Origin of the sequence: Pseudomonas capsici (genome assembly GCF_017165765.1) — a bacterium.
Classification (GTDB): Bacteria; Pseudomonadota; Gammaproteobacteria; order Pseudomonadales; family Pseudomonadaceae; genus Aquipseudomonas; species Aquipseudomonas capsici.
In genome coordinates this window covers 1-114340 of the sequence record NZ_JAFGZD010000005.1, presented here as the reverse complement: position 1 = coordinate 114340, position 114340 = coordinate 1, and the positions used below count along the sequence as shown (strand labels likewise).

The window sequence follows — 114340 nt, the reverse complement described above, 5'->3', positions numbered from 1 at the left end:
CCGTGGTACTGGCGTTGCCGCCACCGAGCTGGGTCTGATGGCTGGTGCAGATCGTGTCGAAGGCTGCCTGTTCGGCAACGGCGAGCGTACCGGTAACGTGGACCTGGTGACCGTGGCGCTGAACCTGTACACCCAGGGCATCAACCCGGGCCTGGATTTCTCGGACATCGACGGCGTGCGCAAGGTCGTTGAAGAGTGCAACCAGATTCCGGTCCACCCGCGCGCTCCTTATGTCGGCGATCTGGTTCACACCGCATTCTCCGGCTCGCACCAGGACGCTATCCGCAAGGGCTTCGCCCAGCAGAAAGATGACGCCCTGTGGGAAGTGCCTTACCTGCCAATCGACCCTGCCGATATCGGTCGCAGCTACGAGGCGGTGATTCGCGTCAACAGCCAGTCGGGCAAAGGCGGCATCACCTACCTGCTGGAACAGGAATACGGCATCTCCCTGCCACGTCGCATGCAGATCGAGTTCAGCCAGGTGGTTCAAGGCGAGACCGACCGTCTGGGCCTGGAAATGACCGCCGAACAGATCCACTCGCTGCTGCGCCGCGAATACCTGCAGGCCAACACGCCTTATGCCCTGATCAGCCACAAGCTGCAGGAAGAAAACGGCAACAGCTCGGTAGATGCAGAAGTGCATGTCGACGGCGAGACCCAGCACTGGCGCGGCAAAGGCAAGGGCGCACTGGAAGCCCTGGTTGCCGGCCTGCCGATCACCGTGGAGATCATGGACTACAACGAGCACGCCATCGGCTCCGGCACCACGGCCAAGGCCGCTGCCTACATCGAACTGCGCGTCAACGGTGAGCGTGCCGTGCATGGTGTGGGTATCGACGAGAACATCACCACTGCCAGCTTCCGTGCACTGTTCAGTGCCCTGAACCGCTCCCTGAGCCAGGCGCAAGCCAAGGCTGCCTGAGTCTGAGTGACGAGGATGACGGACGCCCGTTCGTCATCCTCCAACCGGCTCTAACACGGGCTTTTCGATCCAAAACCCCCGTTTCAGAATCCGCATAACCATGCGCATATTCGGCATAATCTTTTCATTTATGCTGTGGTAGCATGCTGCCTTTAATGGATTTGGCCTGCTGATAGCACCTTTTTCAGCTACCGGCGCCAGATTCAACTTGCCTGTTTGAAGCTGCACCCTTTCCTAAAAACCACGATGACTATTGCATTGATTTCCGGACGAAAAGAATGCACGGGCAGACCAACCGTGCATTGAAAAAACCATCGGCCTCGGTACGCTGAGCTGATCCAATCATATTTGGAGCGATTATGCCCAAGGCTTCCCATCAAGATCTGCGCCGCAACTTTCGCGCACTCACTTCTTCAGATTCCTGCTACCACACAGCCTCGGTCTTCGATCCAATGTCGGCACGTATCGCTGCGGACCTGGGCTTTGAAGTGGGCATCCTCGGCGGCTCGGTCGCGTCCCTGCAAGTCCTGGCAGCGCCCGACTTCGCACTGATCACCCTGAGCGAATTCGTTGAGCAGGCCACCCGTATCGGTCGCGTCGCAGAGCTTCCATTCATCGCGGATGCCGACCACGGTTATGGCAACGCACTCAATGTCATGCGCACCGTCATCGAGCTTGAGCGTGCCGGCGTTGCGGCTCTGACCATCGAAGACACCCTGCTGCCTGCCCAGTTTGGCCGCAAGTCCACCGACCTGATCTCCACCGCTGAAGGCGTCGGCAAGATCCGCGCAGCGCTGGAAGCCCGCGTCGATCCTGAATTGTCGATCTTTGCCCGCACCAATGCCGCGATCATTCCCGTACAGGAAGCCATCAGCCGGATTCAGCAGTATCAGAGCGCAGGAGCCGACGGTATCACCATCGTGGGCGTGCGCGACTTCGAGCACCTGGAGCAGATCACGGAAGGCGTGACCATTCCCCTGATGCTGGTCACTTACGGAAACCCTGCGCTGCACGACAACAAACGTCTGGCAGAGATGGGCGTCAGGATCTGTGTACATGGCCATGCGGCCTATTTCGCATCGATCAAGGCAACCTACGATTGCCTGAGAGAGCAGCGTCAGATCCTGAGCAGCACCAGCGACATGAACGCAACAGAACTGACCCACACCTACACCCAACCCGAAGATTATGTCGAGTGGGCCAAAAAATTCATGAATGTGAACGAGTAAGTACGCAGTTCAGCAACAAACCTGCAGGAAGCAGCTTGCTGGCGAAAAGGCCTGAAAGCGGAAGATATGGCTGAGGTCGCCAGCAAGCTGCCTCCTACGAAGTAATTCATGACCGTCACTGATCGACACCGATAAAAAAGCCTCCGTATGGAGGCTTTTTTTTGGCTGTGCTGTCAGGCAGTGGTTTTGATGCCACCGCTGGTTGTCAGCTCCAGCAAGGTGCCCTGCAAAGTCTGGATGGTCGAAGAGGTCTGGGCGATCTCTCCCTGGATGGCCAGAATACGTGCAGCCTTTTCCTCTTCCGAGCCTTTGCTGTTCTGAGCGGCGGCCAGTTGGGCCTGCTGCCGAACCAGTTGCTGTTGAGCCTGCTTGATCTGCTCTTTGATCCTTTCGATGGTTTGATCAGCCCCGCTAGCACCGGAAGAACCACCTGCACCACCCGCCTTGGCAGCATCAGCTACCTTGGCACCCTCAAGCGAAACGCTCACGCCTGTCTTTTGCGTACTGTCGGTTGCAGTCGAAGTCGCCTTTTCGGTTTCCTTGTTCTTGACAGTCAGCGTCAAGGCACTGGAATAAGCACTGAGCGATGAGGTATTGATGGTAGTCATGGCGAACTCCTGGCTATATTGGGTGGTTATCGACACATCTGAATACAACTTTAATAAATTATTGTATTTCGAATGTGTCTGCATCCAGATTGGCCGGGAAGCGCGCACGATAGCTTCGCAAGGCCTCAGCGCTCAGGGTTGCCTGAAAGACCCCATCCCTGTCTCCGATATCGACGAGGCTTTCCCCCTCGAAATCCAGCACCTGGCTATCGCCGGTGTATGCAAAGCCTTTCCCGTCACTGCCGACCCGATTCACCGCCGCGACATAACACAGGTTTTCAATGGCCCTGGCCGGCAACAGGCGATTCCAGTGCAGACGACGTGCACCTGGCCAGTTCGCGGTATAGAGCAGCAGATCGGTATCCTGCGCATCGCGGCTCCAGACCGGAAAGCGCAGGTCATAGCAAATCAGCGGACGAATGCGCCAGCCATTCAACTCGAACATCACCTGACGCTCGCCAGGGCTGTAGTGCTCATGCTCACCGGCCATGCGGAACAGGTGACGCTTGTCGTAATACAGCAACTCGCCATCAGGACGTGCCCACAACAGCCGGTTGCGATGATTGCCCTCGGCATCACGAATGATCACGCTGCCGGTGATCACCGCCTGGATACGTTTGGACTGTTCCAGCAGCCATTCGGATGTCGGGCCACCCTCGGGCTCCGCCAGGGTTTCGGAATCCATGGAGAAACCGGTGGTGAACATTTCCGGCAGGATCACCAGATCCACGTCTTTCACTGGCGCCAGCAAGGCGTTGAAGTGATCGAGATTGGCCTGCCGGTCATGCCAGACCAGAGTGGTCTGGATCACTGCCAGTTTCAGATCGGGCAACTCACTCAAATCGCGCATAGTTTTTCCGCTGCCTGACGCAACGTCTCCTCTCGTTTGGCAAAGCACAGGCGTATCAGACGCTGGCCTTCGGGCGGTTTCTGATAGAAGACCGACACCGGAATGCTGGCGACCCCGTGCTCACGGGTCATCCACAACGACATGTCGACATCGTTGAGATCCGGACGGATCTGCGAGTAATCCACCAACTGGAAATATGTCCCACCCACCCGCTCGAAGCTGAAGCGCGAAGAAGCAAGCTGGTCGCAGAAGAAGTCACGCTTGGCCTGATAGAACGCTGGCAGTTCTTCCACATGCTCGGGATGCGCCGCCATGAAATCCGCCAACGCCCACTGCAACGGCGTGACACCACAGAAGCTCACGTACTGATGAACCTTGCGCAGCTCGGCGGACAAGGCCGGTGGCGCAACCACATAACCGGTCTTCCAGCCGGTCACGTGGTAGGTCTTGCCGAACGAACTGACCACAAAGGCACGCTGATACAACTCTTCATGGGCCAGTACGCTGACATGCCGCACGCCATCGAATACCAGATGCTCATACACCTCGTCACTGACCAGATAGATGTCGCGATTGGCAATGTGGGCAGCCAGTTGATCAAGCTCGGCACGACTGATCAGGGCACCGCTGGGGTTGTGCGGGCTGTTGAGGATGATCATGCGCGTGCGCGGGCTCAAGGCATCGCCCAGCTTCTGCCAGTCGATGGAGAAGTCCTCCAGCCCGAGCTGTACATGTACGCAACGGCCACCGGCCAGTTCCACGGCAGGCTCATAGCTGTCATAGCAAGGATCGAAAACGATCACTTCATCGCCGGGGCGAATGACCGCCTGAACAGCGCAGAAGATTGCCTGGGTCGCGCCCGGCGTGATGGTGACTTCGCTGTCCGGATTGACCTCGCGCCCGTAACTGCGGGCGATCTTGGCTGCAACCTGCTGACGCAGGGCTGGCAGGCCGGTCATGGGTGAATACTGGTTATGACCCTGGGCGACGTGAAGGCTCAAGGCATCGCGCAGAGCCTGTGGCCCGTCGAAATCGGGAAAGCCCTGGGACAGATTGATCGCGCCGGTTTCGGCGGCGAGCTGGGACATGACGGTGAAGATGGTGGTGCCAACATTAGGCAACTTGCTGTCGATCATTAGGGCCCTTCCCTGCAATACCCCCGGCATCACGGTGGCACGGGTCAGGCAGGATAGCCCATCGGGCGCGCATAAAAAAAGGCACCGTGCAGACTGCAGGGTGCCTTTTGCGGAGAACGACTCAGCGCTTGTCGCGGCGCTTCTTCTCTGCCTTCTTGTGGTGCGACATCAAACGACGCTTCTTGTTGACCTGGCGGTCGGTCAGCGTGTTCTTGTTGCCTTCGTACGGGTTCTCACCGCCCTTGAACTCGATACGGATCGGCGTACCGACCAGTTTCAGAACACGGCGATAGGTGTTTTCCAGGTAACGGACATAGGACTTCGGTACTTTCTCGACCTGGTTACCGTGGATCACGATCAGTGGCGGGTTGGCACCACCGAGGTGGGCATACCGCAGCTTGATACGGCGGCTGCCGACCATTGGCGGCGCGTGCTCGCTGACGGCATCTTCGAGGATCTGCGTCAGGCGGCTGGTCGGCCAGCGGGTCACCGCAGACTTGAAGGAGTTCTGCACCGACTGATACAGGTTGCCCACACCCGTGCCGTGCAAGGCAGAGATGAAGTGAATATCGGCAAAGTCGACGAAGAACAGCCGACGCTCCAGCTCGGTCTTCACGTAGTCGCGCTCGCCCGGCGTCATGCCATCCCACTTGTTCAGTGCGATGACGATGGCGCGACCGGCTTCGAGTGCGAAGCCCAGCAGGTTGAGATCGTGATCGACCACACCCTCGCGGGCGTCCATCACGAAGATCACCACGTTGGCGTCCTTGATGGCCTGCAGCGTCTTGACCACGGAGAACTTCTCGACTTCCTCGTGGATCTTGCCGCGCTTGCGCACACCGGCGGTGTCGATCAGCGTGTACTTCTCTTCGTTGCGTTCGAACGGGATGTAGATACTGTCGCGCGTGGTACCCGGCTGGTCATAGACGATGACCCGGTCTTCACCGAGCATGCGGTTGACCAGGGTCGACTTGCCGACGTTGGGACGACCGATGATCGCGATCTTGATGCCGTCCTTTTCGCTCGGGCCAGGAATGCGCTTGGCTTCCTCGCCTTCGGCGACGTCCTCGGCCTCGCCTTCTTCGATCTCGTCCTCATCCTTGGGGAAATCCTTCAGGGCGATTTCCAGCATCTGCGAGATGCCGCGGCCATGGGCACCGGCCACCGGGATCGCATCGCCCAGGCCCATCGGGCTGAACTCGGCACGCGCCAGGTTTTCATCGATGTTGTCGATCTTGTTGGCAACCACGTAAGAACGCTTGTTGCGCTTGCGCAGGTGCTCGCCGATCATCTGGTCAGCCGCGGTGTAACCCGCCTTGGCGTCTACCAGGAACAGCACGACATCGGCTTCTTCGATAGCCAGCAGCGACTGCTCGGCCATCTTTTCGTCCATGCCATGCTCGTCACCGGAAATACCACCGGTGTCGATCAGAATATAAGAGCGCCCCTGCCACTTCGCCTCTCCGTATTGGCGATCACGGGTCAGACCGGACAGATCGCCGACAATGGCGTCGCGGGTCCTGGTCAGGCGGTTGAACATGGTGGATTTGCCGACGTTCGGTCGACCCACCAGGGCAATTACGGGAACCATGCGGCTCTCCACTTCGTTATTTCAGAAAATACAAAAGCCGCTGCAGGGCAGCGGCCGGAGTTCGGAGCAACGCCCGCGGGCGCCGCAGCCTTGCCGAAGCAAGGTCGTCCGGGGCCATGGCCCCGGACATGGACAATCATCACTTGATGGTCAGGGCTTCCAGCTTGCCGCTGTTACCAAACACATAAATCATGTCACCAACCACCAGCGGACGCGCACGAAGACCATCGCTGTCGATACGCTCACGCCCTACGAAACGGCCATCTACCTGGCTCAACAGGTGCAGATAACCTTCCAGGTCGCCAACCGCTACATAGCTGGAAAACACTTCCGGCGCGCCCAGTTGACGGCGAGCCAGCGATTCGTTGCTCCACAGTGCAGTGGAAGAACGCTCGTCGATACCTTCGACGGTGCCGGAGGCCAGGGTCACGTAAACGCTGCCAAAGCCCTGGGCAACACCCGAGTAGCTGGAAGCATCACGCTGCCAGAGCACACGGCCGCTTTCCAGATCCAGACCGGCAACACGGCCCTGATAACTGGCTACGTACAAGGTGCCACCCGACAGCAGCAGGCCACCGTCGATGTCGACAACGCGATCCAGCTCGGAACGGCCTTGCGGAATGGCAACGCGCTGCTCCCAGACCGGCACACCGTTGCTGATATCCAGCGCCACCACCTTGCCAGTGGAAAGACCGGCCACCGCCAGACGGTTGGTCACAAGCGGTGCGCCCGTGCCACGCAGGGTCAGTACCGCAGGAGTGCTTTCGTAGATCCAGCGCTGGGAACCTGTAACAGCATCCAGACCGATCACCCGGTCATCCTGGGTCTGAACCACAACGACATCGCCGTTGTTCGCAGGAGGAGCCAGCACTTCGCTAGTCACACGGGCACGCCATTTTTCTTCACCGGAAGAAGCGTCCAGAGCAACGATCTCGCCTTTCTCGGTACCGATGGTGACCAGACCATAGGCCACACCGACAGCACCGGAAACAGGCAGTTCGAGATCTTTCTTCCAGATCACGTCACCGTTCAGGCGGTCCAGAGACATGATGACCCCGGTCACGTCCGAAGCGTAGATCCGGTCACCATCGATAGCCGGAACCAGCATGTTGTAGGTTTTACCCTGACCGTCACCGATCGAACGGCTCCACTGCTTGTGCAGGACCACTTCTTCCTTGAAGTCGGTCAGCTCGGCCGGAGGCAATTCCTTTTTACTGTTGCTGCTGCAACCCGCGGCCAGAATGGCCAGAGCCAGCAATGCTGCATGTTTCCAACGAATCACGTCACGCATCCCCTTTCGCCAGATCGTCGAGCTTCATTTGCAGGCCACCCACCGCAGCGTCCTCGGACAGAGCGGACTTGGCCTTTTGGTATGCAGCATGTGCCTCGTCGGTACGACCCAGTTGCACCAGCAGGTCACCCTTGAGTTCTTCACGGCTGGCCAGGAACGCCTTGTCGGCATCGCCAGCAAGCAGCTTGAGTGCATCGTCAGCCTTGTTCTGCGCAGCCAGTACACGGGCAAGACGCTGACGGGAGATTTCACCCAGGGTCGCGCTGGCCGGCTTGTCGGCTACGGTTTTCAGTTCTGCCGCGGCATCGTCGAGCTTGCCGGCATCGACCGCAACCTTGGCGACGAACAGGCTACCGAACTGGGCATAGGCAGTGCCACCAAATTCGCTCTTGAGCTTGCCGGCGATTTCGGCAACGCGGGCGGTATCGGCCTCGCCGCTTGGCGTCAGCGAAGTTTCCAGCAGTTGCTGATAAAGCATCGAAGCGCCTTGCGACTGCTTGCTGTTGTAGTTCTGCCATGTATACCAGCCAAAGACCACAACCAACGCCAGCAGACCGCCAGTTACCAGGGGTTTGCCGTTGCGCTGCCACCAGTCCTTCATTACCGCCAGCTCTTCATCTTCGGTACGCGACACCCCAATACTCCTATTCGCTAAATCGGCTGTTAATCAGCTTCAACCCTGCACGACGCAGGAGGCCAGGTGCTCGGACAGAGCATCCCAGGCAATATTCTGTTGTTCGCCCTGACCGCGCAGCGGCTTGACGCCTATCTCCTGGCGGGCAAGTTCTTCATCGCCAAGGATCAGCGCGTACAGCGCACCGCTCTTGTCGGCCTTCTTGAACTGGCTCTTGAAGCTGCCAGCACCGGCGTTGACCTGCAAGCGCAGATTCGGCAGCTGGTCACGTACACGCTCGGTAAGGGCCAGTGCAGCAAGCTCGGCCGCTTCGCCGAAGGCGCACAAGTAGACATCCACCTGACGCGAGATTTCTTCAGGAACCTTTTCAAGGGTTTCCAGCAGCAGTACCAGACGTTCGATACCCATGGCGAAACCGACGCCCGCCGTAGGCTTGCCGCCCATCTGCTCGACCAGACCGTCGTAACGGCCACCGGCACACACGGTTCCCTGGGCACCCAGTTGATCGGTGACCCACTCGAAAACGGTCTTGCTGTAGTAATCCAGGCCACGCACCAGCTTGGGGTTGATGACGTAGGGAATGCCGGCAGCATCCAGACGCGCCTTGAGGCCTTCGAAGTGGATACGCGACTCGTCATCCAGGTAATCCGCCAGCTTTGGCGCATCGACCAGCACGGCCTGGGTGTCCGGGTGCTTGGTGTCCAGAACCCGCAGCGGGTTGGTCTTGAGACGACGCTGGCTGTCTTCGTCCAGTTGCTCCAGACGCGCCGACAGGAACTCCACCAGCGCATCGCGATAACGCGCACGGGCTTCGCTGGTGCCCAGGCTGTTGAGCTCGAGCTTGACCGCGTTGCGGATGCCCAGCAGGCCCCACAGACGCCAGGTCAGGACAATCAGCTCGGCATCGATATCGGGACCGTCGAGGTTGAAGACTTCGACACCGATCTGGTGAAACTGGCGATAACGGCCTTTCTGAGGACGCTCGTGACGGAACATCGGGCCGATGTACCACAGTTTCTGCACCTGACCGCCACCGGTGATCCCGTGTTCGAGTACCGCACGTACACAGGCGGCCGTGCCTTCGGGGCGCAGGGTCAGGGAGTCACCGTTGCGGTCGGCAAAGGTGTACATCTCTTTCTCGACGATATCGGTGACTTCGCCGATGGAGCGCTTGAACAGGTCGGTGAACTCGACGATAGGCATGCGGATCTGCCGGTAACCGTAGTTATCCAGCAAACGCGCCACAGTGCCTTCAAAGTGACGCCACAGCGGGGTCTGCTCGGGCAGGATGTCGTTCATGCCACGAATGGCTTGCAGAGACTTACTCACAAAAAATCCTTAGCAATCTTGATTAGCCACGCACGATGACCGATGCGTCGGCTTCAGCTTTTTCGGCCGCTTTCTCGCGAATCAAGCGTTCAAGCTCGTTCACGAGATTGTCGTTGGTCAGTTTCTGCGCAGGCTTGCCGTCGATGTAGATCAGGTTCGGCGTACCGCCCGTGAGACCGATATGGGCCTCCTTGGCTTCGCCGGGACCGTTGACCACACATCCGATGACCGCAACGTCCAGCGGCACCAGCAGATCTTCCAGGCGCCCTTCCAGCTCGTTCATGGTCTTGACCACATCGAAGTTCTGCCGCGAGCAGCTCGGGCAGGCGATGAAGTTGATGCCACGGGAACGCAGGTGCAAGGACTTGAGAATGTCGTAGCCGACTTTCACCTCTTCGACCGGGTCGGCGGCCAGCGAGATGCGGATAGTATCGCCAATCCCTTCGGCAAGCAGCATACCGAGGCCGACAGCGGATTTCACCGTGCCTGAGCGCAATCCGCCCGCTTCGGTGATCCCCAGGTGCAGCGGCTGGACAATCTGCTTGGCCAGCAGGCGATAGGCTTCGACGGCCATGAACACGTCCGACGCCTTGACGCTGACCTTGAAGTCCGGGAAGTTCAGGCGATCCAGGTGTTCCACATGGCGCAGGGCCGACTCCACCAGCGCGGCGGGCGTGGGCTCGCCGTATTTCTTTTGCAGGTCTTTTTCCAGAGAACCGGCGTTGACGCCGATACGAATCGGGATACCACGATCACGGGCGGCATCGACCACGGCGCGTACACGGTCCTCACGACCGATGTTGCCGGGGTTGATACGCAAGCAGTCGACCCCCAGCTCGGCGACGCGCAAGGCAATGCGGTAGTCGAAGTGGATGTCGGCGACCAGCGGGACCTTGACCAGTTGCTTGATACGACCGAACGCTTCGGCCGCATCCATGTCGGGAACCGAAACCCGCACGATATCGACACCTGCCGCCTCGAGACGGTTGATCTGGGCAACGGTGGCCGCAACATCGTTGGTGTCGCTGTTGGTCATGCTCTGGACCGCGATCGGCGCATCACCGCCGACCGGAACGGAGCCGACCCATATCTTGCGGGATTCGCGACGCTTGATTGGAGATTCGCCGTGCATGACTTATTGCCCTAGTTTCAGGCGAGCAGTTTCGCCGCTGGTAAAGGGAGCTACGTCTACAGGCTCACCGTTATAACTGACTTGCGCACCACGGGCGTAACCAAGACGCAGAGTCAGAGGCGGCTTGCCAGTGACGTCCAGACTATCACCCTTGCGCTTGAGACCACTCATCAAGACCTTGCCATTGCCATCGGTGACCTGAGTCCAGCAATCGGCAGTGAATTGCAGCTTGATCTGGCCCGAGCCTGCAGGGATCGGTGCAGATTCGACGGGCTCGGCCGGAGTTGAAGGCACGGCAGGAGCAGCCGGTGCGACAGACGGAGTATGCGTCGCGGTAACGGCAGGTGCAGAAGGCGCTGGTGCAGCAGGAGCTGGCGTCGGTGCAGTCGGCGCAGTCACAACCGGAGCGGGAGCTACCGGTGCAGTGGCAGGAGCTTCGGTCGGAGCGCTCGGCGTCAGGGGCAGTGGCGCTTCATTGCCAGTCTTGCTGCTTTCGGCAGCGGCCTGCTCCTCGGACTCGTCCAGTGGATGAATCTGGGTGGTGCCATCGGCGCTTTCGACCTCGACGTGCTCCATGCTCAGGCCAGCCTGATCCTTGCCACGCATGGAGGTCTGGTCCTGCCACCAGAAAAAGCCGCCACCTACCAGCACCATCAGCAGTAAAAGACTGACGATACGCAGGATGTTATGGGAAAGACGCACTGGCTCTTCGATACGGCCCAGCGCATGGACAGAACTGCCCTTGCCATCGGTGCCGGTGTACTGATCGAACTGCTCGACCAGCGCAGCCTGATCCAGCTCCAGCAGCTTGGCGTAGGCGCGCACGTACCCACGGGCAAAGGTGTGCCCGGGCAGTTTGTCAAAATTCCCGTTTTCAAGATGAGTCAGGGAAGACACCGTGAGATTCAGCCTCAAAGCCACATCTGGCAGCGACCAGTTTTTGCTCTCACGGGCCTGACGCAAGGTCTCACCAGGGTTAGAGCGAGTGGTTGCTACAACTTCGGGATGCGCCGCTTTCATCATTGCTCCGACAGGTATTGCTGATATTCCGGCGTACCGGGATAGAGTCTTTTGAGTTGCAGGCCAAAACTGGCCGCCTTGTTACGGTCGTCATAGACCTTGGCCAATCGAATGCCGAGCAGCAGGCTACGTGCATTCTGCTCGCTGAGCTGGCTGAAACGGTCGTAGTAGTCACGCGACGGCACATAATGCCCGTCTTCGTAAGACAACTCAGCCATTTCCAGCAAGGAACGTGGCTGTTGACGGTCAAGACGCAGTGCCTTGGTGAAATGCTCGCGAGCTTCCTCGCGCTTGTTCAGCTTCAAGGCGGTCATGCCCAGGCTTTCGAAGACCCGGGACCGCTCAGGATACAGGGTGTCTGCGGCAGCCTGCTGGAAACGTTCGTAAGCTTCCTGATAACGCTTCTGCTCGTAAAGGAAACTGCCGTAGTTGTTGACGATGCGAGCATCGTTGTTGCTTGCAGATAACGCCTTGCGAAAGTGCTGGTCGGCCAGTTCGGGCTCCATCTCGGCCTGAAACACCAGCGCCAGCGCGGCATTGGCCTCAGGATCGGAGTTGTCGAGCTCCAGTGCCTTTTTCAGCGGCACCTTGGCGCGTTCGGTCTGACCCTGCTGGAAATAACCCAGACCGAGCTGCACATACGCCTTGCGAGCCTCTTCACGCCCCTGCGGTGTCTTGAGTGGATCGACATGCCCTGTCGAAACGCACCCTACCAGCAACATAACAAAGCATGACAACAGCAAGGCACGCACAGACATGGAGTCCCTCTCGGTCAGTTTCGAGCGCCGGCGTTTGGAGCCACATCGGCGTCGGCATTGAGCTCACGCACGGCAATATAGCGTTCACTGCGCCGCGTGCGGTCCATGACCTGCCCGACCAGCTGGCCGCATGCAGCATCGATGTCTTCGCCACGGGTGGTGCGCACAGTGACGTTATAACCGGCCTGATGCAAGAGGTCCTGGAAACGCCGGATCGCATTGTTGCTCGGCCGCTCGTAACCGGAGTGCGGGAACGGGTTGAACGGGATCAGGTTGATCTTGCAAGGCGTGTCCTTGAGCAGCTCGATCATCTCGATGGCGTGCTCGACCTTGTCGTTGACGTCCTTGAGCAGGGTGTACTCGACCGTCAGCACGCGCTTCTCGCCCAGGCTGGACATGTAGCGGCGGCAGGAATCGAGCAGGACGCTCAGGGGGTACTTCTTGTTCAGCGGCACCAGCTGGTTGCGCAGTGCGTCGTTGGGCGCATGCAGCGACAGGGCCAGCGAGACGTCGATGTGCTTGGCCAGCTCATCGATCATCGGGACCACGCCGGACGTGGACAGGGTCACGCGGCGCTTGGAAATGCCATACCCCAGGTCATCCATCATCAGATGCATGGCGGCAATGACATTGTCGAAGTTCAGCAGTGGCTCACCCATGCCCATCATCACCACGTTGGTGATGGCACGGTCGACGGTTGCCGGGACACTGCCAAAGGATTTGTTGGCAATCCAGACCTGGCCGATGACTTCGGCGGCGGTCAGGTTGCTGTTGAAGCCTTGTTTGCCGGTGGAGCAGAAACTGCAATCCAGGGCACAGCCCGCCTGGGACGAAACACACAAGGTGCCGCGCTTGCCCTGGGGGATGAAAACGGTTTCGACGCAGCTGCCGGACTCTACGCGCACCACCCACTTACGGGTGCCATCGCTGGAGATGTCCTCGCTGACGACTTCAGGACCACGTATCTCGGCACAAGCCTTGAGCTTCTCGCGCAATGCCTTGCTGACGTTGGTCATGGCGTCGAAATCATCGACGCCAAAGTGGTGAATCCACTTCATGACCTGACCGGCACGGAAGCGCTTCTCCCCGATAGAGTCGAAGAATTTTTCCATTTCCTGCTGAGTCAGGCCCAGGAGGTTGGTTTTACCAGTCGATGCAATCATGAATTCACCCTTCACTCGTTGGTCAGAAAGACTTAGCGAGTGGTTACCTCGGTAGCTGCGAAGAAGTACGAGATTTCGCGAGCGGCAGCGGCTTCGGAGTCCGAACCGTGAACGGCGTTGGCGTCGATGGACTCGGCGAAGTCGGCACGGATGGTACCGGCAGCAGCTTCTTTAGGGTTGGTAGCGCCCATCAGCTCACGGTTCAGAGCGATGGCGTTCTCGCCTTCCAGAACCTGAACAACGACAGGACCGGAGATCATGAAAGCAACCAGGTCACCGAAGAAGCCACGCTCTTTGTGCTCAGCGTAGAAACCTTCAGCTTCAGCCTTGGACAGTTGCTTCAGCTTGGAAGCAACGACGCGCAGACCGGCTTTTTCGAAACGAGTGGTGATCTCGCCGATTACGTTTTTAGCAACGGCGTCAGGCTTGATGATGGAGAAAGTACGTTGAACAGCCATGTGGAACTCCAGAAACAATGATTAAAGCGAAAAATTAAACCCGCGAATTATACGCGGGTTCTGGTGTATTGCCTAACTGCTTGCGTTACAGGTTCAGTCAGCTTCTTCGATCCAGGCCGCCTGAATGGCCTCCAGGACCTTTTCCCCGCCACGATTGAGCTCATCGTCGAACTCTGGCAGCGCGGCTACCCAGTTGCGAAGATCGACGAAATTCACATAGCGCGGATCGACATCAGGTCTGGTTTCAGACAACTGAATCGCGATTTCCAGCACATCGACCCATTTGAGACTCATGAGCGTTCCTTAGATCAATGCGGCGCTTCGGCAGCATGGTTGAGCGAATACTTCGGAATTTCAACGGTCAGGTCTTCATTTCCGACGATTGCCTGACAGGACAGGCGCGACTGCGCTTCCAGCCCCCAGGCCTTGTCCAGCATATCCTCTTCCAGCTCATCCGCCTCGTTCAGCGAATTGAAACCCTCGCGAATGATGCAGTGGCACGTCGTGCAGGCACAGACACCGCCGCACGCGCTCTCGATCTCGATATGGTTATCGTGAGCGATGTCAAGAATAGACGTACCGGGCTCCACTTCTACAACCAACCCATCCGGGCAATGCTCGGCATGGGGCAGAAAAATCACCTGCGGCATCAGTTATTCCTCAATATCATTCAGGTTGCGCCCCGCGAGTGCGGCTTTCACCGTCGAATTCATGCGTCGGGCAGCAAATGCATCGGTCACCTGCGACAGACGCCGGGTCTGCTGCTCGATGGCCGGGCCATCGGTGCCTTGCATCAATTCACGCAATTCTGTCAGTTGCAGGTCGATCACCATCCGCTCTTCGGCATCGAGCAGACGATCGCCATCGGCCTCAAGCGCCGCTTCGACCGCCTCGACAAGGCGCTGGGCATCGACCTGCTGTTCACGCAGCACCCGGGCGACCTTGTCGTCACCGGCGTACTCGAACGAATCCTTGAGCATGCGAGCGATCTCGCCGTCGGTCAGACCATAGGACGGCTTGACCTGAATGCTCGACTCGATCCCCGAGCCCAGTTCACGGGCCGACACGCTGAGCAGGCCATCGGCATCCACCTGGAAGGTGACGCGAATCTTCGCCGCACCGGCCACCATCGGCGGAATGCCGCGCAGCTCGAAGCGTGCCAGGGAACGGCAATCGCTGATCAGCTCACGCTCGCCCTGCAGTACATGAATCATCATGGCCGACTGGCCATCCTTGTAGGTGGTGAAATCCTGAGCGCGAGCCACGGGAATGGTGGTGTTGCGCGGAATCACCTTCTCCATCAGGCCGCCCATGGTTTCAAGCCCAAGGGAAAGCGGAATCACGTCCAGCAGCAACAGAGCTTCGCCATCCGTCTTGTTGCCGGCCAGGGTATCGGCCTGGACCGCAGCGCCGATGGCGACCACCTGATCGGGGTCGATCTGGGTCAGCGGCTGGCGACCGAACAGTTCGGCTACCGCCTCGCGAACGCGCGGCACGCGGGTCGAACCGCCGACCATGACCACGGCCTCGACTTCTTCAAGCTCGATATTCGAGTCGCGCACCGCACGGCGGCACGCCTTGAGGCTGCGGGCAACCATCGGCTCGATCAGGGTGTTGAAAGCCTCGCGAGTCAGAACGCCACGCCAGTCGCCATAAGCGACGTCTACCGACTCGGCATCGGTCAGGGCTTCTTTCGCCGCGCAGGCGGCCTGCAACAAGCTGCGCTGCTCGGCAGGATCGAGACTGGCCGACAGACCGGCATCGGCGACAATCCAGCTGGCAATCGCGTGATCGAAATCATCGCCACCCAATGCAGTATCACCACCGGTGGCCAGCACCTCGAAAACACCACCGGTCAGGCGCAGAATGGAAATGTCGAACGTGCCGCCGCCCAGGTCATAAATGGCGACCACGCCTTCGGCTTTCTGGTCCAGACCATAGGCCACCGCAGCAGCCGTCGGTTCGTTGAGCAGGCGCAACACATTGAGGCCGGCCAGTCTGGCGGCATCCTTGGTGGCCTGACGCTGGGCATCGTCGAAATAGGCCGGCACGGTAATGACCGCTCCGACCAGATCGCCACCCAGGGTAGCTTCGGCACGCTGACGCAGCACCTTGAGAATATCCGCCGACACTTCCACCGGGCTTTTCGGCCCCTGAACAGTGTCGATGAACGGCATGTGCGACTCACCCTCGACAAAGCGGTAGGGCAATTGCTCGCCCAGTTGCTTCACGTCGCTCAGGCCGCGCCCCATGAGGCGTTTGACCGACAGCACGGTATTGAACGGATCGACAGAGGCGGCCGCCTTGGCCGACAGCCCGACCTCGACACGATCGGCGTGATAACGCACCGCAGACGGCAGAATGATCTGCCCGTCGGCATCGGCCAGCGGTTCGGAAAGGCCGCTGCGCAATGCAGCCACCAGCGAATTGGTAGTGCCCAGGTCAATACCGACAGCCAGACGACGCTGGTGCGGTTTAGGACTTTGCCCGGGTTCAGCGATCTGCAGTAAGGCCATGCTTTTCTGAATAATCACAGGCGTGCGGCCAGGGCGGCACGGGGTTAATCGTCGAGGCGCTCTTCCAGCTGGCGCACTTCGTAGGAAAGCTTGTCGAGGAACTGCATACGCCGCATCAGCCGTTCGGCGTGCTCGCGTTGTGCAGCATCGTCCCAACAGGCGGCGAAGCTTTCGTTCAGTTCATCCTGAGCGCTTTTGAGACGGCGCTTGAAGACCGCGACCCCCGCCAGATCGGCCTCGTCCTGCAGATCTTCCAACTCTTCGCGCCATTGCATCTGCTGCAGAAGAAAATCGGGATCGTGGACAGTGACTTCCAGCGGCACCTCGTCGCCTTTCATGACCAACAGGTAACGCGCTCGTTTCGGGGCGCTCTTGAGGGTCTGATAGGCCTCGTTGAGGCGGGCGGAATGCTCAAGCGCCAGACGCTGCTCACGCTCGTCGGCGTCAGCAAAACGGTCTGGATGTACGCTGCGCGCCAGCTCACGATAGCGCGTCGCCAACTGGTCGAGATCAAGACGAAATTCGGGCTTGAGATCGAACAGGGCAAAGTGACAAGGAGTACCCACGGATAAAAAGCCTCAGACGTTGAAGCTTTCGCCACAGCCGCACTCACCGCGCGAGTTGGGGTTATTGAACTTGAAGCCTTCGTTCAAACCTTCACGGACGAAATCGAGTTCGGTGCCGTCGAGGTAGACCAGGCTTTTCGGGTCGATAATCACCTTGACGCCATGCAGCTCGTACACGGTGTCCTCGGCGCCCGCCTCATCGACGAACTCAAGCACATAGGCAAGACCTGAACAGCCTGTGGTGCGAACCCCAAGACGAATGCCATCACCCTTGCCGCGCCCGTCGAGGGAACGACGCACGTGGTTAGCGGCAGCTTCTGTCATGCTGATAGCCATCGGAACTCCTTTCTTGTCGCCAGCTTTCTCTGAAAAGACCGCTTGTTACAGCAAGCCTTTCTTCTGCTTGTAGTCACGAACTGCCGCCTTGATGGCGTCTTCCGCGAGTACCGAGCAGTGAATCTTTACCGGAGGCAGAGCAAGCTCTTCAGCCAGTTGAGTGTTCTTGATGGTCTCTGCTTCATCCAGAGTCTTGCCCTTCATCCACTCGGTCGCCAGGGAGCTGGAAGCGATGGCGGAGCCGCAACCGTAGGTCTTGAACTTGGCGTCTTCGATGACACCTTGCTCGTTGACCTTGATCTGCAGGCGCATCACGTCGCCGCACGCAGGAGCGCCGACCATGCCGGTGCCAACATCAGGATCTTCCGCGTTCATCTTGCCAACGTTACGCGGGTTCTCGTAGTGGTCGATGACCTTTTCGCTGTAAGCCATGATTCTGTTCCTCTCACATCAGGGAGTCGCTCTACAGGCCGGTCAACGGGTTGCTCCCGGCCTGTGTGGCGGCGACTTTAAATTAGTGCGCCGCCCACTCGATCTTGGAGATATCGACGCCATCTTTGAACATGTCCCACAGCGGCGAAAGAGCGCGCAGCTTGGTAACAGCCTCGCAGACTTTCTGCGCGGCGTAGTCGATCTCTTCTTCAGTGGTGAAGCGACCAAACGTAAAACGTATCGAGCTGTGTGCCAGTTCGTCGTTGCGGCCCAGGGCGCGCAGCACGTACGAAGGCTCAAGCGATGCCGAGGTACAGGCCGAACCGGACGAAACCGCCAGATCCTTGAGCGCCATGATCAGCGACTCGCCTTCGACATAATTGAAGCTCAGGTTCAGGTTGTGCGGTACGCGAGCAGTCAGGCTGCCGTTGACGTACAGCTCTTCCAGATCTTCGACCTGCTTGTAGAAGCGGTCGCTCAGGGCCTTGATGCGGACGTTCTCGCTCGCCATCTCTTCCTTGGCGATACGGAACGCTTCGCCCATGCCGACGATCTGGTGAGTCGCCAATGTGCCGGAACGCATGCCGCGCTCGTGACCGCCACCGTGCATGGTCGCTTCGAGGCGAACACGCGGCTTGCGGCTCACGTACAGCGCGCCGATACCTTTCGGACCGTAGGTCTTGTGGGCCGAGAACGACATCAGGTCAACCTTGAGGCTGGCCAGATCGATTTCAACCTTGCCGGTGGACTGAGCGGCATCGACATGGAACAACACGCCGCGTGAACGGGTCAGTTCACCAATCGCAGCGATATCGTTGATGGTGCCGATCTCGTTGTTCACATGCATGACCGAAACCAGAATGGTGTCGTCGCGCAGGGCAGCTTCGACCATGGCCGGCGTGATCAGGCCGTCTTCGCCCGGCTCGATGTAGGTCACTTCGAAACCTTCACGCTCCAGTTGGCGCGTGGTGTCGAGAACAGCCTTGTGCTCGACCTTGGAGGTGATGATGTGCTTGCCCTTGGTGGCGTAGAAATGCGCGACACCCTTGATGGCCAGGTTGTCGGACTCGGTAGCACCGGAGGTCCAGACGATTTCGCGCGGATCGGCATTGACCAGATCGGCGACCTGACGACGGGCGTTCTCGACGGACTCTTCGGCCTTCCAGCCAAACACGTGGGAGCGGGAAGCCGGGTTACCGAAGTTTCCGTCAACCAGCAGGCAATCCATCATTTTCTGCGCTACGCGCGGATCGACCGGCGTGGTCGCAGAGTAATCGAGGTAAATCGGCAACTTCATTGAATCTCTCCTATCAGGCAGGCGCACCGCTCATTCATCTGCGTTCATTCGACGGCGGACGTTTCGATCTTACCCAGCTGCGACGCATTGTTATTGCTGCGACGCATATCCTGGCGCTGGGCGACTTCCTGCACCTCACGGCGAGTGACAAGGTCCGCCAAGCTGATACCGCTTAAAAATTCGTGAATCTGCTGACTGAGATCGCACCACAGGTGGTGGGTCAGACAGGTATCGCCAGCATGGCAATCACCCAGGCCCTGGCAACGAGTGGCATCGACCGACTCATTGACTGCATCGACAACCTGAGCGACCTGAATGCCCTGCATGTCGCGGGACAACTGGTAACCACCACCAGGACCGCGCACGCTCGACACCAGATTGCTGCGGCGCAGCTTGGCGAACAATTGCTCAAGGTAAGACAGGGAAATGCCTTGCCGCTCAGAGATATCGGCCAGAGACACTGGCCCGTGCTGCGCATGCAATGCCAGGTCAAGCATTGCTGTTACAGCGTATCGGCCTTTTGTAGTCAGTCGCATGGCGTGTACCGCGGAGGTTCAGAATGAGAGCGAGTATGCTATTCCCGAGTATTTAAGTCAACTATTAGACCTAGTGAATTAGTCGGGATTAGCGAAAATAGCGGGCGATATCATAGCAAAGGCGCGTCGTATTGACACGCCCCCATATTCAGCAAGCCCTAGCCGACCTTTTCTTCGCTCTTGTCCTTCACGCAATCGAAAACCTCGTCATGCAGCTTGGGCAGCTCCTTGGCGCAGTAATCGCTGCCAAGACGCCCCAGAGCACCGCCCATGTCTTCCAGGCGAGCATCCACGGCCTGCAGGTGATCGAGCAACTGGCCAATGGCCCGCGCAACCGGGTCCGGCATGTCGGCACTGACGCCGTAGGCATCGAAACCCAGCTTTTCGGCCATCGCCTTGCGCCGGGCTTCCGTTTCGTCATCGGACTTCACGATGATGCGGCCGGGAATACCCACCGCTGTCGCGCCCGCCGGCACCGCCTTGGTGACCACCGCATTGGAGCCGATCTTGGCACCCGCCCCCACCGTGAACGGCCCAAGCACCTTCGCGCCCGCACCCACCACGACACCATCTTCCAGCGTCGGGTGACGCTTGCCCGCATTCCAGCTGGTACCGCCCAGCGTCACGCCCTGATAGAGCGTCACATCGTTGCCGATCTCGGCCGTTTCACCGATCACGATGCCCATGCCGTGATCGATGAAGAAACGACGACCGATGCGCGCACCGGGATGTATTTCGATGCCGGTCATCCAGCGCCCGAAGTTGGACACCAGCCGCGCCAGCCACTTCCAGCCATTGCGCCACAGGATATGTGCCAGTCGATGCAACCAGATGGCATGCATGCCCGGATAGCAGGTCAGGACCTCAAAAGCGTTACGCGCAGCCGGATCACGATGAAAAACACTTTGAATATCTTCGCGCAGACGTTCGAACATCATTGATCCTTCCGCTTGTAAGGTTCACCGCGAGCCACTTTCTGGGTCTCGGTGAGAATGCCACGCAGAATGCTCAGCTCGGAGCGCTCCACTTCGCTGCGCCCGTACAGCCGACGCAGCCGTGCCATCAGATGACGGGGCTTCTCGGGGTCAAGAAAGGCAATGTCCACCAGAGCCGCCTCCAGATGCCCATAGAAGCCCTCCATCTCATCCATGGTCGCCAGTTCGGCATTACGCGTCGCCGCTACTGGAGCCGTCGGCGACTCCTGCGCAGCCAGCCAGGACATGCGCACCTCGTAGGCCAGCACCTGGACCGCAGCCGCCAGATTGAGCGAGCTGAATGCGGGGTCCGAAGGAATATGCACGTGATAATGACAACGCTGCAGCTCTTCGTTGGTCAGGCCGGCATGTTCACGACCGAAGACCAGCGCAACCTCGGCACCCTGCCCGGCCTGCTCGACGACCTTCACGCCGGACTCACGCGGATCGAGCATCGGCCAAGGCAGACTGCGATCACGGGCACTGGTGCCCAGCACCAGACTGCAACCCACCAGCGCCTCTTCAAGAGTCGCCACGACTTGCGCCCCCTCAAGAATATCGCCAGCACCGGATGCCCGGGCATCGGCCTCGGGAGACGGGAACACGCGCGGCTCGACCAGTACCAGGCGCGAAAGCCCCATGTTTTTCATGGCACGCGCAGCCCCACCGATATTTCCGGGATGGGTAGTGCCGACCAGGACAATACGAATGTTCTGCAGCAAAGCGAGCGCTCACCGACAAAATTAAGGGGGGCAAATATTACAGAACCCGCCTCATTAACGCCACGAACCTTACAGAGGCGCAACCACGGAAAATCGTAAAACCTGATCGGGACGACAATGCCGGGGCTGGAAATAATTTGACTTACCCCATAGAATACCCGGCTCTCTTTAACAACCTTAGGTGAATTGTCCATGCAGCCCATGCTGAATATCGCGCTGCGCGCCGCCCGCAGCGCCAGCGAATTGATTTTCCGCTCCATCGAGCGCTTGGATACCATCAAGGTTGACGAAAAAGAAGCCAAAGACTACGTCACGGAAATCGACCGTGCCGCCGAGCAGAGCATCATCACCGCCCTGCGCAAGGCTTACCCTACCCACGGCATCCTCGGCGAAGAAAGCGGCCTGCACGCAGGCAGCGGTGAAGGCGCCGACTACCTGTGGATCATCGACCCGCTGGACGGCACCACCAACTTCGTTCGCGGCATCCCGCACTTCGCGGTCAGCATCGCCTGCAAATACCGTGGCCGCCTTGAGCACGCCGTGGTTCTCGACCCGGTTCGCCAGGAAGAATTCACCGCCAGCCGCGGCCGTGGCGCGGCCCTGAACGGTCGCCGCCTGCGCGTCAGCCAGCGCAAGAGCCTTGAAGGCGCCCTGCTGGGCACCGGCTTCCCGTTCCGCGACGAGCAAATGGACGGCCTGGAAAACTACCTGGGCATGTTCCGCAGCCTGGTCGGCCAGACCGCCGGCATCCGCCGTGCAGGCGCTGCCAGCCTGGACCTGGCTTATGTAGCAGCCGGCCGCTTCGATGCATTCTGGGAATCGGGCCTGTCCGAGTGGGACATGGCAGCGGGCGCACTGCTGATCCAGGAAGCAGGCGGTCTGGTCAGCGACTTCACAGGCGGTCACGACTTCCTGGAAAAAGGCCATATCGTTGCTGGCAACACCAAGTGCTTCAAGGCTGTTCTGACCGCCATCGCTCCACACCTGCCGCCTTCACTGAAACGCTGAAACGCAGATGTAAAAAAACCGGCTTTCGCCGGTTTTTTTTATGCCTGCTGCCTGTAGGAGCACGCCTGCCTTGGGCGGCGCTCCCACAGGACTGTATTACTGAGCAGCCTGGCTCAGAATCAGCTGACCATTCTTGTCCACAGGGATCTGACTACCCGGGTCATTGGCCATACGGACCTGTCCAACCTTCTCGTTCAACTTGTACTTCACGTTGTAGCCCACGACCTTGTCGCTGATATCGTTGACGGTATTGCAACGCGTTTCAGTCGTGGTGTAGGTATCGCGGTTCTGCATACCTTCCTGAACCTTGTTACCCGCATAACCACCGCCTACCGCACCGGCGACCGTGGCAATCTTCTTACCGTTACCGCCACCGATCTGGTTACCGAGCAAGCCACCCGCCACAGCACCGATCACACTACCCACGATCTGATGCTCGTCCTTGACCGGAGCACGATGGGTAACGGCGACATCCTTGCAGACCTCACGCGGGGTCTTGATTTGCTCCTTGATCGGCTCGACGGCCAACACATCTGCATACTCTGGGCCGCCCTTGACCAGGCTGTAGGTGGCAACGGCGCCACCAGCGGTAACGACAGCAGCACCCAACACAGCACCAACAAGCAGAGACTTGTTCACTTTGAACCTCCTGACCTACGGACGCGTAGATTCTTTCCTACGCACTGCCAAGCCTTGGAGCATGAAAAAAGGCGCGAGTTCCGAACTCGCGCCTTTTTCGTTACAACTTGTTGTTTTCGCGAATGAATTCGCTCCAACCGAGACTCAAGGCAAATCGTCAGCCTTCTCCGTCACTACCGGAGGAATCAGATCCTCGGTGGTCAGGTTCAGCCAGATCAGCATCACGTTGGCGATGTAGATCGACGAATAAGTACCCGCCAGAACACCGATGAACAACGCAATGGAGAAACCTTCCAGGCTGTCGCCACCGAACGCCCACAACGCAATGATTGCCAGCAGCGTCGAGACCGAAGTCGCGATGGTGCGCAGCAATGTCTGAGTGGTGGAAATGTTGATGTTCTCGATCAGCGAAGCCTTGCGCAGCAGGCGGAAGTTTTCACGAACCCGGTCGAAGACCACGATGGTGTCGTTGAGCGAGTAGCCGATGATCGCCAGTACCGCTGCCAGCACCGTCAGGTCGAACGTGATCTGGAAGAACGACAGGATACCCATGGTCACGACCACGTCGTGAATCAGGGAAATGATCGCGCCGATCGCGAACTTCCACTGGAAGCGGAACGCCAGATAGATCAGGACCCCACCCAGGGCCAGCAGCATGCCGATACCACCCTGGTCACGCAGTTCTTCACCGACCTGCGGGCCGACGAACTCGACACGCTTGACAGTCGCCGGGTTATCGGCACCCGCCTTGCGCAGCGCATCGGCTACCTGAGTACCCAGTTGCGGGTCTTCACCCGGCATGCGCACCAGCAAGTCGGTGGTTGCACCGAAGCTCTGCACCACGGCCTCGTGGAAACCGGCCGAAGCCAGTTCCTCACGCACCTTGCCCAGATCTGCTGGACGCTCGTAGGTCAGCTCGATCAGCGTACCGCCGGTGAAGTCCAGGCCGAAGTTAAGCCCTTTATGGAACCAGCTGAACAGCGCCAGTGCAGTAAGGAGCATGGTAATGGCGAACGCGACATTGCGAACGCCCATGAAGTTGATGGTACGTAACATGGCAGCCCCTTAAATCCACAACTTCTTGAAGTCACGACCGCCGTAGATCAGGTTGACCATTGCGCGGGTCACCATGATGGCCGTGAACATCGAGGTAAAGATCCCGAGCGACATGGTCACCGCAAACCCTTTGACGGGACCGGTGCCCATCGCAAAGAGAATGCCGCCGACCAGCAGCGTCGTCAGGTTGGCGTCGAGGATCGCCGTGTAGGCACGATCGAAACCTTCGTTGATTGCACGCTGCACGCTCATGCCATTGGCGATTTCCTCACGAATCCGCGAGAAGATCAGCACGTTGGCGTCGACCGCCATACCCATGGTCAGAACGATACCGGCAATACCCGGCAGGGTCAGCGTTGCACCCAGCAGAGACATCAGCGCCAGCAGCATGACCATGTTGAAGGCCAGAGCCACAGTCGCGATCAGACCGAAGAAACGGTAGATCGCCATGATGAACAGCGAAACGAACAGCATGCCCCACAGGGAAGCATCGATACCCTTGGTGATGTTGTCGGCACCCAGGCTCGGGCCGATGGTGCGCTCTTCGGCGAAGTACATCGGTGCCGCCAGACCACCGGCGCGCAGCAGCAGTGCCAGCTCGGAGGACTCACCCTGGCCGTTCAGACCGGTAATCCGGAACTGGCTGCCCAGTGGCGACTGAATGGTCGCCAGACTGATGATCTTCTTGTCTTCCTTGAAGGTCTGCACCGGCACGTCTTTCTCGACGCCATCGACCATCTGCTTGACATAGGTCGTGACCGGACGTTGTTCGATGAAGATCACCGCCATGCTGCGACCCACGTTGCTGCGGGTTGCGCGGCTCATCAGTTCGCCACCGTGACCATCGAGGTTGATGTTCACCTGTGGACGGCCATGCTCGTCGAAGCTCGCCTTGGCGTCGGTCACCTGGTCGCCGGTAATGATCAGACCACGCTCGACCGCTGCCGCCGGACGTCCGCCTTCGCGGAACTCGAACATCTCGGTCGTGCCTTTGGAATCGTCGGGACCTGCGCCCAGACGGAATTCCAGGTTGGCCGTCTTGCCGAGAATACGCTTGGCTTCGGCAGTGTCCTGCACGCCCGGCAGCTCAACCACGATACGGTTGGCACCCTGACGCTGAACCAGAGGCTCGGCGACACCCAGCTCGTTGACCCGGTTACGCACGGTAGTCAGGTTCTGCTTGATTGAGTAATCGCGAATTTCAGCCAGCTTGACGGCTGTCAGCGCCAGACGCAGAACCGGAATACCGTTCAACTCGGCAGGCGTGATATCGAAATCGGTGAAGCTCTTGCGGATCAGGGCACGGGCCTGTTCACGCTCGGCATCGTCGGTGAAACCCAGCTGGATGACATTGTTGACTTGCGGAAGGCTGCGATAGCGCACCTTCTCCTTGCGCAACAGTGTCTTGACTTCGCCTTCGTAGACTTTCAGGCGCGCATCGATGGCCTTGTCCATGTCCACTTCCAGCAGGAAGTGCACACCACCGGAAAGGTCCAGACCCAGCTTCATCGGGCTTGCGCCCAGGTTACGCAACCATGTCGGGGTAGTACGGGCCAGGTTGAGTGCGACCACATAGTCATCACCCAGAGCCTTGCGCACCACATCCTTGGCTGGCAACTGATCTTCCTGCTTGCTCAGACGCAACAAACCGCCCTTGCCATTCTCAGCCAGAGAAGAGGCCTTGACCGCGATACCGGCATCGGCAAGCGCCTTGCCTGCACGATCCAGATCCGCCTGACTGACCTGCAGCGCAGTACTGACACCGCTGATCTGGATAGCCGAGTCGTCAGGGTAGAGATTGGGTGCGGAATAAATGAAACCGATCGCCAGCACCGCCAGGATCAGTACGTATTTCCACAGAGGGTATTTGTTCAGCATCACGCCGCCCGCTTAGAACGCGGGGCGCCTTGCGCGCCCCGTCGATTGGTAAAAGATGGTACTCAGATCGCTTTCAGGGTGCCCTTTGGCAGAGTGGCAGCCACAGCGCCCTTCTGGATTTTCAGCTCAACGGTGTCGGACACCTCGATCACCACGAAATCGTCGGTCACCTTGTTGATCTTGCCAGCGATACCGCCAGTGGTAACGACTTCGTCGCCCTTCTGCAGATTGCTGAGCAGGTTTTTCTGCTCTTTGGCGCGCTTGGCCTGTGGACGCCAGATCATCAGATAGAAGATGACCAGGAAGCCGACCAGGAAGATCCACTCAAAGCCGGTGCCCGCAGGACCGGCAGCCGGTGCAGCAGCATCCGCGAAAGCGGGAGAGATGAAAAAGCTCATTTAGCGCTCCAATTGCATAATTAGTATAAGAAACACGAAAAATCGGTTCTGTTTCAGCCAAGCGGCGGCGTTGGGAGGCCGCGCTTGGCATAGAAGGCATCGACGAAGGCGGCCAATGTACCTTGTTGAATAGCCTCGCGCAAACCAGCCATAAGCAGCTGGTAATGCCGCAAATTGTGGATCGTATTGAGCATGCTCCCCAACATTTCGCCGCACTTGTCCAGGTGATGCAGATAAGCGCGGGAGAAGTTCTTGCAGGTGTAGCAGTCACAGGTCGGATCCAGCGGCGAATCATCATGGCGATGGAACGCATTACGGATCTTCAGAACACCGGTATCGATGAACAGATGGCCGTTGCGGGCATTGCGGGTCGGCATCACGCAGTCGAACATGTCGACTCCGCGACGCACACCCTCAACCAGATCCTCGGGCTTGCCTACCCCCATAAGGTAACGAGGTTTGTCTGCTGGCATCTGGCCCGGCAGGTAATCCAGCACCTTGATCATCTCGTGCTTGGGCTCGCCCACCGACAGACCGCCAATGGCCAGGCCATCGAAACCGATCTGATCCAGCCCCTCGAGCGAGCGCATGCGCAGGTTTTCATGCATGCCACCCTGCACGATGCCGAACAACGCCGCCGTGCTCTCGCCATGGGCGACTTTCGAGCGCTTGGCCCAGCGCAGCGACAGCTCCATGGACACCCGTGCGACGTCTTCATCAGCCGGGTACGGCGTGCATTCGTCGAAAATCATCACGATGTCCGAGCCCAGATCACGCTGGACCTGCATCGACTCTTCCGGCCCCATGAACACCTTGGCACCGTCGACCGGAGAAGCGAAGGTCACGCCCTCCTCCTTGATCTTGCGCATGGCGCCCAGGCTGAACACCTGGAAACCGCCGGAGTCGGTCAGGATCGGCCCTTTCCACTGCATGAAATCGTGCAGGTCGCCGTGGCCCTTGATGACCTCGGTGCCCGGACGCAGCCACAGGTGGAAGGTGTTGCCCAGAATGATCTGCGCGCCGGTCGCCTCGATATCCCGAGGCAGCATGCCCTTGACCGTGCCATAAGTGCCCACCGGCATGAACGCCGGGGTTTCCACCACGCCACGCGGGAAGGTCAGGCGACCGCGACGAGCCTTGCCATCGGTGGCCAGCAGCTCGAAAGACATACGACAGGTGCGACTCATGCTTGATCCTCCGGGACCGATTCCTGCGGAGCAGTCGGCGCGGGATTGCGGGTGATGAACATCGCATCACCGTAACTGAAGAAGCGGTACCCATGCTCGATGGCCGCCTTGTAGGCCGCCATGGTCTCGGGATAACCGGCGAATGCCGAAACCAGCATCAACAGCGTGGATTCGGGCAAATGGAAATTGGTCACCAGCGCATCGACCACATGGAACGGTCGACCTGGGTAGATGAAGATATCGGTGTCGCCACTGAAGGGTTTCAGCACGCCATCACGCGCCGCGCTCTCCAGCGAACGCACGCTGGTGGTCCCGACTGCAATCACCCGCCCGCCCCGCGCACGGCACGCAGCCACGGCATCGACCACTTCCTGGCTGACTTCCAGCCATTCGTTGTGCATATGGTGATCTTCGATGCGGTCCACGCGCACCGGCTGAAAGGTGCCAGCGCCCACATGCAGGGTCACAAAGGCCGTCTCGACGCCCTTGGCGGCAATTGCCTCCAGCAGCGGCTCGTCGAAATGCAGGCCTGCCGTCGGCGCAGCCACCGCACCGGCACGCTCGGCATAGACCGTCTGATAGCGCTCGCGATCGGCACCTTCGTCCGGACGATCTATATAAGGAGGCAACGGCATATGCCCGACGCGATCCAGCAGCGGCAGCACTTCCTCGGCGAAACGCAGCTCGAACAGCGTGTCGTGGCGCGCCACCATCTCGGCCTCGCCACCGCCATCGATCAGGATCGACGAACCCGGCTTGGGCGACTTGCTCGAGCGCACATGGGCCAGCACCCGATGACTGTCCAGCACCCGCTCGACCAGAATCTCCAGCTTGCCGCCGGACGCCTTCTGCCCGAACAGACGTGCGGGAATCACACGGGTGTTGTTGAAGATCATCAGATCGCCAGAGCGCAAATACTCAAGCAAATCAGTGAATTGACGATGCGCCAGCGCACCGCTCACCCCGTCCAGGGTCAACAGACGACTACTGCGCCGCTCGGCCAGCGGGTGGCGAGCAATCAGGGAATCAGGAAGATCGAAGGTAAAGTCAGCAACGCGCATGATGGTGTTCGATAAGCAGGGCCGGGGAGTTTATCCGGTTTGGAAGGATTAGTAAAAAACCTGCAAAAAACCTTGTTGACCAATGATATGCGCATCCCTATACTTCGCCGCCATTGAGCCCTGATGGCGGAATTGGTAGACGCGGCGGATTCAAAATCCGTTTTCGAAAGGAGTGGGAGTTCGAGTCTCCCTCGGGGCACCAGCACAATTAAGAAAGGCCTTGATAATCAAGGCCTTTTTTTTCGTCTGGCGTAAATGTGGCGTAATGCTTAGTTTAGTTGCGTTTGGCTTAAGGTGAGTCTCCGGAGACTGATCACTTCCAGTTCAGTACCATCATTCAGCAAAATCAGCTCACTATCTCAACTGCTCTTTATCGTAAAGTGAGTAAAGCTATGGAAAGCCTGATCGCAGTGCTGAAATCATTCGGACTGCTGATGTTGACCCCGCTGATAAACAGATTCATTTCTACGTTTCGAGTAAGGCAGCTTTACCTCGCGTTTGATGATTCACTACCGTCAGCACTCCCAAACAACGAAGGTTATATATCCAATCTTCGTATCTACAACAAAGGAAAGGACAAAGAGAGCAATGTCCAAATCTTCATACCTCACACCTCTAACTGCCATATACTCTCCACAAATTACCCTTTAGCAACTGCAGACAAAGATAAAATCTCGCTTGATCGAATTCTACCGGGTCAAATAGTAGAACTAACCGTTTTCATCAACTCAAGCCATGGATTATGCGCTCATAATAAGCCGATATTAAAATCTGATGATGCAAACGGAAAGTCTTACAACCAAAGAGGGAGCATTCCACCAAGCCTAGGCCCCGCCATATTAACTCTCTCCATCCTACTTTCAACTACTGCAGCTTTCATGTACGTGATGATCTCGAAGATTGATTACATGCATCCGTACTACACCGTCCGTTACAATACATTCCTTGAGCAAGGTTTCAGACCATCATACTTTTCTGGCACTGATTTCATCTCTTCCGTACCAATGGGAGAACGTCCGCCAATTTCGATGAGCAAACCCTATGTTGAAAAAAATCAAATCATTATTCCTATAGAGCTTAAAAACACAACCAAAGAGAAAGCCGTCATAACAATTAGCCAAGACAATCAAGACAAAGCTTATCGCTCTGAACGCGACAAAGTATCCTTGGATATCCTTGACGTTTCAGAAAAAATTGAAAAATGGAGATCTATAGATAAAAAATTCGGATATTCGGACTCTGACTACATGTATGTATCACAACTAACCTTGTCCCCAGACGAGGAAAAAACCATACTTCTTAAAAAAAGCGTGACTACGACTACTACACTATCAAACTTCGACCTTAACATTTCAACTCGTCATATAGGCAGCGCTTATGGCGACAACTATGAATTCAGGATCACTAACTCTTCCTACAAGGCTCTTTTTGAAGACCTTCTTAAAAACCTACTGCACCAACAGCCATAAAATGAACATTACAGCTCTATATGCTGATAACAAGCGCCCGACCCCACTCAAACGCCCCCATTTCTTCTAGATATTTAACCTGCATAATTTATAAATACCCCCACACACATATTCAAACTTTTAAAAAGAAGCTTAAAATTGGCTCCCGATTGATTTCTGGAGCCTTTGCCATGATACGAACCGACGCCAAAGTCGAAATTTTATCTGTATTCCAAGCCGTATTTTCAAAACCCATATATTGCCTGCTAAGCCAAACTCGTAAAATCCCACACCACACTCACACCCGCCCTACAGCCACGCACTCCCCATCTCCCCACCCAAACTGAATCCCCTCATTTAACCCACCCAGCCCCCAAGCTACCCTTCCCGTCATTCGCTGCCCCAGCAGCGACCGGGTTTGGCGACCCGGTTTAAAGATAAATTCCTCCCCATCGCGAAGCAGTCGATTTATTCTTCTGCGCACTGCGTTATGGCGGTTGTGTGCGGGAGGCCTTCGGGTCTGCCGGGTTTATCTTTTTACCGGTTCGCCAACCCTCACACAGCTGCCTCCATTTGTTTGGCGACAATCCGTGGCAGCTTTTTTCAGCGACCATAAAAAGTGTGCCTCTATGCAAAAGCTTCTATCCGATTCCCCGTGTACATCCGCCTTCGAAGCCACCCTCTTCTTCCGCCACAGCCGCATGCTGCGCGCCATCTTCACCGAATCCCAAGCCTGGTTTTGTCTCTCAGACCTCGCCCGCTTGATGTGCCAGACCCTGGGCGAGCGGTCGGCGCTCAAGCTGGATGCCGATCAGCGTCGGGTTATCTGGTTGCAGGCCAATGGCAAGTGGCAAAAGCAGTTGATGGTCAGCGAGTCGGGGGCGTTTGCGTTGTTGGTTCATCATTACGTACCCGAGAACCGGGCGTTGCGGCAGTGGCTGACGCATGAGGTGTTGCCGGTGCTGCATGGGGCGCAGAACGTGACGCGGGATAATCCGAGGCTGAGCCATTTGCACTGGCCGGGTACGTCGTTGAGTGTGATGCAGCGGCGTGATGAGTCCTGGATTCGATTGCGGGATATGCCGAGCGTCGCGCCAGAGGTTTTGCCTTCGCCTGAACGTGGGTTCTGGCGGGCAGCACTCACAACTGCAGAGTTCAAGACAGATAGCCATCGAAGAGTTGGCAAAACCCAATCGAAAATCAGGCTCCCTACATGATTGAGCGAAGGGTATATTTGCAAACCTCATAGATCAAGGGACGAAAATTGGCAGATTTACTGTATTGGATTGAAAAGCATCCTAGTCTTGCCTCCTATATTCAGGCGGTCGGGTCTATCGTCGCGATCATTGCTGCCGTGTGGATTGCACGTGGCAGCGAGCGTGCCAGGTTGGCTAGCGAAGCGAGCAAAGCTAAGATCATTCATAAGGCCACTGTGATGCTAGCGTGGCACGCCATAGATGCGGCCAAGGCAGCATACCAAGACTTAAGAAGGATCGAGTCTAATAATGGAGAAGCACGAGAGGAACTCCTTCACCTAGCCAGCATGCATCTTCAGGCAATCAAATCTATTGACGCATTTCAGTTTCCAGTACCTGACATGATGGTTCCGTTCTACAAGGTTAGGTCTGAACTGGAAGAGGCTATGGTTTATATACACCAACTAGACCAAGACAAGACAGACAATAGACTACAAGCCTTTCTGTCGCTAGAAGGTTGCATAGAAAGTGCTTCAATGGCAACTAGGGAATTAGCCCAAGCAACTCGATGATGAATTCCAAGTGAAAGCGATACGACTAGCTCTCTGAAAAGGTAAAAAGAGCGTGACGAGCACTCAAAGCTGAGCATAAGCGGCGTCAAAATCGCTAAGCGCTTGATTGACCTTGTATCGAAGCATCAGCGATACGGAAAGCTTCACCATCGCTTCGAACAGGGCATGTCCTGATTGAATTTCACATTGGCCAACGCAACGCCCTGCATACGTGCCCGGTTCGTATGCATACACAGTGTAAAAAACCCTGCCTGACTCTCGCCTCAACCCCGCAGAAATATGTGTTACAGAGCTATCCGCTGTCTCTCGATCTGAGATTGAAAACTCTAAGACGTCATCGAATGGAATGAACATAGCTGAAACGGACATCACAAATAGACTAGCGACATCCAGAGCTTCCTCGACTTTTTCAAGCTCAGGCGTGACGTACTCGTGCTCAAGAATATTTCGCATGTCGACGACTTTGCGCAACAGTCTCGGTGCCAATAACCCAAGCGCCCTTATCCGTTCGATTTTCTTCGGCACGCTCCATCTAAGTGAAGGATAGCCAAAAGAGATAAGTAATTGATCAAGCTGGCTGACAATAGCACGTTTCACATTTGTCGTTGCGTTGACGAGAGCCGCTAAACCGCCACTTTCGAAATCATCCTCCGCCAAAATCAAAAATTCGATTGGTGAGACTTTCAGTTCCGTCATTTCAAAACTACCGCCGCCTGAGGCGACTGCACATTTGCTCATATCAAATCGATGAGCGAGGCAAAAATCTTTGATATCCATATCACGCCCCTGCAGAGTAGCGATTAATAAGAAAGCGGTAAAAATCAGTGTATCAGTCGACACATGGATGTGTTCAGACGATGCAGATTAACAGCAACAGCATGACTGTGCCTCACATTGCTTATTCAGTAACTCCTGCACACGCAGTTCATCAGTCCAGTCCTACACCCCACTCACTCCCGCCCTACACCCACCAACTCCCCATTACCTCCCCCAAACTGAATTCCCTCATTTCCCCCACCCAGCCCCCAAGCTACCCTTCCCGACAGTTCGCTACCAATTCAGCGACCGGGTTTGGCGACCCGACAAAGCTAAATCTCTCCCCATCGTGATGCAGGCGCTTTATCCTGTCAGCTCATCGCGTTATGGCGGTTGTGTGCGGGAGGCCTTCGGGCCTGCCGGGCTTGGAGATGGCTACCGGTTCGCCAACCCACACACAACTGCCACCCATTGTTTGGCGACAATTCGGGGCAGTTCCATCAGCCATTTCCGATGAATGAAAACCATGCAAAATTTCAACAGCGATCTTCCCTGTACATCCTCCTTCGAAGCCACCCTCTTCCTCCGCCACAGCCGCATGCTGCGCGCCATCTTCACCGAATCCCAAGCCTGGTTCTGTCTCTCAGACCTCGCCCGCTTGATGGGCCAGACCCTGGGCGAGCGGTCGGCGCTCAAGCTGGATGCCGATCAGCGTCGGGTTGTCTGGTTGCAGGCCAACGGCAAGTGGCAAAAGCAGTTGATGGTCAGCGAGTCGGGGGCGTTTGCGTTGCTGGTTCATCATTACGTGCCCGAGAACCGGGCGTTGCGGCAGTGGCTGACGCATGAGGTGTTGCCGGTGCTGCATGGGGCGCAGAACGTGACGCTGGATAATCCGAGGCTGAGCCATTTGCACTGGCCGGGTACGTCGCTGAGTGTGATGCAGTGGCGTGATGAGTCCTGGATTCGGTTGCGGGATATGCCGAGCGTCGCACCGGAGGTTCTGCCTTCACCTGAGCGTGGGTTCTGGCGGAAGGTGATGGGGCGCTGAGGCAACATTGATTGAGCAAGGCCGTGTTGCTTATACGGCCTTGCTGCACCGGATAGACATCGGTGGCAGAACTGACGCTTTCCCGAATAAATCCGGCCCCACAAATCGCGTCCTGCCGGAGAGCAAAAAACCATTCCACAGTGGAATGCGCTCCATGAAAATTATGATTTTTTGTTATCCAGGCAAATGGCTATAGTGGCGACACACGCCGTCGGAACCCGCCGTCGGCGTTTCAGTCTCGACTTAACAACAATGAAAATCGGAGCCCGCCATGCCGCTGAAAGAAGAATTCGATAACCCGCAATTCAAGAAAGGCCTGGAAGTGCGTCGCGAGGTGTTGGGCGCGGAGTATGTGGACAAGTCGGTCGATGAGGTCGAGGACTTCATGATTCCGATGCAGAAAATCACCACCGAATGGTGCTGGGGCGAGGTCTGGACTCGTCCGGGGCTGGAACGCAAGACGCGCAGCATGCTCAATCTCGCCATGCTCACGGCTCTCAACCGGCCCAACGAAGTGCGTCTGCATGTGCTGGGCGCCTTGAACAACGGCGTGACGCCCGCCGAGATTCAGGAAATTCTTCTGCAGGCCTGTATCTACTGCGGCGTGCCGGCAGCGCTCGACAGTTTCAAGATTGCCAATGAAGTGGTGAAGAAGTTTCAGGCCGATCAGGCCGCCAGTCAGGCGTGACCTGAACGATGCCTGCCACTGGACCTCAACTCACCGCACGACAATGGCGGGCGATGGCGGCGATTCTGGTGTCCATCGCGCTGGCAACGCTGGATATCGCCATTGCCAACACCGCGCTGCCCGCGATTGCGGCGGATCTGAACACGCCACCTGCCGCGGCGGTGTGGATCATCAATGCCTATCAACTGGCGGCGGTGGCGACCCTGCTTCCGCTGGCAGCGCTGGGCGGTGTCATCGGGCCGCGCAAGATTTATCTCGGCGGCCTCATCTTGTTTGTCGTGGCTTCCGGGCTGTGCAGTCTGGCGGATTCGTTGAGCACGCTGATCGCTGCACGGGTGCTGCAAGGCCTGGGGGCCAGCGCGATCATGAGTGTGAATACCGCGCTGATCGGCCAGATATTTTCGCGAGAGCATCTGGGGCGCGGGGTGGGCCTGAATGCTCTGGTGGTGGGCACCGCGTTTTCAATCGGCCCAACCGTGGCCTCGCTGGTGCTGTCCGTCGCCAGTTGGCCCTGGCTGTTTGCGATCAACCTGCCTATCGGGCTGTTTGCCGTGGCCTTCGCCTGGAACTCCCTGCCGACAACGCATACCCGCGCCGAGCAGCCTTTCGATTACAAGACAGCGTTGCTGAACACGGTCACGTTCGGCGCACTGATCTTCGCTCTGGGTCAGGCCGCTCAACTGGAATCCCTGTTCAGTGTGCTGGTCGGGCTGGGCGTGTTTCTGATCGCCGGCGCGTTGATGCTGCGGCGCGAGCGCAATCATCCGGCCCCGATGTTCCCGCTGGATCTGCTCAAGCGGCCGATGTTTGCCTTGTCGGCCCTCACGGCGTTTTGTGTGTTCACGACTCAGGGGCTGGCTTTTGTGTCTCTGCCGTTCTTTTTTGAACACACGCTGGGCCTCGATCCGATCCAGACCGGTTTTCTGATGACGCCCTGGTCGGTCGTGGTGGCGGCCATCGGTCCCTTTGCCGGGCGGTTGTCGGATCGTTATCCGCCGGGTGTGTTGTGCAGCATCGGGCTGGCCATCCTGAGTACCGGCATGCTGTCGTTGCTGTGGATGCCTGACCATCCTTCGACCGGTGAAATCGTGGCCCGCATGATTTATTGCGGGATCGGGTTCGGTTTTGTGCAGGCGCCCAACCTCAAGGCGATCATGACCACCGCCCCGAAAGAACGGGCCAGTGGGGCCAGCGGTACTGTGGCCAGTTCCCGTCTGATTGGACAGGCGACTGGCGCGGCGCTGGTTGCCCTGTGTTTCGGGCTGGTCGGCGACAGTGGGCCGAGCCTGGCATTGGCGGTGGGCGCTGGTTTTGCGGCGGCGGGTTGTGTGGCTAGCAGTTTGCGGATGGTTGCCCGGTAACGCCTTCCCGGATAAATCCGGTCTACGGTCAAGGCTCTGTTGGAGGCAGCTTGCTGGCGACGGGGGAAAAGTCGCCAGCAAGCTGCCTCCCACAAAGAGATAGCGCATGCCTGGACGCAGTGAACATTGCATTCATCGTGTCCGTTGCCTATATTCCAGCCCGGCGCTATCCACGCCCCCATCCGCGGAAAGGGCTGCGCCCAGGATCTTGCCTCACGCATTCGTCACTACGACTCCCGACCTTCAAGCGGACAAGGTTTGTGCAAGGAGATCGTATGTCTACTCGTCCTGCGTCATTGTCCAATGACGGTCGTATCAACCTTGAGCAGCAGCGCAAGCGTGCCAAGGAGCTTTTGCAGCGCATGAAAACCGGCGCTGCGCCTGATGAGCTTTCGCTGATTTCACGCCGTCCTCCTGTCACTCCAACCTTGTCCGATGCCCAGTGGCTGATCGCCCGGGAGTTGGGTTTCAACAGTTGGCCCAAGCTCAAGGCCCATGTGGATGCGGTGGCTTTTGCAGCACGGCATCCGGATTTCGAGGCCAGTGACGAGGCGCGAACCGTGCATTGGCGATGCGGCAACGATATTGCACACAGCCTGCAACTGGCGGGTTTCAAGGGATCGTTCCGAATGCTGAGCGACCCACTGTGCATGGGCCCGGTTCAGAACCTGCCTGCCGAGGCGTACAAGGCGCTTCGCAGCCAGTTCATCAACAAGGCCTTCGGGATTGATGTGGCCGACGCCGCACGACGGTTCGATGATGAATACTCGAGCCTCAAACAGTTGAGCGATGCAGACCATAGCGTGCTGTGGTGCGAAGCGGATGCTTATGATCAGCTTTTCCTGATCAGGACGCTGGCGGGGCTTGAGCGTCTGCCGCGCAAGCTTGAGCTGATCGAAGTCGATCGGGTGCCCGGCGTCCAACGCTTTATCGGCATCGGGCAACTGGCTCCCGACGTACTGGCCTGGCTTTGGCCGCAGCGCAGGCGAGTGGATGAAGAGGCGCTGCTGTTGGCGCGTCGGGCATGGCTGGCATATTGCGATTCATCTCCTGTGGAGCTGGCAAAACTGGCACATGAGACGCACGCCGCCCTGCCCTTTCTCGCGCCAGCGCTGCTGCGGCAATTGCAGGAGTTGCCGGGGATTCAGGATGGCTTGTCACTCACTGAGCGCCTGACCTTGCAGTGCCTGGACGAAACGGGACCGCAGACCTATGGCAAGGTTTTCGCAGAGCTGATGGCCAAGCGCGAACCGCTGCCGTTTCTAGGGGATATGATGTTTCACGCATTGATGCGACCGCTGATCGATACTCCGCGCCCCTTGCTGATCGAGTCGGATACTCACTTGGAATGGCCTCGTCGTCTGCTGACGATTACGGAGCTGGGCAAACAGGTTTTGAGTGGCGCGGCTTACTGGCCGGAGCATGCGACTCATGAGCGCTGGATCGGGGGCGTCTGCATACGTCCCGGTCAGCCTCATTGGGGGATTGATGAGCAGGTGTTGCCGGTTTGGCGTGAGTCGTTTTCGGGTATTTAGCAAAGCGGATGGGGCGCAGCCTTCAGCAGAGCATCAAGGTTGCGCCCGCATTGGCAATGCCGGGGATTAACTCTCACCCGACCAGTACCAAAGCGTATCTCCCCACGTCGAGTCACTGATACGCGGCATGATTTCGCCTTGCTGGAAGTGGCGTCTTGAGTTGGCTTGGGCTGGGGTGAACCAGTAGCCGGTTTTGCTGCAGGGTTGTCCGGCATCTATGCGGGAAACTTGAGACTCGTTGGCAGGTTGATAGTTTCTTGCGTATTCGACCAAGTCTTTTGGATAAACCATATGGTCTATTTTGCTGTCGTCTATACCGTATAAGAATGCAATGGCTCCTGCTTCAAAAGCCCAATAGCCTACATATGTCCCTTCGTCGCCCTGGAGATGGGTGTCGTGCCAAGGGGCCTGTTTAAAAGCCGGATACCACTGTTGGCAATATTTCTTTAAGAGCTTTGATGCCTCTTCTTTATTATCGACATAGATTGCTTGAATAAGGGGTGTATAAACATCGTGATACCACTGATCCACATCATATCGATCCGGCATCACCTTGCTCAACAAGGCTTCATAGAGAGTGTCATCCCCTGCATAACCCGCCTCATCTATGAGTTTCACAAAGCGAGGTAACAAATCAGTACGATGCAAGAGGATACACAAACTGATGACCTGAACTGCTTCTTCGTATTGATTCGGCCAATCATCTATTGCCAATGGAGAGATTTTTGGTAATCCCTGATACTCAGCCAACGCCTTTTGACGAGTTTGGTACTTCTCAATCAGGTCCTCAAGGAGCGGCAGCAAAGAAACTATTTCCTCTCCTACGGTATAAGCGGCCAGAAGCCTGTCCAATGCAAGACTTTGGAAGTACCTCGAGCGAAGAGCGGCCTCCTCTTCAGGAGAGTCAGACTGAAAGATATTCTTTTTAAAAAATTCTATTACTTCATCATGCTCTCTCAAAAAATTACTGTAGTGCTCCTGACTGAAAAATTTTTGTCTTTTTTCCATTATTGCCACACCTCAACCTTCAAGGACCCTGGTTCGTCGTACTTTCTGGCTGACGCCGGTGATGATGTCGTCGAGTGCGGTGCGCAGTTTCCGGCATCGAAGACCTGTTTGAGCAGGTGGTGACACCCTCGAACAGCAGTCACAAAGAGAATCACTCCTCACCCGACCAGTACCAAATCGTATCCCCCCACTTCGAATCGCTGATGCGCGGCATGATTTCACCTTGCTGAAAGTGGCGTCTTGAGTTGGCTTGGGCAGGGGTGAACCAGTAGCCGGTTTTGCTGCAGGGTTGTCCGGCATCTATGCGGGCAACTTGAGACTCGTTGGCAGGTTGATAGTTTCTTGCGTATTCGACCAAGTCTTTTGGATAAACCATATGGTCTATTTTGCTGTCGTCTATACCGTATAAGAATGCAATGGCTCCTGCTTCAAAAGCCCAGTATCCGACATAACTTCCTTCATCCCCATCCAGATGTGAGTCGTGCCAAGGAGCTTGTTTGAAGGCGGGATACCATTGTTTGCAATAGGTGTCGAGCAGTTGTGATGCCTCCTCTTTTTCATCGGCATATATAGCGTGAATCAAAGGCGTATAAACATCATGATACCACTCATCTATATTTTCACGCCCCGGCAAGAGCTTGCTAAGCAAGTCCTCATAAAGAGTATCTTCCCCATTGTAGCCTGCATCATCCAATAGCTTGACAAATCTTTTTAGAAGATCCGTTCTATGGAGCAATATGCAGAGACTGAAAACCTGAACACACTCTTCAAATTGATAGGGCCAGTCATCAATGGCAAGTGGCGAAATATTGCTAATACCCTCAAGCACTGACAGCTTGCTTTGACGCTCCTCATACCGTGCTACAAGCTCTTCAAGCAACGGTATCAGCGCAGAGATATCTACCCCCGCTGTGTAAGATATCAAAAGTTTCTTTAGCGCCAGATCTTGAAAATGACTGGCCCTCAGTGACTCTTCTTGCTGGGGGGAGTCCGACTCGAATTTGTTATGCTCAAAAAAAACCCTTGTTTCTTCTACGTAACTAAAAAACTCTGAATACATATTATCACTAAGAAACTTCTGTCTTTTATTCATGCCTATTACTCAACAGTCAACGAAGTCGATTCTCTATATTTCAACGCCAGACTTCTCTTTCGCTTATTTACAAACGACTTGACTTCACCATCAGGATAATGAAAGGCAGAGTGATTGGCATGAGTTGACTCATCACCATTATTCAGCCTAGCGTATGCATGCTCTTTCGGGCTATTTCCAGGGTGATACAACGGAGTGTAAAACAAATGCCGACTGTACGAACCTAAAACCTGATACACCATTTTCTTGGGTACGGCACTTTCAATATTAGCCCTGATCCACTCCTTGCTCATTTGAACAAGGATTTCCTTCGGCTGTTTTGCAGGTTTGTCTTTTTTATCAGCCGTAGCTGGAGAGCTTTTTGAGCGTGAGAGTTTGCCTTTTTTCTTCCCGGCAGGCGCAACCTGGTCAATGTCTAGCGGTTCAAGCAACTCGCTTGGATCCGTAAGCCCCGAAACGCCCAGTTTTGACGAGACACTGGGCTTGCGGGTGTTATTGGGTTTTCGCATAAACTTCGGTCCATCTTCATCGCGACTCGCTTTAGCCTCAACAATCGCGAATTTTTTTCCGTTGTTTGTAGCTGGATCGGCGCGCCAAACAGAATCGATACCGGTTCCATTCGCTCCATCTGTCAGCTTATATAGAACATGACGGGACTTAGGGCTACCACCTTTTGAGAGCTTCCCCAACTTGTTAGCACTCGGCAAACCCTCAAGCCATTTCCCATCCGCTCCCTTGTCATGCCCATCCCAATCGCTGCCCCAGCCAAACTCCACTGCACAGATGTAGTCTGCAATATGCTCTCCACTGACCCCAAGCCCTTCATTGGTCATATCATGAAGAGACTTAACACCCAACTTTGTCTGGTCACTTTTCTGCGAAGCAGTACCACTTGCTCCATCCGCTCCTTGAGTGGCCACTGTAGAATCTTTCGCCGCAGGCTTTTTACCATGCGCTGGTTGACTGGTGCCTGACGCCATTCCAGAGCTATTACGCTGCATCCCCTTCCACTTCACCAGCCGCTTCTCAACAATCCCCACCATCGCTGGCATGTTGTCCCGAGATGCCGCGAGGACTGTGACGACTGAGGTTTTGGCCCAGTTGGGCAGGCTCTGAAAGGTCGAAGAGCCTTTTACGCCGGTGATGATGTCGTCAAGTTCGGTGCGCAGTTTTCCGGCATCGAAAACCTGTTTGAGCAGTTCTTCGGGGCTGGTTTTGATGCCGCATTCCTGCAGCACGAAGCGCAGCAGGTCGAACAGCACCGGGGCGTAGCGCTGGGGATCTTTGTTGACGATTCGCAGGCTCTTTTTCAGGCCATCACCCGGCCCCGGAATCCAGCCGATGACGGCCATCAACAGATCGAATTGCGCCTCCTCCTTGCCATCGGTCGTTTCTGCGTTGTAGAGGACGATAGAGGATTCGATGGTGTCGTAGGCATCGATGGCCTGCCCCAGAAACGGTACGGCACCCAGCGCGATACCTTTGGCCAGTTCAACAGCGGCTTCCTGATAGGCCGCGCTACGGTCTTCATCACCTTTGTGTGCGCCCGCGGCTCCTTTCTGACTCATGACAACCTCCCTGCGGCTTGTTCCACCAATGCCTGTAAATCGACCTGATCGGGGTCCAGACCGAGCTTGCGTAAGTCCTCATTCACCTTTTCATCCGAGCTTTGAACAACCGCTACGCTTTCGCGGTTGAACGGCCTTGGATCTTCGCCGTAATAGACCTTGGCCGGGCCTTTGGGGACATCTTCCAGGCGGGCAAAACCATCGTCGTCCAGAACACCTTCGCGGGTCGAGCCATCGGCAAACTCAACGCGATAGGAGGCGCCGGGCACGGGCTCAAGGTTGTCGTAATGCAGGTTCAGTTCCAGCCAGGTCGGGTTGGCCTTGGCGGCTTTCATCAGTTGCCCAGCTCTGTCGGCAGCGGCGAGCCCCGGAATCAGCGGAGCCAGAATCCCGATCCCGCTCCCCGCCCCCGGTGCCCCACCCGAATTGGTCTTCACCTCCGCCCCGCTGATGGTCACGCCACCGGCATCGAGCTTGATGAAACTTCCGCCTGCCTTGGCGGTGAATTCCATGCCACCTTCCAGCACCACCTTGTCACCTGCGTAGTAGTGAATCTCCGTCCCGGCTTCGACGAACTGCCCCGTGCCCACTTTCACGTGCTGGGTCGCACCGACAGTCAGGTGGTCGTCGGCACGGGCTTCGGTCTTGCGGTCCAGATGGGTGATGCGGTGTTCTTCGGCCTTGAATTCGCTGAAGGTGTTGGCTTCGACGGTGTCATGGCGCTCGTTGCCGACGCGGATTTTCTGGTCGTGCTCGATGTTTTCATCCCAGTCACGCTGGGCGTGCAGGTAGATCTGTTCCGCGCCTTTCTTGTCCTCGATGCGAAACTCGTTGTAGCCCTGGCCGCCCGGTGAGCTGAGGGTCTTGAAGGTGCTGCGGGTCTTGTGGGTTGGCAGCTCGTAGGGGACGACGTTTTCCTTGTGGAACAGGCAGCCGGTGATCAACGGTTGGTCGGGGTCGTTTTCCAGGAAGGTGACCAGCACCTCCATGCCGACTCGCGGGATGGCGATGCCGCCGTAAGCGCTGCCGGCCCAGCCGGTGGCGACGCGCAACCAGCAACTGGTCTTGTCATCGGCCTGCCCTTCACGATCCCAATGGAACTGCACCTTGACCCGACCGTATTGGTCGCAGTGAATCTCTTCGCCTTTTGGCCCGGTGACGATGGCGGTCTGGCTGCCGATGGTCAGAGGTTTGGGGTGGGCCAGTGGCGGGCGGTAAGGGGCGTCCCACGGGCTGGCCAGAAAGCGGTTGCGGTAGCCTTGGTGAAAGTCGTCCTTGTTGTCGGTGACGTCGCTGGTGATGTTTTCACCCAGCACCTGCGGCTGCTTGCCTTCGTGGATGACTTCCTGCAGCAGCCAGAGGTCGTTCCACTCGGTACGTGGGTGTTCGCTCAAGGCCAGGAAGTGGCCAGTGACCAGGGTCGGTTCATCACCTTTGCCCTCGGCGAGCTGGTAGTCACGGCGATGACGCTCCAGGGCGCGGGTCGCCAGTTGCTTGCCCCGTGCCCGGTCGGTGAAGCGGCCGGGGTAATCGTAGTCTTCGAGGTCGGGTGCAAAACTGCTCTTGGCACTGCTTTCGGGCAGGAGGCCCGGTTTTTCAAAGTCGTAGTCGCGACGGCTGACGCGGGTGGTGCGGGTTTCCAGGCGCAGGTTGAAGCGCTTGATGACCGGCTTCTCGGCGGCCATGCCGGAGTCCTGCTGATAGCTCACGGGGGCGAGTTTGCGGAACACGGTCTGGTCGTCGCCAAACACCAGCATGTGACCGCTGGCAGAGTGCTGGAAGTGGAAGTGAATGCCCTCTTCTTCGCACAGACGCTGGATGAAATGCAGGTCGGACTCGTCGTACTGCACACAGTAATCGCGCTCGAGATAGGTCGCGCCAAGTTGAAAACGGTAGGCATCGGCCAGAATCCCCCGCGCCTCCAGCACCTGGGCGATGATCTCCGGCACCGTCAATTGCTGGAAAATCTGCTGGTCGTGGTTGTGCCGCAGGTAGGCCAGTTGCGGCACCAGCGTGATGCTGTAGCGGGTCAGCTTCTTGCCGGAGTCGCCTTGTTCGATGCGGTAGACCTGGCCATGAATGATGCCTTTTCCCGTGGCGCCGAAGGTCAGGCTGCCGCGCTTGTGCAGCAGTTCTTCGAGCTTGAGGTCAGGACGGCTGCTGACCAGTTCGATGTCGAAACGATAGGGCTGATTCAGGGCTTCGCGACCGATGAAGCTGAGCACTTGCAGATCGGTGGAAACGCCTTCGAGCACCAAGGATATATGGGTAGCATTTGCGTCCAGCATGCTTGATTTCATCCCTTGAATAAGCAAGGGGAAAATGGTGCAGGAAGACAGCAAAGCCTTCAAGAGGGCCACTACTTGCCTGTCCTGCCCCTGCGCGCTAGTCTGCGCGCCGTTCGCTGCCAAATCAGCGACCGGGTTTGACGACCCGATCTATCCAGGCGTATCAGCGTCTCCCCCACTGCCTCAGGTTTAAACTTGAAGTACGTGTTATGGCGGCTGTGCGTCGGAGATCTTCGGGTCTGCCGGTTTCCTGGATACCGGTTCGTCAACCTTCGCACAGCTGCCACCCATTCGTTTGACGACGTCGCTTGGCAGCTTCCACTATCCAGGAGCTACGCCGATGTACACCCTCAATCCCTCTGCGCCCTGCACAGACCAATTTGAAGCCCACGTATTCCAACGCCATCACCGCGCCTTGCGTGCCGTCATGTGTGACGCCCAGGCCTGGTTTTGCCTGTCAGACCTTGCGCGCCTGATGGGCAAACAGCTAGACGAACGCGCCACCCTCAAGCTCGACCCCGATCAACGTCGCACCGCCTGGCTGCATGCCCATGGCCGTTGGGAGAAATGCATTCTGGTCAGTGAGTCCGGCGTGTTTGCAATGCTGGTTCATCATTACATCCCCGAGAATCGCGCCCTGCGTCACTGGCTGACCCATGACGTATTGCCGATTCTGCATCAGCAGCACGCTGTCACGGGCGATCAGCCTTGCCTGAATCAGATGCAATGGTTCGGCAACGCCCTGAGCGTATTGCAATGGCGCAGTGAGTCGTGGATTCGGTTTCGGGACATGCCCCATGTGGTGATGGAAGTGCCTCCTCAGCCCAGACGAGGAATATGGCGCAAACTGCTGGAAGCCTTGAGCGGCAAGCGGCTGGTGATGTGAAAGGCGATTGACCTTCGTGCCCGGCAGGCTTTTGGCAAAGGCCTGCCGGGTTCTGACCCTCTTTTTTCAGCCCCCTCCAGGCCCTTTTAAAATCAATGACTTATAAAAGTCTCGAAAAAAAGGGTAAAACAGCGCTCTGGCCATGTTTTTGCTTTTAAAACGATGGGTTATTGGGCAGAGTGTCTACTTCACTGCCGTGTAGGCAGCTCAGAAACCTTGCACGCGGCCTGGCTCTGGATAGTCCGGCTTCACTGCCGCATAGGCAGCTCAAAAACCGAATTGCTCGAGAACCTGAAATTCCCAACCCCACTCTTTTCCCCCTCCCTATATAACCCTCCGGAACCGAACAGGTAAGATAACGCTCATATGGTTCACTGATGTGGCCGAGCGTAGAGGACGTGTGCGTGAGCGATAGTAAAGTCCGGGTGGACAATCTGGTAACGGGTGATATCTCTCATCCACAAAAAGACATCTTTTTCGCAGCCGTCGAAACCACCCGGATGCCGATGATCTTCACGGACCCCAACCGTGAAGATAATCCGATCATCTTCGCCAACCATGCCTTTCTCGAGATGACGGGGTATGAAAGCCATGAGATTGTGGGCCGCAATTGCCGCTTTCTGCAGGGCCCCGATACGGATCGCGAAGTGGTCGCCGCCTTGCGCAAGGCCATCGAGAACCGGGAAGACATCGCGACGGAGATCCTGAACTACAAGAAGGACGGCTCGTCGTTCTGGAACGCGCTGTTCATGTCGCCGGTGTTCAATGACAACGGCGATCTCGTTTACTTCTTCGCCTCCCAACTGGATGTCAGCCGCCGTCGTGACGCCGAAGATGCCTTGCGTCAGGCGCAGAAAATGGAAGCCCTGGGTCAGTTGACCGGCGGGATTGCCCATGACTTCAACAACCTGCTGCAAGTCATGGGAGGCTATATCGGTCTGATCGACTCTGCGACCGACAAAACCAGCATTGATGTGCCCCGCATCAAACGAAGCGTCGAGCACGCCAAGTCGGCCGTTGACCGCGCCAGCACCCTGACCAAACAGCTCCTGGCCTTTGCCCGCAAGCAGAAGCTGCAAGGCCGGGTGTTGAACCTCAATCAGGTGATCACTGGCATGGAGGCGTTGATCGAGCGTACTTTCGGCGCAGAAGTGCCGGTTGAATACGATCTTGAACCCGCCCTTTACAATTGCCGCCTCGACCCCAGCCAGGCCGAGGTGGCGCTGCTGAACATCCTGATCAACGCACGGGATGCACTGATTGGCAGGCAAGGCCGTCGGGTGTTCATTGAAACGCGAAATATCATCGTGAAGGATCTGGCCAGCGTCTCTTATGACGGCCTGCTGCCGGGCAGTTATGTGAGCATTGCGATCACCGACAATGGCATCGGCATGCCTGCCAGCATTCGCGAACGCGTCATGGACCCGTTCTTCACGACCAAGGAAGAAGGCCAGGGCACCGGGCTGGGCCTGTCGATGGTCTATGGCTTTGCCAAGCAGTCGGGCGGAGCTGCGCGGATCTACTCCGAGGAAGATGTCGGGACCACCTTGCGTCTGTACTTCCCGGTGGATGATGCCAGCATCAGCGCTCATGACCACGCCAAACCGGCAGCCGGCAAATCCGGCACCGAGCGCATTCTGATCGTCGAAGATCGCCCCGATGTCGCGGAACTGGCAAAGATGGTGCTGGAAGATTACGGCTACGCCACCGACATGGTGCTCAATGCCCGCGAAGCGCTGAAGCGTTTTGAAAGCGGCGAAACCTATGACCTGCTCTTCACCGACCTGATCATGCCGGGCGGAATGAACGGTGTGATGCTGGCCAGGGAAGTGAAACGGCGTTACCCGAAAATCAAAGTGCTGCTGACCACGGGTTATGCCGAAAGCTCTATCGAGCGCACCGACCTGGGCGGCACCGAGTTTGAAGTGGTGTCCAAGCCCTGCATGCCCCACGACCTGGCCAGAAAAGTACGCCAGGTGCTCGACGGTCCCAACGGGATAGCCTGAGTGACAGTGCCTGTTGCTAGGCTCTGTACGAAATGTTTTCGAGCGAAGGTGAGGCAAGGCAAAAACAGGCGAGGAACGGTCGGAGTCGCGCCCGACTTTACTGGTGTAAATGAGCATTCCGAGCCTGTTTTTAACGCAGCATCATCGAGCGCAGATACATTTCGTACAAAGCCTACAAGCAACAGGCACCCAATATCCCTTGCATGACATGCTCCTATCACGCGCCAAGGGTACAGCCTTATCAAAATAATTTGCTGGCCATTATTTTGATGTTAATCTCTGCGCGTTTTTCAGTGGGTCATTATCTGCCCCGGGAAATTTCAATATTTCCGATCCACTTCGAAAGACTCGCAACAGAAAATCAAAATAAAAAAAATCTGCCAGGTTTTCATATATGCGCCCTCAAGAACCTACTGCACTGCCGCTCCTGCTCTGCCGTTCCCTCCGAGCATTCCGATTAGGCTAGAAAAAATCCATGCGAGTTACGTATTGCACGTAGCACAGGCATTGATAGGCACTTCGCTTTTTAAAGTGCCGACGGTATATCTGTGCCTTTAAAAACTTGATGGATTTGCATCAACCTGAAGCACTGCATCGTTTGATATGCAAGGCCTTGTGCGTTGCCGTTCAAACAATGCCTATAAACAATAAAAAAGGTGCAAAGCACCACAGGGATGTCACACATGACCACAGCTATAAAACAAAGTACCGAATCCGTTATCTCTCTCGCTCACCAGGAAGTCAGAACGTTCAGCTTTGATGCTCAGCAGTCAAAACTGCTGCATGGGTTCTGCGAAGAGTTGGCGGCCATGGGCGGGCCGCAGGCGGCGGGTGCAAGGGCCAAGGCTTCCGTCGCGGCCACCGAGTTGAAGTTCTCGATGTCGAAAGAGCAATCAGAACTTCTGCTTGCCTACTCCGATGGCCTTATCTCGCTGCTGATATTCGAAGGCCTGCAAAAGATCAGCAATGATTGCCCTCCCGATGAACTGCCGGAGCTGGCAGCGCTGGAAGATCGGTACGACGTGCTGTGCATGGCCGCCCGTAACCAGATCCTGTTGAAACTGGTGGATAACAGTTCCTTTGCCTATGACATGGACAACGAAGGAAAACTGGTTCGTCTGGTCGCAAACTTCAAAGGCGGTGGCCTGACCAGAATCGCAGCCGAGCCAGAGGTCAAGGAACTGAGTTCCCATTCGGGTCTGGCGCTCGGGCCTCATACCGAAGCCCCTTACTGGTGTGCCGTGAGCGCTCGGGACGGGCATTCGCCCTCGCCGTCTTCGCTGATCCTTTCGGCCCTGTGGAACCCGAGCCAGGAGCCGACTACCGTCATTCCACTCCCGCCTGTACTGGACAAGATCGGCGTCACTAATTGCCTGGCACTGACGACCGGCAGCTTCCAGTTCACCCGCAGTGACTCTTTTGTCAGTGGTAAAGGCGAAGACGGTCGCGGGGTGTCGATTCTGGAGTTCGACAATAAAGTCGGCTTCGCAGCCCGCTTCAACTCGTATCGTTTTTCAGTCAATGAAAACGCTTCGCCCTTCGTGAAAAAGGCCTACTCCGCACTGTGCGAAGGCATTAAAGAAGCCACGCCTCATGAGTATGTACTGACTCAGGAATCGGCAATGGTCATCAATAACATTCGGGCCTTGCATTGTCGGGATGTCATCAAGGACAACCGACGAGTATTGGTGCGGATATTTGGCATGTCCAAGTTCTCTGCCCCTCTGGTTATTTCAGAAGACCCGCTGTTGTTGCGTGGTTGATTGCGTTGCACCCGGTTTTGTCGGGTGTCTTGAACGGCCAGCCATGCAGATGGCTGGCCTGTATGGGTAATGAGGAAATGTAATGGCCTGGGATTTGATTGGCATGTTGGCGCTTGTGGCTTTTTGCGCCGGTTTTTTCGATGCGATTGCCGGAGGTGGCGGGCTGATCACTTTGCCGGCCCTGTTTCTCGCGGGCGTCGACCCTATCAGTGCAATTGCCACGAACAAGTTTCAGGCCGCCTCGGCCACCGTTTCGGCAACGATCACTTTTGCCCGCAAAGGCATGATTGAATGGCGGGAAAGTCGCTTTCTGGTGCTCTGTGGGTTTATCGGCGGTGCCAGTGGTGCATTGCTGGTCAGTTCTATCGACAAACGCTATCTGGAAGTCTGCGTGCCGGTGATGCTGATTCTGGTTGCGCTTTATTTTGCATTCTCGCCAAAGATCGGCAATGAAGATCGCCGGAAACGAATCGGCATTCTGTTGTTCTCTTTTACCGTGGCACCTGCCCTGGGTTTTTACGACGGTATATTTGGCCCCGGGGTCGGTTCGTTCTTTATTGTCGGTTTCGTATTGCTCTGCGGGCTGGGCATGATGCGAGCCATGAGTTTTACCAAACTGGCGAATGCGTCCTGCAATCTGGGTTCCTTGTCGGTCTTCATCACCAAAGGCGTGATTGTCTGGCCGATAGCGATTGCCATGGCATTGGCGGCTTTTGCTGGCGCGCAACTGGGCGCGCGGGCCGCTGTGCGGGTCGGGCCACGATTGATCAAACCCATGTTGGTGGTGGTGTGCTGCGCGCTGGCCATTAAACTGTTGAGCGTGGAAACCAACCCGTTGCGACTTGCCTTCATGCACACACTGGCTTCGTTATGATCAATCTGTCGGCGTTATCCAACAGCTCTCGAGTTCGCTCCCGGTTGCAGTTCGATGAAACGCCGACAGGTCCTGCCCGCTATTTTTCCCAAGCCTTCGAGGGTTATGAACTTGAAGGCCGACTTCTCGAAAACTCCACATCGCCAGATGCATTCCCAAAGGTGCTGGCCATTCATGGTGCCCGCTCGGACTACAGCAAACTGAATGGCATTCTCTATCCTTTGCAGGCGTCGGGCGTTGCCAGCCTGAGCTTCAATCTTTCGGGGCATAACACGACAACCGATATCCCGCTGGCAGACACTTCCCTGGGCAATAACCTGCAAGAAGCCCTGCGGTTTGCCAGTTGCCTGGGCACACATCTCGACACGGTGATCGGCCACAGCCTGGGCGGAGCACTGGCTCTGAAAGTGGCTGAAGCACATAAAGCCAGCGTCAGAAAGATCATACTTTTCTGTCCGGCCCTGTATTCGGATGCCGCTTATCAACAGCCATTTGGCGAGCCGTTCAAAAGCGCCATTTCAGTTCCGTATAACTTTCTCGATTCGTCGTCCCTTGAATTCCTGAATAAGTTCGAGGGAGAACTGATGCTGGTTATCGGAGAGTTCGATGGGCTTGAATCCACAGCCGTGGGCAAAGTGGCGGGAACATCAGCCGGAACAGTAACGATAGATCGGGGCACACCGCACGAGCGCATCATCAATAGCCCGATTCCTTATGAAGTGATCGAGGCTATCGAGAAAAACCTGCGCCCTCACGCTTTCAGAAAGCATGTACTGCCCGGATGCGATCATGCTGTTTCGGCCTGGTTTCGCCATAACCCGGAATATGCGCGGAAACTGGCACAGGAGATTGCAGGCTTCATCCATGATTGAACATCCGGACAAAACGCCCACTCGTTATTCCTGGCTGGTCTATCGTTGAACCTGATCGCCCCATGAAGGGACGGCCGTTCAGAAAATGGAGAAGTCTATGAAGAAGCTAGTGATGGCGACATTCGCTGCAACGCTGTTGTTGGGCAGCTTCGCAAGCCCGGTTCTTGCGGAAAACGAACTGGAAAAAGGCGTCCGGCACGACAATCGTGAACTGGACAAGGGCGTCGAGCATGATGCCAAGGAAGTCGACAAAGGCGCCAAACACGACGCCAAGGAAGTTGATAAGGGCCTCAAGCACGATGATGAGGAGCGCCACAAGGCGGACAAGCATGTGGACAAGGAAGTGAAGAAAGATCTTTAACCCACCACGAATATCCATAGCCTGATCGTCAGCAAGCATCTGACGATCAGGATGCCTCACCTCAACGACGCCTCAAGAAATCCCACCAACGCCTGCATCCGCGCACTGCGATGTTTGCGTGACGGCACCAGCAACAGAATCGGTGCGCTCTCGAACGACCAGTCTGCCAGGACCCGGACCAGGGCACCGCTCTGAATGGCGTCGCTCACATCCCACTCGGATCGCAGGACCAGCCCTTGATCCTGCTCGGCCCAGCGCCGGGCAACGCTGCCATCGTTGCAGAGCATGACGGGCTCGATGCGCACGGTATGCCGGGCGCTCTGTTTGCGCAGGTGCCAGAGCGTGACGTCTTCTTCGTTCTCGCGAATACAGATGCAGCGATGATTCGCCAGTTCGCCAGGGCTCTGAGGCACGCCATGGGTTTTCAGGTACTGCGGGCTGGCACACAGCCAACGTTCGTTTTGCACCAGCGTGCGGGCCACCCATGAGCTGTCACTGATGCTGCCAATGTGAATCACGGCATCGCTGTCATGACGATCCGGCCAAGGTGTTTCACGCAGATCCAGGTGCAGGCGCAACCCCGGATGCAGTTTCGCAAAACGGGCCAGCAGGGGCGCAATGCGTTGGCGGCCGTAACCGAAAGGTGCGGCGAGTCGCAGGGTGCCAGTCAGTTGATCGTCAGGCTGTTTGAAAGACTCGGGCAGTGCTTCCAGACGCTCCAGCAAGGCCGCACTTTCCCGGGCAAAACGTTCGCCTTCCGCCGTCAGGCTCAGGCGTCGGGCATCCCGACTGGCCAAGGCGGAACCCAGCAAGGCCTCCAGCTTGCGCAGGCGCATGGACAACGCAGGCGGCGAAACATTGAGAGTTCTGGCGGCTGCGCTCAGGGATTCGGAGCGCGCCAGGGTCACGGCCAGACGCAGGTCTTCGATGGTGATCATTCAATTTTACTTAATCATAAATGACACTCGATTTAACCATGGATTTACGATCGATCAGTAGAGTGAGGACCATCAGCCGTTATTCGAGAAACGAACATGCCCCACTTCCTCTCCAGCCTTGAAACACCTGCCGCGATCATCGATGTGGCCAGAATGCAGCGCAATATCCAGCGCATGCAGCAACGCATGGACGGTCTTGGCGTTCGTCTGCGCCCGCATGTCAAAACCAGCAAATGCCTGCCGGTTATCGAGGCGCAGATCGCGGCGGGTGCCCGAGGTGTCACGGTGTCGACCCTGAAAGAAGCCGAGCACTGCTTTGCAGCCGGGATCAGCGACATTCTCTACGCCGTCGCCATGGCACCCGGCAAGCTGCCACAGGCCCTGGCGCTCAAACGTCAGGGCTGCGAGCTGAGCATCATCACCGACAGCGTCGCCGGTGCCCGGGCCATCGTCGCCTTTGGCCAGGAACAGGGTGAAGCGCTGAATGTGTGGATCGAGGTCGACTGTGATGGTCATCGCTCGGGAATCCAGTACGACGACGATGCGCTGATCGAGGTTGCGCAGGTGCTGCATGAGGGCGGTATGCGGCTCGTCGGCGTCATGACCCACGCAGGCTCCAGCTATGAGTTGAACACCGCCGAAGCCCTGCAACGTCTGGCCGAGCAAGAGCGTTACCAATGCGTCGCCGCTGCCGAGCGGATTCGGGCGGCGAGTCTGCCGTGTCCGCAAGTAAGCATCGGCTCGACGCCCACAGCGCTGTCAGCTATCGACCTGCAGGGTGTCACCGAAGTACGTGCCGGGGTGTATGTGTTCTTCGATCTGGTGATGCAGAACGTGGGCGTGTGTCAGGCCGATGAGCTGGCCTTGAGCGTGCTGACCACGGTGATTGGCCATCAACTGGAGAAGGGCTGGATCATTACCGATTCGGGCTGGATGGCCATGAGCCGCGATCGCGGCACCCAACGCCAGCAACAGGATTTCGCCTATGGCCAGGTATGTACGAAAGACGGTCAATGGATCGACGGTGCCCTGTTGCAAAGCGCCAATCAGGAACACGGCATCGTCACCCTGCAAACAGCAGGCGGCGACCTGACCGCCCTCTTCCCGATTGGCAGCCGCCTGCGCATCCTGCCGAACCACGCCTGCGCGACGGGTGCGCAGTTTCCCCATTACCACGCCCTTGATGCCGATGGCGAAACGCAAATCTGGAGTCGCCTGCATGGCTGGTAAACCGATTGTCCCGATCCATACCCCGAACGCCGCCGCACCGGGCGGGCATTATTCACAAGCCGTGCGTCATCAAGGCCTGCTGTGGGTGTCCGGCCAGTTACCGGTGCGCGCCGATGGCAGCCACAGTGTCGACGAACCGTTCGAGGTTCAGGCCGCCATTGCCCTGAGCAACCTGATGGCGATTCTTGAAAAGGCCGGCAGCGGTGTCGATGACCTGTTGAAGGTCACCGTCTATATCGTCGGCATCGAACACTGGCCCGCATTCGATCAACTCTACGCCCGTTGCCTGGGCCAGCATCGCCCGGCCCGCGCCGTGGTGCCCGTGCCGGTCTTGCATCATGGGTATCTGCTCGAAATCGAGGCGGTTGCGAGGTGTGAGGGCTGACCTCAGCGCAGGAAACCTGCCCAGGCCGATACCAGCAGCAACAACGCCATGCCACGGTTAAATCGCTGCATGGCCTGCCCGGACTTGAGCAGGCGCGCCGATCCCCGGCCCAGTAATGCCCAGCAGGCCATGCACGGCAGCGATACCAGGAAGAACACCAACGCCAGATCGACCACCGTGCCCTGACTGAAGACACTGACGACCGCCAGCGCCATCATCCATGTCTTGGGGTTGACCACTTGCAAACCTGCCGCGCCGATAAAGCCGAGCCGGTTCTGCTTGTCGTCCTGTTCGATGGTGCTGGCGCTGTTGAAAATCTTCCATGCCAGCCAGGTCAGCCAGAGTACGCCGACGGTTGCCATCACCTGATGGGCTCCCGGTATCTGCATCAGAGAACGCCCCACACCGGTTCCCACCAGCCACACCAGAACTGCGGCCCCCATGCAGCCCCCGAAAATGATCGGCAGGCTGGCGCGCAGACCGTACCGGGCACTGTTGCTCAGCACCAGAATATTGGTCGGGCCGGGTGTAATCGAAGCAACGAAGGCAAACAACAGGAAGGACAACATGAGCGCAACTCCAGAAGCGGGATGCCCTCATGCTCGCCCGACACAGGGCTTTAGTCTGGAAGATCCGTGCAGCGGTTGCGGTAGGCCGAAGGGGTCATGCCGTTGGCACGCAGAAACCAGCGTCCCAGATGACTCTGATCGGCAAAACCCAGGTCGCTGGCGACCTGAACGGGCAATGCGCCTGCGGCCAGCATTCTGCGAGCCTGAGCCAGACGCAGTTGCACCAGATACGCATGCGGTGGCAGGCCAAATGCCGACTTGAAGGCGCGACTCAGACGAAAGCGATCCACACCGCAGACCTGGGCCAGTTCATCCAGGCCCAGGTCGCGTCGAAAGTGAGCATGCAGATAGTCGCGGGCGCGCAAGGCCACCTGCGGCAGGCGTGGGTCCTGACTCTGCCGAAGCCGCCAGCGCAGATTGCTGGTCAGCCGCTCCAGCAACCCATCGAGAGCGCTTTGCCGGAACAATCGGGTTTCCTGCCCGTGCAGTGCGGAAAATGCAAAGAGGGTGGCATTGGTCAGTCGTGAATCGCTGGTCAGCGTATCGGTGAACCCCAGTTGATAGCCATCCGGTGCCTCTTCAAACAGCGAGGGCAATTCGCGGGCGATCCAGTGCGGGTCGAGGTACAGCATCCGATACGTGAAACCATCGGCGCTGGGCGCATCCCCATCATGAATCTCACCCGGCTCCAGCATGAACACCTGACCCGGCGTACTGGCATAACGTTGCTGCCGGCAATGAAACTGCTGAACCCCCTGCTCCGTGACACCCACCAGATAACTGTCATGCCAGTGGGGATCATAGGCATGGGCATTCCCCTCGAAATGCGCATGCAGCGTCTCGATACCGGTATCGCGGTCCTGAGCAAGATTGATCCAGTTGCTCTGAGTCATGGCAGGCTTATGGGCAAACAAGGGGATATGGAAGAGTGTTATCGCGCATGGGGGATGGGAAGTCTAGAAGGTTTGTGCAGGGTTGGCTTTGAATGTATTTCGCGAATGAGTTGGCTTGCCGCCGCGTAACTTCGTAGGAGGGGGTTTGGTTCAGCTTCTCTGAGCTGCCTATACGCCAGTGAAGACAAACGCCTCATCAATCTAAAGGAAAGATTGTGAGCTATGGATATAGCCACAGGGCAGTCACGGTCTGCTTTTGCCTCTGATCACTGATGTCCATACTTCACCTCCATCTTCTCGCGAAAAATCGAGGGTGTGCCCATACGTCATTGCATGGATCCGACCGTCTATTTGCTGCATCGCGTTTGACATTTTTCAGCTGACCTCCCTGACCCCTTGCGCATTACACTCAACAACTGGTTTTCATGTAATCTTTCCTAACAACTTCCAAATGATCAGAGCGAAAACCAAGCAGAGAAGCCCGAGCAGAATAAAATGAACTGATGTAAGCCCCTAGGCCTTTGCTTTTGCAGCTTGTACGGCTAAATCCGCCGCCCGTTCCTGATCTTTGCGAAGCGCTTGTTTCTCTATTTCACTCCGTCGAGCGTCACTCTCTTGCTGAACAAGCTGAGCAACGCGGTATTTCAAATAAAGCGCTTGTGCGTGGGTTTCTACCCCATTTGCCTCAGCGAACGCTTTGGCGCGGAGGCCTGGAACGATGAACCCTCTCTCTAACTCTTCAGTGACGGCAGTTTAAAAGCTGCTCATCACTCACGCTTGGTTTCCTCATGACTTTTTCCTGCTCACTAAATACCTGCTGGCATGAGCTGATTTTGTTTATGCCTTGAATGGAATCGGCTTCCATTCATTTTCAGCAGATTCGTGCAAAACACTCAAAAGGACTACCGGTACATCCTTCCTTTTGCCTAGCTTGATTCGTAGCGGATGGCTTGGGGTAATAGTTCCGCCTATTGTGCGAAACAAAATGGCATGTGCATCGCTTCCATTTGAATCGGTGAGTAAGTTCTTGTTAAAGCCCCCAAAAAACGCTTGGCCATTGGACATGTACCAACTGATCTCGTCCTCAGTATTGCTTGTGGCCAAAAGGAAGCTGGGGTTAGGTTCCATTAGATGAGAGGCCTGTATGCTCAGATTTATGGAGCCGTCCGCTTCGCTAACCGTCGAGAACGTAAGATTGGAAAATCCTTGATGTTGAGGCGTAAACGATGCGCTCCCTTGGGTAACGCTAACTATCTGAGCAATTGCCGCTTCAAGACCAAGCGAGAACATATCGATGTACAAGGTTTGAGTTAGCATTGCGGGCATTGCACTGCCGTCAACTCTCACTGGGATCATTCTGGTCTTTCCCCGAGTGGCAGCATGCAGCGCATTCTGCCACTCAAGCTTGACCATCTGACTGCCAAGGCTCTTTGCTGAAACGAAAAAGAAAACGTATTCAGGAGCCTCCAGCCCCTTGTTCATTTGGTCGATAATTCCGTCACCGGGACGAATCGACCAGGAATCATAAAAAACCTCCGATTCCCCGAAGATCTCCGCGAGCCTGAGTGCTACCGGCTCAACTATTGGCTTGTCAAAATGATTGTGACTGAGGAATATTTTTTGACTCATGAGATATCTCTAAGGCAAGTGGCGAGCGTAACGATACGTTTCCGTTTTTCGTGGAGCTGGAAGGGGACAGCTGATTTATCGCCCTTAACGTTGCTGGTCGTATCATTGCGTTAAGTGACCGTACGCGCGTCGGGCACAATCTTGAAGGACTGAAAGGCTAGCCTGGCTTTGAAGACAACAGCATCAGGAAAATGCCGTGCAACCTTCTGTCTTACCGACTCAACGGGCTGCTCGCACAGAGCGCCAAGTATGACCTCTCTCAACTGAATATCGCTTCCAATAGGCCAGAAGTGAAACTGGCCGTCAGCATGTGCACTATCCAAGCTCACAAATTGACGGTATTCCTCCTCATAGCGCCATCCCGCAGACTTGGTGCATAACAACTTTTGTTGTAGTTCCTCACTCAACTGTTCTGGGTCTGGAGTTGTGCTGAGCGCGGCGAGAATGCGTTTGTCCTGGTAGCTGACTTTGTGAATCTGGCTACGGCAGACGTCAAAACCTAAACAAATACCTTCGTGCTTGTTTGCGTAATGGCTCCACATCACTGGTTCTGACCAGTCTCCGGCGAAGCACAGTAAGCCCATTTGAGAATGGTTTTTATCCTTCCAATTTCTTACTACCTGGCGAGTTTTGTGTTCTTTGAAATTCGCGGCAAGCAGCTCGAAGGGATCATTCAGATCCGCAAAGCGAGATACCTTGATGCGGCGATTTTCGATGTTGCTGATAGCGTGTTTGACGCTGGTAAGGTTATACAGGCGGATCTTAGAGCCGTCCGCTGGTGGACGGCCAGCAATCGCGCTGCCCATATCCGATTTGTAGCCGGCAGCTATCCATGTGCTTCTGAGCATTTCGTTCGTGGGCATCGCTCTTTCCTTTCTGTTAGTCATCATCCGTGCGAGGCGTAGTCGGCGTCCAGTTCAACCTCTTCGTCGGCCTCATCAAGCCATACGGCCAGATCCTAGCGAGAGCGGTTAGCCGCTCCTCTTCAGCAGCTATCAACGACAGGGCTTCACGGATATCCACCTGGGCCAGCATGTCGCCCAAGGTGTAGCCTTCCTCTTCCAATGACTCACGCACGTCGGCATAGACATCGCGTTGCTTTCGGGTGGTATCAGGCATTGCGGGGTTCCTATCAGTTCGTTGCTCGTTCTACACCTCGGTCAGCACAAGGGCTGGGCTTGGACGGCTTTTTCCGTGATCAATTCGTGCGTGGAGGAACGGTCTGAAATGCCTTTCCCTCAGTAGACACGATCTGTACGAGGCCGTGATTTACAGTAGGGCGAATCATGAGCGCGTTTCTCTTCGCTTGCTCCCGACCTTCCTGCAATTGTTCCGGCGTATAAACAAATACTGGCAGCGTCCCCGACCAGTTACCTGCTCCTTCAAGCTCCACATCCACATGAATGGAAAGATATTGCTCGGTAAGTTCAAAGATCGGAGTGTCAACACTATTGACGCGTTTGACCCAGGCAAGCGGTGCCATTTGTTTGTTAGCTGCTCTGGATTTTCGTGGGACAAACGAGAGGCGGATGATCTCCATCATGATGAGCCTGCTAAGCCACGCGGAGTCTGCATACCTATGGTGATAATCAGAGATGAAGCTACCGCTCTGGAGGTCCATAAACCAAGCGCCATGAGCCAAACCTAGAACGTTGCTAAATAGTGACTCTATCGCTTCCAGGCCATCTAGTATCCTGCCAGTCTCGCGGCACATGGTTTTGATGCTCATTGCATCGAGACGATCTGTGACAGTTTGGATTTGGACTGTGACCTCGTGCCCAAACTCAGTTCGCTCAATTGCAGGCGGTTGGGAAAGCAGCCCCCCATATCCCAGTTCATTTGAAAGGACGTACCGATTGTCATCTGGCCATTTGCCAAAATCCACGCTCAGTGCCCACAGCTCTCGGATGCTTCCTTGTAGGAAGTGAGAAATTCGAAACCGGCATCCGTCTGGGCCGAATCGTAGTACCGACCCTAACGCTATCAGACTGGGGCCGATAGCGATGATGTCGTCCCGATTCACATCACCTTGTCCCTGAAGGCGTCTTGAGGCCTCGTGGCTGCGCTTCAGCTCATGAAGATGTTCTGTTGAGAATCGGGCTTCATCCCTGTCGATCAGAACGCTACAACTGGCGCACAGCCAAATCCCATTATCTATTGATCCACGTTGCTCAGGACTCATCGAGTGGTCATAGCGGCGTGCGCCTGAGCCCGATGCAGCTGCAGCGATATGAGCAGCTACGCCGATCATCGTTACAGCATTTGAGGCTTCGTCGCTGGGCCCTACTGTTGACGCTTTGCACAAGGAGCATTGATAGCTTGCCCGTAGGGCCAGGTCGCTCTTGGTTCTTTTTGGAAAATCGTCACGTGTGGTATTCATCTATGGAGTTCAACCTGGAAGGCCCATCAGGATCAGAGTGGTTGCTGAGCTCGTTTCGAGAAATTATGTTGATCTTACGGACGCTAAAACCAGCAGCGTCCTTCTATTGCCGCTGTCCAGATCAATGGCTGGGCTTGGACGTACCATGGCGAGTTTTCCTAGTCATTTCCGGTAGAACCGTATGTGTGGTTGGGGCCGATAGAACTTCAATCGTCAGACGTCAGAGTGCATTTTTGAATCAGTATTGGCTACCCTGCCTTTACATCTACATTGGTGGCCATACGATTTCACGGTAGGGAGATCATGCAGATCGAGCGCGTTGTAATTCAGAATTCAGGCTGCTTCGAGACGTCCGTCTTGGGCTTGAAGCTGGAACCACTTTGATTGTAGGGCGGAACAATTGTGGCAAAACGTCTATTGCCGAGGTGCTTCGTCGGTTGCTCGCGGACAGGGCCCCTTCTCCCGCCCCATCCCCTCGGTTCTCTCAGCAGCAAACACCCCCACTCTCAACTACCCTCAACCCCATCATTTAAGCGGTTGATGCTCTGACCAACTTGACTGATGGGGACAAGAATAATAATGAAAGACCCTTATGCCTTCGGGTTCTACAGTGCCTGTTTTGCGTTGATGGTGGTGGTTGCGGCGACTTATTACAGTGCGGCTTCCGGTGCCAGTCCTGTGCGGGCCGTGGATGCCTGGTTTGTGATTTATTCGGCTTCTTCTCTGGTAGAGACGCTGGCGATCATCGGTATCGCGGGGGTTGCGTTCAAGGCTTATGGGGCCTGGAAGCGGGATGTGCGTCAGCACAAAGCGTTGGGGGTCATCTGGGATGCCAGTGTGGCGTTCCGGGAGATCGAGATCGGGTTCAACGAATGGTTCTTCGGCCCGAATGCCGAGCTGAAAGCCGGTAATGATCCGCGTCAGATCGATTCATTGCTCAGTGCCAGTCCATTGGGACAGGCGCTGAAAGCGTTCAAGAAGCAGTGCATTCTGCTGGACAAGGTGGTGATCAAGCATCACTGGCGCTGGCTGAACCATGCCGCCGAACTCGAGATGCTGGCCCGGGCGCTGAGTGCCGAAGCATTCGGAGCCGTGGGCAAGGGCAAGATGACATATTCCGTCGTGGACTTTCTCTATGTGCATCAGGGAGAAACCTGGCAGAGAACCCAGGCCGACTGGGAAACCATCATGGCGACCATCGAAGAACAGCTCAGTGCCCTGGAAGAGACCTACGCCTGAGGCCTCTTCCTGTGCAGGCCGATCAGATGTCCAGGGTGATCTTGCCGAAGTGCTGGTTGGTTTCCTGATAGCGGAATGCTTCGACGATATCGGTCAACGGGAACGAGCGGTCCATGACCGGACGCATGCCGTTGGCGTTGATCGCTCGAATCATGTCTTGCTGCTGACTACGGCTGCCCACCAGTACGCCTTGCAGACGCAGTTGCTTGACCAGCGCCGGGACAATTGCCAGCTCCCCGGTTACGCCGGTCAGGATGCCGATCACCGAAATATGGCCACCGACCCGCGCAGCGTTCATCGACTGCTCCAGAGTCGAAGGGCCGCCGACTTCGATGATGTGATCGACGCCACGGCCACCGGTCAGTGCGCGAGCGGTTTCACCCCAGTTGCTGTCCTTGCGATAGTTGATCAGGTGATCGGCGCCCAGTTCGCGCAGACGCTCGAGTTTCTCGTCGCTGGAGGACGTGGCGATCACGGTGGCGCCGGCCATCTTGGCGAACTGCAGGGCAAAGATCGATACGCCGCCAGTGCCTTGAACCAGTACGGTATCGCCAGCCTTGAGGCCGCCATCGACCATCAGCGCACGCCAGGCGGTCAGACCGGCGGTGGTCAGGGTCGAGGCTTCGGCGTGGGTATAGCCGATCGGGGCGTGAGTGAAGGACGTGGCGCGTGCCGTGACCTGCTCACGGGCATAGCCATCGATACCATCGCCCGGAACGGTCACAAAGCCTTCAACCAGCGGCTCGCCGCTGATCCAGTCCGGGAAGAAGGTGCTGACCACCGAATCGCCGACCTTGAACTCGTCGACGCCCTCGCCCACCGCAGTGACCACGCCCGCACCGTCGGCCATGGGAATGCGCGACTCGCTGGGCCCCCACATGCCGCTGACCACCGCGAAGTCGTGATAGTTGAGGGAGTTGGCGTGCAGGCGCACGGTGATTTCACCGGCCTTGGGTGCCAGTACTCCGCTGTCGCCAACGATCACTCGGTCGTAGCCACCACCGGCCTGTACATAAATGGTTTTGTTGCTCATGGTAAATCTCCTATCGATTCAACATTATGCGAAATGACGAAATGAATACTTAAAACCCAAAGCTCAAAGCTCGTTCTTGAGCCGGTCCGCAAACTGGTCGATGGCTTGTTCATCGCGACGGAAGTAGGTCCATTTGCCTATCCGGGTGGTCTGCACCAGACCGGCGCGCTGCAGGATGGCCAGATGCGCCGAAGCGCTGGATGCCGAAAGGCAGGCCTTTGCCTGGATATGCGACATGCACACCCCTATCGCCGGATCACCGTGGTCCTGGGGAGGGAAATGGGCCTGAGGGTCTTTAAGCCACTCCATGATCATCATGCGAGTGTCATTGCCGACCGCTTTGAGTTGTTCAAGAATCATGGGCAACAACATTACGCCTTTTTACGAAATGTTCAAGCACCGATTGGAAATCGATCTATTGAGCACGGCCCGGTTTTTTAGCATGCTCTGTCGCTCCCCCCATTGACCGCGAGCACCCCGCCCCATGATGAACCTGAAATACAGCGCTCTGACCGCTTTGCTGCTGGGGCTTGCAAACATGGCTCAGGCCACGGAACCGGCTTCGCATCTGGACAAGGTGATTCAGGCTGGTCAGTTGTCGGTGTGTACCACTGGCGACTACAAGCCTTACACCTTTCTGCGCGAAGACGGCGAGTACGAAGGTATCGATATCACCATGGCACGCTCGCTGGCCAAGAGCCTGGGCGTCAAGGTCGAATGGGTGCCGACCACCTGGAAGACCCTGATGCCGGATATGGTCGCCGGCAAGTGCGACATCGGCATGGGCGGCATTTCCGTCACGCTGGAACGGCAGAAGAAAGCGTTCTTCAGTAACACGCTGGATGTAGACGGCAAGATCCCGCTGGTCCGTTGCGAAGACCAGGCCCTGTACCAGACCATCGAGCAGATCAATCAGCCATCCGTGCGCCTGATCGAGCCAGCCGGTGGCACCAACGAGGCCTTCGCCCGCGCTTACTTGCCCAAGGCACCGATTGCTTTCCACGACAACAAGACCATCTTTCAGGAACTGCTGGACAAGAAGGCCGATGTGATGATCACCGACGCCTCCGAAGCGCTGTACCAGCAGAAGCGCATGCCCGGCCTGTGCGCGGTCAACCCGACCCGTTACATGCAGTACGGTGAAAAAGCCTACCTGCTGCCCCGCGACGATGTGACCTGGAAAGGCTATGTCGACCAGTGGTTGCACCTGAGCAAAGCCACAGGTGCCTATCAGCAGGCGCTGAGCGAGTGGCTGGCGGTGCCGGGCCAGTAAGCTGCTACGGAGCCGGAGCGGGAATCACTGACAGATTCCCGCCCGGCAATGGTTGCAAGCTGTGTGCGGCTGAAATAGGTTGTTGCAAGACCAACGACTGGAAGGCGCTACACGAGCATGAAGCCCAGCAAAACCATCACTCGCGCGTTCTGCGTCGAGTTGCAGCAGGAACTGTCGATCACGGCAGCCCGGCGTGAATACTTCTCTCAGGAGCCACCGCGCTCGCGCTTCGAGTTTCTGTGTTCGAGCGAAGCCTGCCGGGCGCTGGGTGCCAAGGTGACGGGCGTTCGTTATGACGTGAAGCCTCAGGACAATCCGACCTTCGTGGCCGCTCACTTTCGCGCTAATCCTCATTACGAGCATCACGCCTCCTGCGAGTGGGTCGAGGAAGACGCCGGAGAAGCCAAGGAAGAACCCGAAGTTGAAGAAACAGATCCCCAGGCACGCATTCGCAAGGTCAAGCGCAAGCTGGATGACTACATCGATGTTTTCGATCCGGTGATCAAAGACCCGGTCAAGGAAAAGGCCGGCCCGGACAAAGCTGGCCCTCGCGCACCAAAGCCTGGCAACGACTCTCCAGCGGCAGAAGCGTCGACACCCACCGCACCGCGTTACAGTGAAACGCGCACCAATAATCTTGAGCGTCTGGTGGACAGCTACCGTCAGGCCAAGGCGCAGTTGTCGCCCGATGAGTTCAAGCTGTTGACCCTGCGGATTCCCGGTCAGGGTGAACAGTCTCTGCGCTCGTATTTTCGCCACATCAAATACGCACAGGCTGGCGACAATGGCCGGGTGCTGTATGGCGGTGGGCTGGTGGAGCGTTATGGGCTGGGCTTCAAGTTCAAGTTCTTCGACCGGCTTGAAGGCAAGCTGGTGACGCTGTACGTATCACCGGCGCAGATGCAGGCCTATCGCTCGAGTCGGTACATCGCCGAACTGTTGAGCCATGCCGATGAAGTGAAGTTCTTTACGGTCTATGCGCTGGGGAATGTCGTCAAAAGCCCGTCGGGGAAAAGCTTCAGCGTCGAAGTCGACGACTTGCGGCATCTGGCGATTGTGCTGGGGCCTGCGAAGGAGTGAGGCAAAAAACCTGCAGTCGCCAGGCTGCCTCCCACAAGTCATTTATGGCCTTGATGAATCCGCAGGAGCGGATTCATCCGCGAAATGCTTCGCGAATGAATTCGCTCCTGCGGGGCGCGTGAAATCAGACTTTCACGATCCAGCCGGCAGGCGCTTCGACATCGCCGGACTGTACGCCGGTGAGTTCAGCGTACAGCTTGCGGGTAACCGGGCCGACTTCGGTTTCACTGTGGAAAACGTGCAGTTTGTCCTTGTAGGAAATCCCGCCGATGGGCGTGATGACAGCCGCGGTGCCGCAGGCGCCCGCTTCCTTGAACTCACCGATCTTGTCGATCAGCACATCACCTTCGATAACCGTCAGGCCCAGACGACTTTGCGCCAGTTCCATCAGCGACAGACGGGTGATACCCGGCAGCACGGAAGGCGACTTGGGAGTGACGAACTCATTGTTGGCGGTGATTGCAAAGAAGTTGGCCGAACCGACTTCTTCGATCTTGGAATGGGTTTGCGGATCCAGGTAGATGCAGTCGGCGAAGCTGTGTTTCTTGGCTTCGGAGCCTGGCATCAGGCTGGCAGCATAGTTGCCACCGACCTTGGCAGCACCGGTGCCGTTCGGGGCGGCACGGTCGTAACCGGAGATGACGAAGTTGTTCGGCTTCAAGCCGCCCTTGAAGTAGGCACCAACCGGAATACAGAAGATCGAGAAGATGAACTCGGGCGCGGTACGCACGCCGATGTTGTCGCCGACACCGATCACGAACGGACGCAGGTACAGGGCACCGCCCGAACCATAGGGCGGGATGAAGCGTTCGTTGGCCTTGACGACCTGCTTGCATGCTTCGATGAACACATCGGTCGGTACGTGAGGCATCAACAGACGGGAACAGCTGCGCTGCATGCGCTGGGCGTTCTGGTCAGGGCGGAACAGGTTGATCGAGCCATCCTTGCAACGATAGGCCTTGAGGCCCTCAAAGCACTGCTGACCGTAATGCAGCGCGGTAGAACCTTCGCTGATATGCAGAATGTTGTCTTCGGTCAGGGAACCCTGATCCCAGGCACCATTACGCCAATGAGAGAGGTAGCGCTTGTCGGTTTTGATGTAATCGAAACCCAGGGTTTCCCAGTTGATGCTTTCTTGACTCATAACGCCCTCTTTCGTTTAGCCGCTGCCTGGATGAGTCAGGCCAATGGCTTATTCTGCCAGATCATTCGACGTGAAGTGAGCATCCAATAAAAAACCCTGTACCTTTCGGGACAGGGTTTTTGTTTTTCGAGTTCAGGTGCAAGTCAGAAGGCGTAGGTCACCAACAACTCTTTCGTTACCTGAAAGTCCACCGACATCATCACGCTCAGGGCAGTGATGGTGAAGATGGAGAACACGAACAGCTTGCGTGCCCAGACAGTATCGTCTGCAGCCTTGTAGCCCTTCCAGGCCATGTACAGCCAGTACATGCCCATGCCCGCTGCAACAGCGAGGTAGTTCAGACCCGCGTAACCGCCGAACGTCAACATCAGGGTCGCCACGAGGAACGCCAGGATGTAGAGCAGGATGTGACGCTTGGTGACCAGAATGCCGCGCTTGACCGGAAGAACCGGAATCTTCGCTGCACGATAGTCGTTGAAACGAAAGATCGCGATCGCATACGAGTGCGGCATCTGCCACAGGCTGAACATCACCAGTAGCGTCCATGCCGCGAAATCGAAGCTGTTGCTTACGGCGCAGTAGCCAATCACCGGAGGCATGGCCCCCGACAGGCTGCCGATCAGGGTGCCGTGCACGGATTTACGCTTGAAGTACAGGCTGTAGAGGCCCACGTAGATCACAAAGCCGATCACACCCAGCAAGGCAGCCAGAGGGTTGGCGTAGGTGTACAGCAGGCTGACACCGGCGATGCCGAGAATCGTGGCATACAGCAGTGCAAGCTTGATGGACACCAGCCCCTGCACCAGCACACGGTTGCGAGTCCGCTCCATGCGCTGGTCGATATCACGATCGATGCAGTTGTTGAATACGCAACCTGACGCTACGACCAGGGAGGTACCGATTACCGCCGCAAGAAACACGATGAAATCGATATCACCCTTGGAAGCCAGAAAAAAGCCACCTGCCACCGAAAGCACGTTACCGAAAATGATCCCCGGCTTGGTGATTTGGATAAAGTGCTTCAGGGACATCTGGTATTCCTCAATGCGCCATCATTTCGCGATGGATACTGAAAATGATCCACAGCGACAGGCCGACCAGCAGAACGATAACCAGCGTGGTGAAAGCAAACGCCATCACGTTGTTACGTTGCGCGCTCGTGAAGTCCAGGTGCAGGAAGTAATGCAGGTGCACCAGGATCTGAACGACCGCAAAGGCCAGGATGATCGCGATGGTCAGGTCTTTAGGCAGAACCGGAGACATGACCAGGGCGAACGGGATGGCAGTCAGGATGATCGACAGCACGAAACCGATGATGTAGGACTTCACGGAACCGTGGCTATGGTCTTCAGCTGGATGATGTGAATTCGCCATTTACAGGGCTCCCATCAGATAGACGATAGTGAACACACCGATCCAGACCACGTCCAGGAAGTGCCAGAACAGGCTCAGGCAGCTCAGGCGGGTCTTGTTGGTGTTGGTCAGGCCCTTTTTCTGGACCTGATACATCATGATGCCCATCCAGATCAGACCGCTGGTTACGTGCAGACCGTGCAGGCCGACCAGGGCGAAGAACGCCGACAGGAAGCCGCTGCGGCTAGGACCGTAGCCTTCGTGGATCAGGTGATGGAACTCATAGACTTCCATGGCGATAAACGCAGCACCGCACAGGAAGGTCAGGGCCAGCCAGCCCAGGACCTGGCTCTTCTTGCCTTTGTACAGCGCAAGCATGGCGAAGCCGTAAGTGATACTACTGACCAGCAGGAACGCGGTTTCCACAGCCACGAAAGGCAGCAGGAAGATGTCCTGGCCCGACGGGCCACCCGCGACACTGTTGACCATCACGGCGTAGACCGCGAAGAACGAGGCGAACAACACGCAGTCGGTCATCAGGTACAGCCAGAAGCCGTAGACCGTCATCCCACCGCTGTCGTGGTGATCGTCATGCCCATGGTCATGAGCGTCATGACCGTGGGCTCCGGAGTTGATAGCAATATTCGACATGTTTAAACCTGTTCCAGCGAGGACTTGACAGGAGTGTATGCACCGTTGGCCGCCAGGACCTTGTGATGCTCACCTTCAATACGCGCTACGTCTGCAGCCGGCACCATGTAGCCCTGGTCGTCACGTGCAGCGTGAGCAACGAAGACAGCGATGGTCGCTACCAGACTTGCACCAACCAGCCACCAGATGTGCCAGATGAATGCGAAGCCGAAGACGGTCAACAGCAGCCCCATGTACATGCCGGTAGGCGTGTTGTTGGGCATGTGGATCGCCGAGTAGTGAGCCGGAACCTTGTAGGCGGTACCTGCGCGCTTGGCGTCCGTGAATGCGTCGATGTCTTTTGCCTCAGGCAGCTCGGCAAAGTTGTAGAACGGTGGTGGCGAAGAAGTGGACCACTCCAGGGTGTGGCCATTCCATGGGTCACCAGTCAGGTCACGGTTCTTGTTGCGGTCACGGACACTGACGAACAACTGGATCAGTTGCGAAGCGATACCGGCTGCGATCAGGAACGCACCGAACAGAGCGACGTTCAGGTAGATGTTCCACTCAGGCATGTCGGTAGCGTTCAGGCGACGGGTCATGCCCAGGAAGCCCAGCGCGTACAGAGGCATGAATGCAACGAAGAAACCGCTGATCCAGAACCAGAACGCTGCCTTGCCCCACTTCTCGTTCAGGGTGAAACCGAACGCTTTAGGGAACCAGAACGCGAAGCCGGCGATGTAACCGAATACCGCACCGCCGATGATGACGTTGTGGAAGTGAGCGATTACGAACAGGCTGTTGTGCAGTACGAAGTCAGCACCCGGGATGGCCAGCAGAACGCCGGTCATGCCGCCGATCGAGAAGGTAACCATGAAGCCCAGGGTCCAGAGTACTGGCGCGGTGAAGCGCAGACGGCCCTGGTAGATGGTGAACAGCCAGTTGAACAGCTTCACACCCGTCGGAATCGCGATGAGCATCGTCGCCAGACCGAAGAAGGCGTTGACGTTCGCGCCCGCACCCATGGTGAAGAAGTGGTGCAGCCATACCATGAAGCCCAGTACACAGATCGCGCCGGAAGCGAAGATCATCGACTTGTGGCCGAACAGACGCTTGCCCGAGAACGTCGAGATGACTTCGGAGAAGACACCGAACGCAGGCAGAATCAGGATGTAAACCTCAGGGTGACCCCATGCCCAGAACAGGTTCACGTACATCATGGGGTTACCGCCCATTTCGTTCGTGAAAATGTGGAAGTCCAGGTAACGGTCGAGGGTCAGCAGCGCCAGACAGGCAGTCAGGATCGGGAACGAAGCCACGATCAGGATGTTTGCCCAGGTGCAGGTCCAGGTGAAGATCGGCATGTCCATCAGTTTCATGCCGGGAGTACGCATCTTCAGCACGGTAACCAGGAAGTTGACGCCCGTAAGTGTCGTACCCAGCCCTGATAGCTGTAGCGCCCAGATGTAGTAATCGACACCCACTCCAGGACTGTATTGCAGACCCGACAGAGGCGGATACGCAACCCAGCCGGTCTTGGCGAATTCGCCGACACCCAGGGAGATGTTGATCAGCAGCATGCCCGCTACCAGCAGCCAGAAGCTGAGGGAGTTCAGGAACGGGAAGGCAACGTCACGAGCACCGATCTGCAGAGGAAGAACGATGTTCATCAGGCCGGTGAAGAACGGCATCGCCATGAAGATGATCATGATCACACCGTGAGCGGTGAAGATCTGGTCATAGTGTTCAGGCGGCAGGAAGCCTTCGGCACCGTTCTGGGCCATGGCCAGTTGTGCACGCATCATGATCGCGTCGGCAAAGCCGCGCAGCAGCATGACCATGGCAACGATGATGTACATCACGCCGATTTTCTTGTGGTCGACGGATGTCAGCCACTCAGTCCACAGGTAGGACCACTTCTTGAAGTAAGTGATAGCCCCGACCACACCCAGACCACCGAGCGCGACAATGGCGAGTGTCACCATGACTATCGGCTCGTGGAACGGTACCGATTCCCAACTTAATTTGCCTAACATCGTTTACTCCTCTGCCCCAGCAGCTGAATTTTTGCCCTTTTCCGCACCTTCGGCACCAGCGACTTCTTTCTCACCAGGGATAAGCTTCTTGCCTGGATTCATACCTTCATACTTGTCGATGATGATCTGGAACAGGTTCGGAGTAACCGTGGAATAAAGCTCGACGGGATTGCGTTCGCTAGGTTTGGCCAGTTCAGCGTATTCAGCAGCACCAAGCTGTTTAGGTGAACTCTTGACTTCGTTGATCCAGGCATCGAAATCAGCCTGGCTGGTGGCGATAGCCTTGAACTTCATGCCGGTGAAACCCGCGCCACTGTAGTTGGCCGAGATACCGTTGAACTCGTGGTTTTCGTTGGCGATCAGATGCAGCTTGGTGTGCATGCCAGCCATTGCATAGATCTGGCCACCCAGGCCTGGAATGAAGAACGAGTTCATTACAGAGTCGGATGTAACCTGGAAATTGATCGGGGTATTGGCAGGGAAGACGATCTTGTTGACCGTGGCGATGCCTTGCTCCGGATAGATGAACACCCATTTCCAGTCCAGCGCGACGACCTGGATGGTCACGGGCTTGACGTCGGACTCAAGCGGACGGTACGGGTCCAGCGAGTGAGTGGAGATATAGGTGAAGTAGCCCAGGAAGACCAGCAGGATCATCGGGATACCCCAGACCGCTACTTCGATCTTGGTCGAGTGCGACCAGTCGGGCGTGTACTTGGCGGCCTTGTTGGACGCGCGATACTTCCAGGCGAAGACGAAGGTCAGGACAATGACCGGGATCACCACGATCAGCATCAGCAGCGTGGCGATGATGATCAGGTTACGTTGTTCGATACCCACCTGCCCTTTCGGATCGAGCAGAGGAACGCCGTCACAGCCGCTGAGCAACAGCATGCTGAACAGGGCCAAGTAGCCAAAAAACCTGGGGTACCTTGTTTTACTCATCTCACGACCTCTAAAAGCAGCTTGCGCGGTGCAGTGGGTTTCGACCGCCAACACTTTACCCTGCCAGTGCCGGCATCTTTTTTTAAATTGAACAAGGACCTGCCGGAACGCTCTGTTGCGAAACGACAAATCCGGTGGTTTTGCTATGAATTCTTATTTTGAGTCGCCGGAAACTGTCCTGCCTTTGCAGACCAATCGCCTTGCGCGCGGCCATTTCTGCGCGCTCAGAGGCCAGCATTGCGCTGCCTGTTTAGCCTGCACAGGGCGCTCCGAGCCTCAAAATTGCTGATCGCCAAGCCTGGCTGGACGATGAGTGCTGGCGATTGTAGATATGTAAATTTTTATTGACTATGCCTAATTTTGTAACAGTTAATATCAAAACTTGCAACAATCGCAAATCATTGATCTCTATGGCCAGAAAAAATGCCTCGTGAAAACGAGGCATTTTTCCATCAAAGCCCTTGCGTTCAGTAAGGTCTACGGCGATTGCGAATGACGCCAACCGGGACCAGAACAGCGGTCAGAACGAATGCTATCAGAGCCCACTGGGCCAATGACAACCCCAAGACGGGCGGATAGGGTGTGGAGCAGAAACCGCTGACCTGAAATACCAGCGGGAAAAGCGACGCCAGGGGCAGACCGTCGACGATGGGCTGCAGGGTATCGATGCCGCAGCTGACTGCCGGATGCGCCAGGGTGTAGACATGATGGCCGGCAGCCGCGATACCGCCCAGGGCACTGACGGTCACCAGAGCTTCCATCGCCGTAATGCTGCGGCGGCCCGGCATGGCGGCACCGATGAACGCGAAGATGGCGATGAACAGCAGGGCATAGCGCTGCAGGATGCACAGCGGGCATGGTGCCTCGCCCAGCACGATCTGCATGTACAGGGCGCCGCCGATCAGGGACAGGCAGATGATTCCCAGCAAGACCAGAAAACGCTTTTCGCGTCTCAGGTACAACGTGTTGTCGCTCATTCACATACCTTATCGAAATGGTGTGCAGGTGCACCGGACCAGCACTGGCACCTGCCAGGGATTGATCGCGAGTAAATACCCGCTGGCGGATGGTGCGCGATATTCGTCTCTCGCCCCGGGCAACTCAAGCGCCTGTCCGCCATACGGATGGATTTGCCAGCCGGATGGTTCCTTCGGCCCGAGACAGGGGTTGGAGCACAGAGGCGCAAAAAACAGATCTCTTCCTTATATATAGAAGGATGCGTCTTTTTGTCGCACCCAGGCACCCGGAAGGAGAAGTGCGACAGTTTACCGCAGGGCAATCCCGGGACACAGCGGGCGGCCCACAAAAGACACAATCGGTAATTCTCTTTCGTTCTGTGACGCAATCAACCGTTTGACGTCAAACAAATCAAACTGCCAGTATTGCGACCCCCGCTCTTGCGGCCGAAAACAATCCTGCATGAAGTGAAAATCACTTTTCAAGAAGAGTGAGCGAACACAGGCTTCCCCGTGCTGCGGCTCGTAAGCCGGCAGCCGGCCTGTCACTGAAAGTTGTTTTGCGCCTCTCAGCGACGAACACCTATAGCCAGAAGGTTTTTATGTCACCCAAGAACGTCCGAGCAGATTCACTTTCGCTGCTGCTGTTCACGTTACGTAGCGGCAAGCTGATGGCGATCAATCTGCTCAAGGTCAGTGAAATCATTCCCTGCCCGCCCCTGACTCACCTGCCCGAGTCCCACCCACACGTCAAAGGTGTCGCGACATTGCGTGGCGCCTCTCTGTCGGTGATCGACCTCAGCCGGGCAATTGGCGAACGGCCTCTGGCCGATCCCGATGGCGGCTGCCTGATCGTCACTGATGTCAGCCGCTCCAAGCAGGGTCTGCATGTGCAGGCGGTGAGCAAGATCGTCCACTGCCTGACGACCGATATCCGTCCACCGCCCTTCGGTTCGAGCGGCCGGTCGTTCATCACCGGCGTCACTCAGGTCGATGACGTTCTGGTTCAGGTGCTGGATATCGAGAAAGTGATTCACGGTATCGCACCGGCACAAATCGTCGTCCAGTCCGACGAACTGCCTGCCGAAGACGTCATGGCTCTGGCCCAGGCACGGATTCTGGTGGTCGACGACAGCCAGGTCGCGTTGCAGCAGTCGATCATCACCTTGCGCAATCTTGGCCTGGAATGCCACACGGCCCGCAGCGCCAAGGAAGCCATCGATGTCCTGCTGGAACTGCAAGGCACCCCGGCGCAGATCAACATCGTGGTATCCGATATCGAAATGTCCGAAATGGATGGCTATGCCCTGACCCGGACCTTGCGCGAGACGCCGGACTTCCAGGACCTGTACATCCTGCTGCACACTTCCCTGGACAGCGCCATGAACGGCGAAAAGGCCAAGCTGGCCGGTGCCAATGCCGTTCTGACCAAGTTCTCGTCCCCCGAGTTGACCAAATGTCTGATCGAGGCGGCACACACAGTCATGGCCCAGGACAACTGATCCGCAGTACGTCCCGGGCCACAGCCCCCTCAAGGACCGACGCCTCGACCCGGCATTACTGGTTGATGCGTCGTGACCTCGGGCAGCCAGTGCCTGAACCCCACTGGCCTGCCGCCATCCGCCCGCACCCCTTCACCCTCGATCAAGCACCAGTGATTCACCGCCTGCTCACCCTGGGTTATCGGGACGGCAGCGGAAGCGTGCCGGACTATCGCCAATGGCTGAACGCTTTCGAACATGACCCGGAATTCGATACCGGGCTGTGCTTCGTCGCCGTGGACGATCAAGGACCGGCCGGCGTAATTACCTGCTGGACCAGCGCTTTCATCAAGGATCTGGTGGTTCACCCACGTGCCCGACGCCAAGGTGTGGCCATGGCATTGCTGACGCTGCTGTTCAACCACTTGCGTCAACGCGGCGAACCCCGGGTCGACCTGCTGGTCATGGAAAACAATCTGATGGCGCGGCAACTGTACGAAAAAACGGAAATGTCCTACGTCCGGCGTTCGGCAATCGAAGAAACCTGATCTGGCATAATCGACTCCCGATAGTGTGGAGGCCAATCATGAAATCACTTATCGCACTGCCGATAATCCTCTGGGCAATTGTCGACCAGGCCAGCGCGGCCACCCCGCAAGCCTGGAACGCTCTGGACAGGGCCATGCTCGACAGTTGCCTCAAGGCCAGCCAGCTCAAGGACAGCAAACCCGTCGGCGGCAACGCCCTGTTCGATGACCGGATCGGCTACAGCGCCCTGCTGTTGCAAGGCCGCTATCCCCAGAAACACATGAACAACCGCAAGGGCACCGAACTGTGCCTGTACAACCGCAAAAGCCGACAGGCCAGCGTGACCGAATGGGACAGCATCCCCCTCAAGTAACACGCGCTGGCGCACAATTTGCTTCGTGACCTGTCCAGGTCGTGGCTGACAGCAACTCGCTGGCGGTCCTGGCACCTATCCTGAACGGGTTACAGAAACAATGAACACTCGGTTTTCCTGCGTAGGCTGCGGCAGTTGCTGCACCGATCACCATGTTCCCCTGACGCTGCTCGAAGCCACGCAGTGGGCGGCTGACGGCGGTACGGTGATCGTGTTGACCGAAGCGTTTCTGAGTGATGGCTACGGTGTTCCCCACGAGCAACTGCCCCACGCCACCCGCCGCTCGACGGTGGTGAACAGCGGTTCTGCGCAGGCTTACGTAGCAATCACTTTCGCCGCCTACAACGTGGGGCGTTGCCGGAATCTTGACGCAGAAAACCTCTGCCGCATCTACGAGCGTCGGCCGCTGGTATGCCGCATCTATCCGATGGAGATCAATCCGCACATTCCCCTGCGCCCTGAAGCCAAGGACTGCCCGCCGCACTCCTGGGAACAGGGTCCGGATCTGATCGTGGGCAACAGGCTGGTGGACACTCAACTGATGGAGTTGATCGAACAATCGCGTCAGGCCGACCGGGACGAGATCGCGACCAAGCAGTCGATCTGCCAGCTATTGGGGATTCGTACCACCGCGCTCAAGGGCAACGGGTTTGTGGCTTATCTGCCGGACATGCAGGCTTTTGCGGCAGCCATCGAGCAGGTCACCACCCGCACGGAGCCGATTTCGTCCGATGCGGGCTGGGAGTTTCATGTGGCCGGGCAAGAGGTCATCCACACCCTGGAGATGGCCGGGGCCGAGGTGACGACCTGCGACCCGACGTCCTACATGTTCATTCCCTTGCAGTCGGCCTGATGCCGGTCAGCGCTTGCCCATCGAACGACGGGTTCCGGCAGGTGCGGCACCGGGAGTCTTGTGGTGCGAAGACTTGTTCGACTTCTGATACCAGGCCTGGTCCTTCTTGGCCTGCGCGAACTCGGAAGGTTTGAACGGAAAGCTGAACGGGGCAATCGTGGTTTTCTTTTCCGTCTGCGGCGCTACGTCGGTGACGGCTTCTGGAGCTGGTGTTTGTTCGGGGGTGGTCATGGCGACACCAAAAGTCGAAATGGCCGGGCACATGCCCGTGGGCGCGCAGCATACCTCAATCGTTTAACGCGTGCCCGACCGGACATCGCCCACGGTCTGGTGTCACTTGTAGAACAGATCCACCATCACCTCGGCTTCGAACGGCCCCGCCTTGGGCCGGGTTGTCTGCCACAGCAGTTCGGCATTGAAATCCGCGCGTGCCGTCTGACTATCGCCCAGCAGGTCGGCCAGATGAAACAGTTCGTTATAACGCAATGGCAAGTTGCTTCTCTCGCTCACGATACGAATCCCCAGCGAACTGTTGTTGCCCGGCACCAGTACATCTCCGGCAAGGTGCCCCGTCACTGGCCTGAAGCGCGCATTGAGGCTGAACGGTGATTCGCAGCTGCGACTGGTCAGCAGTGAAAACGGACGTCTGGCAAATACCCTTCCCACCTCGACCCGCTGAATGCCGATGGAGCCGAACTCCAGTGTTTCAGGCATCACCTGCAGTTGTGCTTCACAGGCGATAAAGCGCAGGCCATTGAGGTTGTTGATGACATAACTGAGGTTGCGTCCCGGAGCCGGGTCCAGACCGGCTGCGCCGTCGAGCTGGAAGACGCGGTAATCGATCAGGTCGCTGGCCACTCCCGAAGGCGGAGTCGGCCCGTACTTTTGCACGAACACTGAAAAGGCCAGATTGAAACGGGCCTTGGGGCACGCACCGATATTGGAATCCCCTTCATGACAGACCGGAACGGACTGCCGGATACCGATGCGCCCGCCGGTCTGCAGGTAATCCACGCCATCGATGGTCAGACCGGCACGAATGCCCTGGCCGATCATCTTGTTGTCCGGGTTGAGGTAGATGAAGATTTCCTGTGCCACCGACTGCTGCCCTTCCCTGGCACATTCGACCTGAATATCGAGTCGCTCGGAGCGCCAGATCACTTCGCCGTTGGGAACCGAGGCCGGTATGGCGACCGTGCTGCTCAAGTCGCCATGAATGGCGGACTCACCCGAGCCCTGGGTCTTGCACACCAGAGCAAAACCGGTGGCCGGACTCAGTGCCGCTACAAGAACGAGGGGTTTCAACCAGCGACTGGCCGGAAAACAGGTCATATCAGCATTCTTCCTGGAGTGGGATGGTGTCAGTGAACGGCATTCGCCCGTTCAACCGCGTGCAATAGGAGCGCTGACCGCCATAGTCGGTCAGCCCCTTGAAGGAAAAGACTTGTGGCCGGGCCCGGCGCGGCATCGGCAACTCGAGACGAGCGCCCGGCTCCAGCAGCAGGTAATCGCTGAGCAGAAAGTCATCGAGCTTCACCGCTTGGAGGGTGGCGTGATAAGGCGTGGGGTTGCTGACGCGAACAGCGTCATCCGTCAGGCTCCAGCCCAGAAGCCCGACTGTTTCAGCCGGGTCGCCCGGCAGGCCGGAAGGTCGGTAGAACACATTGATACGCTGACGCACGGCGATATTGAGCTGATTGATGCCCTCACGCCGCCGCGGCACTTCCAGAACGTACAGGTGCAGCAATGACTCGCGATCTTCGGGCATGCCTGTGCCCTGATACAGCACCCGCAATTCCTGCCTTGCGCCTGCTGGCAGACGGGAAAAATGCGGAGTGACGACAAAGGGCAGAACCGTTCGCTGCTCCCTGGCGGTTTCGTCACTGTCCTGAGGAGCGCTCAGCCAGACCTGGATGAGCACATCATGTTCACCGGGATTGCTGGCCTGGATACTGGCTTCGCGAAAGGTACCTTCAAAAATCAGTCGCGTACCCGCCAGCGAAACCACCGCCTGCGCATTGCCGCTCACCCAGCAGAGCAGCGCAAATATCATGCGACGCAATCCCCGGCTCATTGGCAAACCACCCTGAGCCGCTCATAGGCATGCGCGGGGTTTCTGGGCGGAAGAGTGAACGGAGCCCGACAGCTCTGCCCCGACCATTGCACCTGCAATACGCCACTGTCTTTCTCGCTGAGCACCAGTGCCTGACTGTGGGGATCGACAATGGCCAGACTCCTGCCCTGTTCATCCTCGACACTGGCCCCCAGAGGAATCTGGCTGGCATCGGCACGTACCAGCTCGAACTGCACACGTCGGCCCTGGGATGCCTTGAAACTCACCAGAGGTATTGCGCCACGACGCGGCACGATCTGGCTGATCGCGTTTTCCAGTTCGATATCGGCACCCAGTTGTCGGGTGTCCAGCGAAACCCAGTTGGTGCGATAAGGCTGGGCGTATGGCAGGACCGCATAGCCATTGTCCGAGGTTTCCACATTACTGTAGGACTTCAGTCGGGCGCCTCCCACCTCCGGTACCTGAACCAGGGCGAAGGTTTCTCCCAGCGGCTGCCCCAGGTTGATCCCGCCACCATGAGCCACCAGCGAACCCGATGCGGCCAGGGTCAAGGCATCATAATCACGCCCCCGGCTGTAGCCCGTCTCGAAACGCCCGTAAGACGTCGTGACATTGAGCTTGCCGGCACCGAAGTTGCCGGAGGTGCTGTCATGCCCGGCCTGTAACGAGTAGAACAGGTCGCGCCGGTCCAGCACCTGACCGTTGACTCCGCTCTGCAGGTTGTATTCACCGTTATCGTCGCGCACGGCATTGAACGAAAGACGCGAAGAACCCGGCTTGTCTCCCAGCGGCAAGGTCATGCTCAGAGCCAGACGGTTGTCGTTTTCACTTCTGCCCTGGGTGCCGGATGTCTGATTGCGCTCCAGCGACAGGCTGTAATTCAAGGTACGCCAGGCCGCGTTGTAGGACAGATACAACTGACGGGTCTTGCCGGACAGATTCCAGTAGCGCTGTTCGGAAGCGGTCAGGCTCAGCGAGCCGGTCTGGCTGGGCAGGACCTGAGTGACGTTAAGCTCCAGACGGTCCCGGGCCCGGCCATTGGCGAGCAGCCCCGGTCGCTCGTCCGTTTCACTGACATGCTGGTTGAGGGTCCGGTATTGCTCGGTGGAATAACGATAACCGGCCACTGCCAGTGTGGTGCTGGTGACATCCAGCGTGTTGGCATAACGCACCCGCATACTCTGACCGCTGCGGGTCTGTCGCTTCAGTTCGCTGTTGGAATGGGTGATATCGAAAGACACGGCTCCCAGACCGGTATTGACCCCGGTCCCGATATTGGCGGCGTTGTAGTCTTCAGCCACTTGCAGGCCGCCAAAGCCGGTAACCCGTTCGGAAAGACCGTAAATGACAGCGGCGCTGGTGAAGTTCGGCGAGGCCTGATGATCGTCGTTGCTGTCCACCTGACCGGCGGCGAGGCTGTAGCGAAACGAGCCGGCCGGCACCATGATCGGCAAGGAGGCATACGCCTGGGTAAAGCTACGGCGTCGCCCGTCTGCCTCGATGATGGTCACCAGCAGATCCCCATTGGAACCGCTCGGGTAAATGTCGGTGATCTCGAACGGGCCGGGCGAAACATTGCCGCTGTAAAGCATGAAACCGTTCTGCCGGACCTCGACCGTGGCGTTGGTTTCGGCAGTGCCACGAATCACCGGTGCATAGGTGCGCTCGCTATCGGAGAGCATCCCGTCATCGGACGCCATGGTGGCGCCCTTGAAACGCACACTGTCGAATACTTGGGAATCGGTAAAGGTTTCCCCCAGCGTGAGCTGGCTCTTGAGTGCCGTGATATCGCGTTGCGCGAAAGTGCGGTTGCTGCGAAAGCGACTTGGCCGATCATCGCCATGCACCAGCGAGGACTCGTTGCGCAGTCGCCAGGCCCCGAGATTGAAGCCATTGCGCAGCCCGAGGTAATACTGGTCCGAGCGCTGCCCACGTTGACCGCGCCTTGAGCCATTGAAGTTGTAATTGATGAAACCGGCTGTCTCTCCCTGATCCCAGAGTTCCGGTGACACATAACCCCGCCTGCTGCGCGCCATGGCAGCCTGCGGAACACTGATATCGAGACGCAGGGCATCAGGCCGGTAATCGACGCGGGCGAATTCGATGTTGCTCGCCAGATCGAAACATTCCTGCCCGTCGGTCACCGTCAAACGCTGCGGGTCCAGCCCGAAACTCTGCAACATGTCCGGGTCAAGACAGGGCTCGACAAGACCGGAGGTTTCGTTGCGGCTGAATGTGATATCCCGGCGACCGCTCAGCGTGCGGTTGACATACACATCCACCCGGTAAGTACCGGGTAATACACTGTTGGAGCGCAGAAACTCCTGAAGATCGGGGGGCTGGTCGCTGCCTTGAATGAAAGCCGTATTGAACCTGACCGGCTGTGCGCCTTGCCTCTCTGCCGATACCACAGTGAACGCCGTCATACACAGGCTCACCCCCGCAATCGCCAGCCGACATCGCAGCCATGACCGTCGGGGATTGCCTTTGATCCAGTTTGCTCTGCCATGCAGACCCGGGTCTGTCAGAACTTTCTTGTTCTTCTGGTGGTGCCATTCCATTAGCTGTTTTCACTCTACTTCGCAGATCTTACGTGCAGCGGAATCCTTTCACGCAGGCGCACGACTACCGAGTCACTGTTATCGTCAGTACTCAAAGGGTTGAGAATCAATAAAAGCGTCCAGGCTAATATTTGAGAGTTATCGCTATCGGGTTTTACTGGCCAAAGTGACTTGCTCGCCCTTGAGGGTCGCTTGATAAGGCACCTGCCCACCGAAGTCATTGATGCTGATGAAACTCAGCGCCACAGGCCCGTTGCCGGACTTGTGCATCAGCGTCAGGCGCAGACTCTGGCCCGGCGAAAGCATATGGCTTTCGAGACTCGCCAGTTCCTTGCCGCCCTGACGGGTGGACAGCTTGAGCATCGAGACGTGATAAGGGCCTGGATTCTCGACCTCCAGTACATCGCCCTTGAGCAGACGCCAGCGCAACATTTCCGGGGCCTGCGCCGGATCTTCCTTCAGCCCCTGAGGCCGAAAGAACACCTTGATGCGCTGACGTATCGCAATCTGCAGGGTATTTTCCGAGGCGGTCTGGGGAATCTCCTGCACATTGAGCCAGAGCACCGACTCCCGGTCTTGCGGCAAACCGGTCCCGGCATAGATGATGCGCAACAGTTGCCGACTGCCGCCTGCCATGCGGGCAAGAGCCGGAGCCACGACAAAAGGCAGGTTCGCAGCGACCTTGTCCGTGCCGCTCGGCGCTTCCAGCCAGGACTGCAGAAGAATTTCTCCGCCGCCACTGTTGTGCACGCCAAAACTGGCTTCCTTGTCACCGCCCTGATAAATGACCCGCGTGGTATTGAGCACAATGCCCGCCTCGACGGCCGACATCCACAACCCGACCGCCAGAACGATGGCAGAGCGAAAAGAAGTAAATAACATGGGTGACATTCGCATTGAGTTCGGCATGAGGCAGGGCGAGCGATGCTCACCCTGCCGTTTCATTACTCGTAGTCCAGCACGAAAGGCATGAAACCATCGGCATTACCCGGATTGGTCGGTGTGCCATTGAGAACATAAACGGCACCGAAGTTGATTTCTGCCGTTGCACCACCCGCACCATCCTTGATCAGGGTGTTGTCGATGGTTTCGTTACCGCTCAGGTCCATGAGTACATTGGATGCATTAAGCAGACCGATACCGACACCGTCGGCAGCACCGGTGGTGCGCAACAGTTTCGGATCATTGTTATCCAGACCACTGCCATTACGGGCGGTAAAGCGCATTTTCACCATGTTGTACTGATCGGCACCGGCACTGCAGTTGACCAGTAGCTGAATAGGCATCGCCGTTTCGAGTTTGCTTTCGCTCGAAAGGCCGATATCGGAAAACGAAACATTTCCAAGATCGACATTGATTTCACCAGGGTTGGTACCCGGACTGACACCCGTGCCTGGAGCGACATCACAGGAAATATTGGTCAGCGTTCCATTGAATATCAACTTACCGTTGTTGGCGGCGTTAGCCATGCCCGTAGCACCCAACCCCAGAACGCCCATTACAGCTAATGTGAGAGACAGCTTTTTCATACCAACGACATTCCTTGTGTTATTTCGTGTGTGCCCACTATCGGACGGCGAGCACTATAGGTCCCGGACTTTTTAGCCGCTGTCAGGCTAATGACTTTGAAATATGAGATAGGCCAACTTGAATTGCAGGACGTTTCTGTAGGAAATATTAAAAATGCCCTACAGACCTTATAAAGCGAGGCCTGCATAGAAAGACAGAGTAAAACGGTCAACCAAAGATTGTATTTAGGCAATCCTGTTCGGCTTTTCTTCGGCACTAAAAAAACCGTAATGCTTTCCTGCATGACGGCTCATGAAAAAACGAGATTATTGATACGTCACTATGATCAATCCTGTCTGACTTTTGTCCGGATTCTGTATGCCTGTCTGCAAGGCAACGGGCAATGCTTCATATTGCAGGGTAAACGGAATGTCCTTCTCTGCGCAGGCATCGCGTGCGGCACTGATCTGTACCCTGACACCGGAAATCTGCAAGTAACGAACTTCATTATCTGTCACGCCGGCGGAAGCCTGTGCAACATGACAGCCGGTATTGACCAGTTGCCCAGTAAACTTCAGTGCGTCGCTTTGCGCCATACCGGACGCAGATAAAAGCATTACAGAAGTTCCCATAAAAGCAGCCAGTTTTCGAGCGCTGGGTACAGCCTCGAGAAACTTTCTCCACACCGACGCCTCGCGCTTCATGGCACTACTCCGTTTGATCAACCGACAGATTTGAGTTAAGTCGACAAAAGGATCAACCGCCAGAAAAATCGTACATTACTTGTAGGACTTTTCTCATAGATAGCACGAAGTTTCTGAAAATAGATATGCAATAACTTCATGCATCAGGACCATGAGTATTTCAAGCGTCTTCCAATGCAACCTGAAATAGCTATCGCCCGAAACGCGTCGTTCTTGATGCTGCGCCTCGCTACAGGACGCTAGCTGACAATTCTGACAGCTAAAAGTCATTCTACTGACCGGGTTTACCCGCTATAAGGAGCACCAGACATCATGGTTTCTCACTTGACCCTCCCGGCGCCTTCTTCACATGCGTAAACAGACCAGAATCGTCCTTGCTGTGGCCACCCTCGCAACGCTTGCCGCGATTGCTGCCTGGAACTTGACGCGTCCTGCTGCAATCAAGACAAACACGCCGGTCGCCGTTCCGGTCAAGGTGATCAATGTCACTGCCGAGGATGTGCCACGCTTCGTGACCGGAATAGGTTCGGTCCTGTCGCTGCAGAGCGTGGTGATTCGCCCGCAGGTGGACGGCATCCTGACCCGGCTGCTGGTTAAGGAAGGACAATCGGTAAAAGCTGGCGACCTGCTGGCAACTCTGGATGACCGCTCGATTCGTGCCACCCTCGAACAGGCCCGCGCACAACTGGCCCAGAGCCAGGCGCAACTGGATGTGGCGCAGGTGGACCTCAAGCGCTATCGCCAGCTTACTGACGACAACGGCATCTCCAGGCAGACCTTCGATCAGCAACAGGCCCTGGTGCGCCAGCTCACGGCCACCGTGCTCGGTAACCAGGCAAACATCAATGCCGCCCAGGTACAGCTTTCCCACACCCAGATTCGCTCGCCGGTGACGGGTCGGGTCGGTATTCGCAATGTGGACGAAGGCAACTTTCTGCGTGTCAGCGATGCCACCGGAATGTTTTCCGTCACTCAGATAGACCCGGTTGCGGTGGAGTTCTCCCTGCCACAGCAAATGCTGCCGACCCTGCAGACACTGACCGCCAACCCTGCTGCGGCGGCAGTCAAGGCTTACCTGGGCGACGGTGCCAACGGCACGCTGCTGGGGGAAGGCAAACTGTCGCTGATCGACAATCAGGTATCGCCCACCACTGGCACCATTCGCGCCAAGGCGCAGTTCGACAACCGCGACGAAAAACTCTGGCCCGGACAACTGGTCACGGTAAAGATCCAGACCGGCATCGAACGCAACTCGCTCAAGGTCCCGCCGCAAGTCGTGCAGCGTGGCATCGACCAGCATTATGTGTATCGGGTCACGGATGAACAGAAAGTCGAAGTGGTGCCCGTCACAGTGCTTTATCAGGACAGTGACCTGACCCTGATCAGCGGGCCGAAGGTTGGTGACGTACTGGTCAGCGACGGGCAGTCGCGACTCAGGCCGGGGACACGGATCGAGGTGGTGAGAGAATCGCCACAGCCTGCCTTGCTCAAGGTGGGGAGCGCGCAATGAAAGGTCGCGGCTCGATCTCGGCCTGGTGCATCGATCATCCGGTCGCCACGCTGCTGCTGACGTTTGCCCTGGTATTGCTGGGAGCCATTGCCTTTCCGCGCCTGCCCATCGCGCCGTTGCCGGAAGCAGAGTTTCCGACCATCCAGGTCAGCGCCCAGCTTCCCGGCGCCAGCCCGGAAACCATGGCATCCTCGGTGGCCACGCCCCTTGAAGTGCAGTTCAGCGCCATACCGGGCATGACCCAGATGACGTCCAGCAGTGCGCTGGGCTCGACCAACCTGACCCTGCAATTCACCCTCAACAAAAGCATCGATACCGCCGCCCAGGAAGTCCAGGCCGCCATCAACACCGCCGCAGGGCGCTTGCCCGCCGATCTGCCCAATCTGCCGACCTGGCGAAAGGTCAACCCGGCCGACAGCCCGGTGTTGATCCTCAGTGTCAGCTCCAGTCTGATGCCCGGCACCGAACTGAGCGATATCACCGAAACCCTGCTGGCCAGGCAGATCAGTCAGATAGAAGGCGTTGGCCAAGTGGCAATCGCAGGGCAGCAACGCCCGGCGATTCGCATCCAGGCGGCACCGGAAAAACTCGCTGCACTGGGCCTGACCCTGGCCGATATACGCCAGTCCGTACAGCAGACCAGCCTGAACCTGGCCAAGGGTGCCTTGTATGGCAAGGACAGTATTTCCACGCTGTCTGCCAACGACCAGTTGTTCAAACCCCAGGATTACGCGCAGTTGATCGTCTCCTACAAGGACGGCGCGCCCGTGCACCTCAAGGATGTGGCACGGGTCATCAACGGCTCGGAAAACGCCTACGTCAAGACCTGGTCCGGTGACCAGCAGGGCGTCAATATCGCGATCTTCCGCCAGCCAGGTGCCAACATCGTCGATACCGTGGACCGCGTTCAGCGCGAGCTGCCGCGACTGCGGGAAATGCTGCCGGCATCGGTAGACGTTTCAGTGCTCAACGACCGGACCCGCACCATCCGTGCCTCGCTGCATGAAGTCGAACTGACTCTGCTGATCGCCGTCTTGCTGGTGATCGCAGTCATGGCGCTGTTCCTGCGCCAGTTGTCTGCCACCCTGATCGTCAGCAGCGTCCTGGGCGTATCGCTGATTGCCAGCTTCGCGATGATGTACGTCATGGGCTTCAGCCTCAACAACCTGACCCTGGTGGCGATTGTGGTGGCCGTCGGCTTCGTGGTCGACGACGCCATCGTGGTGGTGGAGAACATCCATCGCCACCTTGAAGCGGGCCAGAGCATGCGCGAGGCGGCGATCAAGGGTTCGGGGGAAATCGGCTTCACGGTGGTGTCGATCAGTTTCTCTCTGGTGGCTGCCTTCATTCCGCTGCTGTTCATGGGCGGCGTGGTCGGGCGACTGTTCAAGGAGTTTGCCCTGACAGCCACGGCGACCATTCTGATTTCTGTCGTGGTGTCCCTGACCCTGGCCCCGACGCTCGCCGCCATGTTCATGCGTGCTCCCAAGCACGACCAGCACCAGAAACCCGGGTTTGGCGAACGACTGCTGGCACTCTATGAGCGCGGCTTGCGCAAGGCACTGGCTCATCAGCGCCTGACACTCGGCGTATTCGGCCTGACCCTGGTGCTGGCCGTTGTCGGCTATGTGGCGATCCCCAAAGGCTTCTTCCCGGTCCAGGACACTGCGTTCGCCCTTGGCACCACCGAAGCGGCAGCCGATATCTCCTATCCGGACATGGTGAAGAAACATCTGGAACTGGCCAAGATCGTCGGCGCAGACCCGGCGGTGCTGGCGTTCTCGCATTCGGTGGGCGTCAGCGGCAGCAACCAGACCATCGCCAACGGCCGCTTCTGGATTTCTCTCAAGCCACGGGCGCAGCGGGACGTATCGGTCAATGAGTTCATCGACCGCCTTCGACCGAAACTGGCCAAGGTGCCCGGCATCGTGCTTTATCTGCGTGCCGGACAGGACATCAACCTCAGTTCCGGCCCCAGCCGCAGCCAGTATCAATACGTGCTCAAGAGCAACGATGGCGACCTGCTCAATACCTGGACCCAGCGCCTGACCGAAAAACTGCGCAGCAACCCGGCCTTCCGCGACCTGTCCAACGACCTGCAACTGGGCGGCAGCGTGACCCATATCGAAATCGACCGCAGCGCCGCCTCACGCTTCGGACTGACCACCGCCGATGTCGATCAGGCACTCTACGACGCCTTCGGCCAGCGGCAGATCAGTGAATTCCAGACCGAGGTCAACCAGTACAAGGTCGTGTTGGAACTGGATGCGCAACAGCGCGGCAAGGCCGAAAGCCTGAACTATTTCTATCTGCGCTCGCCCCTGACCAACGAGATGGTGCCGCTGTCGGCAGTGGCCAGAGTCAGCCCGCCGACCATGGGTCCGTTGTCCATCAGCCATGACGGCATGTTCCCGGCCGCCAACCTGTCATTCAACCTGGCCTCGGGCGTGGCGCTGGGCGATGCGGTACGCATGCTGGATGAGGCCAAGAAAGACATCGGCATGCCGGCGGCAATCATCGGCAACTTCCAGGGTGCAGCCCAGGCTTTCCAGAGTTCGCTGGCCAACCAGCCCTGGCTGATTCTCGCGGCGCTGGTGGCGGTGTACATCATTCTGGGCGTGCTCTACGAGAGTTTCGTCCACCCGCTGACCATCATTTCCACCCTGCCCTCGGCGGGCATCGGTGCGCTGTTGCTGCTGTGGCTGATGGGCCAGGACTTTTCGATCATGGCGCTGATAGGCGTAGTACTGCTGATCGGCATCGTCAAGAAAAACGGCATCCTGCTGGTGGACTTCGCGCTCGAAGCCCAGCGCGAACAAGGCATGACGCCACGGGAGGCGATCTACGAAGCCTGCCTGACGCGCTTCCGACCGATTATCATGACCACCCTCCCCGCCCTGCTCGGTGCCCTGCCGTTGATGCTCGGTTTCGGGGTCGGTGCCGAACTGCGCCAGCCGCTGGGGATTGCGGTGGTCGGTGGCCTGCTGGTCAGCCAGATGCTGACGCTGTTCACCACGCCGGTCATTTATCTGCAACTGGAACGGCTGTTCCATCGCCGCCAGCCAGAACCTGCGCCAGCGCTGGCCATCCACAAGTGAGAGTCGTCCCATGCGCGTGCTGATTATCGAAGACGAAGAGAAAACAGCGGATTACCTGCATCGCGGTCTGACCGAGCAAGGCTATACCGTGGACCTGGCACGGGACGGCATCGAAGGGCTGCACCTGGCCCTGGAAAACGAATACGCGGTCATCATTCTCGACGTGATGCTGCCGGGCCTCGATGGCTTTGGCGTGCTGCGCGCCCTGCGGGCGAAAAAGCAGACGCCGGTGATCATGCTGACCGCACGCGAGCAGGTGGATGACCGGATTCGCGGCCTGCGCGAAGGGGCCGACGATTATCTGGGCAAACCCTTTTCCTTTCTGGAACTGGTCGCCCGCCTGCAAGCCCTGACCCGGCGCAGCGGCGGTCATGAGCCGGTACAGATCAGCATCGCCGATCTGTGGATCGACCTTATCAGCCGCAAGGCCACTCGCGCCGGGGTGCGCCTGGAACTGACTGCCAAGGAGTTTTCGCTGCTCAGTGTGCTGGCCCGGCGTCAGGGGGAAATCCTCTCCAAGACCTCGATTGCCGAGATGGTCTGGGACATCAATTTCGACAGCGACGCCAACGTCGTCGAAGTCGCGATCAAGCGCCTGCGCGCCAAGCTCGATGGGCCTCACGAACACAAACTGCTGCATACCATTCGCGGCATGGGCTATGTGCTGGAGAACCGCAGTGCGGACTGATTCCATCGCCCTGCGCCTGAGCGGCCTGTTCGCGCTGGTTGCCTTCGGGGTGTTTCTGCTGATCGGCTGGGTCTTGTATCTGCAGGTCGACAAGGGCCTGGATCTGCTGCCCAAGGCCGAGGTGGATGCGCGCTACAGCGTGCTGGAGTCTGCGGTCAGTCGCTTCGGCAACCCCGAGCACTGGGGCAAGATCAAGAACAAGCTCAGCCTGCTGAGCGAGGAAGACAAGCGTATCCGTTTCTGGGTGGTCAGCGACAATCCGCTCTACGAATACGGCAATCCCGATGCCCAGATCCGCCGTCTGGCCCACGGCCCATTGGGCATGCACGAGTTCAGGCTGGCCGATCATCCGTACCCTTTCAAGGTGCTGGTCAGCGAGTTCCCGGCCAAGGACCAGCGCCCCACGCTGCGCTTCATGACGGCCATCGACACAGAGACGTTCTGGCATACCCAACACTCGCTGCTGATTGCCCTCATCAGCCTGGCAGTGGTCGGTGTCGTGCTGGCTTCGGTCCTGGGTTACTGGGTGGCGCGCATTGGCCTGCGACCGCTGGCCAGTCTCTCCTGGGAGGCCAGCAAGCTGTCGCCGCCTCACTTGTCCGGTCGTCTGCGCCTGTCACCACTGCCCCCGGAGCTGGAACAGTTCGTCACCTCTTTCAACTCGACCCTGGAACGTGTCGAGCAGGCCTATTCACGGCTGGAATCCTTCAACGCCGATGTGGCCCATGAACTGCGTTCGCCGCTGACCAACCTCATCGGCCAGACCCAGGTGGCCCTGACCCGGGGTCGTTCGGCCGAGCATTACTTCGAGGTGCTGCAATCGAATCTCGAAGAACTGGAGCGGCTGCGCTCGATCATCAATGACATGCTGTTCCTGGCCAGCGCCGACCAGGGCAGCAAAGCCACGGAGCTGACCTGCGCCTCTCTTGCCGAGGAAGTCGCCACCACCCTCGATTATCTGGATTTCATTCTGGAAGACGCTCAGGTCACAGTCGAAGTACAAGGTGATGCCAGCGTTCCCATCGAGAAAGCCCACTTGCGTCGTGCCCTGATCAATCTGCTACACAATGCAGTGCAACACACCGGCCCCGGTCAGGTGATACGTGTAGATATTCAGCCAGGCAGCGAACATGTCAGCATCGGCATCGCCAACCCCGGACCGCCAATAGCGCAAGAGCATCTGCCCAGGCTGTTCGAGCGTTTCTATCGGGTAGACGCTTCACGCAGCAACAGCGGAGCGAATCACGGGCTGGGCCTGGCAATCGTCAAAGCCATTGCCCTGATGCATGGCGGTACGGTCTTTGTGAGAAGCGAACAGGGTTTCAATACATTCGGAATCCATTTACCGCTCTAACTGCGGCGTCATAAAAATCACGTCAACAAACAGCACATAGAGAAACTACGCTTATTCGGATTTCGCCCCGGAAAAGCCGCCCTTACTTGAATTAATTTCTATCTTTTCATAAAGAGCGTGATATATATCCGGGCCTCGACCGCTCTGTTCCGGAAGTACAACGGCTGCGATGAATTCTCCTGTAACCGTGCAACCTGCACCCTATAAATGGACGCGTTCCGAAAAAGTGCTCATCGGCGGCAGTTCGCTGTCGATGCTTGCCATTCTGCTCATTGTCGCGTTCCTGCTGGCTCGCGAACGTGCCGACGCAACATCGTCTGCGGCCCGTACAGCGTCCAATATCGTTCAATTGATCAATGCCGATGTCATGCGCAATGCCGAGCTGTATGACACTTCATTGCAAGGCATTCTCAAGTCATGGAAACGCCCTGACCTGCCGGACATTTCAGCGGAGCTGCGACAACTTGTCCTGTTCGACCGCTCTACAATAGCGCCCTTCAAAGGCGATATGGTTCTGCTGGATAAAGACGGAAAGATTATTGCCGACTCGCTGTCGGTCATTCCACGCAACGATAACTTTTCAGATCGTGAATATTTCCAGTACCACCTGAAAAACACCTCCCCGGATCTGCACGTCAATGGCCCATTCAAGACCCGCTGGGGCAATCCGGACTGGTGCATCAGCCTCAGCCGTCGCCTGTCCGGCCCCAATGGCGAGTTTGAAGGCGTCGCCAGTGGCGTCATGCGTCTGGTGTATTTCAGGGAACTGTTCAAAAGCCAGGTCCTGGACAAGGGCAGCAGTATCAGCCTGATCACGGCGCAAGGCACCATGCTGGTTCGCTACCCCGATGTCGAAGGCCAGGATCTGACCGGCAAGGATTACAGTGCCTCGGATAACTTCAAACGTATCGTGCAGGAAGGCACCGGCAGCTTCACGGCCATGTCCTCCCAGCTCAAGTCCATGCGTTTCTATACCTTTTCCCGGGTCGGCGACTTGCCCCTGATTGTCGTGATCGGTCAGGCCGAAGAGGAGGTCTATACCGTCTGGAGGCGCAATGCCTGGCTGGTGGGCAGCGCTACCGGTGTACTGTGCATCGGGATCATGTGGCTGACCTTTCTGCTGTGCCGCGAACTGCGCCGCCGTCACCAGGCCGAAGACCAACTGGCAAGCCTGGCCGCCACCGACGGCCTGACCGGGCTGGCCAACCGGCGTCAGCTCGATGATGCAATGGACATCGAATGGGCGCGGGCACTGCGCTCCGGCAAGCCTTTATCGCTGCTGATGATAGACGTGGACCACTTCAAGGCCTTCAACGAATGCCATGGTCATCAGGGTGGCGATGAAGCATTGCGCAAGGTCGCCTGGACCATTTCACGCAATATCCGCCGCCCGGGCGATATTGCGGCCCGTTATGGTGGCGAGGAGTTTGTCGTGGTGTTGCCGGAAACCGACCTGCCAGGAGCCATGGCACTGGCCGAATCGATCCGCAAGTCGGTGGAAGCCATGCCTGTGTTCACTGTCGACGAACAAAGGGTCACGGTAAGCATTGGCGTCGCCTCGCAGATCGTTCATCAGGGCAACAAACTGGAAGCGCTGTTCGGTCAGGCAGACAAGGCGCTGTATCAGGCCAAGAACAACGGGCGCAATCGAGTGGAGCAAAGGGTGTTCGCCAGGGACTGAACGCAAAAAACGCCAGACTGGCTGGCGTTTTTCTTCAGGCTTGCAGCAGTGCTGCCAGATGATCAGGACGCTTGACGCACCTGATCACGCAGGATCTTCACGCGATCATGATTGCTCTGGGTGCCATCCAGTTGCTTACGCACCAGGGCAACCACGCGGTCAGGCAGGTGTTTTTCCTGAGCCTTCTGCAGAGCCTCCTTGTAAGCCTTCAGTGCGTGATCCTCGCCACGCTCCACTTCATTGAGAATCGCTTCATCGCTCTTGCCGGTCAGCACAGACTTGAGGTCGACCCAGGCACGGTGCAGAGCGCCAGCAGCGCTGGAACCGGTTTCCGGGTCACCGCCCAGAGAACGGACTTCACTCTGCAGTTCGCTTACTGCAGTGCGGCACTCGCTGGCACGGGTCTCGAAGAAGCTCTTGAGCGCAGGGTTCTTCAGATCATCGGCGCTGGTTTCAAAGCCCTTTTGACCGTCTTTGCTGGTTTCGATCAGATCGTTGAGCAGGTCAATGGATTCTTTATTGACGTCGGTCATTTCAATATCCTTACTAGGCAGTGTGGAAAAAGTCTTGTTGCTGACTTACTTGATTGCAGTCCCCATGCCAGCTTGTTTTATTGATTTTTATCTATAATTTTCAATGACTTATAAAAAATAAAGGACCGACCACCCGCTCTTTCTGCATGAACTGTCGTTTTGCCTGCATGCAGAATGCAGGCATGTTCTCATTTGCATTACGTTACCGATGGCTTACACATGAACCCGGAAAAACTCAAACTGCTGGTCACCCGTGAAATGCCTTTCGGCAAGTACAAAGGCCGATTGATTGCCGACCTGCCCGGCCATTATCTGAACTGGTTCGCCAGGGAAGGCTTCCCTCAGGGCGAATTGGGTGGCCTGTTGGCCTTGATGCAGGAAATCGATCACAACGGCCTGAGCGGATTGCTGGATCCGCTGCGTACAAAGCCTCGGCAACCTCTTCGCGAATGAATTGGCTCCTATCCAGCCTGTAGATACCGTCTTGCCCGTCGCGGGCAAGCCCCCTCCCACAAGGATTGTGCTCATCCTGTGAGAAGGAGCTTGCTCGCGACAGCTTCATTACAGGCAAAAAAAAACGGCGCTCCGGACCAGGGAGCACCGCAAAGCCATACAAACCAACAACAACTTCTTTGAAGGCCCCGGGCCTGATGCCCGAAGCCGAATGTTCAGTCGAACAGCGCCAGCGCCTCGGCAGTAGCTTCCTGGATGCGACCCCAGTCGCCATTCTTGACCCAGGCGTTGTCGATCATCCAGGTGCCACCCACGCACATCACGTTGGGCTGAGCGATATAGCTCTTGAGGTTCTCGGCATTCACGCCGCCAGTGGGGCAGAAACGCACCTCATTGAACGGACCGCCCAAGGCCTTGATTGCCGCCACGCCGCCGCTGATTTCAGCCGGGAACAGCTTGAAGCGACGATAGCCCAGGGCATAACCGATCATGATTTCCGAAGCGCTGCTGATGCCGGGCAGCATCGGCAGCGGGCTGTCCACCGCTGCCTGCAGCAGATCGTGGGTGCTGCCGGGTGTCACGATGAATTGCGAACCGGCCGCTTCGGCATCGGCCAGCATCTTGCGATCCAGCACGGTGCCAGCACCCACGCACAATTCGGGGCGCTGCTCGCGCAGGATACGGATCGCACTCAGGCCAAAGGCCGAACGCAAGGTGATTTCCAGAGCCGTCAGGCCACCGGCTGCCAGGGCATCGGCCAGCGGCAGGACATCCTCGTCGCGGGCAATGGTAATGACCGGCAGGATTCTGGCCTTGGCGCAGAGTTCGTCGATCTGGGCAATCTTGTTCGCCATGCTGTTTCGCGGCTGATTATTTTCGTTCGTTGTCATGGCGACGGATCCTTTGCTTATGGGCACCAGTAAATCTCAAGTGTTGAGTTGAGGAAGGCACGGACCGGCAGTTGAGCGATATCGTCGCCCGCCAGCGCCGTGCGCAATGTGTCGAGCTTGGCCTGGCCGGACACGGAAAGAATCGGATGACGCGCCGAAGCCAGCAGACGACGAGTCAGGGTCAGCCGCTGATGAGGCACGCTGGGGGCCAGCATCGGCAGGCAGCGACGCTCGTCATCCAGGCTCAGCGCCTGTTCGAGGTTCGGACTGCCGGGGAACAGGGACGCGGTATGCCCGTCGTCGCCCATGCCCAGAATCAGCACATCGATGGTCGGCAACTGCGCCAGAATCTCGTCCGCTGCCAGAGCCGCCTGTTCCAGGCTCTCTGCCGGGGTATACAGGCCGATGAACTTCGCCTCGGCCACAGGGCCTTGCAGCAAGTGGCGCTGCAACAGGCCGGCATTGCTGTCGGCATGCTCGACCGGCACCCAGCGCTCGTCAGCCAGGCTGATGACCACCCGGGACCAGTCCACCGGCTGTTCGACCAGACTCTGGAAAAACGCCACCGGGCTGCGCCCACCGGACACCACCAGGGTCGCCACGCCATTTGCGGCGATGGCGGCATTCAGGCGCTCGGCCACATTGCCAGCCAGCGCACCGGCCAGCTGTTGCGGGTTATCGAATTCGCGTGCCACCAGCCCTGCTGGCAGCTCCAGATCACATATCGCCATACCACGACCTCCCATCACGAGTAATCAGGGCAATGGAGCTCATGGGGCCCCAGGAACCGGCGGCGTAAGGCTTGGGCGCATCGCCTGCCTTCTTCCAGCCGGCGATCAACTGATCGCACCACTGCCACGCGTACTCGATTTCATCTTTGCGAACAAACAGGTTCTGATTGCCGCGCATCACTTCCAGCAACAACCGCTCATAGGCATCCGGGACCCGGGCGCTGCGGTAGGTGTCGGAAAAATTCAGTTGCAACGGGCCGCTGCGCAACTGCATGCCTTTGTCCAGGCCCTGATCCTTGGTCATCACTTGCAGGGAAATGCCCTCGTCGGGCTGCAGGCGAATGATCAGTCGGTTGCTGATCTGCAGACGCTGCTCGGGCGCGAAGATGTAGTGCGGCGGCTCTTTGAAGTGGATCACGATCTGCGACAGCTTCTGCGGCATGCGCTTGCCGGTACGCAGATAGAACGGCGTACCCGACCAGCGCCAGTTGCGGATGTCGGCGCGCAGGGCCACGAAGGTTTCGGTGTCGCTCTGGGTATTGGAGTTTTCTTCCTCCAGATAGCCGGGGACCGACTTGCCTTCGCTGTAACCGGCGGTGTACTGACCGCGTACCACCTGAGTGGCCAGACGCTCGGGAGTGAATGGTGCCAGCGCCTTGAGCACCTTGACCTTCTCGTCACGGATACTGTCGGCAGACAGGTCGCTGGGCGGGTCCATGGCGATCAGGCAGAGCAGTTGCAGCAAGTGGTTCTGAATCATGTCGCGCAACTGGCCGGCCTGATCGAAATACCCCCAGCGACCTTCGATGCCCACCTTCTCGGCCACGGTGATTTCCACGTGGGAGATGTGGTTCTGGTTCCACTGGGTCTCGAACAGGCTGTTGGCGAAGCGCAGGGCAATGAGGTTCTGTACCGTGTCCTTGCCCAGATAGTGGTCGATCCGGTAGACGCGGTTTTCCGGAAAGAACTGCGCCACGGCATCGTTGACCCGTCGCGAGGACGCCAGGTCATGACCAATGGGTTTTTCCAGCACGGCACGAGTGCGATCGGCCAGGCCGACCGAAGCCAGGTTCTCGCAGATGGCGCCATAGACCGATGCCGGTGTGGCGAAGTAGGCGATCAGGGTTTCGGCATCGCCGACACGCTCGGCCAGCGCGACGTAATCCTCTGCCTTGAGGAAGTCCACGTGCAGATAGCTCAGGCGCGCCTTGAAACGCTCAACGTTGTCCGCTTCCAGTTCAGCCTCGGGGATGAAGCGACGCATGGATTTTTCGATGTACGCCAGATGCGACTGCTCGGTGCCAGGCTCGCGCGCCAGGGCAAGAATCCGGGTGTCTTCATGCAGCAATCCGGCGCGGTCGAGTTGGTAAAGAGCCGGGAACAGCTTGCGCACCGCCAGGTCGCCCAAGGCGCCAAACAAGGCAAAAGTGCACGGTTCAACCGTAATCGAGGGCATAATGTTGGTTCTTTTATCAAGTTAGGCTACAAATACCTTTTTTAAAGGCGTTACTCAAGGCCATATGTAGTAATAACCACAACATTTTGTCTAAAACCATATTCCAGTGGTGATCGACACAGGCCACCAGTACGATAGGCCACCTTTGCTACAGGCTAAAGAGCTAATACAAAACCGTTGGCAATCAGCCGCGACAAGGACTTTGAATGGACCGCGCAAAAAATCTCCTGGAGCAGATCCAGGTCCGGCTCGAAGAGCTGAACAAGGCTGAACGCAAGGTCGCCGAGGTGATCCTGCTCAACCCGCAGATGGCCACGCGTCTCAGCATTGCGGCGCTTGCCCAGGCAGCGAAAGTCAGCGAGCCGACGGTCAATCGCTTTTGCCGTTCGTTCAACGTCAGCGGTTATCCCGAACTGAAACTGCAACTGGCGCAAAGCCTGGCCAGCGGTGCGGCCTATGTCAGCCGCGCAGTGGAAGCCGACGATAACCCCGAGGCCTACACCCAGAAGATTTTCGGCAGCGCCATCGCGTCACTGGACAGCGCATGCCAGCAACTGGACCCGACGCTGATCAGCAAGTCGGTGGACATGCTGATCCAGGCCCGCCAGATCCACTTCTTCGGCCTGGGCGCCTCGGCCCCCGTGGCGCTGGATGCCCAGCACAAGTTCTTCCGCTTCAACCTGGCGGTCACCGCCCATGCGGATGTGCTGATGCAACGTATGATCGCCTCGGTGGCGCATACTGGTGAGTTGTTCGTGATCATTTCCTACACCGGGCGCACCCGTGAACTGGTGGAAGTGGCGCGCATTGCGCGGGCCAACGGTGCTTCGGTACTGGGCCTCACCGCCGCGGGTTCTCCCCTGGCCAAGGCCAGCACCGTTAGCCTGAATATTCCGCTGCCTGAAGACACCGACATCTACATGCCGATGACCTCCCGGATCATCCAGCTGACCGTCCTCGACGTACTGGCCACCGGCATGACCCTGCGTCGCGGCGTGGACTTCCAGCCGCATTTGCGCAAGATCAAGGAAAGCCTGAATGACAGCCGCTATCCGGCGGAAGATCAGGGCTGAAAAAGTCTACTGTTGGAGGGAGCTTGCTCGCGACAGGGCTGTGAATCAGAGAAAATTCATCGCCCCACAGGCGTGCACATATCACATCCTTACGCCAGACAAGCCTGCAACCTGATCTGGGCTTTCTCTCCCGGTAACAGACTGCCTGGCTCGCACTCGCCCGAAGCGGCTTCGACCCGCACGAATCCTGTAGCCTCGCTGCCACACACACCCAGTAACGGCCTGCTGCCGGGGTGCCAGACCACCGTGCTGGGGCTGTCGCTGGTGTCGATGTGCAGACGCCGCTGCCAGGCGCGATCCTGAAGCTGCAAAGCCCCGGTATGCTCGAACACGCGCTGGCAACCGCCCGCCACCCGTAACTCGCCTTCCTGCTGACAGACCTGCCGGCTGAGCTTGTCATAGCCCTGCGCGCCATCGAGCCCTTCCAACGCCACACCTTCCACGTCGCTGATACGCCAATAGGCATGCAGCCCGTGGCTGAAGTGGCAGGGCTCGCTGTCCTCATGCCGGGTGCTGAGGCGCAGCTCCATGCCCTGCCCCAGTTCGGCATGCAGATCCACCTGCCAGTCCCAGAGCTGCAATTGCCAGTGCAGGGTCACGCCCGCCTCGCTCTCGGTGCTGTCGATCAGTTTCCAGTTGAGCAGGCGCGCCCAGCCATGGGCAGGCCAGCCGCTTTCACTGGGATGACGGCCATACCAGGGCCAGCAGACCGGCACGCCACCACGAATGGCACCGACCTGCGGCCATTGCGCAGCACACCAGAGCCAGGGCTTCTGGCCGCGAGGCTGAAAATGCAACAACTGCCCGCCCTGACGGCTGAACACGGCCTGACACCGTGGATGATCGATCACCAGCACATCGCGCAGTTGATAGCGTTCCCACTCGAAGGTCGGCCTGACTCGTCGGGAGGTGAAAAAACGTTGTAAGGGGTGCTCGTGCATCTGCGCGTTCGTGAGGGACATCGCCAACCGCACCTCTGAAAATAAAGGGATTCATGACCGTAAAAAAAACGGGCAGCCAGGCTGCCCGCAAAGCACACACGACCTTGAGCGGTTTTATGAAATCAGAACTTCGACTGAATTTTCAGACCCGCAACAATGGCATCGTCGACCTGGCTCACGCCGCCGGGATGCTTGATGTATTGCAGGTTAGGACGCACGGTCAGCCAGTTGGTGACATGGAAGCCGTAGTAGATTTCCGAGTTGTACTCGGTGTCCTGTACCGGCAGGTAGCCCGGATTGTCGTAGTCGTTGATGCCGTTAAGCTGGTTTTGCAGACGGACACGGTCCTGTACATCGTCGTTGACGTGGATACGGGCGATACCGATACCGATGTCATCCTTGGGACGCGAATCGAACGGACCTTTGTAGGTCAGACCGATCTGCTGGTAGTTGTCGACGAAGTTGGTTTCCTTGTCATGCACGGTGGCGTTGGCAAAGATGCTCAGACCACGAGACGAATCGCCGTTGTGGGCCGTCAACTGCTGCTGAGCCACGATCCACCAGCCATGCTTGCTGCTGTGAGACTTGAACGCACCGCCGGAGATCGGCTGAGCCTGACCGTCGGCACCTTCATAAACGTCGTCGGCACTTGGCGTGCTCTTGTAGAAACCGACACGGTATTCGCCGGGCAGCGAGTTGACGGTCGGGGTCCAGACCAGTTCGACCGGCAGAATCATGCCCTTGGTGCCACTACCGCTGAGCTTGAAGCCGTTGCCGGTTTCGAGGTTGGACGGGTTCTGCTCGTACACACCGACCTGGGCATAGACCTCAGGCGTGATGTTGTACTTGATACGCAAGGCCCACTGGCTGATTGGCCAGTTGTACCAGGTGTTGACGTAGTTACCCACCTGCGAGCCGCAGAACGACAGGTTCTGGAAGTCGCACGGGAAGGAGTTGAAGTCTTCGCCCGGCCCGAAGCGACCAGCCTTGACGTCCAGAGCACCATCGAAATACTTCTGCTTGACCCACAACTGCGTCAGACGCCAGGTCTGGCCACGGCCCCAGACTTCCTGAGAAGAACTGAGCGTGCCCGCACGAGGATCGCCGATCCGGTCATTGGAGATGTTGCGACCACTACGTTCGGTAATGGCCAGCTTGAATTCTGCATCCTGCCAGCCAAAAGCTTTCTGCAGGTCGACTTTCAAGCCGAAAGCGAACTGATCACTGTAACGACCGGTGGTGTCGTCGTTAAAGCCACCCTTGAGGTTACTGGCCATCTCGGAGACGTACTCCAGAGAGAAGTCATACCCCTTGTCGAGCAACTCGGTGCGTGTACCACCCCAGTCGCCCGTCATCCACGGTGAGTTGGCGTCGAACGCATCGGCAGCATGTACGCTGCCCGCCAGACTCATCGCACCCACAACCGACAGTTTGCGTACCAACTGGAACCGGGAAAGCGATTTAGCCTTGATCTTCTTCATCCCATCAATCCTCGTTTTATTGTTATTAGCTTTGGTGCACGTTTTTCTTACTGCTTCGTGTTCACTGGCGGGTCGTGCGATATGGCAGCGCTCGACCCGACAGCTGTGCTCGGTAACGCTTAACGAATCATTTGCGTGACATTCCCCACGCGTTCAGCCGTTTGCTGCTTTCCCAGAACACCCAGACGCTCGCCGCTCTGGGCATCGAAAAGCAGGACCCGGGCCGGATCGAATTGCAGGGTCAGGCTTTCGCCCACCTGAGGCGCGACATCCGGTGCCAGACGGCAGCAGACCTTGCTCTGATTCAGTGTGACGAAAACCAGAGTGTCCGGGCCGGTCGGCTCGGTGACCTGCACCTCGGCGCGAATGGTCGGCAGCCCGTTGGGCTCACCCGAGGCCAGGGTGATCTGCTCCGGGCGAATCCCCAGAATCACTTCGCGATCTTCCAGGCCTGCATCACTCAGGCCCAGCGGCAGCTCGCAACGGGCCTGACCGCTGTCGAGCACGGCCAGCAGGCGGCCCTCCTTGCGTTGCAGGCGCAACGGGATGAAGTTCATGGGCGGCGAGCCGATGAAGCTGGCGACGAACAGGTTGGCCGGATCGTTGTAGATCTGCTTGGGCGTACCGAACTGCTGGACGATACCGTCCTTCATGACCGCGACCTTGTCGCCCAGGGTCATGGCCTCGATCTGATCGTGGGTGACGTAGACAGTGGTGGTTTTCAGACGCTGGTGCATCAGTTTCATTTCGGTGCGCATCTCGACCCGCAGCTTGGCGTCGAGGTTGGACAGCGGTTCGTCGAACAGGTAGATCTTCGGCCGCCGCGCCAGGGCACGCCCCATGGCGACACGCTGCTGCTGACCACCGGACAACTGGCCCGGCTTGCGATTGAGCAGATGTTCGATCTGCAGCAGCTTGGCCACCCGACTCACTTCTTCATCGATGGCAGCCTGGGGCATCTTGCGGATTTTCAGGCCGAACTCGATGTTCTCCCGCACATTCATGGTCGGATAGAGCGCGTAGGACTGGAACACCATCGCGATGTCACGATCCTTCGGGCTGGTGCCGCTGACGTCTTCATCGTCGATCAGGATCGCGCCGCCGCTGATGCTTTCAAGACCGGCGATGCAGTTCATCAGTGTCGACTTGCCGCAACCGGACGGGCCGACCAGGATCAGGAACTCGCCATCGTTGATCTTCAGCTCGATATTCTTGAGCGTGTCCGGCAGGTTGGCGCCGTAGGTCTTGTTTACGTTACGTAGTTCGAGAGTCGCCATGATTACCCCTTGACCGCGCCGGCCGTGAGCCCACGCAGGAAATACTTGCCAGCCAGTACGTAGACCAGCAGTGTCGGCAGCCCGGCGATCATCGCCGCCGCCATGTCAACGTTGTATTCCTTGGCCCCGGTGCTGGTGTTCACCAGGTTGTTCAGCGCCACGGTAACGGGCTGGGATTCGCCACTGGAAAACACCACGCCAAACAGGAAGTCGTTCCAGATCTGAGTGAACTGCCAGATCAGGCAGACCATGACGATGGGCGTGGACATCGGCAGGATGATCCGCCAGAAAATCGTGAAGAAGCCCGCACCGTCAAGACGTGCCGCCCTGACCAGCGCATCCGGAATGCTGACGTAGTAGTTGCGGAAGAACAGCGTGGTGAATGCCAGACCGTAGACCACATGCACGAACACAAGCCCCGTGGTGGTGCTGGCCAGCCCCATCTTGCCGAGAGTGAAGGACGCCGGCAGCAGCACGGTCTGGAACGGCAGGAAGCAACCGAACAGCAGCAAACCGAAGAACAGTTGCGAACCGCGGAAGCGCCACATCGACAGCACATAGCCGTTCAAGGCACCAATGGCTGTGGAAATGAACACTGCCGGGATGGTGATCTTGATCGAGTTCCAGAAGTAGCCATCGACGATATCCCAGGCCTTGATCCAGCCGATGGCCGTGACCACGCTCGGCCAGCTCAGCAGGTTGCCGCTGCCGATGTCTTCGGGGGACTTGAAACTGGTCAGGAGCATGACCACCAGCGGCACCAGATACACCAGGCACGCCAGCAGCAACACGGCATGAATCAGAACCCGGCTGAAGCTGATGGAAGGTTTGCCAACTTGACTAGTCATGGCGTTTTGTCCTCAGCTCGGAATACAGATACGGCACCAGAATCGCCAGGATCGCGCCAAGCATCAGAATCGCACTGGCCGAGCCCATGCCCATCTGGCCGCGGCTGAAGGTGAAGGAATACATGAACATCGCCGGAAGATCGGACGAATAACCGGGGCCACCGGCTGTCATCGCCGCCACCAGATCGAAGCTCTTGATGGCGATGTGCGCCAGAATCATCACGGCACTGAAGAACACCGGACGCAGGCTGGGCAGGATCACGCGCCAGTAGATGAGCGGCAGGCTTGCGCCATCCATCTGTGCAGCACGGATGATCGATTGATCGACACCCCGCAGGCCTGCCAGAAACAGCGCCATCACAAACCCGGAAGACTGCCAGACCGCCGCGATGACCAGGCAATACACAACCCGGTCCGGGTCGACCAGCCAGTCCAGACGAAAGCCTTCCCAGCCCCAGTCGCGCAGCATCTTGTCCAGGCCCAGGCCGGGGTTGAGCAGCCATTTCCAGGCCGTACCGGTGACGATCATCGAGAGCGCCATCGGATAGAGATAAATGGTGCGAATCGCACCTTCACGACGAATGCGCTGATCCAGCAGCACCGCCAGCACCACGCCCACCACCAGACTGATGGCAATGAACATGCCGCCGAACACCATGAGGTTCTTGCTCGCCACCCACCAGCGATCGTTGTCCATCAGGCGCATGTATTGCGCCAGCCCGACCCATTTGTAGGTTGGCAGGAAAGTCGAGTTGGTGAATGAGAGGATGAACGTCCACAGGATGTAACCGTAAAAACCAACCAGCACGATGAACATGCTGGGTGCCAGTACCAACTTGGGCAGCCAGCGTTGCAGCGCATCCAGAGGCGAAGCTTTGCTGAACACAGCGACAGAGCTCATCGGGAGTATCCAATCCGGAATATCGAATCCAGGCCACAGACGTGTGTGAAACCGGGGGATGGTTTCATCAGCACGAACTGCGGCTGGGGTTCAGGTAACGATAATTACTGGGCGGACTTGATTGCCGCGCCCAGTTTCCTGGCCGCTGCAGCCGGGTCGGCATCCTTATCGTTGATGTAGTTGGTCACGACATCGAAGAATGCGCCTTGTACCGCCAGCGTAGTCGCCATGTTGTGCGCCATGCTTGGCTGCAGACCGCCGGTTTTCGAGTCAGCCAGGAAGTCTTTCGCGGCTGCCTGGGCGCAGGAGTCGAAACCGTGCTTCTCCATGCTGGCCAGCATGTCGTTACGAACCGGGATGGAGCCTTTGTTGATGCTGAAGACCTGCTGGAAGTTCTCACCCAGCGCGACCCTGGCCAGGTCCTGTTGCGCAGCGGTGGTGCCCTTGTCCTTCTGCTTGAACACGGCCATCGAATCGATGTTGTAGGTGAACGCCTTGTCAGTGCCCGGGAAGGCTACGCACTCGTAATCCTTGCCTGCGACTTTCTTGGCAGCAGTCCACTCGCTCTTGGCCCAGTCACCCATGATCTGCATGCCGGCCTTGCCATTGATGACGCTGGCTGCCGCGATGTTCCAGTCACGACCGGCGCGGTTGGCATCCATGTAGCTGGCGACTTTCTTGAGTTCGGCGAAAGACTTGGTCATTTCCGGACCGGTCAGGGTTTTCTGATCCAGATCGACGAGGGCTTTCTTGTAACCTTCGGCGCCCATAACCGAAAGCACTACAGCTTCGAACACGGTGCTGTCCTGCCATGGCTGACCGCCATGAGCCAGCGGGATGAAACCGGCAGCCTTGAGCTTGTCGCCTGCGGCGTAGAATTCTTCGAGGGTGGTCGGGGCCTTGGCGATACCGGCTTTCTTGAAGACTTCCGGGTTGATCCACAGCCAGTTGACGCGGTGGATGTTCACCGGCACGGCCACGTAATCACCGTCGTACTTCACGGTGTCGGAGACTTTCTTGTCCAGAAGAGAATCCCAGTTCTCTTGCTTGGCAACGTCCTTCAACGCATCGGTATCGAGCAGGCCGGTGGCGCCCCACTCCTGGATGTCAGGACCTTTGATCTGGGCTACGCCAGGCGGGTTACCTGCGACGGCACGGCTTTTGAGCACGGTCATGGCCGTTGCGCCGCCACCGCCGGCAATCGCGCCGTCCTTCCAGGTAAAACCGTCTTTTTCAACCTGCGCTTTCAGAACATCGACAGCGGCCTTTTCACCGCCGGACGTCCACCAGTGCACGACTTCGATAGTGCCTTTGGAATCGGCAGCAGTAACGCTCAGAGGGAACAACGAGGCGAGAGAAATGACAGCGGCGAGACGTGAGATTGAATTCATCGATTTAACCTTTCTTGTTGTTATGCATGAGCAAGTCTGTGCTTGCGCTCGAAGCAGTGTAACCAAGGGGTTTTCGAGCACGGTAACGAAGGGATGTGCAAAGGTCACAAGTTGGTTACATTCTCCTCACTCGCTCGACCTGGGCAGAAACAGCGTCACCCGCAATCCGCCGTCACGCAGATTCTGCAGGCTCACTTCACCACCGTGGCTGTGGGCAATATTTCGGGCGATGCCCAGGCCCAGGCCATAGCCCTGCTGCTGACTGCCGGCCAGACGAAAATGCGGCTCGAAGACATGTTCGAGCCGCTTTTCCGGTACACCCGGCCCTTCGTCGTCGACATGCAGGACAAAAGCCAGCTCGTTGTCTTCGACTTTCAGGTGCGCCCGATGCCCGTACTTGATCGCATTGTCGATCAGGTTACCGATGCAGCGTCTGAGTGCCAGTGGCTTGCCTGGATAAGCCGCTTCTGCAACGCCCTTCTGTGTAACCCGGCCATCGCGCAGATAGGGCTCGATCAGGCACTCGAGCAAGTGATTGAGATCCACCTGCTCGATATTCTCGTGAATGTCGGTGTCCTTCACGCATTGCAATGCGCCCTTGACCAACAGTTCCAGCTCATCGAGATCGCGGCTGAACTTGGTCTGCAATGCTTCGTCTTCCAGAAGCTCGACCCGCAACCGCAGGCGGGTGATGGGCGTGCGCAGGTCATGGGAAATGGCACTGAACAACTGGCCGCGCTCGGTCAGGTAACGGCTGATCCGGTTACGCATGGCATTGAAGGCCCGACTGACTTCCACCACTTCACTGCCGCCGCCTTCGACCACCGGCTCGACATCCGCACCCAGGGACATGTCCCGCGCCGCACGCGCCAGACGCTTGAGCGGACGGCTTTGCCAATGCACCAGCAGACCGATGAAGACCAGCAGGAAAATACTGGTCAGGGCAATGAACCAGACCTGCTGCAAAGGCAGTTCCTGTTCTTCCAGCGAGGTATAGGGCTCCGGCAGCAGCGAGGCGATATACAGCCATTCGCCGGGTGCCAGTTCAATCTGGGTCACCAGCACGGGCGGGTTCAGCGGTTCCAGGGTCAGGGCGTAATGCGCCCATGAACGGGGCAGTTCATCGAGTTTCAGGCCGCTGTTGAAAATCCGCAGATCATCGGGGCGCACGAACCATACGGCGATATCGGGATCTTTGCCCAGGTGTTCGCGCAAGACTTCATCGACCACCTGCAGGACCGCCTGCTTGCGCGGTGTCGGCGGCAGTATCTGCATATCCAGCGGACGGTCGTTGAGCGACACGACAAACCGCGTACCGCCCATGCTGCGCAATTGATCCAGCACCAGCGGGCGATAGGCCAGGGGCAACGAGCGAAAGTAGCTGACACTGGCGGCCATGGAGTACGCCAGGCTGCGGGCACTGGTCACCAGACCGACCATCTGCGTGGCGCGCAACTGGGACAGCCAGATGACGCTGGACAATGCCTGGGCCATCAATACGGCCAGCAGCGTCAGCAACAGCATCCGCCCCAGCAGCGAACGGGGCAGTCTGAGACTCGGCAACCTGAAACCGGTTTTCTCAGTAGCCATTGCTGGCGTGTACGCTGACGTTCGTCGCCAGAAGGTAACCACTGCCGCGCACGGTGCGTATCAGCCGTGGTGCCTTGCCGGTATCGCGCAGACGCTGACGAAGACGGCTTACGGCCATGTCGACGATTCGCTCCAGCGGCATCAGCTCACGTCCGCGAGTGGCGTTACCGATGGTGTCGCGGTCCAGGATCTGCTGAGGATTGTCGAGGAACAGTTTGAGCAGCGCGAAGTCCGCACCAGAGAGGATCACTTCCTCGCCATCGCTATGGAACAGCCGATGACTGACCATATCCAGACGCCACTCATCGAACACCATCACATCGTTGCCGGTGCGCTCATGACCGAACTGCGCACGACGCAGCAAGGCCTTGATGCGGGCCTGCAATTCGCGGGGGCTGAAAGGTTTGCCAAGATAATCGTCAGCCCCAAGCTCCAGACCGATGACACGGTCGGCCTCGTCGGAACTGGCGGTGAGCATGATGATCGGCACATGAGGCTGGCGCGGATGCTGACGCACCCAGCGGCACAGGCTGAAGCCGTCTTCATCGGGCAGCATGACGTCGAGGATCAGCAGGTCGCTGGGCGCTTCGTTGAACGCCTGGCGAAAATCCGCGCCGTCTCCCACAGTACGCACCTGAAAACCGGCACGACTGAGGTAGGTATCCAGCAATTCACGGATCTCCTGGTCATCATCGACCAACAGAATCGATTTACTGACTGAGCTCAAATTGAATCGTCCTTGTTGACAGTGACGTTGTTGTTATTGAGTTGCCATCCGTGACATACGCGTCAGGAAAGCGGATCAGAGATCCTTCCCGAACGCCTGCTGCAATGCGACGCCCGCGCCCATCAGGCCGGGGTACTCGGCAGTGACCAGCCACACCGGCAGGCCCTTGAAATAATCGCTCATCACGCCTTTTTCAGCGAGTGCGCGCTTGAAGCCGCTGTTGCTGAAGAAGTCGACGAAGCGTGGCACCACGCCACCCACGATATATACCCCACCCAGGCCGCCCAGCGTGAGCACATTGTTACCCACCACCCGGCCCAGAAACACACAGAACTGATCCAGAACCCCTGCCGCCACCGGATCACCCGACAGCGCTGCCGAGGTAATGGCAGCAGGCGACTTGAGTACCGGCTCGATATCGTCCAGCGCACAGCTGACCTGATACAACTGCAACAGACCCGCACCGCTCAGTACCGTCTCGGCGCTGACATGTTCGTGCTCGGCCATCAGCCGGGTCCACAGCAAGGCTTCACGGGCCGTACCGATCGGCAGATCCACATGACCGCCCTCGCCGGGCAGGGCCATCCAGCGGCCTTCGCCGGTACAGATCAGGGTCCCGACTCCCAGCCCGGTTCCCGGCCCGACCACCACACGCGGGCGATCCGGCTTGCCGATACCGTGGCAGATGGTCAGGTATTCATCGTCACGCAGGCGGGTCATGCCCAGGGCCATGGCCGTGAAGTCGTTGATCAGCAACAACTCATCAACCTTCAGGTCGGCGCAGAACTTCGAGCGACTCAGTTGCCAGTTGCTGTTGGTGAAATAGAATTCATCGCCATCCACGGGGCCGGCCACGGCCAGACAGACAAAGCCGACATCGCCACGTTGCAGGTCAAGATCCTGCAGGTAGATTTCGATGGCTTGTTCCGGCCCGGCGTAATCGGCGGTGGGGAATACCCGGATCGAATGCAGTTTGTCTTCTTCCCAAATGGCAAAACGTGCATTGGTGCCGCCAATATCACCGACCAGAGCCAATTTCACTTGAGCGTCTCCAGAGTAGAAGTAAAGGCGCTGGCGCCCTGCTCCGCCGAGCTGAAGGCCATGCGCATGAAACCGAACAGTTCACGACCGCAACCGACACCGCTGTCGAGCTGAGAGACGGCCGGTTGTCTGGCTCCCAATTCTGACGCCTCGACCAGAACTTGCAACGTGCCTTTCACGCCATCGACGCGAATCACGTCACCATCCTGCACAAGAGCCAAAGGGCCACCATCAAAGGCTTCCGGGCAGACATGAATCGCCGCCGGGATCTTGCCCGAGGCACCGGACATCCGCCCGTCAGTCACCAGGGCCACCTTGAACCCGCGATCCTGAAGCACGCCCAGGAACGGCGTCATCTTGTGCAGCTCAGGCATGCCGTTGGAGCGCGGTCCCTGGAAGCGCATCACCGCAACGAAATCCCGCTCCAGCTCGCCGGCCTTGAAGGCGTCGGCCAGATCCTGCTGATCCTGGAAAACCCTGGCCGGGGCTTCGACGATCTGATGCTCGGGTGCCACGGCGGAGACTTTCATCACGCCACGCCCCAGATTGCCCTGCATGACCCGCAGGCCGCCTTCGGGAGAAAACGGACGCGCCACCGGGCGCAGAATGCTTTCGTCCAGGCTCTGCAGCGGACCTTCGCGCCAGACCAGCTTGCCATCTTCCAGGAAAGGCTCCTTGGTATAGCGGCTCAGGCCATGACCTGCCACAGTGTTGACATCTTCGTGGAGCAGACCGGCCGCCAGCAGTTCGCGGATCAGGAACGACATGCCGCCCGCTGCCTGGAAATGGTTGATGTCGGCCTTGCCGTTGGGATAGACGTGGCTCAGGGTCGGCACGACTTCCGACAGGTCGGCCATGTCCTGCCAGGTCAGCTGGATACCGGCAGCCTGGGCAATGGCCGGCATGTGCAGGGTGTGATTGGTCGAACCGCCCGTGGCGTGCAGGGCTACGATCGAGTTGACCAGCACCCGCTCATCGACGATTTCGCCGATGGGCATGAACTCGCCACTCTGTTTGGTCAGACGTGTGACCTGCTGTGCGGCTTCGACGGTCAGCGCATCGCGCAACGGCGTGCCCGGGTTGACGAACGACGCGCCCGGCAGATGCAGGCCCATGACTTCCATCAGCAACTGGTTGGTATTGGCGGTGCCGTAGAACGTGCAGGTGCCCGGACCGTGGTAGGACTTCATTTCCGAGTCCAGCAGTTGCTCGCGGGTCGCCTTGCCTTCGGCATAGCGCTGGCGCACATCGGCCTTTTCCTTGTTGGAGATGCCCGACACCATCGGCCCGCCGGGGACGAAAATGGTCGGCAGATGGCCGAAACGCAAGGCGCCCATCATCAGGCCGGGCACGATCTTGTCGCAGATACCGAGCATCAAGGCGGCATCGAACATGTTGTGGGACAGCGCCACGGCCGTAGACATGGCGATCACTTCGCGACTGGCGATGGCCAGTTCCATACCCGGCTCGCCCTGGGTGACACCATCGCACATGGCCGGCACACCGCCGGCGAACTGCCCGACCGAACCAATGTCACGCAACGCCTGTTTGATCACGGCAGGAAAGGCTTCGTACGGCTGATGCGCCGAGAGCATGTCGTTATATGAAGAAACAATTGCGACGTTGGCGGCGTTCATCATGCGCAGGCTCTGCTTGTCCTCGGCACCGCATCCAGCCACACCGTGTGCGAAGTTGGCGCACTGCAGCTTGCCGCGCATCGGGCCGTCGCTCGCTGCGCCGCGAATCAGTTGAAGGTAGCGCTGACGGGTTTCGCGACTGCGAGCGATAAGACGCTCGGTTACCTCAAGAATGCGGGGATGCATGTGATGAACTCCAGGCTAACGTCTATGGTCACCCGTAAAGACCATGCCAGCTATCGGGATGCTGCGCCAGCGCGCAAAAAACCTGATCTCGATCAACTGAAGCAGCCTTCCAGGCTTGTAGTTGTAGATAAAACAAAATATTGCCACTAAAAATGCTTGTTTTCTATTTTTATGAGAATAATCTTGTAATTCCAACAACAATTCTTGAAGGACGACTGTATGACTATTCGCATTGCAATCAACGGTTTTGGCCGGATCGGCCGCAACGTCCTGCGCGCACTCTATACCCAAGGCTACCGGCAAGACCTGCAGGTCGTCGCCATCAACGATCTGGGCAATAGCGAGATGAACGCTCATCTGCTGCGTTTCGACACAGTGCACGGCCCGTTCGGCGGCACCGTCGAATGCGACAGCGAAAGTCTGACAGTCAATGGTGACCGTATCGCTGTCAGCGCTATCCGCAACCCTGCCGAGTTGCCATGGAAAGCCCAGAACATTGATGTCGTCTTTGAATGCACCGGTCTGTTCACCGACCGCGAAAAAGCCGCCGCGCACATCAGCGCCGGGGCCAGGAAAGTGATTATCTCGGCTCCCGCCAAAGGCGCGGACGCCACCATCGTATACGGCGTCAACCACGACACCCTGCGCCAGTCGCACCAGATCATCTCCAGCGCCTCCTGCACCACCAACTGCCTGGCACCGGTCGCTCAGGTACTGCATCGCGAGCTGGGCATCGAAAGCGGCCTGATGACCACCATTCACGCCTACACCAATGACCAGAACCTGATCGACGTGTACCACACCGATCCGTACCGCGCCCGTTCGGCCACTCACTCGATGATCCCGAGCAAGACCGGCGCAGCCGAAGCCGTGGGCCTGGTCCTGCCGGAACTGGCGGGCAAACTGACCGGCATGGCGGTGCGCGTACCGGTGATCAACGTTTCGCTGGTGGACCTGACCGTCAATATCAAGCGCGAAACCACCGTCGAAGAAGTCAACGCGCTGCTCAAGGAAGCCAGCCAGCACTCCAGGATTCTGGGCTACAACACCCTGCCGCTGGTTTCCCACGACTTCAACCACAACCCGCTGTCGTCGATCTTCGACGCCAACCACACCAAGGTCAGCGGCAAGCTGCTCAAGGTGCTGGCCTGGTACGACAACGAGTGGGCGTTCTCCAACCGCATGCTCGATAACTGCCTGGCGCTGCATAACGCCCAGTGACCGCCAAGTATTAAGAAAAATACAGAAAGCCGACTTGACCGAATATGTGGATGATAAGCATTATCATCCACTGATTTTCCCGGTCGGATACGTTCGTGTCGCAATCGCACTTCAATGACATATTTGTCGCTCAACGCGAGGTGCTGTTGCGAACCTTGCAAGGCATGGTGGGCAATCACAGTACCGCCGAAGACCTGCTGCAGGAAACCTGGTTGCGTGTCTCCCGCGCCCTGACCGAACGCCCTATCGATCATCTGGAACCCTTCGTCTATCAGACGGCCCGCAACCTGGCGCTGGATCATCTGCGCTCGCGTCGCATCCATGGCCGCACTCTGGTCGAAGATGCCCCCGCCGAGCAGGTCGAAAGTGTCATCGCGCAACTCAGCACGCCCGAAGATGCCACCCACGCCAAACGCCTGCTTGAAAGCCTCAGTGCCACTGTGGGTAAACTCAGCCCGCGCCAGCAGAAAATATTCACGCTGAGTCGCCTCAACGGCTGCAGCTATCTGGAGATCGCCGAACAACTGGACATCTCCGCGAGCACCGTACAAAAAGAACTGAAACTGATCATGGCGATCTGCGTGGGAGTCGTGGCAAGACTGGAGCTGGCTTGACCGGGCCTGAATGCTGCCGCAGGCTGCTATCCCCATTGATGCACATGATCGAACCGAAGTTGCCGAGGAACACCGTGGCCTTTAGAACAGAACGTCCGCAGTCGCTTGCCCAGGATGTGCTGAGTGACAGCGCAATGGATCAAGCCCTGATCTGGCTGATCGAACTGGAAGGCGCAGACCCTCGGCAGCAGGAGCGTTTCGAGGCCTGGCTGCTGGCCGATCCTGCCCATGCCCAGGCCTTCGAGAAGGCGCAGGCGATCTGGAACTCGCAAACAGTGCAACACGCGGCGGCGACTTTGCAGTCGCCGCGCAAGCCTTCGGGATGGCAGCGACTCCGGCCACACTGGAAACCTCTGGCCATGGCCGCCGTGCTGCTGTTGGGGCTGTTCAACTTCAGCGACCTGCCGCTGCGCATCCAGGCCGATCATCTGACGGTGGTCGGCGAACGCCAGCGCCTGGAACTGGCCGACGGCTCGAAAGTCCTGCTCAATACCGACTCGGCCTTTTCCAGTCATCTGGACGGCAGCCAGCGTGTGGCCCACCTTTATCGAGGGGAAGCCTACTTCAACGTGGCCCTCGACCCGAACGTGCCCATGGAGATCGAAGCCGGCCCGATCCGCATGAGCGCCAACAGCACCGAGTTTTCGGTGCGCTACCTCAATGGCGAGGCGCGGGTTCAGGTCCAGCGTGGTGCGCTGGACGTCAGCGCCATACGCGGCGACTCCCGGGTCAGCCTTGGTGCGGGCGACAGTGTGCGCGTAGGCCCGTCGGGCTTTGCCCGCCGGGAAAGACTCGATCCGGCCAGGGATCTGGCCTGGGTTCAGGGCCGCCTGATTTTCGATAACAGCCCCCTCGGTGAAGTGCTGGCAGAATTGCGACGCTATTACCCCGGCTGGATCATCAACACCAACCCGGCACTGGATCGCATTACCGTCACCGGCAACTACAAGCTGGATAATCCTCTGAACGTGGTGCGCTCACTGGCGCACATCACCTCAGCCAGCGTGCATGAGTTGCCATCGGTCGTGCTCATCAACTGATCGGCAAAACTTTTTTTACGCACTCGTCCTCCCTCGTTCGTCTAGTCATAGCCAATGCAACTGATTCGTATTAACAGTCAGGCGCACAACACTATAACCAGCAGTACGTCAGGGAGCGCCACAGATGTCATCCTCGTTCACTCACACGCGCAAGCGGTTCGCACTTTCGCTGCTGACCGTGGCGGTTTTCAGCGCCGGCATGCAGACAATGCCCGCCGTCGCCGCGACCGAAAACGCGCCACAGGCACGGGCTGCCGGTACGTACACGTTCTCGATTGCACGACAACCGCTGGTCGCGGCGCTCAATGAGTTCAGCCGTGTCACCGGCTGGCAGGTCGGCATGTCGTCGGACCTGGCGCAGAATGTCGTCTCCCCTGGCGCCAATGGCAATCTGCAGCCCGCCCAGGCTCTGGAGCGCCTGCTGTCGGGCAGCCAACTGAGCTATCGCAACCTGGGCGACAACACTGTCGTGCTGGAAAAGCGCGTCTCCGGTGTCATCGCCCTTGAACAGACCACCGTCAGCGCCACGCGCCAGGAGCAGGACATCGCCTCGGTTCCCAACACCGTCAGCGTGCACACCCGCGCCGAACTGGACCGCCAGAACGTCAATGACATTCGCGATCTGGTACGCAACGAACCGGGTGTTTCGGTGGGCGGCGCAGGCCAGCGTGGCGACACCACCGGCTACAACATTCGTGGCATCGACGGAAACCGGGTCCTGACCCAGGTCGATGGCGTCGAGGTGCCGGACAGTTTCTTCACCGGCCCCTTCGCCCAGACCCGCCGCAATTATGTGGACCCGGAAATCGTCAAGCGCGTCGAAATCCTGCGCGGCCCGGCCTCGGCGCTGTACGGCAGCAGCGCCATCGGTGGCGTGGTCAGTTACTACACCCTGGACCCGGAAGACATTATCAAACCCGGCAAAGACGTCGGCGCGCGCCTGAAAACCGGCTACAGCTCGGCCGATGAAAGCTGGCTGACCTCAGGCACCGTCGCCGGTCGCCAGGGCGATTTCGACGCACTGCTGCACCTGAGCCAGCGCGAAGGTCATGAAACCGAGTCCTACGGCAGCACCAGCGGCACCGGTCTGACCCGTACCGAAGCCAACCCGGAAGACCAGCGCGCAAAGAATGTGCTGGCCAAGCTTGGCTGGAACTACGCCGACGACTCGCGCTTGGCGCTGACCTACGAAAAGTACAAGGATGATCGCGACACCAACCAGCTCAGCGCGGTCGGCGGGCCGTTCGGCAACGGCGTCGGGGTTGGCATGTACCGCGGTCGCGCCACCAACGACACCATCACCCGCGAGCGCTTTGGCATCGAACACACTTTCGCCCTCGACAGCCTGCTGGCCGACCAGGCCAAATGGAGTCTGAACTACCAGAACGCCAAGACCGAGCAGAACACCGAAGAACGCTACTTCCCGTTCAGCCGTGACCTGTTGCGCACTCGCGACACGCTCTATCAGGAAAAACAGTGGATCTTCGATGCTCAGTTCGACAAGGCCTTCGCGATTGCCGATACCCATCATGAACTGACTTACGGCACCACGCTCAAGCAACAGAAAGTCAACGGGCTGCGGACCGGCAGCGCCATCTGTGCGCGGGTGCTCGGCGCCTGTACCGTGGCCGGAGCCACCAGCCCCGTGGCCAGCGACAACCCGGTGCCGACCAGCGACTTCCCGGACCCGACCATCACCAGCTATGCGCTGTTCGCCCAGGACCAGATCAGCTGGAACGACTGGACCTTCATGCCTGGCCTGCGTTACGACTACACCCGCCTGAAGCCGAAGATGACTGAGGAATTCCTCAACTCCGAAGGCCTGGACGATCCAAGCGGCGGCAATAACAAGGACCGGACCTGGGACCGGGTATCGCCCAAATTCGGCGTGATTTATGCCCTGAGCGACGAATACACCTGGTACGGCCAGTACGCCGAAGGTTTCCGCACACCGTCGGCCAAGGCCTTGTACGGCAGCTTCGAAAACACCACGACCGGTTATGTGGTCGAGCCCAACCCGAACCTGGAACCGGAAAAGAGCAAAAGCTATGAAACCGGGCTGCGTGGCCGCTTCGAGTCCGGTTCGTTCGATGTCGCCGTGTTCTATAACAAGTACCGCGACTTCATCAACGAAGACGGTCTGGCTGCCGGTTACGACGAACTCACCTTCCAGTCCTACAACATCAAGCACGCCACCATCAAAGGTGCCGAGGTCAAGGGCCGTCTGAATCTGGACAGTTTCGGGGTGCCGCAAGGCCTGTACACCCAAGGCTCGATTGCCTACGCCCAGGGCCGCAACAACGACACAGGCGAACCGCTCAACAGCGTCAACCCGCTGACCGCTGTATTCGGCCTGGGCTACGAGCAGGACAACTACGGAGGCCTGCTGAACTGGACACTGGTCAAACGCAAGAACCGTGTGGATGACAGCGAATTCCACGAGCCGGACGGCTCGACCTCTCAGTTCCGCACACCGGGTTTCGGCATTCTGGATCTGACCGGCTATTACAAGGTCACGAACGACGTCACCGTCAATGCCGGCCTCTACAACCTGACCGACAAGAAATACTGGCTCTGGGATGACGTTCGCGGCTACGACGGTGTCGGTGAGGCAGGTGCGACCGCGCCGGCCAACCTGGATCGCCTGACCCAGCCGGGCCGCAACTTCAGCGTCAATCTGGTCTGGGACATCTGATTCCGGTCGCGACCGGCCCCCAGTGGAAAACACGCCATCGAGCCTGATCGGCGGCGTGTTTTTTTACGCTATGGAGGCTGGCCATTCGTCTATTCAACAACGCCCTCTCATTTTGCAAGGAAGAACCTGATGACAATCGAGCAGATTCGCCCTGCCCTGCGCTCCCAGCGTCTCAACCAGATTACCCATGCGCCTCACGAGCAGCTCGACAAGGCGGTCAAGGCCCATGCGCCTTTTGAAACCCTGGAAAGCTACAAGCGTTTCGTCGTCGCCCAGTACCTTTTCCAGGCAGAACTGCAAAGCCTCTACAACGACCCGGCGCTGATCCAGATCATCACCGACCTGCCCGCCCGCTGCCGGGCCGAACAAGCCAGGGCCGACCTCGCGGACCTGAACACCGACATTCCTCGACCCGTCGCCGGTGCCGTGCAGAATCCGGCCAGGGCCGAAGCACTGGGCTGGCTGTTCGTCTCCGAAGGCTCGAAACTGGGTGCGGCCTTCCTGATCAAGCGCGCCGTCGCCCTGAACCTCAGCGAAAGCTTTGGTGCCCGACACCTGGGTGAACCTGCCGGTGGCCGTGCCGAAGGCTGGAAAACCTTTATCCGCACTCTGGACGGCCTGGCCTTCAGTGCCGAAGAAGAAGCCCAGCTGGATCGGGGTGCCATCGCGGCGTTCGAGCGCTTCTCGGTTCTGCTGCAGCACGCTTACACCCATGCACCACGACTCGAACAGGTTCAGGCATGAAAAAGCGCCCGGTGCTGTTAAGCTGGCCGGGCTCTATGAACCTGCCTGTAGTGACCATGACCTATAAACCGCCCGGCTCCAGACTTTCCCGCTTTCTGTTTGGCATCCTCGCGTATGTCAGCCTGGGGATAGGCATTGCCGCCATATTCATCCCCGGTCTGCCGACCACCGAGTTCATTCTGCTGGCCGCCTGGGCCGCGACTCGCAGCTCGCCGCGCCTCAATGCCTGGCTGGAAAACCATCGCGTGTTCGGCCCGCTGCTGCGTAACTGGCGCAATGGCCGGCTGGTCACGCGCAGCGCCAAGATCAGCGCGACCATCAGCATGCTGGTATGCGCCATCCTGATGCTGAGCCTGCTCAATCATGTGTGGTGGCTCTATCTGGCAATCGCGGGCATGGCAATGGGCAATCTGTGGCTCTGGTCCAGGCCCGAGCCGGCCCGTGATCTGAATCAGTAACGCAAATGTGTCACAGGGCTATGCTGTCGGGTGCCTGTCAATGGTGCTGAACCCCGGCCTATGGGTCGGGGTCTACCCGTACACTTCCCTTCTCCGACGGAGCGACCGCCATGTTCGAGCCAGGTCATCTGCACATCACCCATGCCGCCCTGCAGGGCACGGGTTTCAGCTACGACATCCACATCCATTACGAAGTACAGGAAGACCCGAAGGAAGGCACTTCCATGCACTTCACCATGCAGGGCGAGATCAACGGCAAGAGCTTCACTGAAGAATTCAGCCTGCCACGGGATCTGGCTTTCAACTTCGCTCACGATGCGGGCCGCATCGGTATCAAATACGGCCTGCCCAATCGTGCCGCCATGCCCATCGACCTGCACAAGGATTACGACAGGATGTTCAACGACATCCGCGAAAAACTGCATGCCAGATCCGGCGAGCCCGTGAAGCCCGAACATCTGGAGTAAACGCCTTGTGGGAGGGGCCCTGGCCGCGACGACGTATCAACAAACACCCCGGCAAGGCATACTTGCCACCCTCGCAGCCCAGAACCCATAACGTCCCATGCGTATCCATGTCTGCTTCATCGACCGCGTCGGTATCACCCAGGAAGTGCTGGCCATCCTGGGTGGACGCAATCTGAATCTCGATGCCGTGGAAATGGTACCTCCCAACGTTTACATCGATGCGCCGACCCTGAGCCATCAGATGCTCGAAGAGCTCAAGGATGCGCTGTTCCGGGTGCGTGGTGTAGAGGCCATCACCGTGGTCGATATCCTCCCCGGCCAGCGCCGCCATCTGCAACTCGATGCCCTGCTTGCCGCCATGACCGACCCGGTGCTGGCACTCGACAGTGCCGGGCACGTGCTGCTGGCCAACCCGGCGCTGATTGCCCTGATCGGCCGCGAGCCCGAAGGCGAACCCATAGGCGAACTGTTTGCCGATCCGAGCCTGCAAACCACGCTGCTGGAAAACGGTTTTCGCCTGCCCATGCGCGAAGTCACCCTCAATGGCGAAGCCCTGCTGCTGGACGCCACGCCCATCACCGAAGCCGGGGCCCTGCTGACGCTGTACCTGCCCAGCCGGATCGGTGAGCGCTTGTCGGCCCTGCATCACGACCATGCCGAAGGCTTCGATGCGCTGCTGGGGGAATCCCCCGCAATCCGCATCCTCAAGGCCCGCGCCCAACGGGTCGCTGCGCTGGATGCGCCTTTACTGATTCAGGGCGAAACCGGCACCGGCAAGGAACTGGTCGCCCGCGCCTGTCATGCCAGCAGCGCTCGTCATGGTGAGCCCTTTCTGGCGCTCAACTGTGCGGCGCTCCCGGAAAACCTGGCTGAAAGCGAGCTGTTCGGTTATGCCCCCGGCGCGTTCACCGGCGCTCAGCGCGGCGGCAAACCCGGGCTGATGGAACTGGCCAACCAGGGCACCGTTTTTCTGGATGAAATCGGCGAAATGTCGCCGTACCTGCAAGCCAAGCTGCTGCGCTTTCTCAACGACGGCAGCTTCAGACGGGTTGGCGGAGACCGGGAAGTCAGGGTCAACGTGCGCATCCTCAGCGCCACCCATCGCGATCTGGAAAAGATGGTCAGCGAAGGCACCTTCCGTGAAGACCTGTTCTATCGCCTGAATGTGCTGAATCTGGAAGTCCCGCCACTGCGCGAGCGCGGGCAGGACATTCTGCTGCTGGCCCGTTACTTCATGGAACAGGCCTGCACCCAGATCCAGCGACCGGTATGCCGCCTGGCAACCGGCACCTATCCCGCCCTGCTGGGCAACCGCTGGCCGGGCAATGTGCGCCAGTTACAGAACGTGATCTTCCGCGCTGCAGCCATCAGTGAAAGCACGGTGGTGGACATTGGCGATCTGGATATCGCAGGCACCGCAGTGGCCCGCCACAGCGATGGCGAAGTCGGCAGTCTTGAACAGGCCGTCGAGGATTTCGAGCGGGAGTTATTGCAGAAGCTCTATGCCGATCATCCCTCGACCCGGCAACTGGCCGCACGGCTGAATACCTCCCATACCGCGATAGCGCACCGGCTGCGCAAGTACGGGATCGGGAAGTAATTGCTCCCTCACATCAAAAAAGACGCAAGACCATGAATTAAAAAGTTTTTTTCATGGGGTAAAACGCTCTCCGGCGTACATATCCATTATCGGTATGGGCTGGTTCTACCGGTTCCGCCTTTACGGCGGCCCCCTTTGTTTCGGCAAAGGGGGGAAACCATGGGCTCC

At 57.9% G+C, this 114340-nt stretch carries 111 protein-coding genes and 1 tRNA gene (1 of these 112 cut by a window edge); 42 read left to right on the top strand and 70 right to left on the bottom strand.

Annotated features, from left to right (window positions below; translation table 11 throughout):
* Positions 1 to 922, top strand: partial view of a 2-isopropylmalate synthase gene (gene leuA, locus JSY17_RS08760; RefSeq protein WP_117164497.1) — the 3' portion only. Its footprint begins 749 nt before the window's first position; only the last 922 of its 1671 coding nucleotides appear in the window; its start codon lies off the left edge, out of view; its stop codon occupies positions 920 to 922.
* Positions 923 to 1281: 359 nt separating this feature from the next.
* Positions 1282 to 2151 carry an isocitrate lyase/PEP mutase family protein gene (locus tag JSY17_RS08755; protein WP_117164496.1) on the top strand — a complete coding sequence of 290 codons (870 nt, stop codon included), beginning with the start codon at positions 1282 to 1284 and terminating at the stop codon, positions 2149 to 2151.
* A gap of 173 nt (positions 2152 to 2324) precedes the next feature.
* On the opposite strand, the gene JSY17_RS08750 is transcribed toward JSY17_RS08755, so the two are convergent.
* The 22 genes from JSY17_RS08750 to trmJ form a co-directional block, all read right to left on the bottom strand.
* On the bottom strand, positions 2325 to 2759 hold the full coding sequence (locus JSY17_RS08750) for a hypothetical protein (RefSeq protein WP_206400764.1): 435 nt from the start codon (positions 2757 to 2759) through the stop codon (positions 2325 to 2327).
* 58 nt (positions 2760 to 2817) lie between these two features.
* The gene (locus JSY17_RS08745; protein ID WP_206400763.1) at positions 2818 to 3609 is read right to left on the bottom strand and encodes an amidohydrolase; all 792 of its coding nucleotides are present in this window, start codon (positions 3607 to 3609) and stop codon (positions 2818 to 2820) included.
* Positions 3597 to 4745, bottom strand: coding sequence for a pyridoxal phosphate-dependent aminotransferase (locus tag JSY17_RS08740; RefSeq protein ID WP_206400762.1), 1149 nt, complete (start codon positions 4743 to 4745; stop codon positions 3597 to 3599). Before JSY17_RS08740 ends, JSY17_RS08745 begins: the two co-directional genes overlap by 13 nt.
* A 121-nt stretch (positions 4746 to 4866) precedes the next feature.
* Positions 4867 to 6336 (bottom strand): ribosome biogenesis GTPase Der, encoded by a 1470-nt coding sequence (der, locus tag JSY17_RS08735; protein ID WP_200978164.1) that lies wholly within the window; start codon positions 6334 to 6336, stop codon positions 4867 to 4869.
* A 139-nt stretch (positions 6337 to 6475) separates the two neighbouring features.
* Positions 6476 to 7627: an outer membrane protein assembly factor BamB gene (bamB, locus tag JSY17_RS08730; protein ID WP_117164491.1), complete on the bottom strand. Its 1152-nt coding sequence runs from the start codon at positions 7625 to 7627 to the stop codon at positions 6476 to 6478.
* Entirely contained in the window at positions 7620 to 8261 is a 642-nt protein-coding gene (locus JSY17_RS08725; protein WP_117164490.1) for a YfgM family protein, read from the bottom strand. Before JSY17_RS08725 ends, bamB begins: the two co-directional genes overlap by 8 nt.
* Positions 8262 to 8300: 39 nt before the next feature.
* Positions 8301 to 9590 (bottom strand): histidine--tRNA ligase, encoded by a 1290-nt coding sequence (hisS, locus tag JSY17_RS08720; RefSeq protein ID WP_200978163.1) that lies wholly within the window; start codon positions 9588 to 9590, stop codon positions 8301 to 8303.
* Between the two features lie 22 nt (positions 9591 to 9612).
* The gene (gene ispG, locus JSY17_RS08715) at positions 9613 to 10722 is read right to left on the bottom strand and encodes a flavodoxin-dependent (E)-4-hydroxy-3-methylbut-2-enyl-diphosphate synthase (protein WP_117164488.1); all 1110 of its coding nucleotides are present in this window, start codon (positions 10720 to 10722) and stop codon (positions 9613 to 9615) included.
* Positions 10723 to 10725: 3 nt separating this feature from the next.
* Positions 10726 to 11742 carry a RodZ domain-containing protein gene (locus JSY17_RS08710; RefSeq protein WP_206400761.1) on the bottom strand — a complete coding sequence of 339 codons (1017 nt, stop codon included), beginning with the start codon at positions 11740 to 11742 and terminating at the stop codon, positions 10726 to 10728.
* A complete protein-coding gene (pilW, locus tag JSY17_RS08705; protein WP_117182669.1) occupies positions 11742 to 12500 on the bottom strand; it encodes a type IV pilus biogenesis/stability protein PilW in 759 nt (252 codons plus the stop codon). The genes JSY17_RS08710 and pilW overlap by 1 nt, the downstream gene beginning before the upstream one ends.
* 14 nt (positions 12501 to 12514) lie before the next feature.
* Complete coding sequence (gene rlmN, locus JSY17_RS08700; RefSeq protein WP_117182668.1) at positions 12515 to 13663, bottom strand: 23S rRNA (adenine(2503)-C(2))-methyltransferase RlmN; 1149 nt, start codon at positions 13661 to 13663, stop codon at positions 12515 to 12517.
* Between the two features lie 32 nt (positions 13664 to 13695).
* Positions 13696 to 14121: a nucleoside-diphosphate kinase gene (ndk, locus tag JSY17_RS08695; protein ID WP_007964426.1), complete on the bottom strand. Its 426-nt coding sequence runs from the start codon at positions 14119 to 14121 to the stop codon at positions 13696 to 13698.
* Between the two features lie 93 nt (positions 14122 to 14214).
* Complete coding sequence (iscX, locus tag JSY17_RS08690; protein ID WP_117182667.1) at positions 14215 to 14415, bottom strand: Fe-S cluster assembly protein IscX; 201 nt, start codon at positions 14413 to 14415, stop codon at positions 14215 to 14217.
* A gap of 14 nt (positions 14416 to 14429) precedes the next feature.
* On the bottom strand, positions 14430 to 14771 hold the full coding sequence (fdx, locus tag JSY17_RS08685; RefSeq protein ID WP_117164483.1) for an ISC system 2Fe-2S type ferredoxin: 342 nt from the start codon (positions 14769 to 14771) through the stop codon (positions 14430 to 14432).
* Between the two features lie 3 nt (positions 14772 to 14774).
* Entirely contained in the window at positions 14775 to 16637 is a 1863-nt protein-coding gene (hscA, locus tag JSY17_RS08680) for a Fe-S protein assembly chaperone HscA (protein WP_206400760.1), read from the bottom strand.
* 44 nt (positions 16638 to 16681) lie between these two features.
* Positions 16682 to 17203, bottom strand: coding sequence for a co-chaperone HscB (hscB, locus tag JSY17_RS08675; RefSeq protein ID WP_117182665.1), 522 nt, complete (start codon positions 17201 to 17203; stop codon positions 16682 to 16684).
* A gap of 12 nt (positions 17204 to 17215) precedes the next feature.
* Positions 17216 to 17539, bottom strand: coding sequence for an iron-sulfur cluster assembly protein IscA (gene iscA, locus JSY17_RS08670; protein ID WP_117164480.1), 324 nt, complete (start codon positions 17537 to 17539; stop codon positions 17216 to 17218).
* A 45-nt stretch (positions 17540 to 17584) separates the two neighbouring features.
* Positions 17585 to 17971, bottom strand: coding sequence for a Fe-S cluster assembly scaffold IscU (gene iscU / locus JSY17_RS08665; protein WP_002552476.1), 387 nt, complete (start codon positions 17969 to 17971; stop codon positions 17585 to 17587).
* A gap of 82 nt (positions 17972 to 18053) precedes the next feature.
* Positions 18054 to 19268, bottom strand: coding sequence for an IscS subfamily cysteine desulfurase (locus JSY17_RS08660; RefSeq protein WP_117164479.1), 1215 nt, complete (start codon positions 19266 to 19268; stop codon positions 18054 to 18056).
* Positions 19269 to 19312: 44 nt separating this feature from the next.
* Entirely contained in the window at positions 19313 to 19804 is a 492-nt protein-coding gene (gene iscR / locus JSY17_RS08655; protein ID WP_025258832.1) for a Fe-S cluster assembly transcriptional regulator IscR, read from the bottom strand.
* Positions 19805 to 19962: 158 nt separating this feature from the next.
* Positions 19963 to 20739: a serine O-acetyltransferase gene (cysE, locus tag JSY17_RS08650; RefSeq protein WP_117182663.1), complete on the bottom strand. Its 777-nt coding sequence runs from the start codon at positions 20737 to 20739 to the stop codon at positions 19963 to 19965.
* Positions 20739 to 21500, bottom strand: a complete 762-nt coding sequence (gene trmJ, locus JSY17_RS08645) for a tRNA (cytosine(32)/uridine(32)-2'-O)-methyltransferase TrmJ (RefSeq protein WP_117164477.1) — start codon at positions 21498 to 21500, stop codon at positions 20739 to 20741. Before trmJ ends, cysE begins: the two co-directional genes overlap by 1 nt.
* A 192-nt stretch (positions 21501 to 21692) precedes the next feature.
* On the opposite strand from trmJ, the gene suhB reads away from it, so the two are divergent.
* Positions 21693 to 22508, top strand: a complete 816-nt coding sequence (gene suhB / locus JSY17_RS08640; RefSeq protein WP_025258829.1) for a type III secretion system regulator SuhB — start codon at positions 21693 to 21695, stop codon at positions 22506 to 22508.
* 96 nt (positions 22509 to 22604) lie between these two features.
* On the opposite strand, the gene JSY17_RS08635 is transcribed toward suhB, so the two are convergent.
* The 6 genes from JSY17_RS08635 to queA all read right to left on the bottom strand — a co-directional run bounded on the left by JSY17_RS08635 (position 22605) and on the right by queA (position 28727).
* The gene (locus JSY17_RS08635) at positions 22605 to 23147 is read right to left on the bottom strand and encodes a glycine zipper 2TM domain-containing protein (protein ID WP_117164476.1); all 543 of its coding nucleotides are present in this window, start codon (positions 23145 to 23147) and stop codon (positions 22605 to 22607) included.
* Between the two features lie 144 nt (positions 23148 to 23291).
* Positions 23292 to 24203 (bottom strand): protein translocase subunit SecF, encoded by a 912-nt coding sequence (secF, locus tag JSY17_RS08630; protein WP_117182661.1) that lies wholly within the window; start codon positions 24201 to 24203, stop codon positions 23292 to 23294.
* Between the two features lie 9 nt (positions 24204 to 24212).
* Positions 24213 to 26081, bottom strand: a complete 1869-nt coding sequence (gene secD / locus JSY17_RS08625; protein WP_117164474.1) for a protein translocase subunit SecD — start codon at positions 26079 to 26081, stop codon at positions 24213 to 24215.
* A gap of 62 nt (positions 26082 to 26143) precedes the next feature.
* Positions 26144 to 26479 (bottom strand): preprotein translocase subunit YajC, encoded by a 336-nt coding sequence (gene yajC, locus JSY17_RS08620; protein ID WP_117164473.1) that lies wholly within the window; start codon positions 26477 to 26479, stop codon positions 26144 to 26146.
* A gap of 53 nt (positions 26480 to 26532) precedes the next feature.
* A complete protein-coding gene (tgt, locus tag JSY17_RS08615; protein ID WP_095067087.1) occupies positions 26533 to 27648 on the bottom strand; it encodes a tRNA guanosine(34) transglycosylase Tgt in 1116 nt (371 codons plus the stop codon).
* A 14-nt stretch (positions 27649 to 27662) separates the two neighbouring features.
* Positions 27663 to 28727 carry a tRNA preQ1(34) S-adenosylmethionine ribosyltransferase-isomerase QueA gene (queA, locus tag JSY17_RS08610; protein ID WP_117164472.1) on the bottom strand — a complete coding sequence of 355 codons (1065 nt, stop codon included), beginning with the start codon at positions 28725 to 28727 and terminating at the stop codon, positions 27663 to 27665.
* Positions 28728 to 28844: 117 nt separating this feature from the next.
* On the opposite strand from queA, the gene JSY17_RS08605 reads away from it, so the two are divergent.
* The 4 genes from JSY17_RS08605 (at position 28845) to JSY17_RS08590 (ending at position 31943) form a co-directional block, all read left to right on the top strand.
* A tRNA-Leu gene (locus JSY17_RS08605) sits at positions 28845 to 28929 on the top strand.
* Positions 28930 to 29119: 190 nt separating this feature from the next.
* Positions 29120 to 30196 (top strand): hypothetical protein, encoded by a 1077-nt coding sequence (locus JSY17_RS08600; RefSeq protein ID WP_206400757.1) that lies wholly within the window; start codon positions 29120 to 29122, stop codon positions 30194 to 30196.
* A gap of 608 nt (positions 30197 to 30804) precedes the next feature.
* Complete coding sequence (locus JSY17_RS08595) at positions 30805 to 31392, top strand: BRO-N domain-containing protein (RefSeq protein WP_206400756.1); 588 nt, start codon at positions 30805 to 30807, stop codon at positions 31390 to 31392.
* A 47-nt stretch (positions 31393 to 31439) separates the two neighbouring features.
* On the top strand, positions 31440 to 31943 hold the full coding sequence (locus JSY17_RS08590; protein WP_206400755.1) for a hypothetical protein: 504 nt from the start codon (positions 31440 to 31442) through the stop codon (positions 31941 to 31943).
* 63 nt (positions 31944 to 32006) lie between these two features.
* Here JSY17_RS08590 and JSY17_RS08585 read toward each other — a convergent pair whose 3' ends face one another.
* Positions 32007 to 32720 (bottom strand): hypothetical protein, encoded by a 714-nt coding sequence (locus tag JSY17_RS08585; protein ID WP_206400754.1) that lies wholly within the window; start codon positions 32718 to 32720, stop codon positions 32007 to 32009.
* 505 nt (positions 32721 to 33225) lie between these two features.
* On the opposite strand from JSY17_RS08585, the gene JSY17_RS08580 reads away from it, so the two are divergent.
* From JSY17_RS08580 to JSY17_RS08565, 4 genes are all read left to right on the top strand, one after another.
* Positions 33226 to 33747, top strand: a complete 522-nt coding sequence (locus JSY17_RS08580) for a BRO-N domain-containing protein (protein WP_206400753.1) — start codon at positions 33226 to 33228, stop codon at positions 33745 to 33747.
* A gap of 271 nt (positions 33748 to 34018) precedes the next feature.
* Complete coding sequence (locus JSY17_RS08575) at positions 34019 to 34435, top strand: carboxymuconolactone decarboxylase family protein (RefSeq protein ID WP_117182658.1); 417 nt, start codon at positions 34019 to 34021, stop codon at positions 34433 to 34435.
* Between the two features lie 8 nt (positions 34436 to 34443).
* A complete protein-coding gene (locus tag JSY17_RS08570; protein WP_232849355.1) occupies positions 34444 to 35796 on the top strand; it encodes an MFS transporter in 1353 nt (450 codons plus the stop codon).
* A 275-nt stretch (positions 35797 to 36071) separates the two neighbouring features.
* Positions 36072 to 37331, top strand: a complete 1260-nt coding sequence (locus JSY17_RS08565) for a DUF1835 domain-containing protein (protein WP_206400752.1) — start codon at positions 36072 to 36074, stop codon at positions 37329 to 37331.
* A 66-nt stretch (positions 37332 to 37397) separates the two neighbouring features.
* Here JSY17_RS08565 and JSY17_RS08560 read toward each other — a convergent pair whose 3' ends face one another.
* The 4 genes from JSY17_RS08560 to JSY17_RS08545 form a co-directional block, all read right to left on the bottom strand.
* Positions 37398 to 38339, bottom strand: coding sequence for a PoNe immunity protein domain-containing protein (locus JSY17_RS08560; protein ID WP_206400750.1), 942 nt, complete (start codon positions 38337 to 38339; stop codon positions 37398 to 37400).
* A 151-nt stretch (positions 38340 to 38490) separates the two neighbouring features.
* Positions 38491 to 39432: a PoNe immunity protein domain-containing protein gene (locus JSY17_RS08555; protein ID WP_206400748.1), complete on the bottom strand. Its 942-nt coding sequence runs from the start codon at positions 39430 to 39432 to the stop codon at positions 38491 to 38493.
* Between the two features lie 5 nt (positions 39433 to 39437).
* Entirely contained in the window at positions 39438 to 41000 is a 1563-nt protein-coding gene (locus tag JSY17_RS08550) for a hypothetical protein (protein WP_201012687.1), read from the bottom strand.
* Positions 40997 to 43288 (bottom strand): type VI secretion system Vgr family protein, encoded by a 2292-nt coding sequence (locus JSY17_RS08545; protein WP_206400746.1) that lies wholly within the window; start codon positions 43286 to 43288, stop codon positions 40997 to 40999. The genes JSY17_RS08550 and JSY17_RS08545 overlap by 4 nt, the downstream gene beginning before the upstream one ends.
* A 340-nt stretch (positions 43289 to 43628) precedes the next feature.
* Between JSY17_RS08545 and JSY17_RS08540 the strand changes: the two genes are divergently transcribed.
* The 6 genes from JSY17_RS08540 (at position 43629) to JSY17_RS08515 (ending at position 50050) form a co-directional block, all read left to right on the top strand.
* On the top strand, positions 43629 to 44174 hold the full coding sequence (locus JSY17_RS08540) for a BRO-N domain-containing protein (protein ID WP_200978139.1): 546 nt from the start codon (positions 43629 to 43631) through the stop codon (positions 44172 to 44174).
* A gap of 404 nt (positions 44175 to 44578) precedes the next feature.
* Positions 44579 to 46180 carry a hybrid sensor histidine kinase/response regulator gene (locus JSY17_RS08535; RefSeq protein ID WP_122370029.1) on the top strand — a complete coding sequence of 534 codons (1602 nt, stop codon included), beginning with the start codon at positions 44579 to 44581 and terminating at the stop codon, positions 46178 to 46180.
* A gap of 683 nt (positions 46181 to 46863) precedes the next feature.
* Positions 46864 to 47943 carry a hypothetical protein gene (locus tag JSY17_RS08530; protein ID WP_206400744.1) on the top strand — a complete coding sequence of 360 codons (1080 nt, stop codon included), beginning with the start codon at positions 46864 to 46866 and terminating at the stop codon, positions 47941 to 47943.
* Between the two features lie 82 nt (positions 47944 to 48025).
* Positions 48026 to 48817 carry a TSUP family transporter gene (locus JSY17_RS08525; RefSeq protein WP_206400742.1) on the top strand — a complete coding sequence of 264 codons (792 nt, stop codon included), beginning with the start codon at positions 48026 to 48028 and terminating at the stop codon, positions 48815 to 48817.
* On the top strand, positions 48814 to 49689 hold the full coding sequence (locus JSY17_RS08520; RefSeq protein WP_206400741.1) for an alpha/beta hydrolase: 876 nt from the start codon (positions 48814 to 48816) through the stop codon (positions 49687 to 49689). Before JSY17_RS08525 ends, JSY17_RS08520 begins: the two co-directional genes overlap by 4 nt.
* 97 nt (positions 49690 to 49786) lie before the next feature.
* On the top strand, positions 49787 to 50050 hold the full coding sequence (locus tag JSY17_RS08515) for a hypothetical protein (RefSeq protein WP_117164459.1): 264 nt from the start codon (positions 49787 to 49789) through the stop codon (positions 50048 to 50050).
* 56 nt (positions 50051 to 50106) lie between these two features.
* On the opposite strand, the gene JSY17_RS08510 is transcribed toward JSY17_RS08515, so the two are convergent.
* Positions 50107 to 50988, bottom strand: a complete 882-nt coding sequence (locus JSY17_RS08510) for a LysR family transcriptional regulator (RefSeq protein ID WP_117182646.1) — start codon at positions 50986 to 50988, stop codon at positions 50107 to 50109.
* A 96-nt stretch (positions 50989 to 51084) separates the two neighbouring features.
* Here JSY17_RS08510 and JSY17_RS08505 point away from each other — a divergent pair, with 96 nt between their 5' ends.
* Both JSY17_RS08505 and JSY17_RS08500 read left to right on the top strand, forming a co-directional pair.
* Positions 51085 to 52218, top strand: coding sequence for a DSD1 family PLP-dependent enzyme (locus JSY17_RS08505; protein ID WP_206400739.1), 1134 nt, complete (start codon positions 51085 to 51087; stop codon positions 52216 to 52218).
* The gene (locus JSY17_RS08500) at positions 52208 to 52603 is read left to right on the top strand and encodes a RidA family protein (RefSeq protein ID WP_206400737.1); all 396 of its coding nucleotides are present in this window, start codon (positions 52208 to 52210) and stop codon (positions 52601 to 52603) included. Before JSY17_RS08505 ends, JSY17_RS08500 begins: the two co-directional genes overlap by 11 nt.
* Before the next feature lie 2 nt (positions 52604 to 52605).
* Here JSY17_RS08500 and JSY17_RS08495 read toward each other — a convergent pair whose 3' ends face one another.
* From JSY17_RS08495 to JSY17_RS08470, 6 genes are all read right to left on the bottom strand, one after another.
* A complete protein-coding gene (locus tag JSY17_RS08495) occupies positions 52606 to 53172 on the bottom strand; it encodes a LysE family translocator (protein ID WP_117182643.1) in 567 nt (188 codons plus the stop codon).
* Positions 53173 to 53222: 50 nt separating this feature from the next.
* A complete protein-coding gene (locus JSY17_RS08490) occupies positions 53223 to 54065 on the bottom strand; it encodes an AraC family transcriptional regulator (protein ID WP_206400735.1) in 843 nt (280 codons plus the stop codon).
* A gap of 837 nt (positions 54066 to 54902) precedes the next feature.
* Positions 54903 to 55694 (bottom strand): toll/interleukin-1 receptor domain-containing protein, encoded by a 792-nt coding sequence (locus JSY17_RS08485; RefSeq protein WP_206400734.1) that lies wholly within the window; start codon positions 55692 to 55694, stop codon positions 54903 to 54905.
* Between the two features lie 110 nt (positions 55695 to 55804).
* The gene (locus JSY17_RS08480) at positions 55805 to 56557 is read right to left on the bottom strand and encodes a DUF2971 domain-containing protein (protein ID WP_206400733.1); all 753 of its coding nucleotides are present in this window, start codon (positions 56555 to 56557) and stop codon (positions 55805 to 55807) included.
* A gap of 16 nt (positions 56558 to 56573) precedes the next feature.
* Complete coding sequence (locus JSY17_RS08475; protein ID WP_206400732.1) at positions 56574 to 56813, bottom strand: hypothetical protein; 240 nt, start codon at positions 56811 to 56813, stop codon at positions 56574 to 56576.
* Positions 56814 to 56892: 79 nt separating this feature from the next.
* Complete coding sequence (locus JSY17_RS08470) at positions 56893 to 58074, bottom strand: hypothetical protein (protein ID WP_232849354.1); 1182 nt, start codon at positions 58072 to 58074, stop codon at positions 56893 to 56895.
* A gap of 380 nt (positions 58075 to 58454) precedes the next feature.
* Here JSY17_RS08470 and JSY17_RS25635 point away from each other — a divergent pair, with 380 nt between their 5' ends.
* Together JSY17_RS25635 and JSY17_RS08460 are read left to right on the top strand one after the other, a co-directional pair.
* The gene (locus JSY17_RS25635; RefSeq protein WP_232849353.1) at positions 58455 to 58607 is read left to right on the top strand and encodes an ATP-binding protein; all 153 of its coding nucleotides are present in this window, start codon (positions 58455 to 58457) and stop codon (positions 58605 to 58607) included.
* 46 nt (positions 58608 to 58653) lie between these two features.
* A complete protein-coding gene (locus tag JSY17_RS08460) occupies positions 58654 to 59313 on the top strand; it encodes a hypothetical protein (protein WP_117186399.1) in 660 nt (219 codons plus the stop codon).
* A gap of 22 nt (positions 59314 to 59335) precedes the next feature.
* Here JSY17_RS08460 and JSY17_RS08455 read toward each other — a convergent pair whose 3' ends face one another.
* Positions 59336 to 60346, bottom strand: a complete 1011-nt coding sequence (locus JSY17_RS08455; RefSeq protein WP_206400731.1) for a zinc-dependent alcohol dehydrogenase family protein — start codon at positions 60344 to 60346, stop codon at positions 59336 to 59338.
* A gap of 63 nt (positions 60347 to 60409) precedes the next feature.
* A complete protein-coding gene (locus JSY17_RS08450) occupies positions 60410 to 60718 on the bottom strand; it encodes an ArsR/SmtB family transcription factor (RefSeq protein ID WP_183134020.1) in 309 nt (102 codons plus the stop codon).
* Between the two features lie 112 nt (positions 60719 to 60830).
* Here JSY17_RS08450 and JSY17_RS08445 point away from each other — a divergent pair, with 112 nt between their 5' ends.
* Entirely contained in the window at positions 60831 to 61619 is a 789-nt protein-coding gene (locus JSY17_RS08445; RefSeq protein WP_117182639.1) for a transporter substrate-binding domain-containing protein, read from the top strand.
* Positions 61620 to 61736: 117 nt separating this feature from the next.
* The gene (locus tag JSY17_RS08440) at positions 61737 to 62699 is read left to right on the top strand and encodes an ATPase (protein WP_206400730.1); all 963 of its coding nucleotides are present in this window, start codon (positions 61737 to 61739) and stop codon (positions 62697 to 62699) included.
* Between the two features lie 124 nt (positions 62700 to 62823).
* Here JSY17_RS08440 and JSY17_RS08435 read toward each other — a convergent pair whose 3' ends face one another.
* The 7 genes from JSY17_RS08435 to JSY17_RS08405 all read right to left on the bottom strand — a co-directional run bounded on the left by JSY17_RS08435 (position 62824) and on the right by JSY17_RS08405 (position 69784).
* On the bottom strand, positions 62824 to 63843 hold the full coding sequence (locus JSY17_RS08435; protein ID WP_117184473.1) for a branched-chain amino acid aminotransferase: 1020 nt from the start codon (positions 63841 to 63843) through the stop codon (positions 62824 to 62826).
* Between the two features lie 143 nt (positions 63844 to 63986).
* Complete coding sequence (gene cyoE, locus JSY17_RS08430) at positions 63987 to 64874, bottom strand: heme o synthase (protein WP_117184472.1); 888 nt, start codon at positions 64872 to 64874, stop codon at positions 63987 to 63989.
* A gap of 10 nt (positions 64875 to 64884) precedes the next feature.
* The gene (gene cyoD, locus JSY17_RS08425; protein WP_117164447.1) at positions 64885 to 65217 is read right to left on the bottom strand and encodes a cytochrome o ubiquinol oxidase subunit IV; all 333 of its coding nucleotides are present in this window, start codon (positions 65215 to 65217) and stop codon (positions 64885 to 64887) included.
* Positions 65218 to 65847: a cytochrome o ubiquinol oxidase subunit III gene (gene cyoC, locus JSY17_RS08420; protein WP_117184471.1), complete on the bottom strand. Its 630-nt coding sequence runs from the start codon at positions 65845 to 65847 to the stop codon at positions 65218 to 65220. It lies immediately after the preceding gene.
* Positions 65848 to 65849: 2 nt separating this feature from the next.
* On the bottom strand, positions 65850 to 67862 hold the full coding sequence (gene cyoB / locus JSY17_RS08415; protein ID WP_117186397.1) for a cytochrome o ubiquinol oxidase subunit I: 2013 nt from the start codon (positions 67860 to 67862) through the stop codon (positions 65850 to 65852).
* A 3-nt stretch (positions 67863 to 67865) separates the two neighbouring features.
* On the bottom strand, positions 67866 to 68807 hold the full coding sequence (cyoA, locus tag JSY17_RS08410; RefSeq protein ID WP_025258796.1) for a ubiquinol oxidase subunit II: 942 nt from the start codon (positions 68805 to 68807) through the stop codon (positions 67866 to 67868).
* Positions 68808 to 69274: 467 nt separating this feature from the next.
* Complete coding sequence (locus tag JSY17_RS08405; RefSeq protein WP_117164444.1) at positions 69275 to 69784, bottom strand: disulfide bond formation protein B; 510 nt, start codon at positions 69782 to 69784, stop codon at positions 69275 to 69277.
* A gap of 581 nt (positions 69785 to 70365) precedes the next feature.
* Here JSY17_RS08405 and JSY17_RS08400 point away from each other — a divergent pair.
* The 4 genes from JSY17_RS08400 (at position 70366) to JSY17_RS08385 (ending at position 72998) form a co-directional block, all read left to right on the top strand.
* Positions 70366 to 71265, top strand: a complete 900-nt coding sequence (locus JSY17_RS08400) for a chemotaxis protein (RefSeq protein WP_117184469.1) — start codon at positions 70366 to 70368, stop codon at positions 71263 to 71265.
* 65 nt (positions 71266 to 71330) lie between these two features.
* Complete coding sequence (locus JSY17_RS08395; RefSeq protein ID WP_206400935.1) at positions 71331 to 71792, top strand: GNAT family N-acetyltransferase; 462 nt, start codon at positions 71331 to 71333, stop codon at positions 71790 to 71792.
* 38 nt (positions 71793 to 71830) lie between these two features.
* The gene (locus JSY17_RS08390) at positions 71831 to 72145 is read left to right on the top strand and encodes a hypothetical protein (protein ID WP_206400729.1); all 315 of its coding nucleotides are present in this window, start codon (positions 71831 to 71833) and stop codon (positions 72143 to 72145) included.
* Positions 72146 to 72245: 100 nt separating this feature from the next.
* A complete protein-coding gene (locus JSY17_RS08385; protein ID WP_206400728.1) occupies positions 72246 to 72998 on the top strand; it encodes a YkgJ family cysteine cluster protein in 753 nt (250 codons plus the stop codon).
* A gap of 6 nt (positions 72999 to 73004) precedes the next feature.
* Here the strand turns inward: JSY17_RS08385 and JSY17_RS08380 are convergent, their stop codons facing one another.
* The 7 genes from JSY17_RS08380 to JSY17_RS08350 all read right to left on the bottom strand — a co-directional run bounded on the left by JSY17_RS08380 (position 73005) and on the right by JSY17_RS08350 (position 79846).
* Positions 73005 to 73229 (bottom strand): hypothetical protein, encoded by a 225-nt coding sequence (locus JSY17_RS08380; protein ID WP_117186525.1) that lies wholly within the window; start codon positions 73227 to 73229, stop codon positions 73005 to 73007.
* 102 nt (positions 73230 to 73331) lie between these two features.
* A complete protein-coding gene (locus JSY17_RS08375; protein WP_206400725.1) occupies positions 73332 to 74330 on the bottom strand; it encodes a fimbrial protein in 999 nt (332 codons plus the stop codon).
* 1 nt (position 74331) lies between these two features.
* Positions 74332 to 75078 carry a fimbrial biogenesis chaperone gene (locus tag JSY17_RS08370; protein ID WP_404823330.1) on the bottom strand — a complete coding sequence of 249 codons (747 nt, stop codon included), beginning with the start codon at positions 75076 to 75078 and terminating at the stop codon, positions 74332 to 74334.
* Positions 75069 to 77498 (bottom strand): fimbria/pilus outer membrane usher protein, encoded by a 2430-nt coding sequence (locus JSY17_RS08365; RefSeq protein WP_232849351.1) that lies wholly within the window; start codon positions 77496 to 77498, stop codon positions 75069 to 75071. The genes JSY17_RS08370 and JSY17_RS08365 overlap by 10 nt, the downstream gene beginning before the upstream one ends.
* A 279-nt stretch (positions 77499 to 77777) precedes the next feature.
* A complete protein-coding gene (locus tag JSY17_RS08360) occupies positions 77778 to 78515 on the bottom strand; it encodes a fimbrial biogenesis chaperone (RefSeq protein WP_200979904.1) in 738 nt (245 codons plus the stop codon).
* A 62-nt stretch (positions 78516 to 78577) separates the two neighbouring features.
* A complete protein-coding gene (locus tag JSY17_RS08355) occupies positions 78578 to 79162 on the bottom strand; it encodes a fimbrial protein (RefSeq protein ID WP_117184476.1) in 585 nt (194 codons plus the stop codon).
* A 306-nt stretch (positions 79163 to 79468) separates the two neighbouring features.
* A complete protein-coding gene (locus JSY17_RS08350; protein ID WP_117184475.1) occupies positions 79469 to 79846 on the bottom strand; it encodes a hypothetical protein in 378 nt (125 codons plus the stop codon).
* A gap of 349 nt (positions 79847 to 80195) precedes the next feature.
* Here JSY17_RS08350 and JSY17_RS08345 point away from each other — a divergent pair, with 349 nt between their 5' ends.
* The 5 genes from JSY17_RS08345 (at position 80196) to JSY17_RS08325 (ending at position 88177) form a co-directional block, all read left to right on the top strand.
* Positions 80196 to 81356 carry an efflux RND transporter periplasmic adaptor subunit gene (locus JSY17_RS08345; protein WP_117184474.1) on the top strand — a complete coding sequence of 387 codons (1161 nt, stop codon included), beginning with the start codon at positions 80196 to 80198 and terminating at the stop codon, positions 81354 to 81356.
* Complete coding sequence (locus tag JSY17_RS08340) at positions 81353 to 84454, top strand: multidrug efflux RND transporter permease subunit (RefSeq protein ID WP_206400720.1); 3102 nt, start codon at positions 81353 to 81355, stop codon at positions 84452 to 84454. Before JSY17_RS08345 ends, JSY17_RS08340 begins: the two co-directional genes overlap by 4 nt.
* 10 nt (positions 84455 to 84464) lie before the next feature.
* Positions 84465 to 85142, top strand: coding sequence for a heavy metal response regulator transcription factor (locus tag JSY17_RS08335; RefSeq protein ID WP_117186386.1), 678 nt, complete (start codon positions 84465 to 84467; stop codon positions 85140 to 85142).
* Positions 85132 to 86496: a heavy metal sensor histidine kinase gene (locus tag JSY17_RS08330; RefSeq protein ID WP_117184482.1), complete on the top strand. Its 1365-nt coding sequence runs from the start codon at positions 85132 to 85134 to the stop codon at positions 86494 to 86496. The genes JSY17_RS08335 and JSY17_RS08330 overlap by 11 nt, the downstream gene beginning before the upstream one ends.
* A gap of 169 nt (positions 86497 to 86665) precedes the next feature.
* Positions 86666 to 88177, top strand: a complete 1512-nt coding sequence (locus JSY17_RS08325) for a sensor domain-containing diguanylate cyclase (protein ID WP_122371807.1) — start codon at positions 86666 to 86668, stop codon at positions 88175 to 88177.
* Between the two features lie 62 nt (positions 88178 to 88239).
* On the opposite strand, the gene JSY17_RS08320 is transcribed toward JSY17_RS08325, so the two are convergent.
* Entirely contained in the window at positions 88240 to 88710 is a 471-nt protein-coding gene (locus tag JSY17_RS08320; protein WP_206400718.1) for a ferritin-like domain-containing protein, read from the bottom strand.
* A 219-nt stretch (positions 88711 to 88929) separates the two neighbouring features.
* Here JSY17_RS08320 and JSY17_RS08315 point away from each other — a divergent pair, with 219 nt between their 5' ends.
* The gene (locus JSY17_RS08315) at positions 88930 to 89163 is read left to right on the top strand and encodes a DUF3820 family protein (protein WP_117164410.1); all 234 of its coding nucleotides are present in this window, start codon (positions 88930 to 88932) and stop codon (positions 89161 to 89163) included.
* Between the two features lie 215 nt (positions 89164 to 89378).
* Here JSY17_RS08315 and JSY17_RS08310 read toward each other — a convergent pair whose 3' ends face one another.
* The 3 genes from JSY17_RS08310 to zwf are packed head-to-tail and all read right to left on the bottom strand — an operon-like array spanning position 89379 to position 92240.
* Entirely contained in the window at positions 89379 to 90053 is a 675-nt protein-coding gene (locus tag JSY17_RS08310) for a bifunctional 4-hydroxy-2-oxoglutarate aldolase/2-dehydro-3-deoxy-phosphogluconate aldolase (RefSeq protein ID WP_117164408.1), read from the bottom strand.
* A gap of 17 nt (positions 90054 to 90070) precedes the next feature.
* A complete protein-coding gene (gene pgl, locus JSY17_RS08305) occupies positions 90071 to 90784 on the bottom strand; it encodes a 6-phosphogluconolactonase (RefSeq protein ID WP_117184488.1) in 714 nt (237 codons plus the stop codon).
* The gene (gene zwf, locus JSY17_RS08300) at positions 90771 to 92240 is read right to left on the bottom strand and encodes a glucose-6-phosphate dehydrogenase (RefSeq protein WP_117184484.1); all 1470 of its coding nucleotides are present in this window, start codon (positions 92238 to 92240) and stop codon (positions 90771 to 90773) included. The genes pgl and zwf overlap by 14 nt, the downstream gene beginning before the upstream one ends.
* Before the next feature lie 206 nt (positions 92241 to 92446).
* Here zwf and JSY17_RS08295 point away from each other — a divergent pair, with 206 nt between their 5' ends.
* Positions 92447 to 93313, top strand: a complete 867-nt coding sequence (locus tag JSY17_RS08295) for a MurR/RpiR family transcriptional regulator (RefSeq protein WP_025258773.1) — start codon at positions 92447 to 92449, stop codon at positions 93311 to 93313.
* Positions 93314 to 93402: 89 nt separating this feature from the next.
* On the opposite strand, the gene JSY17_RS08290 is transcribed toward JSY17_RS08295, so the two are convergent.
* The 10 genes from JSY17_RS08290 to edd form a co-directional block, all read right to left on the bottom strand.
* The gene (locus JSY17_RS08290; RefSeq protein WP_404823333.1) at positions 93403 to 94254 is read right to left on the bottom strand and encodes a D-hexose-6-phosphate mutarotase; all 852 of its coding nucleotides are present in this window, start codon (positions 94252 to 94254) and stop codon (positions 93403 to 93405) included.
* A gap of 122 nt (positions 94255 to 94376) precedes the next feature.
* Positions 94377 to 95735, bottom strand: a complete 1359-nt coding sequence (locus JSY17_RS08285; protein WP_117164400.1) for a carbohydrate porin — start codon at positions 95733 to 95735, stop codon at positions 94377 to 94379.
* Positions 95736 to 95854: 119 nt separating this feature from the next.
* On the bottom strand, positions 95855 to 97012 hold the full coding sequence (locus JSY17_RS08280) for an ABC transporter ATP-binding protein (RefSeq protein ID WP_117164398.1): 1158 nt from the start codon (positions 97010 to 97012) through the stop codon (positions 95855 to 95857).
* 2 nt (positions 97013 to 97014) lie between these two features.
* The gene (locus JSY17_RS08275; RefSeq protein WP_117164396.1) at positions 97015 to 97860 is read right to left on the bottom strand and encodes a carbohydrate ABC transporter permease; all 846 of its coding nucleotides are present in this window, start codon (positions 97858 to 97860) and stop codon (positions 97015 to 97017) included.
* The gene (locus JSY17_RS08270; protein ID WP_117164394.1) at positions 97853 to 98761 is read right to left on the bottom strand and encodes a carbohydrate ABC transporter permease; all 909 of its coding nucleotides are present in this window, start codon (positions 98759 to 98761) and stop codon (positions 97853 to 97855) included. Before JSY17_RS08270 ends, JSY17_RS08275 begins: the two co-directional genes overlap by 8 nt.
* 104 nt (positions 98762 to 98865) lie before the next feature.
* Positions 98866 to 100152, bottom strand: coding sequence for an ABC transporter substrate-binding protein (locus JSY17_RS08265; RefSeq protein WP_117164392.1), 1287 nt, complete (start codon positions 100150 to 100152; stop codon positions 98866 to 98868).
* A 126-nt stretch (positions 100153 to 100278) separates the two neighbouring features.
* The gene (locus JSY17_RS08260; RefSeq protein WP_269814543.1) at positions 100279 to 101742 is read right to left on the bottom strand and encodes an ATP-binding protein; all 1464 of its coding nucleotides are present in this window, start codon (positions 101740 to 101742) and stop codon (positions 100279 to 100281) included.
* Positions 101732 to 102469 (bottom strand): response regulator, encoded by a 738-nt coding sequence (locus tag JSY17_RS08255; protein WP_117186379.1) that lies wholly within the window; start codon positions 102467 to 102469, stop codon positions 101732 to 101734. Before JSY17_RS08255 ends, JSY17_RS08260 begins: the two co-directional genes overlap by 11 nt.
* Before the next feature lie 75 nt (positions 102470 to 102544).
* Positions 102545 to 103510, bottom strand: coding sequence for a glucokinase (locus tag JSY17_RS08250; RefSeq protein WP_206400714.1), 966 nt, complete (start codon positions 103508 to 103510; stop codon positions 102545 to 102547).
* Positions 103507 to 105333, bottom strand: a complete 1827-nt coding sequence (gene edd / locus JSY17_RS08245; protein WP_117181484.1) for a phosphogluconate dehydratase — start codon at positions 105331 to 105333, stop codon at positions 103507 to 103509. The genes JSY17_RS08250 and edd overlap by 4 nt, the downstream gene beginning before the upstream one ends.
* A 219-nt stretch (positions 105334 to 105552) precedes the next feature.
* Between edd and gap the strand changes: the two genes are divergently transcribed.
* The 8 genes from gap (at position 105553) to JSY17_RS08205 (ending at position 114172) form a co-directional block, all read left to right on the top strand.
* Positions 105553 to 106554, top strand: coding sequence for a type I glyceraldehyde-3-phosphate dehydrogenase (gene gap / locus JSY17_RS08240; RefSeq protein WP_200979925.1), 1002 nt, complete (start codon positions 105553 to 105555; stop codon positions 106552 to 106554).
* Positions 106555 to 106649: 95 nt separating this feature from the next.
* Entirely contained in the window at positions 106650 to 107168 is a 519-nt protein-coding gene (locus tag JSY17_RS08235; RefSeq protein WP_117186376.1) for an RNA polymerase sigma factor, read from the top strand.
* A gap of 74 nt (positions 107169 to 107242) precedes the next feature.
* A complete protein-coding gene (locus JSY17_RS08230; protein ID WP_206400712.1) occupies positions 107243 to 108208 on the top strand; it encodes a FecR family protein in 966 nt (321 codons plus the stop codon).
* A gap of 124 nt (positions 108209 to 108332) precedes the next feature.
* Positions 108333 to 110903 carry a TonB-dependent receptor gene (locus tag JSY17_RS08225; protein ID WP_206400711.1) on the top strand — a complete coding sequence of 857 codons (2571 nt, stop codon included), beginning with the start codon at positions 108333 to 108335 and terminating at the stop codon, positions 110901 to 110903.
* A gap of 129 nt (positions 110904 to 111032) precedes the next feature.
* The gene (locus tag JSY17_RS08220) at positions 111033 to 111647 is read left to right on the top strand and encodes a biliverdin-producing heme oxygenase (RefSeq protein ID WP_117181479.1); all 615 of its coding nucleotides are present in this window, start codon (positions 111033 to 111035) and stop codon (positions 111645 to 111647) included.
* Positions 111644 to 112105 (top strand): YbaN family protein, encoded by a 462-nt coding sequence (locus tag JSY17_RS08215; RefSeq protein WP_117181477.1) that lies wholly within the window; start codon positions 111644 to 111646, stop codon positions 112103 to 112105. Before JSY17_RS08220 ends, JSY17_RS08215 begins: the two co-directional genes overlap by 4 nt.
* A 110-nt stretch (positions 112106 to 112215) precedes the next feature.
* Positions 112216 to 112572, top strand: coding sequence for a DUF5064 family protein (locus JSY17_RS08210; protein ID WP_117164375.1), 357 nt, complete (start codon positions 112216 to 112218; stop codon positions 112570 to 112572).
* A gap of 97 nt (positions 112573 to 112669) precedes the next feature.
* The gene (locus tag JSY17_RS08205) at positions 112670 to 114172 is read left to right on the top strand and encodes a sigma-54-dependent transcriptional regulator (protein ID WP_117197376.1); all 1503 of its coding nucleotides are present in this window, start codon (positions 112670 to 112672) and stop codon (positions 114170 to 114172) included.
* Positions 114173 to 114340 lie beyond the last annotated feature (168 nt).

What these genes read in the sequence shown, in the direction of transcription:
- JSY17_RS08755 (WP_117164496.1), top strand. Translation starts at nt 1,282, where the DNA reads ATGCCCAAGGCTTCCCATCAAGATCTGCGCCGCAACTTTCGCGCACTC.
- JSY17_RS08750 (WP_206400764.1), bottom strand. Translation starts at nt 2,759, where the DNA reads ATGACTACCATCAATACCTCATCGCTCAGTGCTTATTCCAGTGCCTTG.
- JSY17_RS08745 (WP_206400763.1), bottom strand. Translation starts at nt 3,609, where the DNA reads ATGCGCGATTTGAGTGAGTTGCCCGATCTGAAACTGGCAGTGATCCAG.
- JSY17_RS08740 (WP_206400762.1), bottom strand. Translation starts at nt 4,745, where the DNA reads ATGATCGACAGCAAGTTGCCTAATGTTGGCACCACCATCTTCACCGTC.
- der (WP_200978164.1), bottom strand. Translation starts at nt 6,336, where the DNA reads ATGGTTCCCGTAATTGCCCTGGTGGGTCGACCGAACGTCGGCAAATCC.
- bamB (WP_117164491.1), bottom strand. Translation starts at nt 7,627, where the DNA reads ATGCGTGACGTGATTCGTTGGAAACATGCAGCATTGCTGGCTCTGGCC.
- ispG (WP_117164488.1), bottom strand. Translation starts at nt 10,722, where the DNA reads ATGCACGGCGAATCTCCAATCAAGCGTCGCGAATCCCGCAAGATATGG.
- JSY17_RS08710 (WP_206400761.1), bottom strand. Translation starts at nt 11,742, where the DNA reads ATGAAAGCGGCGCATCCCGAAGTTGTAGCAACCACTCGCTCTAACCCT.
- pilW (WP_117182669.1), bottom strand. Translation starts at nt 12,500, where the DNA reads ATGTCTGTGCGTGCCTTGCTGTTGTCATGCTTTGTTATGTTGCTGGTA.
- rlmN (WP_117182668.1), bottom strand. Translation starts at nt 13,663, where the DNA reads ATGATTGCATCGACTGGTAAAACCAACCTCCTGGGCCTGACTCAGCAG.
- ndk (WP_007964426.1), bottom strand. Translation starts at nt 14,121, where the DNA reads ATGGCTGTTCAACGTACTTTCTCCATCATCAAGCCTGACGCCGTTGCT.
- iscX (WP_117182667.1), bottom strand. Translation starts at nt 14,415, where the DNA reads ATGAGTCTCAAATGGGTCGATGTGCTGGAAATCGCGATTCAGTTGTCT.
- fdx (WP_117164483.1), bottom strand. Translation starts at nt 14,771, where the DNA reads ATGCCGCAGGTGATTTTTCTGCCCCATGCCGAGCATTGCCCGGATGGG.
- hscA (WP_206400760.1), bottom strand. Translation starts at nt 16,637, where the DNA reads ATGGCCTTACTGCAGATCGCTGAACCCGGGCAAAGTCCTAAACCGCAC.
- iscA (WP_117164480.1), bottom strand. Translation starts at nt 17,539, where the DNA reads ATGGCTATCAGCATGACAGAAGCTGCCGCTAACCACGTGCGTCGTTCC.
- iscU (WP_002552476.1), bottom strand. Translation starts at nt 17,971, where the DNA reads ATGGCTTACAGCGAAAAGGTCATCGACCACTACGAGAACCCGCGTAAC.
- JSY17_RS08660 (WP_117164479.1), bottom strand. Translation starts at nt 19,268, where the DNA reads ATGAAGTTGCCGATTTACCTCGATTACTCTGCGACCACGCCGGTCGAT.
- iscR (WP_025258832.1), bottom strand. Translation starts at nt 19,804, where the DNA reads ATGCGACTGACTACAAAAGGCCGATACGCTGTAACAGCAATGCTTGAC.
- cysE (WP_117182663.1), bottom strand. Translation starts at nt 20,739, where the DNA reads ATGTTCGAACGTCTGCGCGAAGATATTCAAAGTGTTTTTCATCGTGAT.
- suhB (WP_025258829.1), top strand. Translation starts at nt 21,693, where the DNA reads ATGCAGCCCATGCTGAATATCGCGCTGCGCGCCGCCCGCAGCGCCAGC.
- secF (WP_117182661.1), bottom strand. Translation starts at nt 24,203, where the DNA reads ATGTTACGTACCATCAACTTCATGGGCGTTCGCAATGTCGCGTTCGCC.
- secD (WP_117164474.1), bottom strand. Translation starts at nt 26,081, where the DNA reads ATGCTGAACAAATACCCTCTGTGGAAATACGTACTGATCCTGGCGGTG.
- yajC (WP_117164473.1), bottom strand. Translation starts at nt 26,479, where the DNA reads ATGAGCTTTTTCATCTCTCCCGCTTTCGCGGATGCTGCTGCACCGGCT.
- tgt (WP_095067087.1), bottom strand. Translation starts at nt 27,648, where the DNA reads ATGTCTTTCGAGCTGCTGGCCACCGATGGCAAGGCTCGTCGCGGTCGC.
- queA (WP_117164472.1), bottom strand. Translation starts at nt 28,727, where the DNA reads ATGCGCGTTGCTGACTTTACCTTCGATCTTCCTGATTCCCTGATTGCT.
- JSY17_RS08600 (WP_206400757.1), top strand. Translation starts at nt 29,120, where the DNA reads ATGGAAAGCCTGATCGCAGTGCTGAAATCATTCGGACTGCTGATGTTG.
- JSY17_RS08595 (WP_206400756.1), top strand. Translation starts at nt 30,805, where the DNA reads ATGCAAAAGCTTCTATCCGATTCCCCGTGTACATCCGCCTTCGAAGCC.
- JSY17_RS08585 (WP_206400754.1), bottom strand. Translation starts at nt 32,720, where the DNA reads ATGGATATCAAAGATTTTTGCCTCGCTCATCGATTTGATATGAGCAAA.
- JSY17_RS08580 (WP_206400753.1), top strand. Translation starts at nt 33,226, where the DNA reads ATGCAAAATTTCAACAGCGATCTTCCCTGTACATCCTCCTTCGAAGCC.
- JSY17_RS08575 (WP_117182658.1), top strand. Translation starts at nt 34,019, where the DNA reads ATGCCGCTGAAAGAAGAATTCGATAACCCGCAATTCAAGAAAGGCCTG.
- JSY17_RS08570 (WP_232849355.1), top strand. Translation starts at nt 34,444, where the DNA reads ATGCCTGCCACTGGACCTCAACTCACCGCACGACAATGGCGGGCGATG.
- JSY17_RS08565 (WP_206400752.1), top strand. Translation starts at nt 36,072, where the DNA reads ATGTCTACTCGTCCTGCGTCATTGTCCAATGACGGTCGTATCAACCTT.
- JSY17_RS08560 (WP_206400750.1), bottom strand. Translation starts at nt 38,339, where the DNA reads ATGGAAAAAAGACAAAAATTTTTCAGTCAGGAGCACTACAGTAATTTT.
- JSY17_RS08555 (WP_206400748.1), bottom strand. Translation starts at nt 39,432, where the DNA reads ATGAATAAAAGACAGAAGTTTCTTAGTGATAATATGTATTCAGAGTTT.
- JSY17_RS08550 (WP_201012687.1), bottom strand. Translation starts at nt 41,000, where the DNA reads ATGAGTCAGAAAGGAGCCGCGGGCGCACACAAAGGTGATGAAGACCGT.
- JSY17_RS08545 (WP_206400746.1), bottom strand. Translation starts at nt 43,288, where the DNA reads ATGCTGGACGCAAATGCTACCCATATATCCTTGGTGCTCGAAGGCGTT.
- JSY17_RS08540 (WP_200978139.1), top strand. Translation starts at nt 43,629, where the DNA reads ATGTACACCCTCAATCCCTCTGCGCCCTGCACAGACCAATTTGAAGCC.
- JSY17_RS08530 (WP_206400744.1), top strand. Translation starts at nt 46,864, where the DNA reads ATGACCACAGCTATAAAACAAAGTACCGAATCCGTTATCTCTCTCGCT.
- JSY17_RS08525 (WP_206400742.1), top strand. Translation starts at nt 48,026, where the DNA reads ATGGCCTGGGATTTGATTGGCATGTTGGCGCTTGTGGCTTTTTGCGCC.
- JSY17_RS08520 (WP_206400741.1), top strand. Translation starts at nt 48,814, where the DNA reads ATGATCAATCTGTCGGCGTTATCCAACAGCTCTCGAGTTCGCTCCCGG.
- JSY17_RS08515 (WP_117164459.1), top strand. Translation starts at nt 49,787, where the DNA reads ATGAAGAAGCTAGTGATGGCGACATTCGCTGCAACGCTGTTGTTGGGC.
- JSY17_RS08510 (WP_117182646.1), bottom strand. Translation starts at nt 50,988, where the DNA reads ATGATCACCATCGAAGACCTGCGTCTGGCCGTGACCCTGGCGCGCTCC.
- JSY17_RS08505 (WP_206400739.1), top strand. Translation starts at nt 51,085, where the DNA reads ATGCCCCACTTCCTCTCCAGCCTTGAAACACCTGCCGCGATCATCGAT.
- JSY17_RS08500 (WP_206400737.1), top strand. Translation starts at nt 52,208, where the DNA reads ATGGCTGGTAAACCGATTGTCCCGATCCATACCCCGAACGCCGCCGCA.
- JSY17_RS08495 (WP_117182643.1), bottom strand. Translation starts at nt 53,172, where the DNA reads ATGTTGTCCTTCCTGTTGTTTGCCTTCGTTGCTTCGATTACACCCGGC.
- JSY17_RS08490 (WP_206400735.1), bottom strand. Translation starts at nt 54,065, where the DNA reads ATGACTCAGAGCAACTGGATCAATCTTGCTCAGGACCGCGATACCGGT.
- JSY17_RS08485 (WP_206400734.1), bottom strand. Translation starts at nt 55,694, where the DNA reads ATGAGTCAAAAAATATTCCTCAGTCACAATCATTTTGACAAGCCAATA.
- JSY17_RS08480 (WP_206400733.1), bottom strand. Translation starts at nt 56,557, where the DNA reads ATGCCCACGAACGAAATGCTCAGAAGCACATGGATAGCTGCCGGCTAC.
- JSY17_RS08475 (WP_206400732.1), bottom strand. Translation starts at nt 56,813, where the DNA reads ATGCCTGATACCACCCGAAAGCAACGCGATGTCTATGCCGACGTGCGT.
- JSY17_RS08470 (WP_232849354.1), bottom strand. Translation starts at nt 58,074, where the DNA reads ATGAATACCACACGTGACGATTTTCCAAAAAGAACCAAGAGCGACCTG.
- JSY17_RS08460 (WP_117186399.1), top strand. Translation starts at nt 58,654, where the DNA reads ATGAAAGACCCTTATGCCTTCGGGTTCTACAGTGCCTGTTTTGCGTTG.
- JSY17_RS08455 (WP_206400731.1), bottom strand. Translation starts at nt 60,346, where the DNA reads ATGAGCAACAAAACCATTTATGTACAGGCCGGTGGTGGCTACGACCGA.
- JSY17_RS08450 (WP_183134020.1), bottom strand. Translation starts at nt 60,718, where the DNA reads ATGTTGTTGCCCATGATTCTTGAACAACTCAAAGCGGTCGGCAATGAC.
- JSY17_RS08445 (WP_117182639.1), top strand. Translation starts at nt 60,831, where the DNA reads ATGATGAACCTGAAATACAGCGCTCTGACCGCTTTGCTGCTGGGGCTT.
- JSY17_RS08440 (WP_206400730.1), top strand. Translation starts at nt 61,737, where the DNA reads ATGAAGCCCAGCAAAACCATCACTCGCGCGTTCTGCGTCGAGTTGCAG.
- JSY17_RS08435 (WP_117184473.1), bottom strand. Translation starts at nt 63,843, where the DNA reads ATGAGTCAAGAAAGCATCAACTGGGAAACCCTGGGTTTCGATTACATC.
- cyoE (WP_117184472.1), bottom strand. Translation starts at nt 64,874, where the DNA reads ATGTCCCTGAAGCACTTTATCCAAATCACCAAGCCGGGGATCATTTTC.
- cyoD (WP_117164447.1), bottom strand. Translation starts at nt 65,217, where the DNA reads ATGGCGAATTCACATCATCCAGCTGAAGACCATAGCCACGGTTCCGTG.
- cyoC (WP_117184471.1), bottom strand. Translation starts at nt 65,847, where the DNA reads ATGTCGAATATTGCTATCAACTCCGGAGCCCACGGTCATGACGCTCAT.
- cyoB (WP_117186397.1), bottom strand. Translation starts at nt 67,862, where the DNA reads ATGTTAGGCAAATTAAGTTGGGAATCGGTACCGTTCCACGAGCCGATA.
- cyoA (WP_025258796.1), bottom strand. Translation starts at nt 68,807, where the DNA reads ATGAGTAAAACAAGGTACCCCAGGTTTTTTGGCTACTTGGCCCTGTTC.
- JSY17_RS08405 (WP_117164444.1), bottom strand. Translation starts at nt 69,784, where the DNA reads ATGAGCGACAACACGTTGTACCTGAGACGCGAAAAGCGTTTTCTGGTC.
- JSY17_RS08400 (WP_117184469.1), top strand. Translation starts at nt 70,366, where the DNA reads ATGTCACCCAAGAACGTCCGAGCAGATTCACTTTCGCTGCTGCTGTTC.
- JSY17_RS08395 (WP_206400935.1), top strand. Translation starts at nt 71,331, where the DNA reads ATGCGTCGTGACCTCGGGCAGCCAGTGCCTGAACCCCACTGGCCTGCC.
- JSY17_RS08390 (WP_206400729.1), top strand. Translation starts at nt 71,831, where the DNA reads ATGAAATCACTTATCGCACTGCCGATAATCCTCTGGGCAATTGTCGAC.
- JSY17_RS08385 (WP_206400728.1), top strand. Translation starts at nt 72,246, where the DNA reads ATGAACACTCGGTTTTCCTGCGTAGGCTGCGGCAGTTGCTGCACCGAT.
- JSY17_RS08380 (WP_117186525.1), bottom strand. Translation starts at nt 73,229, where the DNA reads ATGACCACCCCCGAACAAACACCAGCTCCAGAAGCCGTCACCGACGTA.
- JSY17_RS08375 (WP_206400725.1), bottom strand. Translation starts at nt 74,330, where the DNA reads ATGACCTGTTTTCCGGCCAGTCGCTGGTTGAAACCCCTCGTTCTTGTA.
- JSY17_RS08365 (WP_232849351.1), bottom strand. Translation starts at nt 77,498, where the DNA reads ATGACGGCGTTCACTGTGGTATCGGCAGAGAGGCAAGGCGCACAGCCG.
- JSY17_RS08360 (WP_200979904.1), bottom strand. Translation starts at nt 78,515, where the DNA reads ATGTTATTTACTTCTTTTCGCTCTGCCATCGTTCTGGCGGTCGGGTTG.
- JSY17_RS08355 (WP_117184476.1), bottom strand. Translation starts at nt 79,162, where the DNA reads ATGAAAAAGCTGTCTCTCACATTAGCTGTAATGGGCGTTCTGGGGTTG.
- JSY17_RS08350 (WP_117184475.1), bottom strand. Translation starts at nt 79,846, where the DNA reads ATGAAGCGCGAGGCGTCGGTGTGGAGAAAGTTTCTCGAGGCTGTACCC.
- JSY17_RS08345 (WP_117184474.1), top strand. Translation starts at nt 80,196, where the DNA reads ATGCGTAAACAGACCAGAATCGTCCTTGCTGTGGCCACCCTCGCAACG.
- JSY17_RS08340 (WP_206400720.1), top strand. Translation starts at nt 81,353, where the DNA reads ATGAAAGGTCGCGGCTCGATCTCGGCCTGGTGCATCGATCATCCGGTC.
- JSY17_RS08335 (WP_117186386.1), top strand. Translation starts at nt 84,465, where the DNA reads ATGCGCGTGCTGATTATCGAAGACGAAGAGAAAACAGCGGATTACCTG.
- JSY17_RS08325 (WP_122371807.1), top strand. Translation starts at nt 86,666, where the DNA reads ATGAATTCTCCTGTAACCGTGCAACCTGCACCCTATAAATGGACGCGT.
- JSY17_RS08320 (WP_206400718.1), bottom strand. Translation starts at nt 88,710, where the DNA reads ATGACCGACGTCAATAAAGAATCCATTGACCTGCTCAACGATCTGATC.
- JSY17_RS08315 (WP_117164410.1), top strand. Translation starts at nt 88,930, where the DNA reads ATGAACCCGGAAAAACTCAAACTGCTGGTCACCCGTGAAATGCCTTTC.
- JSY17_RS08310 (WP_117164408.1), bottom strand. Translation starts at nt 90,053, where the DNA reads ATGACAACGAACGAAAATAATCAGCCGCGAAACAGCATGGCGAACAAG.
- pgl (WP_117184488.1), bottom strand. Translation starts at nt 90,784, where the DNA reads ATGGCGATATGTGATCTGGAGCTGCCAGCAGGGCTGGTGGCACGCGAA.
- zwf (WP_117184484.1), bottom strand. Translation starts at nt 92,240, where the DNA reads ATGCCCTCGATTACGGTTGAACCGTGCACTTTTGCCTTGTTTGGCGCC.
- JSY17_RS08295 (WP_025258773.1), top strand. Translation starts at nt 92,447, where the DNA reads ATGGACCGCGCAAAAAATCTCCTGGAGCAGATCCAGGTCCGGCTCGAA.
- JSY17_RS08290 (WP_404823333.1), bottom strand. Translation starts at nt 94,254, where the DNA reads ATGCACGAGCACCCCTTACAACGTTTTTTCACCTCCCGACGAGTCAGG.
- JSY17_RS08285 (WP_117164400.1), bottom strand. Translation starts at nt 95,735, where the DNA reads ATGAAGAAGATCAAGGCTAAATCGCTTTCCCGGTTCCAGTTGGTACGC.
- JSY17_RS08280 (WP_117164398.1), bottom strand. Translation starts at nt 97,012, where the DNA reads ATGGCGACTCTCGAACTACGTAACGTAAACAAGACCTACGGCGCCAAC.
- JSY17_RS08275 (WP_117164396.1), bottom strand. Translation starts at nt 97,860, where the DNA reads ATGACTAGTCAAGTTGGCAAACCTTCCATCAGCTTCAGCCGGGTTCTG.
- JSY17_RS08270 (WP_117164394.1), bottom strand. Translation starts at nt 98,761, where the DNA reads ATGAGCTCTGTCGCTGTGTTCAGCAAAGCTTCGCCTCTGGATGCGCTG.
- JSY17_RS08265 (WP_117164392.1), bottom strand. Translation starts at nt 100,152, where the DNA reads ATGAATTCAATCTCACGTCTCGCCGCTGTCATTTCTCTCGCCTCGTTG.
- JSY17_RS08260 (WP_269814543.1), bottom strand. Translation starts at nt 101,742, where the DNA reads ATGGCTACTGAGAAAACCGGTTTCAGGTTGCCGAGTCTCAGACTGCCC.
- edd (WP_117181484.1), bottom strand. Translation starts at nt 105,333, where the DNA reads ATGCATCCCCGCATTCTTGAGGTAACCGAGCGTCTTATCGCTCGCAGT.
- gap (WP_200979925.1), top strand. Translation starts at nt 105,553, where the DNA reads ATGACTATTCGCATTGCAATCAACGGTTTTGGCCGGATCGGCCGCAAC.
- JSY17_RS08225 (WP_206400711.1), top strand. Translation starts at nt 108,333, where the DNA reads ATGTCATCCTCGTTCACTCACACGCGCAAGCGGTTCGCACTTTCGCTG.
- JSY17_RS08220 (WP_117181479.1), top strand. Translation starts at nt 111,033, where the DNA reads ATGACAATCGAGCAGATTCGCCCTGCCCTGCGCTCCCAGCGTCTCAAC.
- JSY17_RS08215 (WP_117181477.1), top strand. Translation starts at nt 111,644, where the DNA reads ATGAAAAAGCGCCCGGTGCTGTTAAGCTGGCCGGGCTCTATGAACCTG.
- JSY17_RS08210 (WP_117164375.1), top strand. Translation starts at nt 112,216, where the DNA reads ATGTTCGAGCCAGGTCATCTGCACATCACCCATGCCGCCCTGCAGGGC.
- JSY17_RS08205 (WP_117197376.1), top strand. Translation starts at nt 112,670, where the DNA reads ATGCGTATCCATGTCTGCTTCATCGACCGCGTCGGTATCACCCAGGAA.